Raw genomic sequence first — 98,781 nt, forward strand, 5'->3', positions numbered from 1 at the left:
GCCATCGCCTACCCCGACCGGATCAACCCCTACCTCTGAAACCGAGACGGCACCCACTTACACAAACACCTTGACAGGCTCCAGCTTCCAGGCGCCGGCCGCGATGATCGACACCCGCGCCGCATCCAACTCCCCATCACCGAACGCCGCCCACACAGCGGGCAGGTCATCACGCGCGGTCTCAGCCTCATGCAGGCGGGCAGCCAGCTGATGCTCACTCCACCCGTTCGCCTGCGCGATCACCGACCGCACCGCCGCAATCTCAAGCTCCCGCGCCCGCGGTTCGAGCTCCCGCTCAATCCGAGCCGTCTCGGCATCGAGGTATTCCAGCATGCCCGACCAGCGGCGGTACTCCGCGAGAGCGTTCGCGCGCCGCAACTCGGCCACCAGGCCGACCCGGACGTCAGAGCTGCTCTCGATCATGTTTCCAACCTAGAGAAGGCTACCGACATTGTTGAGGCCTTGTTCACAACCGTGCTTGGTCTCGGTACGGCCCTCGTTCCTCGGGTTTACTCGACCACCTATACCCGGCCATAGGTGGTCGAGTAGGGAGGTCGCTCAGCGACCGACCGTATCGAGACCACGTTTGCGTTCGTTGGTCTCGATACGCTCCCTCGTTCCTCGGTCGCTACTCGACCAGCTACTCGGCCGCCGCTCGTCAGGGGCGGGGATCGATGTCCTCCGGCGGTAGCTCCCACGCCTCGGAGAGGCGCAGCAGCACGATGTCCCAGACGTTCTCCTCGAGCTCCGCGCCGGACCGCGAACGGGTGGTGATGGGGAGTCGGTAAAGCACGAGGCGGTGCCCCGGCTCGGCGCTGAGCGGGTGGATGCTGCTGGCGGGGACCTCGTCGGCCCAGCCCTCCGGCAACAACGGGGCCTCCTCGACGGCGACTTCCACTGGAGGTGCGCTGCGCGGACCGCGCTCGGTGATCGCCCGCATCACCTCGGCCACGAGATGATCGAAGGCGGCCCGCCGGCTGCGATCGGCCCGGATCCTCCGCGGCGAGAGCGGTCCGGGAAGCGACATCGGGCCGCGCACACCGCGACCGCGCCGATCACGTGTGCGGCCCGGTCGAGGGCCGTGCACGTGGCCCCCGAAGACGTCCATGCGGTGAGCCTATCTCGCGCTGTCGGCCGCGCCGGTTACCCTCGTCGGGTGGGACAGAGACGATGCACGCGCACGGGGTGCTCGCAGCCGGCTATCGCGACCCTGACCTACGACTACGGCGATTCGGTGGCCGTGCTGGGCCCGCTCGCCACGTACGCCGAACCGCATTCCTACGACCTCTGCACCGAGCACGCGAGCCGCCTCTCGGCGCCGCGAGGATGGCAGGTCTTGCGCCTCGCCACGCAGTCCAGCGAACCGCCGCCCCCGTCCGTCGATGACCTCGTCGCGCTCGCTGAAGCGGTGCGCGAAGTCGGGCGTCGTCCGGTCGAGCCCGACGAGGAGTCCGCTGGGGGTCGCCCGTCCCTGCGACTCGTGAGGCCCGATTCTCCGTGATCGATGCCCGGCTGCGCGCCATCGTCAAGGCCTACGACATTCGCGGGCTCTCGCCCCAGGAGCTCACGCCCCAAGTCGCCCGCGCGCTGGGGGCCGCGTTCGCCGACGAGGTCGGCATCAGCGCCGGTCGCGGGTCCGCCGTCATCGGCCATGACATGCGTGCCACGTCGCCGGTGCTGGTGGCAGCGCTGAGCGAAGGCATCCGCTCGAAGCGCGCTGACGTCGTCGACATCGGACTCGCCTCGACGGACGAGCTCTACGCCGCCTCGGGTCAACTCGACATGCCCGGCGTCATGGTGACGGCCAGCCACAATCCCGCCGCGTACAACGGACTCAAGATGTGTCGCGCCGGGGCGCGCCCCATCGGCTTGCACACCGGGCTGTCGGCGATCGCGGAGGCGGCCTCAGCGCGCCTCGACACACCACCCTCCGAACCCGTCGGCCGCGTGACGGCTCGCGACTTCCTGGAGGAGTACGCGGAGCTCCTGCACCGCCTCGCTCCCGTGTCCGGCCGGCGCCTCACCGTCGTCGTCGACGCCGGCAACGGCATGGCCGGGCATACGGTGCCCGCCGTGTTCGCGAAGCTCGACGTCGACCTCGTCCCGCTCTATTTCGAGCTCGACGGCACCTTCCCGAATCACGAGGCCAATCCGCTCGATCCGAACACGCTGGTCGACCTCCAGGCCGCCGTCCTCGAACACGGGGCTGATCTGGGGCTGGCCTTCGACGGCGACGCCGACCGCTGCTTCGTCGTGGACGAACGCGGCGAGACCGTGTCACCTTCCGCGATCACCGCCCTCATTGCCTCGCGGTACCTGGCTGAGCAGCCGGGGGCTACGGTGCTCTATAACGCCATCTGCTCCAGGATCGTCCCCGAAGTGGTGGCGGAGCGGGGCGGCACGGCGATCCGCACGCCCGTCGGCCATTCCCTGATCAAGGCCGAGATGGGCCGTACCCGAGCGGTCTTCGGCGGAGAGCACTCGGGTCACTTCTACTTCCGCGACTTCTACCTCGCCGATTCGGGCATGCTCGCCGCGCTGCATGTCCTCGGTGCCCTGGCCGAGGCCGGCGTCCCGGCCTCGCACCTCCTCGGCGCCTTCGAACGCTACGCCGGGTCGGGGGAGATCAACAGCACGGTCGACGACCAGTCCGCCGTCCTCGACCTCCTGCGCCGCGAGTATGCGACGTACGAGCTCGACGAGCTGGACGGCCTGACCGTCACGGCCGACTCCTGGTGGTTCAACGTGCGCGCGTCCAACACCGAGCCCTTGCTCCGGCTCAACGTGGAGGCCGACGATCATCAGACGATGGAGCGCATTCGCGACGAGGTGCTCGCCCGGATGAGGGCGTGACGCGGCCCGGGGGAGTCCCACATTCGCGACGGGTCACGGCCTAGGCTGGAGCCATGAACCTCGATCCCGCGCTCTTGGAGATCCTCGTCTGCCCGCAGTGCCGCTCGGCCCTGTTCGTAGACGCCGACGCGGGCGAGCTCATCTGCAACGCCTGTGCCCTCGCGTACCCGGTGCGCGACGACATCCCGGTGATGCTCGTGGACGAGGCGCGCCCGCTCGGCGAAGCGGCTGCGGCGCCCTCGCCGTGAGCACCGCTCGGATAGTCTTGACACGTAGTTACCGATCAGTGCGCAGGAGTTGAGGTGGCCAGCAGCGACCACGGGGTTCTCGAACTGCTGACCGCGACCGAGGACCTTCTCGCCGCGGTCCGCACCGCCCCGCTGCGCCTGCAGACACCGCGGCTGAACGATGCGCGAGCCATCCAACGCGAGGTCACCGACCAGCTGTCCGACTTCGTCATTCCGCGGCTCAACCAGCTGGACGCGCCGATGCTGGTCGTCGTGGGCGGGTCGACCGGCGCGGGCAAGTCCACCCTGGTCAACTCGATCGTCGGGCGTCACGTCAGCGACACCGGCGTGCTGCGCCCCACCACGCGCACACCCGTGCTCGTTCATCACCCCGACGACGCGGCGTGGTTCGCCTCCGACCGCGTGCTGCCGGACCTCAAACGCACCGGGGAGAATCCCCACGAGGTGTACGCGCTGCGTCAGGTCAGCAGCCCCACCATCCCGGCGGGCCTGGCGATCCTGGACGCGCCGGACATCGACTCGATCGACGTCGGCAACCGCGAGCTCGCCGAACAACTGCTCGCCGCGGCCGACCTGTGGCTGTTCGTGACCTCCGCGGCCCGCTATGCCGACCATGTTCCGTGGGACTACCTGCGACGGGCCGCCGAGCGCAGCGCGTCGGTAGCCGTCGTCCTCGACCGCACGCCTGCCGACGCCGTGGAGGACGTGCGCCGTCACCTGGCCCGGATGATGACGGCGCGAGGGCTCTCCGACTCGCCGTTGTTCACGGTCCGCGAGTCGCCCGTCAACAGTCGCGGCATGCTGCCGTTCGACGAGGTCGGACAGATCGTGCTGTGGCTCCAAGAGCTCGCCGCCGACGTGGTCGGCCGGCGCACCATCGTCGCGGCGACGCTGCACGGCGCGATCCGCCATGACGTCTTCCGCTCCCGCGACCTCGCCGATGAGATCGAGGAGCAAGCCGAGGCGGCCGAGGCGCTCGTCCACGACGTCGACACGATCTACCGCCGCGCCGTCGACGAGGTAGCCAGCGCCGCGACCGACGGCACGGTGCTCCGCGGCGAGGTGCTCGCTCGCTGGCAGGCCTTCGTCGGCACCGGCGAGGTGTTGCGTCGGCTCGAACAGACCGTCGGGTCCTGGCGCGATCGCGTCGCCGCCCGCGCCGTGCGGCAGGTCGATCCGCAAACGGTGAAATCGGCGATCGGCCAAGGCTTGCACCTGCTGGTGGTCGAGCAGGCCGAGCGCGCGGCCGAGGAGACCGCTCGGGCCTGGGAGTCCGAGCCTGCCGGGCGGGCGCTGCTGGACGAGCATCGCGGCCTCGACCGCGCCTCGCGGGAGTTCAGCGCCCGCGCCGAACGTCTGGCGCGCGAGTGGCAGGAGTTCGTTCAGGAGCTCGTCGCCGAGCAGGGCGAGGGCAAGAAGGCGCGGGCGACCGCCGTGTCGACCGGGGTCAACGCCACCGGCATCGCCCTCATGGTCGCGGTGTTCGCCGGAACGGGCGGCATCACCGGTGCGGAGGTCGGCATCGCGGGAGGCACCGCGGTGGTCGCCCAGAAGCTGCTGCAGGCGGTGTTCGGCGACCAGGCGGTCCGCGACCTCGCCGACCGTGCCGCTACCGAGCTCTGCGCGCGCATCGAGGCGATCTTCGACGACGAGGCGCAGCGGTACCGGCGCCTGGTGCCTGAGCCCAAGTCCGTCCGCGCCGCGCAGCGCGAACTGCGTAAGGTGGCCAACCGGGCCGACGTGGTGCGGCTCGCGACCGACATCCGACGACCCACGATTCAGCAGGAGGGCGTGTGACGGGCCCCTTGGACGACCGGCTCGCCGCGCTCGAAGCGGCTGTCGCAGCGGCCGAGGGCCGGCTGCGTGACGACCAGCTCGACGGCGCTCGCACTGCCCTCTCGCGAGCATCGGTCCGGCTGCGCAAATCGGCAGCCCACACGATCGTCGCTCTGGGCGGGGCCACCGGCTCGGGCAAATCGTCGCTGTTCAATGCGTTGAGCGGCATCGATCTCGCCGGCGTGGGGGTCAAGCGTCCGACCACCTCCTGGACCCTCGCCTGTACGTGGGGCGAGGACGACGCCTCGGAGCTGCTCGGCTGGATCGGTATTCCGCCGCGCCATCAGCTCACCCGGCAGGGGCCGCTCGACGACGCCGACGGCACGGATTCGTCGCTCGACGGACTCGTGCTGCTCGACATGCCCGATCACGACTCCGTCGTCGAAGCGCACCAGCTCGAAGTCGACCGTGTCGTGGAGTTCGCCGATCTGTTCGTGTGGGTGCTCGATCCGCAGAAATACGCGGATGCCGCCATCCACGAGCGCTACCTTCAACCGTTGTCGCGGCACCGCGAGACCACGATCGTGGTGATGAATCAGATCGACCGGCTGGCGACCGAGGCGGACCGCGTCACAGCGCTGAACGATCTTCGCCGGATCCTCGACCGCGAGGGACTCACCGGGGTGCCGATCATCGCGACCTCCGCGCGTTCTGGCCGCGGGCTCGACGACCTGCGTGCCGAGATCTCGCGGCGCACCGTGGCCAAGGATGCCGCCGTCACCCGGCTGACGGCCGAGGTGCGTACGGCCGCGCAGGAGCTCGCCGACGTCGGCGGTACATCGGCTCCTCGAGGCCTCCAGCCCGAGGACCGCGATCGGCTGGTCGCGGCGCTCGAAGCGGGCACCGGCTCGGCGCAGATCGCGCAGTCCGTGGAATTCGCCACCGTCTCGGCGGGCACGGCCGCGACCGACTGGCCGCCGTTCGGACTGATCGCGCGAGGACGTCAGCGGCGCGCCGACCAGGAGCTGGAAGCCACCTCCGATCGCACGGCCGTCGAGCACGCGCGCGCCGAACTCGCCATCCGCGAGGCCGCCGAGTCCGCCGTCGAGGGCACCGCGCCGGCGTGGCGCGCGTCGATGTTGCGGGCTGCCGGCGGCAGTGGCGCCGTGGCCAATCGGGTGGATGCCGAAGTTCGTGCTCTGGACTTGCGCGAGCAGGGGACGCCCGTCTGGTGGGGGCTCGTCGGCGTCCTGCAATGGGCGCTCTTCGCGGCGATGCTGCTGGGCGTCGGATGGTTGATCCTCGCCGCCGTCGGCGTGGTGAGCGCCGGCCCCTCGCTGCTCGGGCTGCCCGCTGCCCTGTGGCTGGCGGCGGTGGGCGGCCTCGGCGGAATCGGGCTGACCTGGATGTCGCGGGCGCTCGTGCGGAGCGCTGCCCGCCGGCGGGCCGAGTACGTCGTCGAGCAGATCCGCGCCACGGTGGGCCGAGTCGTCGACGACGAGATCCTCGCGCGCATCGAGCGCGAACTGCGCGCGTACGAGACGTTTCGCACGCGGGTGCGCGACGCCGCTGCGTGATCGCTGTGCCCGGTCGATAGGCTGGAACGACCATGGCTGACTACATCTTCACTCTGCGCAACGTCCGCAAGGCCCATGGCGACAAGGTCGTCCTGGACAACGTGACGTTGTCGTTCCTGCACGGTGCCAAGATCGGCGTCGTCGGCCCCAACGGCACCGGCAAATCGTCGTTGTTCAAGCTCATGGCCGGACTCGACCAGCCGAACAACGGCGATCTCATCAAGGACCCGGACGCGAGCGTCGGCATCCTGCTGCAGGAGCCACCGCTGTCGGAAGGCAAGACGGTCCTGGAGAACGTCGAGGAGGCGGTGGCCGGGATCAAGGGCAAGCTCGACCGCTTCAACCAGATCAGCGAGGAGCTGGCGAGCCCCGACGCCGACTACGACGCGTTGCTCGCGGAGATGGGCGACCTGCAGACCGATCTCGACCACGCGAACGCGTGGGACCTCGATTCGAGGCTGCAGCAGGCGATGGACGCCCTGCGCTGCCCGCCGCCGGACGAGCTCGTCGACCACCTGTCCGGGGGCGAGCGTCGCCGCGTGGCGCTGTGCAAGCTGCTGCTCGAGCAGCCCGACATGCTGCTGCTCGACGAGCCCACCAACCACCTGGACGCCGAGTCGGTGAACTGGCTCGAGGGGCACCTGAAGACCTACCCGGGCGCCGTCCTGGCGATCACCCACGACCGGTACTTCCTCGACAACGTGGCCGAGTGGATCCTCGAGCTCGACCGAGGCAAGACCCACCCCTACGAGGGCAACTACTCCACCTACCTGGAGACCAAGCAGCAGCGCCTCCAGATCGAGGGCAAGAAGGACGCCAAGCGCGCCCGGATCCTCGAGAAGGAGCTGGAGTGGGTGCGCTCGAACCCCAAGGCGCGCCAGGCCAAGAACCAGGCCCGACTCAAGCGCTACGAAGAGCTGGCGGCCGAAGCCGAGCGCGCCCGCAAGCTGGACTTCGAGGAGATCAACATCCCCGCGGGTCCGCGCCTCGGCGACGTCGTGCTCAACGCCGACAACCTGCACAAGTCGTTCGGCGATCGCGAACTGTTCGGCGGCCTCTCGTTCTCGCTTCCGCGAGCCGGCATCGTCGGCGTCATCGGCCCCAACGGCGTGGGCAAGTCGACGCTGTTCCGGATGATCGTCGGACAGGAGCAGCCCGATTCCGGTGCGCTCGAGGTCGGCCAGACCGTGCAGATCTCGTACGTCGACCAGAGCCGCGGGGGCATCGACCCGGACAAGAACGTCTGGGAGGTCGTCTCGGACGGTCTCGACCACATCAAGGTCGGGAACTTCGAGGTGCCGAGCCGCGCGTACGTCGCCTCGTTCGGCTTCAAGGGCCCGGACCAGCAGAAGCGCGCCGGCGTGCTCTCCGGCGGTGAGCGCAACCGACTGAACCTCGCGCTCACGCTGAAGATGGGCGGCAACCTGCTGCTCCTCGACGAGCCCACCAACGACCTGGACGTGGAGACGCTGCAGTCGCTCGAGGATGCGCTCCTGGAGTTCCCCGGCTGCGCCGTCGTGGTGAGCCACGACCGCTGGTTCCTGGACCGGGTCGCCACGCACATCCTCGCGTGGGAGGGCACGGAGGAGAAGCCCGACAACTGGTTCTGGTTCGAGGGCAACTTCGCTGACTACGAGAAGAACAAGGTCGCCCGTCTCGGCGAGGAGGCCGCCCGCCCCCACGCCGTCACGCACCGCCGTTTGACGCGCGACTGAAGGTTCAGCCGGGTGAAGCGGCGCTTGCGCCGTTTGACGCGCGACTGAAGTTTCGGCCGGGTGAAGCGGCGCTTGCGCCGTTTGACGCGCGACTGAAGGTTCGGCCGGGTGGGGCCGACCCGCGCGGCGTGGTCTCGATACGGCCCTCGTTCCTCGGGCCTACTCGACCGACGAGGGGGTGAGCTCGGGTCTACTCGACCACCGAGACGGGTCAGAAGGAGCGGCCGCCGAGCTGGCCGGTGATGCGCTCCATGATGCGGCCGAGCGCTTCGAACTCCTCGGCCGTCGCATTGGCGACGAGGTACGTGTGCACGCCGCGCACATGCGTGTGCGCAGCCTCCGCCAGAACGGCGAAGCCGTGATCGGTCAGCACCGCGGTCACGCCGCGGCCGTCGGTGCTGCACTGGCCCCGCGCGACCATCCCGGCCTTCTCGAGCCGGGCGATGGTGTGCGTGATCCGGCTGCGCGAGTGCGCGACCTGCGCCGCCAGTTCGGCCATGCGGATCGACCGGTCGGGGGCCTCGGACAGCCGGACGAGGATCTCGTACTCCGACATGGACAGACTGTGGGCCTGACGCAGGTCGCGATCGAGCTGATCCATGAGGACCGTCGAGCCGCCCAGGAATGCGCGCCAGACACGCTGCTGCTCGGTCGACAACCACGGCGTGTCGTTGACTTCGGCGACCTCGAGAGGCGGACGGTTGTTCATGTGAGCCAGTTTACGTGGTCGCGCACTTGATTGAAAGTTAAACCACCAGCTAGAGTGAAGAACGTCAGCGCGATGCGACAACAGACTTTCCCTAGGAGACACCATGACGAACGTGACCGCCGGCACGTGGAAGCTGGACCCGACTCACACCGAGATCGGCTTCCAGGTCCGCCACATCATGAGCAAGGTTCGCGGCAAGTTCGACAGCTTCGACGGCACCATCGTCACCGGCTCGAACGCCACCGACTCGAGCGTCGAGGTCTCGGTGGACCTCAGCTCGATCAACACCGGCACCGCCGACCGTGATGCCCACCTGCGCTCGGCCGACTTCTTCGACGTCGAGACCCACCCCTCGATGACCTTCACGAGCACCGGCATCCGCCAGGAGAGCGACGACGAGTTCGTCGTGACCGGCGACCTCACGATCCGCGGCGTCACCAAGCCCATCGAGCTCGAGGCGGAGTTCCTGGGCGAGGGCGGCGACCCGTGGGGCGGCACTCGCGTCGGCGTCGAGGCCAAGGGCGAGATCAGCCGCAAGGAGTTCGGCATCGACTTCAACATCCCGCTCGAGGGTGACAAGGTCATGATCGGCGACAAGATCAAGCTCCAGATCGTGGCTGAGGCCGTCCTGCAGACCGAGGACGCCAGCGCGAACGCCTGATCTTCCCAGATCCGAAAGCCCCCGCCATTCCCCCGAGGCGGGGGCTTTCGCCTGTCCCGGGGCGGGAAGGCGTCAGTGACGCACGACCATGCGCGCGGCGAGCTCGCTGTGCAGCGTGGCGAGGTCGTCGGGCGTGATCGATCCGCCGGGGGAGTACCACCGCACGAGGTCGATGCTCAGTGAGAGCACGGCCAGCGCGGTGCCCTTGATGTCGGCGACATCGAAATCGCCGTCCGCGACGCCGGACTCCAGCGCGCGCTGCATCTGCCGCTCGATATCGCGGCGGTAGCCGGCGATCGCCTGCCGGTGATCGGGCGTCAGGGCGTCGAACTCGTACTGCACGATGCGTCCCACCCGGCTGTTGACCGCGTGCCAGCGGCTGAAAGCGGCCACCATCGAACGGACGCGTTCGAGCGGCGTCGTCCCCTCGGCGTCGGCCTCGCGGATGATCGCCAGAGCGTCGAGGTGGCCGCGGCGGCTCACCTCGAACAGAAGATCTTCTTTGGTCGCGTGGTGCACGTACACCGCCGCCGGGCTCATGCCCGCGCGGGACGCGATATCGCGCGTCGTCGTCGCGGCGAAGCCCTTCTGGGCGAACGCCTCTACCGCCGCATCGATGAGCCGTTCGCGGGTCGCAGCGGAGCGGGCGCGCGCCGAGGGGGCCTCCGTGGTCATGGTGGACATGATGGAACATCGGTGGCATGCTAAGCAAGCGCTTAGTCACCACTGACCCCAGGAAGACCGATGCAGCGAACCATCTACACCGACGATCACGAGGCGTTCCGCGAGTCGTGCGCCGCGTTCCTGGAGAAGCGGGTCCGCCCGCACCTCGAGGAGCACCTGACCGAGAAGGGACTGCCGCGCGACTTCTGGAAGGCCGCCGGTGCCGAGGGCTTCCTCGGCCTCGAGATCCCCGAGGAATTCGGCGGTGCCGACGCCCAGGACTACCGGTTCAACGCCGTGTGGGCCGAGGAGCTCAGCAAGGTCAACGCCTCGCTGTCCTCCTGCGTGGGCATCCACGCCGACATCACCGTGCCGTACATCGTCGACCTCGGTACCGAGGAGCAGAAGCAGCGCTGGCTTCCCGGCTGTGCCAGCGGTGACATCGTGACCGCGATCGGCATGACCGAGCCCTCCGGTGGCTCCGACCTCGCTGCGCTCAAGACCACGGCGGTACGTGACGGCGACGCGTGGGTCATCAACGGCTCCAAGACCTTCATCACCAACGGGTTCTCTGCCGATCTCGTCGTCACGGCCGTCCGCACGGACCCGGCCAAGGGCGCCCGCGGCATCACCCTGTTCGGCATCGAGGCCACCGACCCCGGCTTCAGCCGCGGCCGCAAGCTCGACAAGGTCGGCCAGGAGGAGTCCGACACCGCCGAGTTGTTCTTCGAGGACGTCCGGCTCGGCGACGACCGCGTCATCGGCGAACTCGGGGGCGGCTTCATCGCGATGATGCAGAAGCTCCCGCAGGAGCGGCTCGGCGCCGCGATCTCCAACATCGCGCATGCCAAGCAGATCCTCGCTGAGACGATCCAGTACTGCCACGATCGCAAGGCGTTCGGTCAGGCCATCGGCTCGCTCCAGCACAACAAGTTCCTGCTGGCCGAGCTGGTCACCAAGATCGAGGTCGCCGAGGCGTTCGTGGACCAGGCGGTCCTCGCCCACAGCACCGGCAAGCTCACCGCGATCGACGCCGCCAAGGCCAAGTGGTGGAGCGCAGAAATCCAGAACGACGTGCTCGACCACTGCGTCCAGCTGCACGGCGGGTACGGATTCATGAACGAGTACCGGGTCGCCCGCGCCTGGCGGGATGCCCGCGTGACCAAGATCTGGGCCGGTTCCAACGAGATCATGAAGGAACTCATCGGCCGCGACCTGGGCTTCTGAGCCCTCACCGACCACCGAAAGCGACAGACTCATGCCCGAAGCCGTCATCGTTTCCACCGCGCGTTCGCCTATCGGCCGTGCGTTCAAGGGCTCGCTCAAGCAGATGCGGGCCGACGACCTCACCGTGCAGATGGTGCAGGCCGCCCTCGCCAAGGTTCCCGAACTCGACCCGGCCGACCTCAACGACCTCATCCTCGGCTGCGGTCTGCCCGGCGGGGAGCAGGGCTGGAACATGGGCCGCAACGTGGCCGTGCTCGCCGGCTACGACCACCTCCCCGGCACCACCATCACGCGCTACTGCTCCTCGAGCCTGCAGACCACCCGCATGGCGTTCCACGCGATCAAGTCCGGCGAGGGTGACGCCTACATCTCCGCCGGCGTCGAGGTCGTGAGCCACTTCGACAAGGGCACCAGCGACAGCATTCCTGGGCAGGACATCACCAACCCGAAGTTCGCCGACGCCATGCGCCGCACGGACGACCGCAGCCAGGGCGACGCGGCGGCCTGGACCGATCCGCGCGAGGACGGTCAACTTCCCGACGTCTACATCGCCATGGGCCAGACCGCCGAGAACGTGCAGCAGGTGCTGGGCATGAGTCGTGAGGAGCAGGACCGCTTCGCCGTCCGCAGCCAGAACCTCACCGAGCAGCGCATCGCCGAGGGATTCTGGGAGCGCGAGATCACCCCGGTCACCCTGCCCGACGGCACGCAGGTCACCGCCGACGACGGTCCGCGCCCCGGCGTCACGTACGAGGCGATCAGCCAGCTCAAGCCGGTGTTCCGTCCCGACGGCACCGTCACCGCCGGCAACGCCTGCCCGCTCAACGACGGGGCCGCCGCGCTGGTCATCATGAGCGACACCAAGGCCAAGGAACTCGGCCTCACTCCGCTCGCGCGCATCGTCTCCACGAGCGTCACCGGGCTCTCCCCGGAGATCATGGGCCTCGGTCCGGTCACCGCGATCCCGCAGGCCCTTACCAACGCGGGCATGTCGATCTCGGACATCGACCTGTTCGAGATCAACGAGGCGTTCGCCGTGCAGGCCCTCGGTTCGGCACAGCAGCTGAACATCGACGAGGACAAGCTCAACGTCAACGGCGGCGCCATCGCCGTGGGACACCCCTTCGGCATGACCGGCGCGCGCATCACGTCGACGCTCATCAACTCCCTGCAGTGGCACGACAAGCAGTTCGGTGTCGAGTCGATGTGCGTCGGCGGCGGCATGGGCATGGCCATGGTCATCGAGCGACTGAGCTGAACGGGGGAGCGGAGATGAGCAGGTTCGCAGACAAGGTCGCGATCGTCACCGGCGCCAGCCGGGGTATCGGACTCGGCGTCGCTGAGCGGCTGGTCGCCGATGGCGCCAAGGTCGTCATCACGGCGCGGAAGGAAGACGCGCTCAAGGAGGCCGTGGCAGGCCTCGGCGAGGACAACGCGACGTTCGTCGCGGGTGCGGCCGACGACGCCGGTCACCAGGACGAGGCCATCGCGGCCGCGATCGAGCGGTTCGGCCGCCTCGACTACCTCGTCAACAACACCGGCATCAACCCGGTGTACGGACCCATGATCGAGATGGATCTCGGTGCCGCGGAGAAGATCTTCCGCGTCAACGTGCTCTCGGCGGCGTCCTGGGCGCAGAAGGCGTACGCCGCAGCGCTGAAGGACAACGGCGGCGCCATCGTCAACATCGCGTCGATCGCGGGTCTGAAGCCCGCGCCGATGATCGGCATGTACGGCGCCTCGAAGTCCGCCGTCATCCACGTGACGCAGGAGCTGGCGCTGGAGCTGGCCCCCTCGATCCGGGTCAACGCCGTGGCGCCGGCCGTGGTCAAGACCCGGTTCGCCGGCGCGCTCTACGAGGGACGCGAGGAGGAGGTGTCCTCGGCGTACCCGATGAAGCGCCTCGGCACCCCCGAGGACATCGCCTCGGTCGTGGCGTTCCTACTGTCCGAGGACGCCGCCTGGGTCACCGGCCAGACGATCACGATCGACGGCGGCCTGACTCTCACGGGCGGAGTCTGACCCGCTGTACTCGCTGAGTGTGACGTTACGCCACTCGTTTCGACCATTTCGGTTGCGAAACGTCACACTCAGCGAGTGCGCGAGGAGTAGAGACGAGACTGGACTGAAATCTGGACTCGATCGTCCTTTCTCTGTGTCAGGCTGTCCCCACGCGCGCCGAGGGGGTGGGGTCCGTGAACACGGCACCGGTCGCTCGACGCGTGCTGCGCGCCTTGCCCGCGTTGGCATTGGCGTTCAGCATTCCGGGATGCGGCGCGGACTATCCGGCAGAGCTCCTCGGGTCCATCGCCTTGCAGGCGAATGAGGATGGGCCGTTCACTGCGGTGGTAGTCGTCTGCCGGGGTCGGGTCGATGAAATCGAGGTTTCGAGAATCGATCCCACCGACCCGGACGATCGGACTCGTAGCACGGATGCGGGAACGTGGGAGCGGCGCGATGAGGGGCTCTCGCGCGGAGTTCACGAGCTGCCTCTCGGCGATCCAGGCCCCGAGTGGGTGGTGCGAACTCCGCCGAACCTCGACGACCCGACCAAGCTCTATATGTTCCGCGGCTCGGGCCAGCTCGGGGACAAGGGAATGCGCGTCCTTCCCCAGACGTCGCTCTCGGGCGAGGCGACCGCTCGGCTGCAGCCCCGGCAGTTGCTCTTCAACGACGACGAGATCCTCACCCGCGAGGAGTTCGACGACTGCTGCCGCGCTCATGACCCGTCTGGCGGTGGCGTTGGCGCTTGTTCCCTCGATCCAGATCAACGCGGTGCTGGCTAAGGCTCGCTTCGTGATGCCCTCTTCGACTGGAGGTCGTTTGTTCTACCCGATGAAACGGCTGGGGACGCCAGAAGGAGATGGCGTCGGTCGTCGCGTTTTGGCGTCCAAGAACGCCGCGTCAGTGCCGGCCAACGACCACGATCGACAACTGGCCCGTAGTGACCGGCGGAGTCTGAACGCTGACCCTGCAGAGCAGGATATGGACAAGATCGTCCGAAGCATGTGATGCTGTTCATGCTCGTGCGTCGGCTTAGCGGCGTACACAAATTCGGGGGTTCTCGTGGATAGCGAACGTCGCGCTCTGGCTCTTGCGGCCGCTTTCTTCATCGCCGTTGCTACTGCCCTTGTGCCGACGTCCACAGTTGCGGCGAATGACCTCAAAGCCAATTATCCTCCCGTGAATCCCGGAACTATTACAGTGTCCGGTGACAATGCCAAGACCTTCGAGGTTCTCGTTGACGATCCCGACGAGGATCCGGTGAGGGTGGAGTTTTGGGTCGCTCGCGGGACGGAGGTGTACGAGCCGATCAAGGTAGGCCCAGTACAGTCTGGCTCGACGGCAACTGCGTCGATGCAGCTTGAGTTGGCTGGCGAGTATAGCGTCAGCGCCTTACTCAGTGATGGGACGGGCACCACCGCGGTGGGCTCTGTGTCGTTCACGGTGGACGAGGACTTGCCGATGCCTGATCCGGAGTTCGATCCTGATGAGCGAATCGTCGACGTGTCACCTCCGCCAGTCGACTTCGACATCCTCGACGATCAGCAGGTGCAGATTGACGCACCGCTTCCCGACGGCTTTAGCCTGGGACGGGTTGTCCACAACGGCGAAGCCGTCGAAGTGCTCGATGGCGAAGGTGAGTACGTGGGTGTCATTTACCTCTTCGCCATCCTCGAGGATGGCACTCAGCACCCGGTCTCAGTGGAGGATCCGTCGAGCGATCCCAGCGCCCGCTCGGCGGCTGCGGACGGAGCTTTCAACGTCTCGTTGCTGTGCTGGGTCAACAACACGTGCGATGAAGAGCTTGGCGCGGTGTTGGCTGAGGGGCTTCGTAATGCCGTCGTTATCGGGACGTTCGTCGCGGAGGCATCGATTTCGGCGTCGTTGCTTCTGACCGGCCAGGCTGTGGTGACCGTAGGCGCGTTGAAGGAGCAATTCTTGAGTTTCGGCCGCCTACCGCTACCGCTAGGGCCGGTTGTGGTGCCGGGACGGCTCGCAATGGCGGATGCACCAGATTATCGTGCTGGGGTAGGACCGGACGAGCAGGTGCTGGTGCCCGGTAGGTACATGTACAAACCTGACGCCGGAACGCTTAACGACTATTGTTCTTATGTCGAGTCGTGGTATTACGACACACAGTTTTTCGGCCCATGCGCCCGTCATGACCTCTGCATAGAGGAGATGGATGAGAGTTGGCCGGTCCCGGTCAGGCAGGAATTTCGTGCAATGTGCGACCGAGAGTTCAGAAATGACCTTCTTCATAACTGCCGGGTTGTCAACTGGGAGGTAGAGCGACGGCAGCTCCTCGTGGGTTGCACTATCGTGTCCTTCGCGATGGTCGGGGCTGTGTCACTCAAAACCGGGGTGCTCCCATGAATCGGATATTGATAGTTCGCAAGGCAATCCGGGTGCTGCCCGCGCTGGCATTGGCGTTCAGCATTCCGGGATGCGGCGCGGACTACCCGGCAGAGCTCCTCGGGTCCATCGCCTTGCAGGCGAATGAGGATGGCTCGTTCACTGCGGTGGTGGTCGTCTGTCGGGGTCAGGTCGATGAGATCGAGGTTTCGAAGATCGACCCCACCGACCCGGACGATCGAACTCGTAGCACGGATGGGGGAACGTGGCAGCGGCGCGATGAGCGGCTCTCGCGCGGAGTTCACGAGCTGCCTCTCGGCGATCCAGGCCCGGAGTGGGTGGTGCGAACTCCGCCGAACCTCGACGACCCGACCAAGCTCTATGTGTTCCGCGGCTCGGGCCAGCTCGAGGACAAGGGCACGCGGGTCACCCGCCAGACAGCACTGACAGGGGAGGCGATCGCTCGGCTGCAGCCCGGCCACGTGCTCTTCAACGACGACCAGCTCCTCACGCGAGAGGAGTTCGACAACTACTGTAGTTCCCCGCCTCGGCCCCTACTCCCCCAATGAGCGGGCCCCCGCACGCGCTCAGCGAGGGGGCGGTACCAGCTTTCGTCGCGTGCGCAGGTGCCTACTTACGCTTCACGGAGCGTTGCTTCGGCGTTCACCTGGGCGAGTGAGCGGCTGATTATGGTCGGCGGCATGGCTCGACAACTCCCTCTCGTCTCGCCCTGCTCCTCCGGCCGCCAGGCCCTCACCTGCCGCTACCGCTGCGGCGACGCGTGCGCCCACGATGCGCCCAACACCTCGGCGAACCCCTACTTCGGCGACCTCGTGCGCGAGCAGATGTCGCGCCGCGGCGTGCTGCGTGCGGGCGTCGTGCTGGGTGCCGCAGCAGCGGTGACGTCCGCGGTGGGCAGTGCTCCGGCGGCTGCCGCGACCACGCCTGCGTCGAAGGGCTCGTGGTCGCGCGGTGCGCGCGGCCTCGACTTCGAGCCCGTCGCCCCCAATACCCGGGACGCCGTGACCGTGCCGCGCGGGTTCGATCAGCAGGTCGTCATGGCCTGGGGCGACCCGCTGTTCCACGACGCGCCCGCCTTCGATCCGTGGCGGCAGACTGCAGCTGCGCAAGTGCGCCAGTTCGGCTACAACTGCGACTTCCTCGGACTCATGCCGTTGCGCGGCGGCGAGTACCTCATGGTCGTCAATCACGAGTACACCGACGAGCAGATCATGCACCCGGGTTACGACCCCGAGAACCCCACTCGCGAGCAGGTCGAGATCGGCTGGGCCGCACACGGACTGAGCGTCGTGGCCGTCGAGGCCCAGAGGCGCAGCGGCGCGCTCCGACCGATCGTCGGCCACGAACTCAACCGCCGATTCCACACCGGTACCTCGTTCGAACTCACCGGGCCCGTCGCCGGTCACCCCCTCGTGCGGACGACCGCCGATCCCGAGGGCCGCACCGTTCTCGGCACCTTGAACAACTGCGCCGGCGGTCTCACGCCATGGGGCACGTGGTTGACCGCCGAGGAGAACTTCAACCAGTACTTCGCCAACGCCGGCAGCGTGACGGGCCCGGTGGCTGCTGCACGTCTCGCCCGGTACGGGGTGTCGGGGACGGAGACCGATCGCAAGTGGGAGCGGTTCGACGACCGGTTCGACCTGGCGAAGGAACCCAACGAAGTCAATCGGTTCGGGTGGGTCGTCGAAGTCGACCCCTACGATCCAGCGTCGACGCCGAAGAAGCGCACCGCGCTCGGGCGCTTCAAGCACGAGGCCGCGCAGCCGCAATTGACCTCCGACGGCCGAGTCGCTGTGTACATGGGCGACGACGAGCGGTTCGATTACCTCTACAAGTTCGTGTCCGACGAGCGCATGCGCAAGGGCAATAGTCGTAAGGCCCGGGAGCACAACGCGCGGCTCCTCGACTCCGGCACGCTGTACGTCGCGCGCCTTTCGGGCGATTCGCCGGCCGAGGAGATCGACGGCAGCGGACGACTGCCGCGGGACGGGGCGTTCGGCGGCGCGGGCGAGTGGATTCCGCTGGTGAGCGGGACGACGTCCCACGTCCCCGGAATGACGGCCGAGGAAGTCCTGCTGTTCACGCGCATCGCTGCCGACCAGGTGGGCGCGACCAAGATGGACCGCCCTGAGGACGTCGAGCCCAGCCCGGTCACCGGGAAGGTCTACGTCGCGCTCACCAACAACAGCAACCGCGGGGCCGCGGGGGCCGCACCCGCGGACGAGGCGAATCCGCGCAACGCCAACAAGCACGGCCACGTCCTGGAACTGACCGAGCGACACGAGGACGCCGCGGCCACGCGGTTCTCCTGGAACCTGCTGCTCGTGTGCGGTGACCCCGCCAGCCCCGACACCTACTTCGGGGGCATGGACAAGCGCCAGGTCTCGCCCATCTCGTGCCCGGACAATCTCGCGTTCGATCCCTACGGGAACCTGTGGATCTCCACGGACGGCAATGCCCTCGGGTCGCACGACGGGCTCTTCGCGGTCGCACTGGAAGGGCGGCACCGCGGCCTGACCCGGCAGTTCCTCACCGTGCCTCGCGGTGCGGAGACGTGCGGTCCGCACATCGATCGCACGCGGGTGATGGTGTGCGTGCAGCATCCGGGCGAGGTCGACGGAGCGACGGCGGAGGCTCCCGGTTCGAGCTGGCCCGACGGCCCTGGCCGCATTCCACGACCGGGAGTGGTCAGCGTCTGGCGCCGCTGATTCGGGGGCGCATCGTCAGCTTGTGACGAAAAACATGAGAGAACCCTCAGATAAAAGATGAGGAAGTCCTCATGTTTGCCCGTAGGATGGTCGTCATGACGACGCTCGACCCCACCCCCATCGTCCCCGCCTCGCGTCCGGTCCAGACCGGCGCGCGCCTCATCGACGCGTTGCGCGACGGCGCGCCGTACGCCGTGGTCTTCGCCGGCCAGGGCGGTGAGTGGCTGCCCTCGCTGTCCGACCTCGTGCGCGATTTCGCGCTCGAGTCCGAACTCACGGCCGCGCTCGCCAACGCCGAGCGACTGGTCGATCCGGTCGCCGCCGAACTCGCGCGCGCCGGCGTCGAGTTCGCGCCGCTCGCTTGGGTGGACGCCCTCGCGGTGGGGGAGTCGGCCGAGGACGAGCAGGCGGCCGACGTCCCTTCGGCCGAGGCTCTCCACGAGCCGGCGGCCTCGGTGCCGGGCATCGTCCTGACTCAGATCGCCGGACTCGCAGCGCTGCGCCGGCAGGGTCTCGACCTCGATCAGGTGCCGCCGGTCGGTGTGGTGGGGCACTCGCAGGGGAAACTCTCCACGCGTCTGCTCGCCGGGTCGGACCCGGTCACCGTGCTGGCCATCGCCCGCCTCGTGGGTGCGGCGACGCAGATCGAGGGACGCCGCCGGGGGCTGCTCGGCCGCTCGATGCTCAGCGTCAGCCAGGTCGACCCCCAGCGCGTGCGGGCCATCGTCGACGAGCTCGACACCCGCGTCGTGTGCCGCATTCGCAACGCCCGTCGCGCCGTCGTCCTGTCGGGCCCGCAGGCGGATCTCGATCGCGTCGTCACCCGCCTCGAGGCCGTCGCCGCCGACGCGAAGGCCCTGCGCGACCGCAAGGTCACCGGCGGCACCCCGTTCTCGCCCGTGCTGGAGCCTCTGCCGGCGCGCGTCGCCTTCCATCACCCAGATCTCGGCGGCATCGTCGACCTCGTCGGCGAGTGGGCCGACCGCTGCGGCATCGATGCGTCCTTGGCGCGTGACCTCGCGCAGACCGCGATCGTCGACCCGGTGGACTGGGTGGACGAGCTGGAGTCGGTCCTCGATGCGGGTGCCCAGTGGATCCTCGATCTCGGACCGGCCGATCTCGCCTCGCGCCTCTCCGCCGCGGAGACCCGCCCCCGCGGCGCCGGCCTCGTCGCCACCACGACGCGGCGCGGCCACCGCGAACTGACGTCCGTGGGCGCCACCCCCGCGCGTCCCACCCCGTGGTCGGCGCACGCCCCACGCCTCGCCACCCTTCCGGACGGCTCGACCGTCGTCGAGACCGCCTTCACCCGACTGACCGGCAAGTCGCCCGTGCTGCTGGCCGGCATGACGCCGACGACGGTCGACGCCAGGATCGTCGCCGCCGCGGCCAACGCCGGCTTCTGGGCCGAGCTCGCCGGTGGCGGCCAGGTGACCGAGGACATCTTCAACGATCGGGTCGCCGAGCTCGACAAGCTCCTCGAGCCGGGCAGCACCTACCAGTTCAACTCGCTGTTCCTGGATCCCTACCTGTGGAAGCTCCAGTTGGGCCAGAAGCGCCTGGTGCAGCGCGCCCGCGCGGCCGGCGCTCCCATCGACGCGGTCATCGTGACCGCGGGCGTACCCGAGCTCGAGGAAGCCGTCGCGCTCGTCGAGGACCTCCGGTCCGCCGGGATCGCCCACGTCGTGTTCAAGCCCGGCACCGTCGCCCAGATCCGTCAGGTCCTCGCTATCGCGCGTGAGCTGGCTCCGATGCCGGTCATCGTGCAGATCGAGGGTGGACGCGCCGGCGGCCACCACTCGTGGGAGGACCTCGACGACCTCGTCCTCGCCACGTACGCCGACCTGCGCGCGGAGCGCAACGTCGTCGTGTGCGTCGGTGGCGGCATCGGCACCCCCGAGACCGCGGCCAGCTACCTCACCGGCGAGTGGTCGCGTCGTCACGGCTTCCCCGCGATGCCGCTCGACGGCGTCCTCGTGGGCACGGCCGCGATGGCCACGCTCGAGGCGACGACCGCGCCCGAGGTCAAGCAGCTGCTCGTCGAGACCCGCGGCACCTCCGGCTGGGTCGGCGCAGGGACCGCGGAGGGTGGCATGGCCTCCGGCCGCAGCCAGCTCGGTGCCGACATCCACGAGATCGACAACACCGCGTCGCGCACGGGCCGCCTCCTCGATGAGGTCGCCGGTGACGCGGAGGCGGTCGCGGCTCGCCGCGACGAGATCATCACGGCGATCAACAAGACGGCCAAGCCGTACTTCGGCGACGTCCGCACGATGACGTACGCCCAGTGGCTGCGCCGCTTCGTCGAGCTCTCGGGCACCGCCGTCGACGGTTCGCCGGCCTGGCTCGACGTCACGCTCCGGGACCGCTTCCACGCCATGATCCAGCGCGCCGAGGCGCGTCTCGCCCGCGAGGACCGCGGCCGCATTCCCACGCTCTTCGATGCCCCCGGCGACGTCGAGGACGGTAGCGCAGCCATCTCCCGCTTGCTCCAGGCTCATCCGCACGCCGACGAGGTCGTCCTGCACCCCGCCGACGAGGCGTTCTTCGTCGAGCAGTGCAAGCGCCCGGGCAAGCCCGTGAACTTCGTGCCGGTCATCGACGCCGACGTGCGCCGCTGGTGGCGCTCGGACTCGCTGTGGCAGGCGCACGATGCTCGGTACAGCGCTGACGAGGTGTGCGTCATCCCCGGCACCGTCTCGGTCGCCGGCATCACCCGGGCCGACGAGCCCGTCGCCGAGCTGCTTCAGCGGTTCGAGGACGAGACCATCGATGCGCTGCTCGCGGCCGGTGCGGCGCCCCAGCGCGCTGAGGGACGCCGTCGCATCGAGGCCGGCGAGGCCGCCGACGCGCTCTCGCTCGTGCTCGCCGCTCCCGACGTGGTCTGGGCCGGTCGCACCGTCGGCAACCCGGTGCATCGTCTCGGTTCCGGCTGGGTCATCACGAGCCCGACGACCGCTGAGCACCCCGAGACCGGCGCCGAGCTCGTTGCCGGCGAGGGACTCGCCGAGTTGCGGGTCCCACTGTCGGACGGCGCTCACGTCGTGCTGCCGATCCGGGTCGGGGCTACCGTCGCCCGCGGCGGTGCGCCGGTCGTCGCGACCGACGACGCCGCCGCCGCGATGAGGACGATCGCCGCCGGGGCCGCCGGTGGCGAAGTGCCCGCGAGCGAGGGCGGCGTCGCCCGGTTCAGCGCGGCATGGCACCCGGACCTGCGCGCCGACCACGCCGCCGTCAGCGGCGCCTCGGTCGAGCCCTCGCGGCACCCGGCCCCGGACGTCCTCGTCGGGCTCGCCTGGCCCGCGGTCTTCGCGGTCATCTCCGAGGCGCGGACCGAGGGCGACGTCCCGGTCGTCGAGGGCATGCTCGACCTCGTTCACCTCGATCACTCGATCGCGCTCGGCGACCTGCCGGCTGAGGAGGCCGAGCTCTCGGTCGTGGCGCGCCTGCGTGCGGTGAGCGACACGTCCTACGGACGCGTCGTCACGGTCGACATCGACATCACCTCGGGCGACCGCGAGGTCGCCGCGCTCACCGAGCGGTTCGCGATCCGCGGACGCAGCACCACCGGTGACCTCGCCGATCCGGCGCGCGCCGGCGGGGTGCTCGGCGACGACGTCCGCGATACGCCGCGCAAAAAGCGGGCCGCGGGCCGGCTCACCGCCCCGCGCGATCTGCGGGCGTTCGCCGCCGTCACGGGCGACCACAACCCGATCCACACCAGCGTCGCGGCGGCCCGCCTCGCCGGCCTCGGCGCCCCGATCGTGCACGGCATGTGGACGTCGGCGGCGGCTCAGCAGCAGGTCGTCGCCCAGACCGGCCGTCGCGTCTCGGGTTGGACTACGCGCTTCATGGCCCCGGTGCGTCCGGGCGCCGACGTGGAGATCCGCGCGGACCGCATCGGCCTCGACGCCGGCGCCGAGGTCCTCGACGTGACGGTGCGCGCCGACGGCGAGGTCGTCATGTCCGCGACCGCTCGCCTCGACGCGCCGCGCACCGCCTACGCCTTCCCCGGGCAGGGCATCCAGAGCCCGGGCATGGGCATGGCCGGATACCAGCGGTCGAAGGCCGCGCGGGAGATCTGGGACCGCGCCGACGCGCACACGCGTGCGGCGCTCGGGTTCTCGATCCTCACGGTCGTGCGCGACAACCCGACCGAGCTCACCGCGAACGGCGTCACCCACCGCCACCCCGACGGCGTGCTCTACCTGACGCAGTTCACCCAGGTCGCCATGGCCGTTCTCGGTGCGGCGCAGATGGCTGAGCTCCGCGAGTCGGGTGCCTTCGTCGAAGGCGCCGTCCTCGCCGGGCACTCCGTCGGTGAGTACAACGCGCTCGCCGCGGTGTCGGGCGTCATCCCGCTCGAGGCCGTCGTGGAGGTCGTGTTCCAGCGCGGCTCCGTCATGCACACGCTCGTGCCGCGTGACGCCCAGGGCCGCAGCAACTACCGTCTCGCGGCCATCCGTCCCTCGCAGATCGGCCTGGCCGACGACGAGGTCACGGCCTACGTCGAGGGCATCGCCGAGCGTTCGGGCGAGTTCCTGCAGATCGTCAACTACAACCTGCGCGGTTCGCAGTACGCGATCGCCGGCACCGTCGCCGGCCTCGAAGAGCTGGAGCGCGACATCGCCCGCCGACGCGAGGAGTTCGGCGGCAAGGCCGCGTTCATCCTGGTGCCCGGCATCGACGTGCCGTTCCACTCGCGCGTGCTGCACGGCGGTGTCCCGGACTTCCGCGACCGCCTCGACGAGCTGCTGCCCGGCGACATCGATCCGCGGATCCTCACCGGTCGGTACATCCCGAATCTCGTGCCGCGCCCGTTCAGCCTGGACCGCGAGTTCATCACCGAGATCGCCGACCTCGTCGACTCGGCCCCGCTCCGCGAGGTGCTGGCCGACTTCGAGGCGTGGGCCGCGCAGCCGGGCGTCCTCTGCCGTCGGGTGCTCATCGAGCTGCTCGCCTGGCAGTTCGCGAGCCCCGTGCGCTGGATCGAGACCCAGGACCTGATGTTCACCCCGGTCGAGCAGGGCGGACTGGGCGTCGAGCGCTTCATCGAGATCGGCGTCGGCTCGGCCCCCACGGTGGCCAACCTCGCCGCGTCCACGCTGAAGCTCCCCGAGACGTCCTACGGGCGGGTCGAGGTGGCCAACATCGAGCGTGACTCCGCGGTGGTCTTCGGCACCGACGAGGATCAGCCCGAGGTCGCCGAGGACGAGGTGACCGACGCGCCGCAGGCCGAGTCCGCTCCCGCCGCTGCCCCTGCGGCCCCGGCTCCGGCCGCCCCGGCGAGCACCGGTGGCCCGCGTCCGGCGGATCTGACGTTCGACGCCGCCGACGCCACCCGGGTCCTCGTGGCCTGGTGGACCAAGCTGCGCCTCGACCAGATCGGTGCGGCCGACTCCATCGAGTCGCTGTGCGACGGCGCGTCGAGCCGCCGCAACCAATTGCTCGTCGACCTCGGTGCCGAGCTCTCGCTGGGAGCGATCGACGGTGCGGCCGACGCCGACCTCGTGACGCTCGGTCAGCAGGTGACCGGGCTCGCCCGCGGCTACTCCGCGTTCGGTCCGGTGCTCAGCGACACGATCGCCGAGCACCTCAAGAAGGTCCTCGGCCCGACGGGCAAGAAGCCGGCCGCGATCACCGAGCGGGTGACCGGAACCTGGCAGCTCGGTCCCGGCTGGGCCTCGCACGTGCTCGCGGAGTTCGCGATGGCGACGCGCGAGGGCGCGAGCGTCCGCGGCGGCGACTTCGGCTCCTTCGGCGCACTGGCGTCCGGCGCCGACGTCGACGCAGCCGTCGACGCGAGCGTGCAGGCCGTCGCGGCCCGTCACGGCGTGAGTGTGGACCTCCCCGCTTCCGGCGGTGACGGTGGCGCGACGATCGACGCCGCGGCGCTCGGCGAGTTCACCGAGCAAATCACCGGCCGTGACGGCGTGCTGGCCAAGGCCGCGCGGCTCGTGCTGGACGAACTCGGACTGGCCGACATGCCGGCCGAGGTCGAGACGGACGAGCAGGCGGCGCAGGTCCTCGCCCGGGTCGAGGCCGAACTCGGCTCCGACTGGGTCAAGGCGACGGCCCCGGCGTTCGACGCCGATCGCGCCTTCGTCCTCGACGACCGCTGGGCGAGCGCCCGCGAGGACCTCGCGCGCATCGCGCACGGCACCGAGGTCACCGGCAGCTTCGTGGGCACCGGCCCGGCCGTCGCCCGTCAGGCGCGTTGGTGGGCCGAGCGGGCGGGCAACGCGCTCGCTCCGCGCTTCGCCGAGATCGCCGAGGCTGCCGAGGACACCACGCCGGGTCGGTACGCCGACGAGGTCGCCGTCGTGACCGGCGCGAGCCGCGGTTCGATCGCCGCCTCGGTCGTGGGCGGCCTGCTCGCCGAGGGCGCCACCGTCATCGCGACGACCTCGCGCATCGACGGCAGCAAGCTCGCGTTCTTCAAGCAGCTCTACCGCGAGCATGCCCGGGCAGGGGCGGCACTGTGGGTCGTCCCGGCCAACATGGCGTCCTTCGCCGACATCGACGCGCTCGCCGCGTGGATCGGCTCGGAGCAGACGCGGACGGCGGCGGGGGTCACCACGGTGACCAAGCCGGCGCTGACGCCGACGATCCTCTTCCCGTTCGCTGCCGGCCGGGTGATGGGCGACACCACCGACGCCGGACCGCGTGCCGAGCTCGAGATGCGCGTCCTGCTGTGGTCGGTCGAGCGCCTCATCGGCGTCCTGTCCGAGCACGTCCAGGACCGTGATCTCACGCGTCGCCTCCACGTCGTGCTTCCCGGTTCGCCGAACCGCGGCATGTTCGGCGGCGACGGCGCCTACGCGGAGGCCAAGTCCGCGCTCGACGCGCTCGTCGCCAAGTGGCGCTCCGAGCGTTCGTGGTCCGGTCGGGTCACGCTGGCGCACGCGATCATCGGCTGGGTGCGCGGCACCGGGCTCATGGGTGGCAACGACCCGATGGTCGAGGCCGTCGAGGCTCGCGGTGTCCGGACGTGGTCGACCGAGGAGATGGCCGAGGCGCTGCTGACGCAGGGCGTCGACCAGGCCCGGACGACCGCCGAGATCGCTCCGGTCCAGGTCGACCTGACCGGCGGCCTCGGCGACGTGGACCTGGACCTGGCTGCGCTCGCGGCGGGTCTCGATACACCTGCTCGTTCCTCGCAGGCACTCGACCACCAGCAGAACGAGGCCACCATCCCCGCGCTTCCGGCCTCCCCGGCGCAACTCGACCGGGTCGAGACGCCCGCCTGGGGCGAGGTCACGACGTCGCTCGACGACATGGTCGTCATCGTCGGCGCCGGCGAGCTCGGGCCGTACGGGTCGGCGCGCACGCGCTTCGAGGCCGAGGTCAGCGACCGCCTGTCGGCCGCCGGCGTGCTGGAACTCGCGTGGACCACCGGGCTCGTGCAGTGGGACGAGGTCAACCGCGGCTGGTACGACGCCGAGAGCGGCGAGCCGGTGGCCGAGGAGGACCTGGCCGACCGCTACGAGGACGCCGTCCGCGAGCGGGTCGGCATCCGCCGCTACGGCGACGACGGTTCGATGGTCGACAACGCGGCACCGCTGCTGACGTCGGTCTACCTCGAGGAGGACCTGACGTTCACGGTCTCCGGCGAGGCCGAGGCGCGGGCCATGCACGAGGCCGACCCCGAGCGGACGGTCATCGCGCAGACGGCCGACGGCGACTGGACGGTGACCCGCAAGGCGGGCACCGAGATCCGGGTGCCGCGGAAGATGAAGCTGACGCGCACGGTCGGCGGGCAGATCCCGACCGGTTTCGACCCGACGGTGTGGGGTGTCCCGGCCGAGATGGTCGAGTCCGTGGACCGGGTGGCGCTGTGGAACCTCGTCTGCACCGTGGACGCGTTCCTGTCCAGCGGCTTCACGCCGGCGGAGCTCCTGCGCTGGGTGCACCCGACGCAGGTCGCCAACACGCAGGGCACCGGCATGGGCGGCATGAGCTCGATGCACTCGCTGTACATCGACACGCTGCTCGGTGAGGCGAAGGCGAACGACATCCTGCAGGAGGCGTTGCCCAACGTCATCGCCGCGCACGTCGTGCAGTCCTACGTCGGCAGCTACGGCGCGATGATCCATCCGGTCGCGGCCTGCGCGACCACGGCGGTCTCCGTCGAGGAAGGCGCGGACAAGATCCGGCTCGGCAAGGCCGAGTTCGTCGTGGCCGGCGGCTTCGACGACCTCTCGGTCGAGGGCATCGTCGGGTTCGGCGACATGTCGGCCACGGCGGACTCCGGCGTCATGGCGGCCAAGGGTCTGCAGGACCGGTACTTCAGCCGGGCCAACGACCGCCGCTACGGCGGATTCGTGGAGTCGCAGGGCGGCGGCACGATCCTGCTCGCCCGCGGCTCGCTGGCTGCGGAGGCGGGGCTGCCGGTCCTCGGTGTGCTCGCCTACGCCAGCTCGTTCGCCGACGGCGTGCACACCTCGATCCCGGCTCCGGGCCTCGGCGCACTGGCGGCAGGACGCGGTGGTCGCGAGTCCCAGCTCGCCCGGGCGCTCAACGGCCTCGGCGTAGGCGCCGACGACATCGCCGTGCTCAGCAAGCACGACACGTCGACGGGCGTCAACGAGCGCAACGAGTCCGAGCTGCACGAGCGGCTCGCCAGCGCGCTGGGCCGCGACGAGGGCAACCCGCTCTACGTCATCAGCCAGAAGACGTTGACGGGGCACTCCAAGGGTGGTGCTGCGGCGTTCCAGCTCATCGGCCTGTGCCAGGTGCTGTCCGGTGGCGTCGTGCCGCCGAACCGCAGCCTCGACTGCGTCATGGACGACCTCGGCGAGTACGAACGTCTCGTCTGGCTGCGCGAGCCGCTGCGGACCGGCCCGCTCAAGGCGGGCCTCGTGACGAGCCTCGGCTTCGGTCACGTCGCGGGTCTGCTCGCGGTCGTGCACCCGCAGGCGTTCGTCGAGGCCCTGCCGACCGAGCAGCGTGAGGCGTACCTCGCGCGGGCCGAGCAGCGACAGATCGACGGCCGGATGCGATTGGTCGAGGCGATGTACGGCGGGGAGAGCATGTACCGCCGTCCCGCCGGCCGACGTCTGGGCGACGCGGGCGCGCGTGAGCGCGAGGCCGCGATGTTGATCGACCCGGAGGCGCGACTCGGCGCCGACGGTGTCTACCGGTGCCAGTGATGCGCGATGGGGGTCGTCGTCGGCACCGGGGTGGACCTCGTCCACGTCCCCGGATTCGCTGAGCAACTTCAGCGACCGGGGGCCTGGATCGACCGGGTGTTCACACCCGGCGAGCGGCGTGATGCTCGCAGAAGCGGGCGTCACGCCGCCGAGGTCGCGTCCTTCGCGGCCCGGTGGGCCGCCAAGGAGGCGTTCGTCAAGGCGTGGTCGGAATCGTTGTGGGGGAGCGCTCCGCTCCTGGGCGAGGAGATCCACCACCTGATCGAGGTCGTCACTGACGCGTGGGGCCGGCCGCGGCTCGTCCTGCACGGGGAGGTGGCCGAGGCGCTCGGCGATGACGTCGAGGTCTTCGTGTCCCTCACTCACGACGGGGACTACGCGCTCGCACAGGTCACCCTGTCCCGGGCGGTGAGCTAGCCCGCACCTCGGCACCGGGCGGTGAGCTAGCACGCACTTCAGCGCCGGATCTGCGTGCTCACGCACCGCCGGATGACATCTGTCATGTGAAGTGCTGACGCCGCGGCACTGCTCACGGGCGCTCCCGCCCGCGAGGCTGGAGCCATGAACGACGCAGTGACGTGGCTCGAAGTCCTCCTCGACGACATCCATCCTGCGGTGCAGTTCCTCGCCGTCGGCGTGATCGCCGTCGTTCCGTTTCTCGAGAGCTACGTCGGTGCGATGGTCGGCACGATGGCGGGACTGCCGGTCCCGCTGGCCCTGGGCGCGGCGATCGTCGGGAATGTGCTGGCACTGCTGGTCGCGGTGCAACTCGGCAGCCGGCTCTCCGCGCGCCTGGCCGGCACGCGCTCGGAGCAGCGGGCCGAGCGGCACCAGAAGATCGTCGACCGCGTGGAGCGGTGGGGCGTGCCCGTCGCGAGCCTCGTCGGTCCGGTCGTCATGGCCATCTCGGTGACCGCTTTCGTCATGGCAGCCATGGGGCTCGACCGGCGCCAGGTCGTCGTGTGGCAGACCGTTTCGATCGTCGCCTGGGGAGCGCTGTTCGCTACCTTCGGTGCCGGGATCTTCGCGATGCTCGGGAGGGCCTGATGTCCGACGCGTCCGGCGACGACCCCTTCCCGGTTCCGCCCGGCGACTCGGCGTCGCGCGCGGCCGCCGAGCGGATCAGCGCCCTCTCGCGGCTGTGGTCCGAGGCGGAGCCGCGACGAGACCGATTCGGACGTTCATCCGAATCGCGCCGAAGCGATTGCCGACGCAGTACCGCCCGTGATGAGGTCGACGAAAGGCGCGAGCAGTAGGAGAGAGGCAGTGGACCGGCGTGCATGGTGGAGAGCGGGCGCCGCGTGGGCGTGCGCTGCCGCCGTCGTCGCCGCCCTGGCCTGGGAAGCTCACTCGTCGTCACCGGGTCTCCCGTTCGGTGCGTTGGCGGCCGACGTCTACTCCGATGAGCTTGACGGCTGTCGTGAGGTAGTCAAACGGGTCGAACGGGGGCGTTTGAGCGCGCCGGAGGCCGAGGACGTCGAGTCCGACCGCCAGTATGCGGCGCAGTTGCTCGACGCGGACCGAAACATCCGGGGTTTCGGCGTTTCAACCTGTGGCGACGTCCGCGTCGTGTCGATCGGTGTGGCCTCCTACAGGGTGTCGGTACCGGCCGTCCTGCCCCGGGGCACCGCGGTGGTGGCCTACTACCAGCCCCCGATCTTCCTGTTCTGAGCCGTCAAGTGATGGTCTCTGGCTGGGAGGCCAGCAAGTAGGCGCTCAAAAGGCGCTTGAGCTCGATGATGGCCTCGGTGTGCTCCTGGCCGTCGCGGACGGAGAAGTTGAGCATCGAGTACGCGACGTACACCAGCACCTCGGCCATGATCTTGCGGCGTTCACGCGGAGTGCCGGGCGTCAGCGGGCCGAGGGCGTAGGCGACGTCGGTGGCGAGTTCGCGTTCGATGACGGCGGCGGTGGCGCGGGTGGCGGGCGTCGACTGCATGGCCATCCACACGGCGCGGCGCGAGGGATCTTCGAGCCAGAGCCGCGCCATGTGGTCGACGAGCCGGTTGAGCAGGCGCAGCCAGTCGAGCGTGGGTAACTCGCCGGTGAGCGCTGCGAGCTCTTCGCGGACGGCGACCGCGTTCTGCCGGTCCAGCTCGCACACGATGACGTACTTGTTCTGGAAGAACTGGTACAGCGTGCCGATGGGGAGGCCGGCGCGATGGGCGACCTCCTCGCAGGTGAAGGACTCGAAGCCGACCTCGAGCAGGAGTTCGCGCGAGACCTGCAGCAGATGGTCGAACTTGACCCGGCTGCGCTCCTGCGTCGGGCGCCGTCGAGGCTCGAGAATCTGGGCGGTCACGCCGCCAGCCTACCCAAGATCGGCGTAACCCCGGGTGACGTGCGGTGTCGTCCGCTTCGGCGAGTGGTGCAGATCCGTCCGCGAGTGGTGCAGATTCGCGACCGGACGAAGGTGCTGATCGCGAATCTGCACCACTCGCGGTGATGGCTGCGGGTCAGCGAGTGGTGGCGGCGAGGCCCGCGTCGATGAGCGGGAAGATCGAGTCGCCGATGCCCTCGAATCCCGAACCGAGGGTCTGGCCCTGGGTGTGACGGAAGTAGATGCCCTCGAGGATCACCGCGAGCTTGAAGTACCCCAGGCCGAGGTGGAAGCCCAGATCGCCGAGGTCGCGGCCGGACGCCTGACCGTAGCGCTCGATCGACTCCTCGACGGAGAGGTAACCCGGCGCCTTCGGCGCGTCGGTCACGGTGACCTGGGCCGCGTCGCCGGCCAGGGTCGCGAGGTTCTGGTACACGATCATCAACGCCACGTCGGTCAGCGGATCGCCGAGCGTGCTCATCTCCCAGTCGAGCACGGCGGTGATCTCGTCCCGCTCGTTCACCAGCGCGTTGTCCAGCCGGTAATCGCCGTGCACGATCGTGCCGTCACCGGACTGGGGGATGTCGCGTTCGAGCCGGGTGGCGAGCTCGTCGATCCCCGGCAGGTCACGACTGCGCGAGGCGTCGAGCTGCTTCTTCCAGCGCCGCACCTGTCGTTCCAGGTACCCGTCGGGCCGGCCGAAGTCGGCGAGCCCGACCGTGGCGTAGTCGACCGCGTGCAACGACGCGAGGGTGTCGATGAGGCGTTCGCTGATGGCGCGGGTGCGGTCGGCGCCGAGGGCCTCGAGCTGGGCGGCTCGCTGGTACGGCGTGCCGTCGACGCGCTCCATGACGTAGAACGGCGCGCCGATGACGTCGTCGTCCTGGCACAGCCCGTGAGTGGCCGGGACCGGGACGGCGGTGTCGGCCAGCGCGGTCATGACGCGATACTCGCGCGACATGTCATGCGCCGTCGCCAGCACGTGGCCGAGCGGCGGACGGCGCACGATCACCGAGCGCGCGCCGTCGGAGACCGTGTACGTCAGGTTGGACTTGCCACCCGTGATCAGTTCGGCGGACAGCGGCGCGGAGGTGTCGAGCACCCCCGGCTGCTGCGCGTCGAGCCAGCGGGCGAGCGCGTCGAGATCGAGGCCCTCGGTCACGTCAGTCCTTCGGTCCGCCGGCGACGTAGATGACCTGCCCGGAGACGAAGCCCGCACCCTCACTCACGAGGAACGACGCGGTGTGCGCGATGTCCTCGGGCTGACCGACCCGCTGCACGGGGATCTGCTCGGCGCTGAACTTGATGAAGTCGTCGAACGGGACGCCGATGCGCTCGGCGGTCGCGGCGGTCATATCCGTCTGGATGAAGCCCGGCGCGATGGCGTTGGCGGTGATCCCGAACTTGCCGAGCTCGATGGCGAGGGTCTTGGTGAAGCCCTGGATGCCGGCCTTGGCCGCGGAGTAGTTGGCCTGCCCGCGGTTGCCGAGCGCCGAGGTGCTCGAGAGGTTGACGATGCGGCCGTACTTCGCCTCGGTCATGTGCTTCTGGCATGCCTTGGTCATGAGGAAGGCGCCGCGCAGGTGCACGCCCATGACGGCGTCCCAGTCGTCGACGGTCATCTTGAACAGGAGGTTGTCGCGGATGATGCCGGCGTTGTTGATCAGCACGGTCGGTGCGCCGAGCTCCTCGGTGACTCGGGCGACGGCGGCCTCGACGCTCTCGGCGTCGGCGACGTTGGCGCCCACGGCGAGAGCCTGCCCGCCGGCGGAGGTGATCTGGTCGACGGTGCCGGCGCAGGCGGCCTCGTCGAGGTCGAGGACGGCGACCTTCATGCCGTCGGAGGCCAGCCGGGTAGCGACGCCGGCACCGATGCCGCGGGCGGCGCCGGTGACGATGGCAGTACGGGTCTCGGACACGGGGTATCCCTCTCCTGGATGGTGACAGTGTCTAAGCGCTTGCTTAGTTTGCACCCTAGCGTACGAGCGGCGCGCGGGGGAGGGGTGCGCGACATCACACGCGAATCCGGGAGCAAAGATGAGGAACTCCTCATGTTTGCCCTATAGTTGAGGAATCCCTCATGTTTTAGGAGTGACGCCGTGAGCGAAGTCGAGCAGCTGCCTGACCACCGCACCCGATTGGAAGACCGGCGGCAGGAGCGGTTCCGCCGCGTCGAGCCGCGCGGCAAGCGTGTCCATACCGCCCGCGAGCGCGTGGAGATGCTCGTCGACGCCGGCTCGTTCGTCGAGACGACACCGCTGCGCGCTGCCCATGGTGGCGGCAGCGGCGTGGTGACCGGATGGGGTCTCATCGACGGTCGTCCGGTCGTCATCGCCTCGCACGATGCCGCCGTCGCCTCCGGCGCGATCGGCGAGGTCATGGCCGACGCGATCATGGATGCGCAGCGCCTCGCCATCAGCCGCGGCTACCCCATCGTCTACATCAACGACTCCGGCGGCGCCCGCGTCCCCGACGGCATCCTGGCGCTGCACGGCTGCGGCGGCATCTTCGCGCTCAACGTCGAGGCGCAGCGCCGCATCCCGCAGCTCTCCCTCATCCTCGGCCCGTGCGCGGGCGCTGCCGCATACTCGCCGGCGCTCACCGACTGGACGATCATGGTCAAGGGCCAGGGGCACATGTTCCTCACCGGCCCCGACATCGTCAAGGCCGCGACCGGCGAGGACGCGACGGCCGACGAGATCGGCGGTTCGCGCCTGCACACCGAGACCAGCGGCGTCGCCCACCTCGAGGTGGAGTCCGAGCAGGAGGCCCTGGAGTCGGCGCGTCTGCTGCTGTCCTTCCTGCCGTCGCACGTCGGTGGCGAGCAGCGCATCGGCGATGCCGTTCCGGCGAATCCCCGCGCGGTGGAGGCCCTTCCCGGGCTCGTCCCCGAGAAGGCCTCGGTCGTCTTCGACATGAACCAGCTCATCGACGGCGTGCTCGACAACGGCGCGCGTCTCGAGCTCATGCCGCGCCACGCCGGCAGCATCCTCACGCTGTTCGGCCGCCTCGACGGTCGTCCCGTCGGCGTCGTGGCGAACCAGCCCGCCTGCCGCGGCGGCATCCTCGACGCCAAGAGCTCGGTCAAGCTCGCCCGCTTCGTCGAGTTCTGCGGACGGTTCGGAGTGCCGATCCTCACCTTCGTCGACGTTCCCGGCTTCCTGCCCGGCACCGTCGAGGAGGGCCGCGGCGTCATCACTCATGGCGCCAAGGTGCTCAAGGCCTACGTCGACGCCGCATCACCCAAGCTGACCGTCGTCGTGCGCAAGGCGTACGGAGGGGCCTACATCGCGATGGGCGCGAAGTCACTCGGCGCGGACATGACGTGGGCGTGGTCGAACGCCGAGATCGCGGTGATGGGGCCGGGCGGAGCCGTGGCCCTGCTGCACCGCCGCGCGCTCGCTGCGGCCGAGGAGCCCGCCGCGCTGCGCGACGAGCTTGCAGCTGAGTACCGCGAGAACGTGGCGCGTCCGTACGTGGCCGCCGAGGCGGGCATCGTCGACGACGTGATCTTCCCCGAGGAGACCCGCGGTCGCATGACCGACGCTCTGCGCATGCTGACCCACGGTGAGGGGCAGCGATGATGCACGCTCGCGCCGAGATCGTCGGTAACGTCTGGAAGATCGTCGCCCGCGAGGGCGATCCGGTCGCCGCCGGCGACGCCGTGGCGATCCTCGAGACGATGAAGATGGAGATCCCCGTCGTCGCGCCGACGGCAGGGCACGTCAGCCGCCTGCTGGTCAACGAGGGGCAGATCGTCCAGGAAGGCGATCCGATCGCCGAGATCGACGCTACGGTCGGCGCCTGACCGGGCTCTGACAAGATCGGGACCGTGAGTTCCGAGCATCGTCACGTCATCCCGCTGCGCTGGGCCGACCTGGATTCACTGAACCACGTCAACAACGTCGTGTACCTGCGGTACGCGGCGGAGGCGCGCGCCGCGCTCATCGAGCGCGGTCTGATGGACGACCGGCGCATCACGCGGATCGCCGTGGAGTTCGTGCGACCGATCCAGCTCGGGCCGCGACCGGTGATCGTGACCAGTCGGCTCGAGGGCGACGACGTGGTCCACGAGATCGGCATCGAGGGAAGCCCGCACCTCTACGCCCGGGTGACCTGGGGTCACGACGGGGTTGGACGCGTCGATCCGATCGAGGGCGTCGACAGCCTGCCGCTCACCCTGCGGCGGCTGGACCTCGACGAACGCGGGGTCGTCGACCCGGTGCAGATCTGCGAGCTGCTCCAGGAGAGCCGCATCCCCTTCATGTCGTCGTTGTTCGACGAGGGTGAGCGGGGGACCGTGGTACTCGCGCACCTCGACGTACGCCTGCATGCGGCGATCGCGTGGCGGTCCGAGCCTGTGGAGTCGCGCGTGTGGGTCGACCGGGTCGGTGGTTCGTCGTACACGATCGCGGCGCAGCTGTGCGTCGACGGCCGAGCCGCCGTGTCGTCGGACGCCGTGCTGGTGGGCTTCGACGCGTCCACGCAGCGCTCGAGAGCCATGACCGACCCCGAGCGCGCCGCCCTCGTCCGAGGCATGCGCAGCTGACGCTGGGTGAAAGTGGTCTCGATACGGCCCTCGTTCCTCGGGCCTACTCGACCACCGAGGAGGTGGTTCTCGGGCCTACTCGACCACCGAGGAGGTGGTTCTCGGGCCTACTCGACCACCCGTGGTGGTTGCGTTCGCGCCTACTCGACCACCTACCGCCGGAGCTGGCCGAGGGTGGTTCAGTCGGGGGTGTTGACCATGAAGTTCGCGGCGTGCTGGGCGTAGGCCCAGAACTGCGCGTCGTGCTCAGGCTCGAGCTTGGCGGCATCCAGTCCGGCCCGGAAGTGCTGCAGCCAGCGGTCGCGCGCCTCGGCATTGACCGCGAACGGCGCGTGGCGCATCCGCAGCCGCGGATGTCCGCGCTGCTCCGAATAGGCCGTCGGCCCGCCCCAATACTGCTCGAGGAACATGGTGAACCGCTCGGCCGCCGGCCCGAGGTCCTCCTCGGGGTACATCGGCCGGAGCACCTCGTCGTTCGCGACACCCTGGTAGAAGACGTCGACGATGAGCTCGATGGTCGCGCGCCCGCCGATCGCCTCGTAGAAGTTGTCGTCGCGGGCACTCATACGGTTCCTCCTGGCGGGATGATCGTGGCAGGGATGCGGATGCCGGCGGCGTCGAACCGCCGCTTGACCTGCTCGCGCATGGCGCGGGCGACGTTCCACTGTTGCAGCGGTGCGGTCTTGAGCACCACGCGCACCACGACCCCATCCTTGTCGAACCGCTCCACGCCCCACACCTCCGGGGGCTCGATGATGACGCCCTCGTAGTTCGGGTCGGCGTACATCTCGCTGGCGACCTCGCTGAGGATCTGCTGCGCCTGGTCCAGATCGGAGTCGTAGGCCACAGTGACGTCGAGGACGGTGCGCGCCCAGTTCTGGCTCGAGTTGCCTACGCGCAGAATCTCCCCGTTGCGGACGTACCAGACGGTGCCGTCGATATCGCGCAGCCGGGTGACCCGCAGACCGACGGCCTCGACCGTGCCGATGGCTTCACCGAGATCGACGACGTCGCCGACGCCGTATTGATCCTCGAGCATCATCGAGATGCCGGCGAGGAAGTCCTTGACGAGCGTCTGCGCACCGAAACCGAGGGCGACGCCGACGATGCCCGCGCTGGTCAGCAGCGGTGCGACCGGGATGCCGAAGCTGGCGAGGATGGTCACCACGGTGATCGTCATGATGATGCCGGTCGCGATGCTCTTGAGCAGCGAACCGAGCGCCTCCGCACGTTGGCGGCGGCGCTGCGCGACCGGCTCGGGACGCTCGACGGACTTGGCGCCACCGGCGAGGTTGGCCAGCGGGGTGGGAACGGTGGGCGTCTTGGACGCCTGATGCGTGAGCCGATCGATGAGCCGGTTGACGAGCCACCGCAGCACGAGCGCCACGATGACGACGACGACGGCCTTGAGCGGAAGTTCGACGAATCGGTTGAACCACGGTTCGTCGAGCACGTCGAGGTCAGGCATAGTTCCCAGCCTACGGGCCGATACGATGAGCCCCATGAGCATCGTCGTTCGTGCCCTCAGCACCCTCGCGGCCACCGTGACAGCTGTCCTCGTCGTCTCCGCCGGCTCCGCCGCCGCGTCGACGGCTCCGAGCACGTGGGATCTCGACGATCCGATGAGCACGCTCGAGGCACTCGCGATCTTCGGCGGCATTCCGCTCGCGCTGTTCGTCGTCATCACGCTCTTCGCGGCGATGACCGCACGCAACAACTTCGAGCCCGCTCCGCCCCAGCCCGAGGACGAGGACGCGCACTCCTCGCACTGACAGTCTGAAAGACGAAGGGGCCGCACCCGCTCGGGTGCGGCCCCTTCGTCATGCCGGCATCAGTTCCGAGCGCGGGCGCGCAGGGCGCGGGCGAGGTCGTCGCGGCCCTCGCGCACGTAGCGGACGGCGGCGGCGGGCGCCGCCGTCCGGTCCAGCCATCCGTCGACCTTGCGCAACGTGTCCTCGCTGGGGTTGGCGAGCGGGAACAGGTCCACGAGGGCGATCTGGCCGATCCACACGCCCTGCTCGTCGATGATGGTCTCGGCCATCTCGAGGTACTGGTCGACGTAGGGCTCGAGGAGGTCGGCCTGGCCGAACACCTGGAACGCCCCGGCGATCTGGCGGCGCGTCTCATTGGGCGTCTCCTTGGCGACGACGACCTTGCGCCACGCGTCCGCCTTGGCCTCGGCCGAGGGGCGGATCGCCAGTGCCGCGGCGCCGCGCTCCTGGCCCGCGTTGGTCGGGTCGCGGTCGATCTCGATCCCGATCTCGGGCTCGGACAGCTCGCCCAGCCGGGCCAGTGCGGTGACGAGCGTCCAGCGCAGGTCCGTGTCGACGGTCAGGCCCTCGACCTCGCCGTCGAGCACACGGCGCACTCGATCCGGGGCCGAGGCGGCCACCGCGAGCGCGCGAGCGAACGCCAGCTGGTGGTCCGTACCCGGCTCGGCCGAGGTGAGGAGCTGCCAGAGACCGTCCTCCCACGCGCGGGCGAGCTCGGCGTGCTCGTCGTCGGGGGTGAACGCGCGAACGGCCGCGGTGCCCTGGCGCAGCAGCGAGCCCACGGCGGTGAGGTCGGTCTCGGTGCCCACGCCGGACAGCACCAGGCGGACGAAGTCGGCGGACGCGAGCTCGGCGTCGCGGGTCATGTCCCAGGCCGCGCCCCAGCACAGCGCGCGGGCGAGCGAGTCCTCGATCGCCGCGATGCCCGAGAGCAATGTGGAGAACGAGCGCTCATCGAGGCGGATCTTGGCGTAGGTCAGGTCGGCGTCGTTGAGCAGCACGAGGTCCGGCTGCTTGCGTCCGACGAGCTCGGCGATCTCGGTCGAGGCGCCGTCGATGTCGACCTCGACCCGGTCCGTGCGGGTGATGGTGTCGCCGACCTTGTCGTACAGGCCGATGCCGATGCGGTGCCGTCGCAACGTCGGGAAGTCCGGGTGCGCCGACTGCTCGACCGCGAACGCGCTGAAGTTGCCGTCGTCGTCGGTGCGGAAGGTGGCCCGCAGGGTGTTGACGCCCGAGGTCTGCAGCCACTCCTGGGACCACGAGGACAGCTCGCGGCCGGACGCGGCTTCGAGTTCGACGAGCAGGTCGCGCAGTTCGGTGTTGCCGTAGGCGTGCTTGTCGAAGTAGGCCCGCAGTCCGGCGAAGAAGTCGTCCTCTCCGACCCACGCGACGAGCTGCTTGAGCGCGGACGCGCCCTTGGCGTAGGTGATGCCGTCGAAGTTCGCCTCGACCGCGTGGAGGTCGTAGTTGTCTGCGGCGATCGGGTGCGTGGAGGGCAACTGGTCCTGACGGTAGGCCCAGTTCTTGCGCTGATTGGTGAAGCCGGTCCACGCCTCGGTGAAGCGCGTCGCATTGACCTGGGCGTGATGGGACGCGAACTCGGCGAACGACTCGTTGAGCCACAGGTCGTCCCACCAGCGCATCGTCACGAGGTCACCGAACCACATGTGCGCCATCTCGTGGAGGATCGTGTTGGCGCGCTGCTCGTAGGCGGCGACCGTCTGGCGGCTGCGGAAGATCATCTCGTCGCGGAAGGTCACACAGCCGGCGTTCTCCATCGCGCCCATGTTGTACTCGGGCACGAACAGCTGGTCGTACTTGCCGAACGGGTAGCCCATCTGGAAGGCGTCCTCGAAGAAAGCGAAGCCCTGCTTCGTGATCTCGAGGATGTCGTCGGCGTCGAGGTACTCGACCAGGGACTGACGGCAGAACACACCGAGCGGGATCTCGCCGTGCTCGCCGCGGTAGACGTCGCCGACGACGTGGTACTCGCCGGCCACGAGTGCCGTGATGTACGTCGACATGCGCTTGGTCGGCGCGAAGTGCCACACGGCGGTGCCGTCGCGGACCGGCTCGGGATCGGGCGTGGGGGAGTTGCTGATGACCTGCCAGTGCTCCGGCGCGGTGATGTGGAAGGTGAACTCGGCCTTGAGATCGGGCTGCTCGAACGTCGCGAAGACGCGGCGAGCGTCCGGAACCTCGAACTGCGTGTAGAGGTAGACCCGGTCGTCGGCGGGATCGACGAAGCGGTGCAGGCCTTCGCCGGAATTGGAGTAACGGCAGGTGGCCTCGACGACGAGTTCGTTCTCGGCGGCGAGGTCGTCGATCGGGATGCGGCTGTCGGCGTAGACGGCCGGGTTGATCGACTCGCCGTTCAAGGTGATCGCGGAGATCTCGCCGTCGACGAGGTCGACGAACGTCGAGGCTCCCTCGGTGGCGGTGAACCGGATCGTGGTGACCGACCCGAAGCGATCGGTGGAATCGAGGGTCAGGTCGAGGGCGACATCGTAGGTCTGGGTGTCGACCACGGACGCGCGCTGCTGGGCTTCTTCGCGGGTGAGATTCGTGCCGGGCATACGGCCTACTCTTACATCACTGGGCGGGCGAATTCGCGCGGGTCCGGCAGGATGGGGACGTGGAGGAGATCCGGTTCGCCCCCTCGCGGCGGTCGACCGTGGGCATCGAGTGGGAGCTCGCGCTCGTCGACAGTGACTCGGGGGACCTGCGTCAGGTCGCCCAGACCGTCCTCGACGCCGTGGCGGGCCCGCGGGGTGAGGAGCATCCGCACATCAAGCAGGAGCTGCTGCTCAACACGATCGAGATCGTGACCGGCGTGTGCGACACCGTGGGAGAGGCCGCCGACGACCTCGGGAGCAGCATCGAGTCGCTGCGCCCGATCCTCGATCCGTTGCGCGTGGAGCTGATGTGCGCGGGCACGCACCCGTTCGCCCGGTGGACGCAGCAGAAGGTCACCGACCGACAGCGTTACGCCACCCTCATCGACCGCACCCAGTGGTGGGGCCGCCAGATGCTCATCTACGGCGTGCACATCCACGTGGGCATCGAAGAGCGCGACAAGGTACTGCCGATCAGCCGCGCCCTGATGACGCACTACGGACACCTCCAGGCGTTGAGCGCCTCGTCGCCGTTCTGGGGCGGCCAGGACACCGGTTACGCCTCCAACCGCGCGTTGATGTTCCAGCAGCTGCCCACCGCCGGTCTGCCGTTCCAGTTCGACACGTGGCCGGAACTGGAGCGGTACGTCGCCGACATGCTCAAAACCGGAGTCATCGACGTCTTCGACGAGATCCGCTGGGATATCCGGCCCTCGCCCAAGTTCGGCACGATCGAGGTGCGGGTGTGCGACGGCATCCCGACGATGGCCGAGCTGGCGAGCATCGCCGCGCTCACGCAGTGCCTCGTCGAGTACTACTCGCGCGAGCTCGACGCGGGCCGTCCGACGCCGGCATTGCCGTCGTGGTTCACCCAGGAGAACAAGTGGCGGGCCGCGCGGTACGGGATGGACACCATCCTCATCCTCGACGCGGCGGGGCACGAGGACCTCGTCGCCACCGACCTGTCCGACCGCGTACTGCCGATGCTCGAGCCGGTCGCCACCGACCTCGGCTGCCGCGGGGAGCTGTCGGGCGTGCGCGACATCATGGATGCCGGCGCGTCCTATCAGCGGCAACGTGCCGTTGCGGCGCGCCATGGCGGCGCCTTGGACGCCGTCGTCCGATCGCTCGTCGCGGAGATGCGTGCGGGCCGACCTGTGGAAGGGGAACTGTGAGCAAGGAGACCGTCGGCTTCTGGTTCGATCCGCTGTGCCCGTGGGCCTGGATGACCTCCCGATGGATGCTGGAGGTCGAGCAGGTGCGCGATGTCGAGACCCGCTTCCACCTGATGAGCCTGTACGTGCTCAACGAGGACAAGGACATCCCCGACGACTACCGGGAGATGCTCTCGACCGGGATGGAGCCGGTTCGGGTGTGCCAGGCCGCGGCCGAGCATGCCGGTGACGCGGTGCTGCGCGACCTCTACACGGCGCTCGGCACCCGACGTCACCATGACGGCCGCGACTTCGACCGGGAGTTGTTCGTCGAGGCGCTCGAGGAGGTGGGGTTGCCCGTCGAGCTCGCCGATGCGGCGAACTCGACGCAGTACGATGACGCGATCCGCGCCTCGCACGCCGAGGGAATCGGTCTCGTCGGCGAAGAGGTCGGCACTCCGGTCATCGCCATAGCCGGCATCGCCTTCTTCGGACCCGTGTTGAGCCCCGCACCCCGCGGTGAGGATGCCGGCAAGGTCTTCGACGGCGCGCGGCTGCTCGCCGGCTACGAAGGTTTCTTCGAACTCAAGCGCACCCGCACCCGCGACCCGATCTTCGACTGACGGTGAGCGGTGACCCATCCCGCACCTGGCCCCCGCCGGTGCAGCGGGCGGTGAGCTGTCACGCACCTTCGGCCCGCGAGTGCGTGATGGGCCACCGCCCAGTGATGTGAGATGCCTGGGATACTCGTGTCATGCGCGTCCACATCGGTGCCGATCACGCCGGCTACGAGCTCAAGACCCATCTCATCGCCTGGCTGACCGAGCGGGGTCACGAGCCGGTCGACCACGGAGCGTTCGAGTACGACGCCGACGACGACTACCCGCCGTTCTGCGTCGCCGCGGCGGAGGCGACGGTGGCCGACCCCGGTTCGCTGGGCCTCGTGCTCGGCGGCTCGGGCAACGGCGAGCAGATCGCGGCCAACAAGGTCAAGGGCGCGCGCGCGGCCTTGGCCTGGAGCGTCGAGACGGCGCAGCTCGCCCGCCAGCACAACAACGCGCAGATCATCGGCATCGGCGCACGTCAGCACCCGATCGAGGAGATCGAGGCGATCGTCGAGGCCTTCCTCACCACGCCGTGGAGCGACGCGGGCCGCCACCAGCGGCGCATCGATCTGCTCGCGGAGTACGAGGAGACCGGCGCGTTTGCCTGAGGGTCACACCCTTCACCGCCTCGCGCGAGAGCTGACCGAGGCGTTCGGCGGTCGTCGCGTGGCGTCCTGCAGTCCGCAGGGCCGCTTCGCCGCCGCGTCGCTGCTGGACGGCGATGTGCTCAGTGAAGGCACGGCGTGGGGTAAGCACCTCTTCGTGAGGTTCGAGAGTCGTCCCGAGCAGGTGCACGTTCACCTCGGGCTGTACGGCGCGTTCCGGTTCGACGAGGCGGATGACCCTCCCGTCGTCGGTCAGGTGCGGTGGCGGCTCGCCCGCCCCGGACTGACCGCCGACCTTCGCGGCCCCACCGCCTGCGAGCTGCTGATGCCCGACGAGGTCGACCGCGTCATCGGCCGCCTCGGTCCTGACCCGATCCGCAAGGACGCCGATCCCGAGCGGTTCGTCGCCCGGGTACTTCGTTCCCGGGCGCCGATCGCGACCCTGCTGATGGATCAGGCCGTCATCGCAGGGGTGGGCAACGTCTACCGGGCGGAGGTGCTCTTCCGGCTCGGCATCGACCCCTTCGTTCCCGGGCGGGAGCTGCACGCCAAGCGCGTGCGGGCCATCTGGGACGACCTCGTCGACCTGATGGCGGCCGGCGTGGAGTCTGGTCGCATCGACACGGTCCGACCCGAGCACGAGCCCGAGGCGATGGGGCGACCTCCGCGCGAGGACGACCACGGCGGGGAGGTCTACGTGTACCGACGCTCGGGCATGCCGTGCTGGGTATGCGGAACTCTCGTACGGACGCAGGTGATGGCCGCCCGCAACCTGTTCTGGTGCCCGCGCTGCCAGCGAAAACCGCGCCGTCGCTGACCGACTTCATCACACTCGGCGTTCCGCTGGATTCGTGCCTCTCCCCGATAGTGTTCATACATGCTGTCGTCGACCTCTCCGCGCCGTTCGACCGTGCGGTATGCCGACGAGCTGGTCGATCGCTGGCGTCAAGGAAGTTCCGAAGGGCAGACGGTGGTCCTGTCGGTGCTCATCGCGACGACCGTCCTCATGTTCTTCGGATCGGTGACCTGGTACGGGGTGTTCCCTGCGGTGTCGTTCCTGCTCCCGCTCGTCGTCGGCGGGCTCATGCTGCGGTGGAAGCCGCTCGCCGGACTCACGGCGGTGGCATTGATCGCTGCGCTAGGCGCGGTCGGCATCGAGGCGACGCGCAGCGGGCTGCCCGCCGGCCGGCTGGGAACGATCACGGTCATCGTGATCGTCGCGTTGCTGCAGTTGTACATGGCGCGGCTCAACCGCTCCGAGTTGCCCGGGCCCCTCGGGCAGGCGATGTTCGTGGACCTGCGTGATCGGTTGCAGGCCCAAGGCAGGATTCCCCAGCTTCCTGAGGGATGGCGCACCGACTCCCAGGTCCGTTCGGCGGAGGGAACAAGCTACGCGGGCGACTTCATGGTCGCGCGCCTCTCGCAGGACGAGAAGCGTCTCGAGCTGGTTCTCGTCGATGTCTGCGGCAAGGGAGTGGCTGCGGGCACCCAGGCTCTGCAGTTCTCCGGAGCTTTGGGCGGGCTGATCGGCTCGCTTCCGCCGCTCGGGTTCTTCCTGGCGGCCAACGACTACCTGCTGCGCCAGCACTGGGTCGAGGGTTTCGCCACGGCGGTGCACGTCGTCATCGACTTCGACACCGGCCGGTACACGATCTTGAGTGCCGGTCATCCGCCGGTGCTGCGGTGGTGCTCTCGCAACGACGACTGGTACATCGATGGAGCCAGTGGCACGGCGCTCGGCGTCATGGACCGCCCCCACTTCCAGTCGAGCGAGGGTGTCCTCGAGCGTGGAGAGGCGCTCCTGCTCTACACCGACGGCGTCGTGGAGTCGCGCGATCACGACCTGGCCGACGGCATCCACGCCCTGCAGGAGAACGCGGCCGAGGCGATCCGGCTCGGCTTCGCCGGCGCACCCGCCCGCATTCTCGAGCGCGTGCCCGACCGCGGCGACGACCGAGCCGTGGTGCTCATCGAACGCGAAGTCTGACCCGGCTGTGCGGCCGGGACCAGGTCAGGCGAGGTGCTCCGCCGCCCAACTGCGCAACGTGGTGGGCGTGGTGGTAACCAAGGAGCGCGGGTCCTCGGGCGTGTAGTCGTCGCGGATACCGGCAGTCATCAAGACGATCGCCTCCACCTGCGGTCCGGAGAGCCCGAACGCCGACAGCTGCGACCGGACGTCGTCGTCGCTCACCTGGCGCGCCTCGACCGGTCGGCCCAGCACGGACGTCAGGACGCCCGCAACCTCGCGGAACGACAGGTCCTCGGGTCCGTGAACGGCTTGGACGACGCGGCCGGACCACGACGTCGACAGGAGCCGCGCCGCGGCGACGGCAGCGATGTCCTGAGGGTCCACCCACGGCAACCGGCGATCGAGGTCCATGGCAGTGGTCAGCGCCCCCTCGTGGATCGCCGCCGCGTCCATCAGCAGGTTGGTGAAGAAGTAGCCGCAGCGCAGGTGGGTGACCGAAGCGCCGCTGGCATCGAGCGCCAACTCGTTGGCAGCCAGGCCGTCGATCTCGCCGACGCCCTGACGTTTCTCGGCTCCGCCGCTGGACTGGAACACGATCCGAGGAATGTCGTTGCGTTCCACCGCAGTGCGGATGATGCGGGCGGCGGTGGCATGCGCGTCGAGCGGGTCTCGATCGGCGGCGGTAGGGCTGACCCAGTACAGCGCCCGCAGGCCCTGGGTCGCCTCGAGCACGGACTTCTCGTCCCACGCATTGAAGGCCACAGCATCGACGAGGCCGGAGACCTCCGCATCGAGCGTGGCCGGGTCACGCACGAGCGCCCGCGGGCGCTCGCCCGCCTGGATCAGCAGACGCAGGACGTGTCGACCGACGTTCCCTTTGGGGGTCGCTACCGCAATCGTCATTGCAACTCCTCTCGTTCGTATCAGCGGACCTACGAGCTGTGTTCCGATGATGACGGCGCGGACTGACAATCCGGGTTCGGAGCGGCGATGGCCGTCGGTGAAGAGAGCGACGAGGGTGAATGAGAAGACCCCGCCCGGCGTGGCCGGACGGGGTCGAAGAGAGCGGACGACGGGACTCGAACCCGCAACATTCTGCTTGGAAGGCAGAGACTCTAGCCAATTGAGCTACGTCCGCGATGCTGCCGTCGGCAGCGGCTCTATCGTGCCACACCCCGCCTCGCAGTGTGCAAGCACTACCCCGCGCGGATGACGAGATCGGCGGCTCCGGCGGTCATCTCCCGGGAGAAATGCGCGCGTTCCTGCTCGGCCCAGACGTCCCACCAGGGAGCGAAGGTCTTGCCGTCGCGGGCGAGGGCACGCTCCTTGCGGACGTCGTCGGGTGCTTCGAGCCACACCAGCAGGCTCAGGAACGGCCGTAGTGGCGTCGCTCCCGCGCCGACTCCTTCGACGATCAACGTGGGCGCCGGCGACACGACGATCGAGTCGCCCGGGCGATCGTGTTCCCAGTCCCAGCGTGGCACCCGCCCGAACTCGTCGACGGCGAGCGCGGCCAGGACGTCGCGCACGAGCGGAACCGTCGCCTCCAAGCCGCGCCAGCCGGGGTAGATGTCCTCCAGGCTGAACACCGGCGCGGCGAGGCGGCGGGCGAGGCGCTCGGCGAACCATGACTTGCCAGCGCCGCTGCGTCCGTCCACCGCGACCACCCGGACACGACCGCACGCCGGCTCGCGATCAGCGAGCGCCCTGTGCACGACGTCCAGTGCGGAACTCACGCTCCGATCGTGCCAGGTAACTCACAGGGCGGCACGAGCGTTAGGATCATCGGGTCGGCGCAGCCGGCGCCGGGATGTAGCGCAGCTTGGTAGCGCATCCGCTTTGGGAGCGGAGGGTCGCAGGTTCGAATCCTGTCATCCCGACTTGGTGTGACCGGACCGGGACGGCGCTCGGTGGCGGGCTCCCGCCTGCGGTCAGCGTACCCCGGTCGGCGGCGTCACGAGCGTTGGGTTATCGCGCACGCGCCAGATAGCCTCAGCCGAATCGCGGCCGTCCGCATCCCCTGCCCCCGGTGAAGCGGACTCCTTCCTAGTGTCGATACATGCCCGGGGCACGGTGCGTCGGGCATGTCATGTCGCCTACTCAGGAGAAGCGTGTTCCCCTTCCGCCGAAGTTCAGTCCGCCCTCGATTCCACCGTCGCGCCGCCTCGATCGCGCTGACGTTGGGCCTCGTCACCGCCGCGGCGCCCGTCGTAGCGCAGGAAGCTCCACACCGCGGCGGCCCCGATGCCGATCCCGACAAGTCCATCGCCTTCTACGTGGGCAAGGACCTGACCGCCGACGGGCATCCGCTGATCGGCGGCTTCGGCCACGAGCCGTCCAGTCACTGGGTCGAGGTAGTGCCGGAGCAGGACCACCCTGACGGCGCCACGATCACCGTCGGCGTCACCGAGGACGCCGATATGCCCGGTGAGCTCAGCGAGATTCCGCAGGTCGAGCACACCTACCGGTACATCACGTCGAACTACTCCGAATTCACCGGACTGCCCGCACCGCTCACCAACGGCGGGATCAACGAGAAGAACGTCGCCGCGCGTGACGTCTGGTCCAACTCGCGTGAAGAGCTCTGGGACATGACGCCCACCGATCAGACGGGGCCGCAGTACTCCGACCTCGCCCGGATCGCGATGGAGCGTGCGGACACCGCTCGGGACGCCGTCGAGATCCTCGGTGATCTCATCGACACCTACGGTTACAGCACCTATGGGGGCAACTCCCACCTGTTCGCCGACGAGAACGAAGGCTGGATCTTCATCGAGTACTCCGGCGGAGAGGGCCTCTGGGCGGCGGAGCGGCTCGGGTCCGACGAGGTGCGCGTGTCGTATCCCGGCTACATCAAGGAGTTCCCGACCGACGCACTGAACGGCGAGGACCCGGACTACCTCGGCTCCAGCAACCTCGTGAGCTTCGCGGAGGAGCAGGGCTGGTACGACGCGGCGACGGACGACGTCTTCGACCTGCAGGAGATCTACCAGCAGCCGTTCCCGACCGAGCAGTTCGAGGTGGGGGAGATCGCCGACCCGGAGGACCCCGCTCCCTACCGCAACCCGATCTCCTTGGAGGCCGAGCTCGAGGAACTGGCCCCCGTCTCGCTCCAAGACATGATGCGGCTCGTCCGCGACCCGCGGTGGTCCGATGACCGCTCCGGGTATGGCCACGTCGCCGAGTTGCGGTCCGACCTCGTCGATCCGCGGCTCATCACCCTGTGGGTCGCGCCGACCGCCGCCGTCACCGCGCCCTACACGCCGATCGCGATCGGCACGCAGACTCTCCCCGAGGAGTTCTCGCAGCATCGCTACCTCACGGCCGAGGCGAGCTCGACGTACCTGAATCCGGAGTTCGCTGAGCAGGAGGCGACCGAGTACGCCACGCAGACCTACAAGCGGCTGATGTACGCCACCTGCGCACGTCCCGAGGAGTACCTCGGGGAAGTGACGGCTGCGTTCGAGGGCTTCGAGGCGAGCACGATCGAGGAGTGGCAGGACGTCCAGCAGGAGGCCGCGGACGTCGTGGAGGACGGCGGTGATCCCGCCGAAACGCTCACGACGTACACGTCCAGCAACGCTCTTGACGGACTCGCACTCGGCAATCACCTCCTCGACGACGTGCTGGCCCGGTCACGCGCCGACGGCGGACTCCGCACGCCGAGCGTCGAGATCGACGAGGGCACGACGGCGTCCGCGCGGTCGCAGTCGATGGTCCTCGACGGGGTGAGCGCGCGCGACCGGATGAACTGTGACCTGGGTGGCGGCTGGGCCGACGGATCGACGCTCGACCGTCAGGGTGAGTACGGCGACCCGGAGGATGTCCCGGACTACTCGGCGGCGCACGTCACCGGGCGGCCCGCTGCGGACGATGATGCGGGCGGGTCGCAGGCGTTGATCCTCGGCTTCGGCGGTCTCGTCGTCGGTCTGGTGCTCGGAGCTTTGACCGAGGGCTGGCGCCGCCGACGCGCCTGACGAGTGGAGGGGTGCGCTGCCAGGCGCACCCCTCCACCGGCGCGCGCCCCTGCCCGCGCCTTGGCAGGATGGAGCGGTGCCGACGCGACTGCTCCTCCTCGCCGACACCCACGTGCCCGCCCGGGCCAAGCGCGTTCCCGGCGACGTGTGGCGCGCCGTCGACGCCGCCGACGTGGTCGTGCACGCCGGGGACTGGGTGGACGTCGCGACCCTCGACGCGCTCGAGCAGCGTGCCGCGCGGCTGATCGGGGTCCACGGGAACAACGACGGGCCGGAACTGCGCGCTCGGCTGCCCGAGGTCGCCATCGAGGAGATCGAGGGTCTGCGTTGCGGCGTCGTGCACGAGACCGGCGCGGCCCAGGGCCGGGAACGACGGATGGACGAGACGTATGCCGGCCATAGGTTGGACGTGCTCGTCTTCGGTCACAGCCACATCCCGTGGGACACCGTCACGCCCCGCGGGATGCGGCTGCTCAATCCCGGCTCTCCGACCGACCGCCGACGACAGCCGGTCTGCACGATGATGACGGCCATCGTCGACGGCTCCGAGTTGCGCGACGTCACCCTCGTCCCGGTCGACCGCGACAGCTGACTACTCCTCGGGAACGCCCGCGCGGGCCCTGGAACGGCCATCAGTCCCGCCCCGTACACTGAAGTGTGGCCCGGGCGAGCCGTGACTCGTCGTGCCCCGATGCTTTCCGACCAACCCAGGAGTCAACAACGTGAAGAGCAGCACCGAAACGCTGAGCCCCACCCGGGTCAAGCTCACCATCGAGGTGCCGTTCGAGGAGTTCAAGCCCAACCTCGACAAGGCGTACAAGTCCATCGGCTCGCAGATCACGGTTCCTGGGTTCCGCAAGGGCAAGGTGCCGGCGGCGATCGTCGACCAGCGCATCGGCCGTGCCGCCGTGCTCGACGAGGCGCTCAACTCCGCGCTCCCGGGGTGGTACAACGAGGCTCTGCAGCAGGAGAACCTCCAGCCGCTCGGCCAGCCCGAGATCGACCTCACCAAGTTCAACGACGGCGACGACATCGAGATCACCGCCGAGCTGGACGTCCGCCCCACGATCGAGCTGCCCGAACTGTCGGGCATCGAGGTGGAGGTCGAGGACGCCGAGGTCACCGACGCCGACATCGACGAGCAGCTCGCATCGCTGCGTGAGCGCTTCGCCACCTTCACCGACGTCGACCGCGCGGCCGCCGACGGCGATTCGGTGACGATCGACCTGTCCGCCGCCCAGAAGGACGGCACCCCGATCGAGGAGGCCCAGGCCTCCGGTCTGCCGTACGTCGTCGGCAAGGCCACGATGATCGAGGGCCTCGACGAGGCGCTGATCGGCCTCAACAAGGGCGAGAGCAAGACCTTCGAGACCACGCTCGTGGGCGGCGACCTCGCCGGCCAGGACGTCGACGTCACCGTGACCCTCACCGAGGTCAAGGAGCAGCACCTGCCCGAGGTCGACGAGGAGTTCGTGCAGATGGCCTCCGAGTTCGACACCGTCGAGGAGCTCCGTGAGGACCTGCGTGAGCGCCTCACCCGCGGCAAGCGCATGGAGCAGGCCGCCGAAGCCCGCGACCTCGTGCTCGAGCAGATCCTCGACAAGGCCGAGGTGCCGCTGCCCGAGACCCTGGTCGAGACCGAGCTGACCGCCCGGCGCGACCAGGTCCAGCAGCAGCTCCAGTTCGCCGGCCTGACCTTCGAGGGCTACCTCGAGGACCAGGGCCAGACCGCCGACGAGTTCGAGGCCGAGCTCGAGCGCGGCGTCCGCGACTCGATCGCCGCGCAGTTCGTGCTCGACCAGGTCGTCGAGAACAACGAGTTCGGCATCGACGACCAGGAGCTCAGCGAGCACATCATGCGCCGCGCCCAGGAGTCGGGTCAGGACCCGAACCAGTTCATCCAGCACATCATGGAGCACAACCACGTGCCCGAGATGGTCGGTGAGGTCATGCGCGGCAAGGCGCTCGCCTCGCTCGTCGAGGGTGCCACGGTCAAGGACAAGTCCGGCAACGTGCTCGACCTCGCCGGCCTCCGCGCCGACGGCTCGGTCGCCGACGCCGCCGACGCCGCCGACGCCGCCGACGAGGAGTCCGCCAGCTGACCTTGCCGCGCTGTCGTCGCCCCGGCACGGCACCATGAAGGCATGCCCAGCACCACGGCTCGTACCACCGACGTCGCCGCACTCGCTCTCGAGTGCGGCGATCGTTGGGTTCTGGGCCCGTTGCGCGACGCCCATCTGAGCCTCGCCCACCGCGTCTTCGCGCCGGCGCGAAGCGTCGGCGGCAGGACACCGGAACGCATCCACGAGACGATCGCCCGCTCCGCCTACGGCGGCGTCTCCGCGGCGCTCCGACTCGGCAGCGCGGGCGCCCGCGGTCTGTCGAGGCGCGGCATCGGCCGGCCGATCGACGACACGGCGGCCGGCAGGCGGCTCCGCGCCGCCGTCAACGGCCTCGTCGGAGAGCACCTGCGATCGCTCGATGACCCCCACGCCCTCGCGATGTCCGTGCGAGCCTCCGGGCGCGACATCGCGCCGGCTCGATGGGCATTGCGTGAGGCTTTCCCCGGCGCCACCGGACATCTCGTCGTTTTCGTGCACGGCCTCTGCCAGGACGACGAGAGCTGGCAGTTCGCCCAGGACGACCGACCGACCTATCTCGACCGCGTCCGCGACCAGACCGACGGCACCCCGCTGGCGGTCCGGTACAACACGGGACTGCCGGTAGCCGAGAACGGTCGATTGCTCACTCACCTGCTGCGCGGCCTCGTACAGCACTGGCCCGCACGCGTCAGGCGCGTCACCCTCGTCGGTCACTCGATGGGGGCGGTCGTCGTGCGCGCGGCGCTCAGCCACGCGGCCGCAGCCCACGAGGACTGGACCGGGCTGGTGCGAGACGTGGTCTGCCTCGGGTCGCCGCACCTCGGCGCACCGTGGGAGAAGGCAAGCGAGGTGTCGGCCTCCATCGTGTCCAGCCTGCCGTCGCCCCGTCCGGTGCTGCGCAGCCTGGAACCACCGCCCGCCGCCGGCTCGCTCCGCTTCGGAATCGTGGACGACGAGCTCTGGGAGGGCCGCGACGTCACCGCGGTGTGGGGCCACGACCGGCTCGCCGTCGCGCCGTTGCCGCACGTCGCCTATCGCTTCGTGGCGGCGGGCGACGGACCGCTCGGCGAACGCGCGCTCCTCAACCACCCGGTCGTGGGCGCCCGTCTCGTCGCCTGGTTGTCCCGGCGCGATGACCGTCCGCGGAGTCTGCCGGCCCGGTAGTCTCCCGCACATGGCAAACAACAGTTACATCGGCGGCAGCATCGACATCGCGGCGAGCCCCGCCGACGTCTGGACCGTGGTCAGCGACCTCAAGCGGATGGGCGAGTGGAGCCCCCAGTGCCGCAAGATGTTCATCCGCGGTGGAAGCGTGCGCCACGGGACCCGCACCGTCAACATCAACCGTCAGGGGCCGCTGGTCTGGCCGACGCGCTCGGTCGTGACGGCGTTCGAGCCGGAGAAGACCCTGCAGTTCCAGATTCTCGAGAACCGCACCGCCTGGACCTTCGAACTGGAGCCCACGGCCACGGGTACCCGGCTGACCGAGAGCAGGACGACCCCGCGCGGCGTCAGCGCGCTGTCGAACTTCCTGACCAAGAACGTGCTCGGTGGGACGGAGAAGTTCGAGCAGGGCCTGCAGCGGGGCATCCACCAGACGCTGCAGCGGATCAAGTCCGCCGCGGAATCTCGATGATCCGTCCCCGTATCGCGGCGCTCGAGGCCGAACGGTACGTGGCGGCGCCGCCTCAACGGGTCTGGTCGGTGCTGATCCAGCAGGAGCGGATGCGGGAGTGGAGCCGTGAGACGGCGTGGCAGCTGTTCTGGCCGCGACGCATCCGGCGCGGTACCTGGAGCCTGAACCTCAACCGCAGCGGTTGGTACGTCTGGCCCACCCTGAGCCGCTACGCCCGCGTCGTGCCGCGACGCCGGCTGTGCTTCTACGTGTTCGGTCCTTCGGCGTGGTGGACCTACGACCTCGAACCCGTCGGCGACGGCACCGCCGTGCGCCTGCGCCGCGACCTCAGCGGCCACCGGTCCAGCTGGCTGACCATCGTCGTCGCGGCGATCGGTCTCGGGGGCGCGCCCGCCCACGATCGCCGGCTGAAGGCGGACATGGCCCAGACGCTCGAGGCGCTCGCCGAGGCGGCGGAAGACGCTCAGCCGTAGAGGCTCGGCCGGGGTTCGTCCGGCACCGGCACCGCCCGGCCCTCGTGCAGCGAAGCGACGCCCGCGGCCGCGATCACCGTGGCGCGGTGCCCGTCCCAGGCAGTGGGGCCGACGGGGCTGCCGTCCAGCACCGAGTTCGCCCACGCACCGAGCTCGAGCCGGTACGCATCGGCGAAGCGCGGCCGGAAATCGGCCGGGACCTCGGTGCCCGCCACGCCGCCGGTCGCATGAGTGACGACGGCGGGCGGCACGAGCGCCGCGGTCCCGGCGGTGCCGACCACCTCGCAGCGCACGTCATAGCCGTACGCGGCCTCGATGAACACCTCGACGGTCGACAACGCGCCGTTCGCGTGGCGCAGCACGGCGAGTTGCGGGTCGCGGAACCCTTCGGCGACGGGCGACGTGACCTCGATCTGCACGATCGGCGAATCGAGGAGCCACGGCACGACATCGAGCTCGTGGATCATCGAGTTCACCACGATCCCCTCCGTCGTCGCGCTCGGATGCCCGACCCGGTTGCGATGGACGTTGTGCACGAGACGCGGCACTCCCACCCGGCCGGCGGCGATCGCGTCCTTGAGCCTGAGGTAGCCCGGATCGAATCGGCGCATGAAGCCCACCGTGACGAGCCGACGATCCGCCGCCACTTCGGCGTCGACGACCGACCGCGATTCCTGCGGATCGGTGCCGAGCGGCTTCTCGCACAGCACGGGCAGACCTGCGGCGATCGCGGCGCGTGCCAGCGGTGCATGGGTCGGGTCGGGCGAGGCGATGATGAGAGCGTCCACCGTCCCTGCGTCGATGAGGTCGTCGGCCGATTCGGCCACGTCCGCACCGACGTCGGCCGCCAGCTGCTTGGCGCGGTCCACATCGAGGTCCTGCACCGCGACGACGCGTGCGGCGGGGACCCAGCGATGGAGGGTGCGGATGTGGTCGGCGCCCATCGCGCCCGTGCCGATCACGCCGACGCGCAGGCGCCGAGCCATCGCATTCACCTCGCGGTCGGGAAGTTGAGGGCGGCCAGGGACTCCTCGGACACGTGCGGCCAGCGTTGCGTGACGACCTTGGCCCGTGTGTAGAACCGCACCCCCTCGGGACCGTGCACGTGGTGATCGCCGAACATGGAGTCCTTCCAGCCGCCGAACGAGTGGTACGCCATGGGCACGGGGATCGGCACGTTGATGCCGATCATGCCGACCTGCACGTCGCGTTGGAATCGCCGGGCGACCTCCCCGGACGACGTGAACACGGCGGTGCCGTTGCCGTAGGGGTTGGCGTTGATCAGCGCCAGCGCCTCGTCGAGGCTGTCGACGCGCAGCACCGACAGCACGGGCCCGAAGATCTCGTCGGTGTAGACCGACATCTCGGTCGTGACGTGGTCGATGAGCGTCGGCCCCACGAAGAACCCGTTCTCGTGGCCGGGCACGGTGTGGTCGCGCCCGTCGACGACGACTTTGGCGCCGGCGGCCTCGCCCTGTTCGACGTAGGAGACGACGCGGTCCCGGGCGGCGGCGGTGACCAGCGGCCCCATCTCGGCCTCCGGGTCGAGCCCGGGGCCCACGCGGACGTCGAGGGTGCGGTCGCGCAGCTTGTCGACGAGGGCGTCCGCGGCGGGTCCGACGGCCACGACGGCGGAGATCGCCATACACCGCTGCCCGGCCGACCCGTACCCGGACGCGACCAGGTGGTCGGCCGCGAAGTCCAGGTCCGCGTCGGGCATGACGACGGCGTGGTTCTTCGCGCCACCGAGTGCTTGGACGCGCTTGCCGTTGCCGATGGCGCGATCGTGGACGTAGCGAGCAATGGGCGTCGACCCCACGAACGACACCGCGTCCACGTGCTCGTGATCGAGGAGCGCGTCCACCGCGACCTTGTCGCCGTGCACGACGTTGAACACGCCGTCGGGGAGTCCCGCCTCCTGGTAGAGCCGGGCCACCAGATCCGAGGCGCCGGGCACGCGTTCGCTCGGCTTGAGCACGAACGTGTTGCCGCAGGCGATCGCCACCGGGTGCATCCACAACGGCACCATGATCGGGAAGTTGAACGGCGTGATGCCGGCGACCACGCCGAGGGGCTGCCGGAACGAGTGGGAGTCCACGCCGCCGGAGACCTGGTCGTTGTACTCACCCTTGAGCAGGTGGGGGATGCCGCAGGCGAACTCGACGACCTCGCGCCCGCGCACGACCTCGCCGCGCGCGTCGTCCAGCGTCTTGCCGTGCTCGGAGCTGATCACGGTGGCGAGTTCGTCCTCGTGGCGCACGAGAAGCTCGCGGAAGGCGAACATCACGCGCGAGCGCGTGGTCAGCGAGGCCTGCGACCACGACGAGAACGCCTCGCGCGCGGCAGCCACGGCCGTGTCGACGTCCTGCTCGTCGGCGAGCCGCACCTGCCGGGCCGCGACGCCCTCGGCGGGGTCGAAGACGTCCTGTGTCCTCGCGCTGCGGCCGGTCTCGTGCCGGCCGGCGATCCAGTGATCGTACGTGTGCATGTCAGTCGTTCCTCTCCATCGGAGTCAGATGGGGTCGCTGCTCGCTCTTGTGCTTCTCGTAGACCGCGCGGGCGTCGCGGGTGGAGGCGAGCGCGGACACCTCGGCGACCGGAACGTCCCACCAGGCGGGGGAGTCCGGCGCGGGGACGAGCGGATCGGTCTCCACGTGGATGACCGTCGTCCGCGTCGCCTTCTTGGCGGTGAGCACCGCCGCACGCAGCGCTTCGGGGTTCTCGGCGCGGATGACGTCGGCACCGAGGCTCGCGGCGTTGGCGGCGAGGTCGACGGGGAGGACCTCACCGTCGAGCCCGGACGCGGTGCGCTCGCGGTACCGCGTGCCGAACCGCTGCGACCCGAGGGAGTCCGACAGCGCGCCGATCGAGGCGAAGCCGTGGTTCTGCACCAGGATGACGATGAGCTTGCGGTTCTCCTGCACGGAGGTGACCAGCTCGCTGTTCATCATCAGGTACGAGCCGTCGCCGACGAGCACGAACACGTCGCGGTCGTCCACCTCGTCATCGACCGCCATGGCCACGCCGAGCCCGCCGGGGATCTCGTAGCCCATGCAGGAGAATCCGTACTCGACGTGATAACCCTTGCGGTCCCGGGTGCGCCAGAGCTTGTGCAGATCGCCGGGCATGGAGCCGGCGGCGCAGACCACCACGTCGCGCGGCTCGGACACCTCGTTGACCGTTCCGAGGACCCGCGATTGCGCCAGCAGCGGCCCGTGCTCTCGCTGGTAGGCGCTCTCGACCGTGCGGTCCCACTCGCGGGCCAGGTCCGTCGCCCGTTGGGTGTGGGCAGGATCGGCTCGCCAGCCGTCCAACGCATCGGTCAGGGTCTCCAGCCCGAGCCGCGCGTCCGCCACGAGGGGGAGGGCGGACAGTTTGTGGGCGTCGAAGGAGGCGACGTTGAGGTTGACGAACCGCACGTCGGGGTGCGCGAAGACGGTGCGCGATGCCGTGGTGAAGTCGCTGTACCGGGTGCCGACGCCAATGATCAGGTCGGCTTCGGCCGCCAGCGCGTCGGCCGCGGTCGTCCCGGTCGCCCCGATGGCGCCGACCGATTGCGGGTGGTCGTAGGGGAGTGCCCCTTTGCCGGCCTGGGTCTCTGCCACCGGGACCCCGGTCACCTCGGCGAACCGGCGCAGAGCGTCGTTCGCATCGGCGTAGGTCGTGCCACCGCCGGCGACGACGAGCGGCCGCTGCGCCGAGGTGATGGCTGCCACCGCCCGCTCGACCATGTCGGGTTCGGGGACGGGACGGGCCACGTGCCACACGCGGTCGGCGAACAGGTCGGCCGGCCAGTCGTACGCCTCGGCCTGGACATCTTGCGGCAGCGCGAGAGTGACGGCACCGGTCTCGGCCGGGTCGGTCAGCACGCGCATCGCCTGAAGCAGTGCCGAGGGGAGCTGTTCGGGACGGTCGATGCGGTCGAAGTACTTCGACACAGGGCGAAACGCCTCGTTCACCGAGACGTCGCCCGCCCGCGGGTCCTCGAGCTCCTGCAGGACCGGATTGGCGACCCGAGTGGCGAACGTGTCCCCGGGCAGCAGCAGGACCGGCAGTCGGTTGATGGTCGCCAGGGCCGCGCCGGTGACCATGTTCGTCGAGCCCGGCCCGACGGATGCCGTGACGGCGAAGGCGGCGAGCCGATCGCGGTGCCGGGCGTAGGCGACGGCGGCGTGCACCATCGCCTGTTCGTTGCGCCCCTGGTGGTACCGCAGGGCGTGCGGAGCGCGTCCGGCGTTGCGGTCCAGCTCGCGTTCCAGCAGTGCCTCGCCGATTCCGGCGACGTTCCCGTGGCCGAAGATCCCCCAGCAGCCGGCGAAGAACCGCTGCGTGCGTCCGTCACGCTCGACCGATTGGACCTCGAGGAACCGGACGACCGCCTGCGCGACGGTGAGTCGGACGGTGCTCATGACGTGCGCTCCTGTTCGTGGAGGGGGAGACGAGGATCGATCGGCTGGTCCTCCCACGTGCCCCGCACCCAGGCGTGGGCCGGGTCGTCGCAGATCAGCCACGCCCGCACGGGGCCGGGACCGGCCATCACGTTGAGGTAGTACAAGTCGTAGCCCGGCACCGCCATCGAGGGGCCGTGCCATCCGTCGGGAATGAGGACGACATCACCCGTGCGCACCTCGGCCAGGATGTCGGTCGTCGAGCGCTCGTGCCCGTACACCCGCTGGTACGCCATCCCAGGCCCGGCGGGACCGTCGGCGACCTCGAAGTAGTAGATCTCCTCGAGCCGCGTCTCGGCTCCGTCGCGCTCCTCGTCGTGCTTGTGCGGCGGGTACGAGGACCAGTTGCCGCCGGGTGTGATGACCTCACAGGCGATCATCCGGTCGGCGTCGAGGACACCGGGAACGCCGAAGTTGTGCACCTGCCGGCTCGCCTGGCCCGCGCCACGCAGTTCGACGGGCACCCGCTCCGCAGGCAGGTAGGCGGTCGGCAACCGGCGTTCGCACCGAGCGGTCGCGATGGCGAACCGCCCGCCGGCGTCGCTCGTGATGGTGAGGGTCGCGCCGCGCCCTGCGTAGACGACGTCACTCGGGCCGGCGAAGACGTCACGACGACCGACGAGTTCGAACCGCTCGTCGTCGACCGTCACGGTGGCCGACCCGGACAGCGAGAGCACCATGGCCTCGTCGTCCTCGAGCCGGTGATCGATCGTTTGACCAGCGGCCACGCTCACGACGAGGAGGCCGCTGTGGTCCCACCGGGCGGTCTCGGGTGTGACGGTCAGTTCGGTGGCGCCGTGGCTCGTGCTGCCGGCGCGGACGAGGTGCTGCGTGCTGGTCACATCATCTCCACGATCGAATCGACAGCCCGCTCGACCTCACCGTCGGGCGGGTAGAGCAGGGAACGGCCGATGGCCATGCCGCGGACCGTCGGGTTCTTGAGCGCCGCGGACCACGCGGCGAACTGCTCGCTCTGGTTGGCCGCGACCTCCCCGCCGAGCAGCATGACCGGAAGGGTCGTCGCGGCCAGGACGGCGTTCATGTCCTCCACCACCGGGAGCTTGAGCCAGGTGTGGGCGGACGTGGAGGCCAGTCCGGCGGCGACCGTCGCCGACCGGATGACGGCCTCGGTGGTCAGCTCGTTGACCAGCCGGCCCTCGGGCGTGCGGTGAGAGATGAACGGCTCGACCATCGCCATGAGGCCGAGGTCGGAGAGTTCCTCGACCATGCGCGCACAGTTCTCCAGGGTCTGGGACGTGGCGGGATCGCTCGGGTCGATCCGCAGCAGCATCTTGCCGCCCTGAAGGCCGCGAGCGGCGATCGCTCCGGGCCGGTACGCGGTGAACCGGTCGTCGATCTCGAAGACCGTCCCGGCCAGCCCGCCGCGGTTCATCGAACCGATGACGACCTTGTGGTCCAGCGCGCCCAGCAGCAGCAGATCCTCCACGATGTCCGCGGTCGCGAGCACACCGTCGACGCCCGGGCGCGACAACGCGCGCACGAGGCGGTCCAGGAGATCGGCGCGGTCGGCCATCGCGAGGCTGCGCGCTCCGGCTTTCAGCGCGCCGCGCGCCGGGTGGTCGGCGGCGACGATGAGGAGCCGGCCGGTGCGCCCGGTCAGGCCGACGGGTCGGGCGCGCTCCTGAGCGAGTCGAACGATCTTCTCCGGCTCGTCGACGCGGGTGCGCACGATGGCGTCGACGTCGATCATGACGCCCTCTGCGCGTGTTCGGCGAGCAGCCGCTCGACGGTGGAGGTGTCGGGCATCGCGTCGGCACACGCCAGTTGCGTCGCTACGTACGCTCCGGCGGCGTTGGCGAAGTCGAGCAGCCGCTGCAGCGGCCAGTCCGCGAGCAGGCCGTGGCACAGCGCCCCACCGAAGGCATCGCCCGCTCCGAGGCCGTTGACGACGTCGACCCGGATCGGCTTCGACACCGTCTGCTCGTCCGCGCGCGACCCGAGCACGCCGTCCGGCCCCTGCTTGACCACCGCGAGCTCGACACCGCGGTCGTGCAGCGCTGCGGCCGCCGCTGACGCGTCGCCTTCGCCCACGGCCACCCGGCACTCCTCACGATTGCCGACGGCGACCGTGGCGTAGGGCAGCGCTTCGGCGATGATCTCGGTCGCCTGCTCGGGCGAGTCCCAGAACATCGGCCGATAGTCGAGATCGACGACGGTGATGCCCCGGCGGCCCCGGGCTCGCAGCGCCGTGAGGGTCGCCTCCGCGCTCGGTTCCTGGGACAGCCCGGTGACGGTGACCCAGAAGATGTCCGCCTCGCGAACCGCGTCGAGGTCGAGTTCGTCCCCGCGGATCTGGAGGTCCGGCGCCGAGGGCCGGCGATAGAAGTAGAGGGGGAAGTCGTCTGGCGGGAAGATCTCGCAGAACGCGACCGGCGTGGGGAGGTCAGTGACCCTGGTGACGAACCGGGGGTCGACGCCGAAGTCCGCGATGGCCCGGCGCACGAACCGCCCGAACGGATCGTCGCCGGTGCGGGTGATCACCGCGCTGTGCCGACCGTGTCGCGCGGCGGCGACGGCCACGTTGGTCGGCGAACCGCCGAGGTACTTGCCGAAGGACTCGACGTCCTCGAGGCCGACGCCCACCTGATGCGGATAGACGTCGACGCTGCACCGGCCCATGGTGAGGACCTCGAACGTGGTCATGACGCCACCTGCAGCACGTAGTCGCGGCTCGCGCGGACGTCACTCAGCGGCCGCTCTCCGTCGGGAGCCCCCGACAGCTTGATGTCCTGCTCGAGGACGTACCAGCCGGCGTAGCCGTGGTGACGCAGCGCCCGGATCATGCGGGCGATCTCGACGTCGCCCGAGCCGAGCGGCCGGAAGAGCCCGGCGGCGACCGCGTCGCCGAAGGGGCGTTCGCCGAGCAGAACCTCGTGTGCGAGCTTGGCGTCGACGTCCTTGAGGTGGACGTGGGCGACCCGCTCCGGGTGCCGCTCGACCAAGGCGACCGGGTCGGCACCGCCGACCAGGAGGTGGCCGGTGTCGACGCACAAGCCGATCCGCGAGCCGGCGAGCACGCGCTCGACCTCGTCGGACGTCTGCACCATCGTGCCGACGTGCGGATGGATGGCCGCGACGACGCCGCGCTCGGCCGCGCGGTCGGCGATGCGGTCGAGGTTCGTCAGCAGCGTGCGCCACTGGCCGGCGTCGAGATCGGGCCGCGCGTCGTACCCGTCGGCGCCGCTGGCCGCGGCCACCACGACCACTTCGGCCCCGCAGGCCCGAAGTGCGTCGATGAACCGGTCGACGACGGGCAGCGGGTCGGCCGCGGCATCGTGGAGGAGCACGGGGAGGAAACCGCCGACCGCGCGCAGTCCGTACGCGGCGAGCGTGGCGGCCTTCTCGGCCGGATCGTCAGGAAGGAAGCCGTCCGGTCCGAACTCGGTCGCCTCGATGCCGAGATCCTGCATCTGCGTGAGCACCTGCTCGGGAGCGAGTTGATGGCCCCAGCCGGGGACTTCGCTGACACCCCAGGAGATCGGGGCCGCGGCGATGCGGACGGGCGGGTGAGTCACGGCGTCCTCCAGGTGTGATGTGAGCCACGATGCGGTCCCAGTGTCGGACGCCCGCTTGCCCGCTGTCAATGCTTTGTCAGGACATATTGACGTAGAGGCAAACGCCGTTAGGCTGTCGCCATGTCGGACAGCCTCTCGATCACCCTCGATCGCTCCAGCCCCGTGCCCCTGTACCACCAGGTGGCCCAGCAGCTGGAGCTGGCGATCCGGCAGGGCGTGCTCGCTCCGGGGGACAAGATCGACAACGAGATCGCCCTGGCCAATACCCTCGGGCTGTCACGGCCGACGATGCGCCAGGCGATCCAGACCCTCGTCGACAAGGGGATGCTCGTTCGCAAGCGCGGCGTCGGCACCCAGGTCGTGCACGGCAAGATCCGCCGCAATGTCGAGCTGACGAGCCTGTACGACGATCTGGCGGCCGCAGGGCAGCAGCAACGCACCGAGGTGTTGGCCCTGCGCCGAGAGCACGCCGACGAGACGACCGCTGCCCAGCTGCGGCTTGCCGCCGGCGACGATATCTGGACGCTCCACCGGTTGCGGTTCGTGAACGACGAGCCCCTCGCGTTGCTGCGCAATCATCTGCCTGCGGCGCTCGTGGACCTCACCGACGTCGACCTCGCCTCCTCGGGCCTGTACGAACACCTGCGACGCGCGGGTGTCCACTTGCGCGTCGCCGAGCAGCGCATCGGGGCCAAGGCCGCCGACGACCAGGAACGTGAACTGCTGGCGTCGGGCGACGTGCCGCTACTGACCATGGAGCGGACGGCGTTCAACGACGCCGGCTCCGTGATCGAGTACGGGCATCACGTCTACCGATCCGACCTCTACGCCTTCGAGATCACCCTCGTCGACCGCTGACCGCTCGACCGCCCGCGAGGCGCGCCCCCGACCGATACGCGTGCGAGTTTGGCCTTCCCGGCCGCTCGGTCACTGTCCGCGCGCTGCCCGAGTGCAGCCAGTGACGTCCGCGGCTTCAAATCCGGCGCGCGCCCCTGTAGCTGTCGGCTGGGTGTGAGGCGCCGTCTTCGAAGTACTTCCGAGGCGCCTGCCCGCGGTCGCAGCCGAGGAACTTCACGACGCTCCAAGGAACGCGTTCACCCCAACCGGTTGAGCCACCAATGTGAGTCTTCGGACATCCCGGCGGTTCAATCACGGGCATTGCGGGTCGCTGCGTGTGCGGAGGTGGATGCGTTCACCTTGCTTTCCGAAGAGGCTGAGCAGTTCGACCGGCCCGCGGCCGGTAGAGCCAAACCAGTGGGGATGCTGGGTGTCGAACTCAGCTACCTCACCAGGGCCGAGGGCGAGATCGTAATCGCCGAGGATCAGTCGCAGCGTTCCGCTGAGCACATAGAGCCATTCGTGTCCGGTGTGAGTTCTGATGTGGGGTTCGCTCTCGCTGCTGGGAATGGTGAGCTTGAACGCCTTGGGTTCGCCTTGGACCCTCGTCAGCGGTACGAACGTCCGCCTGCCCGAGCGCGCGGGCGCTTGCGGAACCCGGGGGTCGAGCACGCGTGGCGCTGCGACGAGTTCATCAAGCGGAACGGCCAGTACCGCGGCAATGGGGAGCAAGAGTTCCAGGCTGGGTTTCCGGTGGCCCGATTCGAGCCGGGAAAGGGTGCTCTTCGAGATGCCTGTCTCTGCGGCGATGTCGCTCAACGACAGGCCACGTTTTTCACGCAGCCTTCGTATCCTCGCGGGAACCTGTTCGAGGGTTGCTGCGACGGCAGGCATGGATTCCATAGCCCTACTCGACCACCTCGTTGCCGTTTCAGCAACGATTGTTGCAACATCTAGTCTGCGTGGGGAGTCTCGATTCCGCGGCCCGGGCCAGTCTCGGCCGGCGCGCTTAGCAATCGAGAGGAACATCGATGAACCGTTGGAACTGCGCGGCGACAGCCGTCGCGATTGGATGCGGTGCGACCGCGATCATGGACCTCGCCGGTGAGGTGATCCGCCACACGAGCGGGGGGAAGCCCCTTGACCACGCGTTGGTGCGGCGAAGGATCGGGCACTTCACGAACGGCACGTTCACCTACGAAACCACTGGCCAGAGCGAGCCTGTCCAGGGGGCGAAGGCCTTGGGCTGGGCAGCGCACTACGCGAGCGGGACGACATTCGCTGGCCGGCTCCTCCTCAACAGCCCCGACTGGCGGGTAAAGCCGACGCTCGCCCCGGCGCTCGAAACAGGTGCGCTTACACGCGGGGCGCCATGGTTCCTGATGCAGCGCGCGTTCGGGTTGGGTGCGGCATCGTCGAAGACGCCCGATCCCACGACCGCGCGCTGGCGGAGCTTGCGCGCCCACAGCTTCTACGGCTCAGGCATGTACGTCGTCGGCGTGAGCGTCGCGAAACTGAGGGGCCAGGCTGGAAGAGATGACCGCGGCCTGGTGAAGCGATGAGCGCGGATCGTATCGATATGCGCACCGGACCAAACGCGGGTAGCGCGGGTGCTGTGAACGCCCGCCGGGTCACAGCACCCGCCGCGAGCAGAAGGTTGCCGTTCGGGGTGTATCTGCTGGCCTTCTGCCTGTTCGCGATGGGCACAGCCGAGTTCCTTCTGGCGGGCGTCCTCCCGGCCGTCGCCGCCGACCTGGACGTGACGTTGGCCAGCGCGGGCGGACTCATCACCGCGTTCGCGATCGGCGTCGTCATCGGTGGCCCGCCGCTGGCCGCGATCAGCCTGCGCTGGCCCCGGCGCACAGCCCTCGCGGCAAGCCAGGCCGCGTTCGCGGCCTCGATTGCGGTCGGTCTGCTGTTCGACACCTACCTAGCGCTCCTAGTGACCCGTTTCATCGCCGGACTCGCGTACGCCGGGTTCTTCGCCGTCGCGGCAGTCACGGCCGCCAGCCTAGTGAGTTTCGACCGCGCGGCTCGCGCCTCCGGTGTCGTGGTCTCTGGCCTCAGCCTGGCAATGATCCTCGGCGGCCCGGCCGGAACGCTCATCAGCTTCCTCACCAGCTGGACGAGCGGGTTCTGGATGGTCGTTGCCCTCGTCATCCTCGGCACGATCGCAACTGCGATTCAGCTGCCGAGAACTGCCGTGACGGGGCTCCAGCCCAGCCTCGGCCGCGAACTGGCTGTACTCAAACAACCCCCGTTGTGGTGGGTATGGGCTGCGTGCCTGCTCAGCACCGCCGCATACATGATCACGTTTAACTATCTTTCTGCTCTCCTCACCGAGGTCACCGACGTCCCAGTCGTGTGGGTACCCGGGGTGCTCGTGCTCTTCGGCGTCGGCGCGTTCATCGGGTTGTCGATCGGTGGGCGCATTTCCGACGAGCACCCCAGCCGTGCGTTGCTGATCGGGGCAATCGGGATCGCGGTCTGCTCAGTGCTGATCGCAATCCTCGCGTCGTACGCAGTAGCGATCGTGCCCTTGGCTTTCATCCTGGGCGTCGTCGGGTTCGTGCTCAACCCCGCAGTGTACGGCCGCACGTTCGCCATCGCGGGAAATGCACTTACTCTTGCCGGGGCCACCACCGTCTCGATGTTTCAGCTCGGCATCAGCCTCACGCCCGCCCTCGCGGGACTCGCCCTGAACTCCGGAGCACCGATTACCGCAGTCGCCTGGATCGGAGCGTCCCTCGCCGTCCTTTGTCTCATTCCGATCTTTAAGGATCGCGGGAGGCTGAAAAGACACCATGCCGAGCTCTCCCAGTAGGCATGGGTGTGCAACGTCTCAAGGACGTCCGCGGCACGCTGACCACGGGCGTTACGGCTGACGCTCTCTCCGGTCGCGGGCGGGCCTGCTCCTCGCTCACGCTAGGCGAAATGTGTCGTATCGCTGGCCGCGGCCCCAACGCAACCGGCTTGAGCGGGCGCGACAAGGGTCGGTGTTGCGGAGCGGGGCTCGGCGACCCACCTTCGGGTTCCTCAGTGCGCGAAGGCCGGCGCGGCAGGGGATCTGCCGCGCCGGCCCTCGGCCCTTGAGCGTCAGCCCTCCTGATCGGCCAGTTGCTGGGCGTACTCCTCGGCGTTGTCCGACGTCACGAGCGTGACGCCGGTATCGATGCGCTCCTCGATCGTCTCGCCGTCGATCACCTTGAGCGCCTCCTCGACGGAGGTCACGCCCATGTCGTAGGCGTTCTGAGCGATCGACGCGGTGAGCTCACCGTTCTGGATCGAGTCGACCGCGTCACTCGTGCCGTCGACACCGACGATCGTCATGTCGGCGGGGTCGAGCCCGGCAGCCTTGACCGCCTCGATCGCGCCCAACGCCATGTCGTCGTTGGCCGCGAAGATGATCGAGATGTCCGGGTTGGCCTGAAGCGCGTCGGCCGTCACCGAACGCCCCTCGGCGCGGTCGGAGTTGGCGGAGAGCTCGGCCGCGATGTCGATGCCGGCCTCCTCGAGCACTTCCTTGGCACCGTCGATCCGGTCGTCGGTCGAGGGGTTACCCGGAACGCCCCGGATGAGCAGGGCCGACCCCTCGGTCGTCTGCTCGGTGATGAACTCGCCGGCCTGTTCGCCCGCCGAGCGGTTGTCGGTGCCGATGAAGGTCTCGGCCCCGTCCCAGCCCTCGATGTTGGTGTCGACGAGCAGGACCGGGATGTCGGCGGACCGGGCCTCTTCCAGGACCGGCTGCAGTTGCTCGGCCTGGGTCGGTGCGACGACGAGGGCGTCGACCTGCTGCGTGATCGCGGCACGCACCTTGTCGATCTGCTCCTGGACCGCCGTCTCCTGGGTGGCCCCGGCGAGCGTGACGTCGGCGCCGTTGTCCTCGCCGGCCTGCTCGGCCCCACCCTTGACCTGCAGCCAATAGGGAGACGTCAGGGTCTTGAGAACCACGGCGACGCGGGGGCTGTCGCCATCGGAACCGCCGCCGCCCCCGTCGTCGCCGCACGCGGCGAGGAGGAGGGACGCGGCCACGGCGAGCGCGCCGGCACGGGCGGCGCGGGATGTGAGATGTCGCATGATGCCTACTTTCACTGTCCGGTCGGGGGAGTGGAGGTGGAGCCGGTGGCCCCGACGATCATCGAGACGATGTCCTGCAAGGTGTCCGGCGACGGGGTCGCGCTGCCGACGACGCGCCCTTGGCGCATCACGACGGCCTCGTCGCACACCTGGACCACGTGGTCCATGTTGTGGGAGATGAGGATGACCGACAGGTCGAGTTCCTCGGGAAGCCGGCTGACGGTGTCGAGCACGTTGCGGGTCTCGCGGACGCCGAGTGCCGCGGTGGGCTCGTCCAGGATCAGGACGCGGCTCGCGAACGCCACCGCACGTGCGACGGCGACCGCCTGGCGCTGTCCGCCGGACATCAGTCCGATCTGGGAGTTGAACCCGGGAACGTTGACCTGCAACTTCTCCAGGCGTTCGCGGGCGTCGCGCTCCATCGCCTTGCGGTCCAGCCACCCCAGCGCGCGGAATCGCCGGGGCTTGGTGAGTTCATTGCCGAGGTAGAGGTTGCTGACGATGCCGAGGTTGTCGAACAGCGCGAGGTCCTGGTAGACCGCCTCGATGCCGTGATGGCGGGCCTCGGTGGGAGTGCGGATGGAGACCGGCTCGCCGTCGAGGAGGATCTGACCCTCGTCGAGCGTATGGACTCCCGTGATCGCCTTGATGAGGGTCGATTTGCCCGCGCCGTTGTCGCCGAGCAGGCCGACGACCTGGCGGCGATGCAGGGTCAGATCGACCCCGCCCAGGGCGGTGACGGCGCCAAAGCGCTTGACCGCACCTCGCACTTCCAGCACCGGCGGTTCGGCCCGCCCGGGTCCGGTCGTGGAGGCCGTCACATGGTCGGTGTTGGCGGCGGTCTCGGTCATGTCAGACCTCCTTCTCTTCGGTCCGGACGGTGCGCAGGCGCGACTCGAGGTGACCGCGGAGGACGTCCATCTCCACGGCGATGACGACGACGGTGCCGAGCGCGACGTACTGCCACGCCGCGGACACGTTCAGCAGGTTCAGGCCGTTCTGGATGACGCCCAGGATCAGGGCACCGACGATGGCTCCGAGGACGGTGCCCCGGCCGCCGAAGAAGCTCGCTCCGCCGATGATGACGGCGGCGATGGCGGAGAGCTCCATGAGGTTGCCGGCGGTGGGGTAGGCGGAGTTGGTCTGGCCGGAGACGACGAGGGCGGCGGTCCCCGCGGCCATGCCGCTGAGCACGTACACCGAGATGAGGACCCGGTCGACCGGAATGCCGACCCGGCGCGCGCCCTCCCGGTTCGATCCGATCGCATAGATCCACTGACCCCAGGTGACGCGGGTCAGCAACACGTGGATCAGCACGGCCAGTGCGGCGACCAGGATCACCGCGACCGGGACGTCGCCGATCCGGGAGGAGCCGAGGGTGCGGATCGCATCGGGCATCCCGGTGATCGGCTGACCGTCGGAGAACAGGAGCGCAAGCCCGCGCGCGACCATGAGCATCGCGAGCGTCGGCAGGAACGGGTGGGGGATCTTGCCCTTGACGAACAGGGTTCCGCTGACGGCGCCGGCGAGGCCACCCGCGAGGATCATCGTGGGGATCACCGCCCACCCCGAGACGACGTCGAGGTCGCGGATCCACAGGGCTCCCACGACGCTGGTCAGGGCGATCAACGATCCTTGGGACAAGTCGATGCCGGCGGTGATGATGACCAGCAGCTGCCCGAGCGCCAAGATCGCGACGACGGACGCCTCGAGGCCGACGTTGCCGAGGTTGCGCCCGGTCAGGAACAGCGGGCTCACCGAGGCCATGATCAGCACGAGGACGCCGAGCATGACCAGCGGTCCGAGCCGCACCAGTGCGAGCGTCACCTTGAGGAACTGATTGTGGCGCTGCATGGAGTTCGGCGACGGTGTCGGTGGGGGAGCGGCTGTCTGGGTCATGATCGAAGTCTTCTCAGTCGTGGGTCAATGGGCAACGGGAGCGGCCACCGGGACCGGCCGGCCGCCGGCGCGGCGGCTCTGTTCGCACGCCTCGGCGAGGCGGAGACTGACCAGGCTCTCACGGGCCGGCGACGGGTTGACCGCCTCGCCGGCGACCACCTCGGTGAAGGTCGTCATCTCCGCGACATAGGCGGCCCGGAATCGTTCGGGGAATCCTGGGTAGGGAGCCGGTCCCACCGTCCGTCCCTCGGCGGACAGGTGGGCGAGCGGCGTGTGGTCGTGGTCGTGAAGGCCGACCGCGAGCGAGTCGCGGGTGCCCAGCACCTCGACCCGGTGGTCGTAGCCGATCGGATTGAAGCGCGTGCCGACCAGTTGCGCGAGCGCCCCGCTGGCGAAGCGCAGGGTCGCCGTGGCCACATCGACGTCATCGGACCGCGCGAAGGACTCGTCGATGAGGACCGACCCCTGCGCGAAGACCTCGACGACGTCATCGCCGACCAGCCACGGAATCGCGTCCAGGTCGTGGATCAGCATGTCCTTGAAGATGCCGCCGGAGGTCGCGATGTACGCGGGGTCGGGCGGGACCGCGTCGCAGCCGGTGGCGCGGACGACGAGCACCGACCCGACGGCACCCTCGTCGAGGAGCGACTTGAGTCGGCGCATGGCCGGATCGAAGCGGCGCTGGAAGCCCACGACGACAGGCGTCGCGGTGGCGTCGATCTCGTCGACGAGACCCTGCATCGTCTCCAGGTCGGCGGCGATCGGCTTCTCGCAGAGGGCCGGAACGCCCGCGGCGAGCGCCGCGCGCACCAGCGCCGGGTGGGCGTCCGTCGACGCGGCGATGACGACGCCGTCGGCTCGGGCGAGCGTCTCGTCCAGGCTCCCGGCGACCCGGACGTTCGGAAGATCCGCCGCGACGGCCGCTGCGGCTCCCGGCCGTTCGTCGAACACCACGACTTCCTCGACCCGAGGGAGGTCGACGAGGTGACGAGCGTGCATGACCCCGATGCGCCCGGCGCCGATGAGGCCGATCTTCATGAGTCCTCCTGCTCTGCAGACGGCGCATTGCCGTGTGATCTGCATCATGTTCAGGCCCGAGGCCATATGTCAAGACATACCTACAAATTCGCCGCCGTCTCCCGTGGCGGTCCTGCGCGCCTCCGGCGGCGCCCCGTGTTTTGCCATGAGCGAACAGCCCGCCGGGACACGTGTCTTCGCACTCCCGGCCGTCTAGTGTCGGTCACGTGAACACTCCGATGACTCCCCAGCTGTCCGCTGAGGTCGGCCCTTCGGATCTCGACGGGCACATCTACAACCGCCTGCTGAAGGAACGCATCGTGTTCCTCGGCTCGGAGGTCCGCGACCAGAACGCCAACGCGATCTGCGCGCAGATGCTGCTGCTCAACGCCGAAGACCCTGACGCCGACATCTACTTCTACATCAACAGCCCCGGCGGTTCGGTGGACGCCGGGATGGCGATGTACGACACCATGCAGTACATCTCCAACGACGTCGTCACGGTCGGCATGGGCCTGGCCGCCTCGATGGGTCAGTTCCTGCTCGCCGCCGGCACCAAGGGCAAGCGCTTCGCCCTGCCGCACACCCGCATCATGATGCACCAGCCGTCCGGCGGTATCGGTGGTTCGGCATCGGATATCCGGATTCAGGCCGAGCAGTCCATCCTGCTCAAGAAGCAGCTCAACGAGCTGCAAGCCCAGCACTCGGGTCAGAGCATCGAGCAGATCGAGCTCGACTCGGACCGTGACCGCTGGTTCACTCCCGAGCAGGCCAAGGAGTACGGCCTGATCGACCACGTCGTCTCGACCGCAGGAGATGTCCGCCGATGAGCTACTACATCCCGCAGTGGGAAGAGCGCACCTCGTACGGCTTCCGGCGCATCGACCCCTACGCCAAGCTGTTCGAGGAGCGCATCGTCTTCCTCGGTACGCCGATCAGCGACGACGTCGCCAACGCCGTCACCGCGCAGTTGCTGTGCCTGCAGTCGATGGACCCGGACCGCGACATCAGCATCTACATCAACAGCCCGGGCGGTTCCTTCACGGCGCTCACGGCGATCTACGACACGATGCGCTACATCAAGCCCGATGTGCAGACGTTCTGCCTCGGTCAGGCCGCCTCGGCCGCCGCGGTGCTCCTCGCCGCGGGTTCGCCGGGCAAGCGCTTCGCGCTCCCCAGCAGCCGCGTACTCATCCACCAGCCCTACACCGAGGGCACCGGCGGCCAGATCTCCGACCTGGAGATCCAGGCCAACGAGATCCTGCGGATGCGTCAGATGCTGGAGAACATGATCGCCGAAGCATCCGGCAAGTCCACCGAGGAAGTCAGCCGCGACGTCGAGCGCGACAAGATCCTGACCGCGGCCGAGGCCAAGGACTACGGGATCATCGACCAGGTGCTCGACACCCTCAAAACCCCCGGTCCCTGACCGGTAGGGCGTAGGACACGACATGACGCGCCCCGGCGACACCTTCGCGAACCGTCCGCTCGCGGTTATCGTGGACCAGTCCACGACGACCCTCGACGACGGACGCGACGGTGTCGCCCGGGGGCGGCTTCGCGGCCGATTTGAAAGGAACGCCTGATGGCACGCATTGGCGAGACCGCCGACCTTCTGAAGTGCTCGTTCTGCGGCAAGAGCCAGAAGCAGGTCAAGAAGCTCATCGCCGGCCCCGGCGTGTACATCTGCGACGAGTGCATCGACCTGTGCAACGAGATCATCGAGGAGGAACTCTCCGAGAACGCTGAGGTCAGCCTCGGTGAGCTCCCCAAGCCGCACGAGATCTTCGATTTCCTCAACGGCTACGTCATCGGCCAGGACCGCGCCAAGAAGTCGCTCGCGGTCGCGGTGTACAACCACTACAAGCGCGTCCAGGCGCAGGCGTCGGGACGCATCAACAAGGACGAGCAGGTCGAGCTCGCCAAGTCCAACATCCTCATGGTGGGTCCGACCGGCTGCGGCAAGACGTATCTGGCGCAGACGCTGGCCCGCATGCTGAATGTCCCCTTCGCGATCGCCGACGCCACCGCCCTCACCGAGGCCGGCTACGTTGGCGAGGACGTCGAGAACATCCTCCTCAAGCTCATCCAGGCCGCCGACTACGACGTCAAGAAGGCCGAGACCGGCATCGTCTACATCGACGAGATCGACAAGATCTCGCGCAAGAGCGAGAACCCCTCGATCACCCGTGACGTGTCCGGCGAGGGCGTGCAGCAGGCGCTGTTGAAGATCCTCGAGGGCACTACCGCCTCGGTCCCGCCGCAGGGCGGCCGCAAGCACCCGCATCAGGAGTTCATCCAGATCGACACCACCAACGTGCTGTTCATCGTCGGCGGTGCCTTCGCCGGCCTCGAGGAGATCATCGAGCAGCGCAGCGGCAAGACGAGCCTGGGCTTCAACTCCGCGCCCGTCGAAGCGGTCGTGGCGCCGGCGAAGGAGAAGGTCTACTCCTCGGTCCTGCCTGAGGACCTGCTCAAGTTCGGCCTGATCCCCGAGTTCATCGGCCGTCTCCCGGTCATCGCCGCCGTCGACACGCTGGACAAGGCCGCTCTCGTCTCGATCCTCACCGAGCCGCGCAACGCGCTGACCAAGCAGTACGCGCGGCTGTTCGAGATCGACGACGTCGAGCTGGAGTTCACCGACGAGGCCTGCGAGGCGATGGCCGACCTCGCGCTGGAACGGGGTACGGGCGCGCGCGGCCTGCGGTCGATCATCGAGGCGGTCCTCCAGCCGATCATGTACGACATCCCCGCGCGCGAGGACGTCGCCAAGGTCCTGGTGACCGCCGAGACGGTGCTCGGCGACGAGGAGCCCACCGTGCTCACCCACGACGAGGTCAACAAGAAGGCCAGCTGACCCCAGGCGCCCCCGCGAACCGGACGCTAGGCTGGCCGGATGACGGTCGAGATCACGCTGTTCGGCGCGACGGGATTCACCGGCGAACTCACCGCCCGCTACCTGTCGCAGCACCTGGAACCCGGCACGTCCTGGGCGATCGCAGGACGATCGGCCGACAAGCTCCGCGGCCTCTTCGACCGCCTCGTCGCCGACGGTGGCGTCGCCCCGCAGGTCGTGGTGGCCAACCATGACGATGCGGTGGCGATGCGCGAGATGGCAGAGAACACCCGCGTTCTGATCTCCACGGTCGGCCCGTACCTGCAGCACGGCGAACCCGCCGTCAAGGCCGCGGCCGAGGCCGGCATCACCTACCTGGACCTCACCGGCGAGCCGGGGTTCGTCGACGCGATGTGGCTGAAGTACCACGAGGTCGCGGTGAGCACCGGTGCCCGTCTCGTGCACGCCTGCGGCTTCGACTCCATCCCGTACGACCTGGGCACGCTGTACGTCGTCGACCAGCTTCCCGACGACGTGTCGATCAGTGTCAAGGGCTACATCCGCGCCAACGCCTCGTTCTCCGGTGGCACGTACCACTCGGCGATCACACAGTTCTCCCAGCTCGGGCTGGCGCGCAAGGCGGCCGCCGAGCGGCGGCGTCACGAGGGCCGTCCGCAGCGCCGTCGTATCCGCGGCGGCGGTAAGCCGGGGCGGGCGCCGGAGGAGATCGGCGGGTACGGCGTGCCGCTGCCGACCATCGACCCGCAGATCGTCCTGCGCTCGGCCCGCGGTCTGCCCGGCTACGGTCCGGACTTCAGCTACGAGCACTACGCTCACTTCCGGAGCCTGCGCATGGCGACCGCCGCGGGTGTCGGTCTCGGGGGTGCGGTGGCGCTGGCCCAGTTCGGTCCGACTCGTTCGCTGCTGCTCAAGGCGCAGGATCCCGGGCAGGGACCGAGCGAGGAGCGTCGGCAGAAATCGTGGTTCCGGCTTTCGCTGATCGGCGAAGGTGGCGGTCAGCAGGTCCGCGCGGAGGTCACCGGACCGGATCCCGGCTACGACGCCACCGCCGTCATGCTGGCGGAGTCAGCTCTGTGCCTCGCCTTCGACGAGGTGCCCGAGGTTGCTGGTCAGACCACCACCGCCATCGCGATGGGCCGCCCCCTCATCGACCGCCTCCACCGCGCCGGCATCACCTTCCGGACCCGGTGACCCTGCGCCCGTCTCACGCGACGCGGCGTACGGAGGGGAGCGCCGGAAGGTCGGCGGGGGCCGGCATTCGCGATCCGGGGAGCGAGGCCGCCGCGCTGCCGTAGGCCACCGCGAGCGCCAGGCACCCCGCCGGGTCTTCGCCGCGCAGCGAGCCGAGCAGGAATCCGGCGAGGGACGAGTCGCCCGCGCCCACCGTGCTGCGGGCGGTGATCCGCGGTGCTTGCGCTTCCCACACGGCCTCGGTGCTGATGAGAAGGGCTCCCCGCGCGCCGAGCGTCAACAGGATCGCGCCGATGCCGCGCTCGAGGAGAGGACGCGCCCGCTCGCCCGCCACCTTCGGGTCGCCCTCGAACTCGGTCGGCGCGATGCTCATCAGCTCCCCGAGCTCGTCGGAGTTCGGCTTGATCAGCGCGATGCGCTCGGGCGCGCGGTCCACCGCAGCGCTCAAGGCGGCGCCGGACGTGTCGAGCGCGACGGGGGCCTCGAGCCGCTCCGCGGTGCGGCCGTACCAGTCGTCCGGCACCCCGGGCGGCAGCGAACCGCACAGGGCGGCCCACGAGGCCGTCGCACTCTGCTCGGCGAGGAGAGCCTCGAGCCGCTCGATCACCGGCGCGGCGAGCGCCGGCCCGGGCGCGTTGATCTTGGTCGTGGTGCCGTCGTCCTCGGCCAGCGTGAGGTTCACCCGTAGCGGCGCGCCGAGCGGCACCGCGAGGTGCGGCAGCCCCGAGTTCCGCAGCCGTTGTACGAGCGGGTCGTCGTCGTCGCCGGGCAAGACCGCGAGGGCCTGCTCTCCGCCGTTGCGGACCACCTGCGCGACGTTGATGCCCTTGCCGCCCGCTTCGTCACGGGTCGTGACCGATCGGACGACTCCGCCGCGCTCGAGTGGCGAGGAGAGTTGAACGGTGCGGTCGATGCTCGGGTTCGGCGTCAGCGTGACGATCATGCGAGGATCACCTCGATCCCGGCCTCACGGACCGGCGCGAGGTCCTCGTCCGTGGCGGCTAAGTCGGTCACCAGGATGTCCACCTCCGACAGCGTCGCGAAGGTGAAGACCGGTTCGACCCCGAGCTTGGAGGCATCGCTGAGCACCACGACGCGACGGGCCGAGGAGACCAGCGCGCGCTTGACCGCGGCCTCCTCGGAGTCATGCGTGCTGAAGCCGTGATGCCGAGAGATGCCGTTCGTGCCGACGAAGGCGGTGTCCACGCGGGTGTCCCGATACGTCTGAAGGGCTCGATGCCCCACCGCGGCGCCGGTGATGCCCCGCACGCGACCGCCGACGATGTGCAGGTCGATGGCCGGCGAGGCCAGCAGCTTGCCGGCGATCGGGACAGCGTGCGTGAGGGCCGTGATGGTCAGGTCCGTGGGCAGCAGATCGACGAGTTGCTCGACCGTCGTCCCGGCGTCGAAGGCGACGCTGCCGCCGCTGGGCGGCACGAGCTCCAATGCGGCCTTCGCGATCTGCGCCTTCTGCGCCTGATGCTCGCTGGTGCGCTGGGCCAACGCCGTCTCGCCGGCGATCGAGCGGGCCAGAACGGCGCCGCCGTGCACCCGCTGGGCGACGCCGTCGCGCTCCAGCACGGCGAGGTCACGGCGCACCGTCTCGCCCGAGACGCCGAGCTCCTCGGCGACCGTGACGACGGCGACGCGCCCCTCGCGCTGAAGGCGATCGACCAGCAGAGCCTGGCGTTCGGCCGCATACATCCTGACGTTCTCCTGACCGATCGTGAGGACTGACGTGGTTTTGTGTGGATATTAGCCCAGATCGATGAGGGACTGCGACTGTTTCCCTGTAAGCTCGTGACATGGCCCACGAGAGCGCGCTCCATGGCACTGGTGTCGTCCCGGGGGTGGGAACCGGACCCGTCGTCCGGCCCATGCCTCGCCCGCAGGTTCCCGCCGAGGATCCGGAGGTCGATCCGGCCGACGGCGCCGAGCGATTCAGCACGGCGGCGGAGGCCGTCGCCCAGCGACTCACCGAACGCGCCGGCCGCGCGAGCGGCGCCGCGAGCGAAGTGTTGACCGCCACGGCCGGACTGGCCCGCGACCGCGGTCTGGTCTCCCTCGTGCAGAAGCGCCTCGGTGAGGGCAACGGGCTCTACGCCGCGGTCGGCGGTGCCATCGACGATCTCATCGCGATGTTCACGGCGGCCGGTGGCCTGATGGCCGAGCGCGTCACCGATCTGCGCGACGTGCACGACCGCATCCTCGCCGAGCTCTCCGGGCAGCCGGAGCCGGGCATTCCCGCACCGGCCGAGCCCTCGGTGCTGTGCGCCGACGATCTCGCGCCCGCCGATACCGCCGGTCTGGACCCTGCAGCGGTCGTCGCGATCGCCACGTCGCTCGGCGGCCCCACCAGCCACACGTCGATCATCTCCCGTCAGCTCGGCATCCCGTGCGTCGTGGGCGTCGAAGGGCTCGATGACGTCGAGGCAGGCACGGTGGTGCTGGTCGACGGCGCCACCGGCGACATCGTGATCGAGCCCGACGCCGAGGTCATCGAGACGCGCACGGAGTCCGCCCGCCTCGTCGGCGAGGCCGCCGCGTCGTGGACCGGACCGGGCGGCACCTCCGACGGGCACCGTGTCGAGATCCTCGCCAACGTCCAGGACGGTGCTTCGTCGCAGAACGCCGCCCTGAAGCCGGTCGAAGGCGTGGGTCTGTTCCGCACCGAACTGTGCTTCCTGGATCGCGACACCGAGCCCTCCGTCGAGGAGCAGGCGCGGATCTACGCTGAGGTTCTCGAGCCGATGGGGGAGCGCAAGGTCGTCGTCCGCACCCTCGACGCCGGATCGGACAAGCCGGTGGCGTTCGCGACGATCCCCGACGAGCCCAATCCTGCGCTCGGTGTACGCGGCATGCGACTCGGCCTGCGCGACGAAGGACTGCTCGACCGTCAGCTGGAGGCGATCGCCGCGGCCGCGAAGAACGTCTCAGCCCCGGTCTGGGTGATGGCTCCGATGGTGGCCACCGAGGACGAAGCCTCGTGGTTCGCCGCGCGGGTGCGGTCGCTCGGCCTCGTGCCGGGCGTCATGATCGAGATCCCGAGTGCGGCGCTGCACGCCGAGCGGCTGCTGCGGCACGTCGACTTCCTCTCGATCGGCACCAACGACCTCAGCCAGTACACGTTCGCGGCCGACCGCATGACGCCGTCGCTGGCCAAACTCAACGACCCGTGGCAACCGGCGCTGCTCGAGCTGATCGCGATCGTCGCGCGGGCGGGCCGCGATGCCGGGAAGCCGATCGGCGTGTGCGGCGAGGCAGCGGCCGATCCACTGTTGGCCTGCGTGCTCACCGGGCTCGGCGTCACGTCGCTGTCCTCGGCCGCGACCGCCGCACCGCTGGTCGGCGCCAAGCTCTCGACCGTGACGCTGGCCCAGTGCGCAGCCGCGGCCGACGCCGCCCTTGCCGCGAGCACGCCTGAGGCAGCCCGCGACGCCGCCCGTTCCCTCACGGTCTGAGCACGCTCTCGCCGTTGGTGTCGAGTACCGCGTGTTGTTGGTGATCGAGTAGCCGCGAGGAACGAGCGGCGTATCGAGATCACCAACAACACGCGCTCAGCTCTCGGCGAGCGTGGCCTCCACGGCGAGCTCCTCGCTCGATTCGTCGGCGGTCGTCGTGATCTCGCCGACCACGCGGCCGGCGGCCTTGACGTCCGACAACGCCAGCGCCAACGTCTCGAGAGCGCTCGGCGAACCGGCGACGGTCACGGCGGTGACCTCCGTGCGCTGGCTGACCTTGGCCACGGACTTGGCGCCGCGGATGCCTGCGAGCGCCTGCGCCGCGATGCCGAGCAGGTCCGGGTCCTGGGTCTCGACGGCGAGGTCGTTCTCGACGGTGGGCCAGGCGGCGCGGTGGATCGATCCCTCCTGCCACCAGGACCAGACTTCCTCGGTCACGTACGGCAGGAACGGCGCGAACAGCCGCAGCTGCACCGACAGCGCCAGCACGAACGTCGCCTTGGCGGATTCACCGGCCGCGTCGTTGCCGCGCGCCCGTTCCTTGACCAGCTCGAGGTAGTCGTCGCAGAAGTCCCAGAAGAACTTCTCGGTGACCTCCAGCGCCGACGTGTAGTCGAAGTCCTCGAAATGCTGTGTCGCGTCGGTGACGACCGACTGGAGCCCCGTGAGCAGCGCGCGGTCGAGCGGCTCGGTCACCTTGGCCGGGTCGAGGTAGGAGGCATCGGCGCCGAGCCCGAAGGCGTCCTGCGCCGCGAGCACGAACTTGCTCGCATTGAGGATCTTCATCGCCAAGCGGCGACCGACCTTCATCTGCGCCTCGTCGAACGGCGAATCGGCCCCGGGCCGGGCGCCGGCGGCGCGCCAGCGCACCGCGTCGGCACCGTACTTGCTGATGATCTCGTCCGGCACGACGACGTTGCCCTTGGACTTGCTCATCTTCTTGCGGTCGGGGTCGACGACGAAGCCCGACAGGGTCGCGTGCTTCCACGGCACGGTGCCGAACTCCTGGTGCGCGCGCACGATCGAGCTGAACAACCAGGTCCGGATGATGTCGTGACCCTGCGGGCGCACGTCCATCGGGAACGTCGTGGCGAACAGCTCCGGGTCGCGTTCCCAGCCGCACACCAGCTCGGGCGTCAGGCTCGACGTGGCCCAGGTGTCGAGGACGTCCGGGTCGGCGATGAAGCCGCCCGGCACGCCGCGCTGCGACTCGTCGAATCCGCGGGGAGCCTGCGAGGCCGGGTCGACGGGAAGTTCGTCCTCGGACGCGAAGATCGGGTTCTCGTAGTCCGGCTCGCCGTCGGCGTCGAGCCGGTACCAGACGGGGAACGGGATGCCGAAGAACCGCTGACGGCTGACGAGCCAGTCGCCGTTCAGTCCCTCGATCCAGTTGGTGAGGCGCGACTGCATGTACGCGGGAACGAAGGTGATCTCGTCGCCGCGCTTGATGAGTTCCTGCGCGAGGTCCGCGTCGCGGCCGCCGTTCTTGATGTACCACTGGCGCGTCGAGACGATCTCCAGCGGCTTGTCGCCGCGTTCGTAGAAGTTCGCCATGCGTTGCGTGGGCTTGGGCTCGCCGTCGAGGTCGCCGCTGTCCTGCAGCGCCTTGACGGTCAGCTCACGCGCGGTGAAGGTCGTCTTCCCGGCGAGTTCGGCGTACAGCTCGCGCCCGCTGTCAGTGGCGATCCACTCGGGCGTCTCCCGCAGGAACCGCCCGTCGCGTCCGATCACGGTGCGGTTGGGCAGCTGGAACTCGCGCCACCACTGCACGTCGGTCAGGTCGCCGAAGGTGCAGCAGTGGACGATGCCCGATCCCTTCTCCGGGTCGGCGGCGGTGTGGGCGATGACGGGGACCTCGACGCCGAAGATCGGCGAGGTCACGGTGCTGCCGAACAGGTGCTGGTACCGCTCGTCGTCCGGGTGGGCGATGAGCGCGACGGCCGCCGCGGTGAGCTCGGGGCGGGTCGTCTCGATGTGGATCGGTCCGTCCGCGTGGTGATACGCGACGCGGTAGAAGTGGCCGGGGTACTCGCGGGCCTCGAGCTCGGCCTGCGCCACGGCCGTCTGGAACGTGACGTCCCAGAGCGTCGGCGCGTCCTGGCTGTATGCCTCACCGCGCTTCACGTTGCGCAGGAACGCTCGCTGGCTCACGGTCTGCGCGTCATGGCCGATGGTCGTGTACGTCTGCGTCCAGTCGACCGACAGGCCGAGCGTGCGCCACAGCTGCTCGAAGACCTGCTCGTCGCGCTCGACGAGCTCGTTGCACAGTTCGATGAAGTTGCGCCGGCTGATCGGCACCTGCTTCGCCCCTTTGCCCCCTGAGCCGGCCCCCTTGCCCCCTGAGCCTGTCGAAGGGTTGGCCGGCGGCGTGAAGTCGGGGTCGTACGGCAGGGACGGATCGCAGCGCACTCCATAGTAGTTCTGCACGCGCCGTTCGGTGGGAAGGCCGTTGTCGTCCCAGCCCATCGGGTAGAACACTTCCTTGCCCCGCATGCGCTGGAATCGGGCCACGACGTCGGTGTGCGTGTAGCTGAAGACGTGCCCCACGTGCAGGGAGCCCGAGACGGTCGGTGGCGGCGTGTCGATCGAGTAGACCTCCTCGCGGGTCTTGCTGCGGTCGAAGCGGTAGGTGCCGCGCTCTTCCCAGCGCTGGGACCAGGTGGCTTCCAGGCCTTCGAGGACAGGCTTTTCGGGAACGGTGCTCACAATCGACCAGTCTACGGAAGCCGCCCGGGCGCGGGGGTGCCCTCCCTAGCGTCATACGTTCGGAGGGCTGGGACCCGCAAGACGTATGACGCTATGTAGGCGAGCGATACGCTGAGCGGTGATGACTCCCACCCTGCGCGAGGTCGAACAGGCCTTGCTTTCCCGCTGGCCCGAGACCAAGCTCGAGCCCTCGCTCGATCGCATCCGTGCGGTGTGCGAGCTGCTCGGCAATCCGCAGGACGCGGCGCCGATGATCCAGCTCACCGGAACGAACGGCAAGAGTTCCACGAGCCGCATGATCGACGCCCTCATCCGCGCGCTCGGTCTGCGTACCGGCAGGTTCACCAGCCCGCATCTGCAGCGCATCAACGAGCGGATCAGCATCGACGGTGAGCCACTGGGCGACGAGGAGTTCGTTCGCGCCTACGAGGACGTCGCGCCGTTCGCGGCCATGGTCGACGGCTCCCAGGAGCACCCGCTGTCGTTCTTCGAGACGATGGTCGCCATGGCCTACGCGGCGTTCGCCGACGCGCCCGTGGACGCCGCGATCGTCGAGGTCGGCATGGGTGGCAGCTGGGACGCCACCAGCGTGGGCGACGCCAAGGTCGGCGTCGTCACCCCGATCGCGCTCGACCACACGCGCTACCTCGGGTCCTCTCGGGAGGAGATCGCCGTCGAGAAGGCCGGCATCCTCAAGCCGGGCGGTCAGGGCGTGTTCGCCGCGCAGGAGCCCGAGGTGCTCGACGTGCTCATGCGCCGCGCGCTCGAGGTCGGAGCGCCCGTGGTGCGCGAAGGCATCGACTTCGGGGTCGAGTCCCGCGTCGCCGCCGTCGGCGGCCAGCAGTTCACCATCCAGGGGCTCGGCGCGCGATACGAGGACATCCTCCTGCCACTCCACGGTGCTCATCAGGCCCGTAACGCCGCGCTCGCCCTCGCCGCGGTCGAGACGTTCACCGGCGCGAAGGAGCTCGACGCCAACCTCGTCCGGGAGGCGTTCGGCACGGTGCGTACGCCGGGCCGCCTCGAGGTCGCCCGCCGTGGCCCCACCGTGCTCCTCGACGCCGCCCACAACCCGCACGGCGTCGCCACGATGCTCGAAGCCGTCACCTCGGAGTTCACCTTCAGCCCCCTCGTCGGCGTGCTCGGCGTGATGGAGGACAAGGACGTCGAGGAGATGCTGCGCGAGCTCGAGCCCGTGCTGGCGCTCGTGGTCTGCACGCAGAACACCTCCGACCGTTCGATGCCTGCCGTCGAGCTGGCGCAAATCGCCGCCGACGTCTTCGGCGAGGAGCGCGTGTCGCTGGCTCCGCGCCTCGACGAGGCGCTCGAGGAGGCCATCGCGCGGGCGGAGTCGGCCGAGGGGTTCGAGGATGCTGTCGGCAGTGGAGGCGTGCTGGTGACCGGCTCCGTGGTCACCGTCGGTGAGGCGCGCACCCTGCTCGGCGTCGAGGGGGAGGACCCGCGATGAAGCACATGGCGATGGCGGTCCTGTGCTTCGAGGCCGTCATCCTCGGGCTCGCGTCACCGGTCCTCATCATGGTCGAGAACGTGCCCGTGGCCCTCGGGCTCACCGCCGGGCTCGGCCTCGCCCTGCTGTGTCTGGTCGCCTGCGGGCTGCTGCGTGGCCCGGCGGGGGAGTGGCTCGGTCACCTCGTCCAGGTCGGCGCCGTCGGTCTGGGATTCCTCGCACCCGTCATGTTCTTCGTCGGCGGCATGTTCGCTGCCTTGTGGGCAGGGGCGATCCTGCTCGGGCGCAAGATCGAACGTGACCGTGCCCGCTGGGCGGCAGCCGAGGGCGAGCAGCCCGGCTGATCCCTCGGCGGTGCGCGCCGACGCGAGTAGGCTCGGACCATGGTCCGCGTGCTGGCCGTCGCCGATGAAGAGGTCCCGACCGCGGAGTCGCGCGTGCGCGGGCTCGACGTCGACGTGCTGTTCGCCGCCGGCGACCTTCCCTGGGACTATCTGGAGCTCCTCGCTGACCTGCTCGCCGTCCCGGCCGTCTTCGTTCCCGGCAATCACGATCCGGACACCGACACGGACGCTGCCCCCGAGGGGTTCTGTTCTGCCGACGGTCACGTGGTCGAGGTCGCGGGGCTGCGGGTGGCGGGGCTCGGCGGCTGCGTGCGTTACAACGACGGCCCGCACCAGTACACGCAAGAGGAGTACCGGGCGAGAACCCGCCGCCTGGTGGCCGAGGGACGCGGAGGCGTCGACGTCCTGCTGACCCACACGCCGGCGGCGGGCGTGGGCGACGAGACCGATCCGGCTCATCGAGGCATCGACGCCTTGCACGACGCCATCGCGGGCCTGACTCCGAGCTGGCACCTGCACGGCCACATCCACCCCTACGGTCTGCGGAAAGCCAGCCACCGGGTCGGAAACACCACGGTGCTCAACGTCATCCCCTGGACAGTGTTGGAGGTGGAGCCGCGCGACGCCGGCCCTGCCGCGCCACCGTCCGACGACACAGCAGAAGTGGAGGACCGTCATGGTGAGTGACTCTGGATCGCCTCGGGTCGACGCCGAGAGCGACTTCATGCGTGCTCGTCGGCATCAGGTGCTCTCCGCGCTCGCCGCCCGGGTCCGCGGCGGGGCGGAGGACGTCGTGCAGTCGATGTCGTTCGACGAGGTCGTGGCGGCTCTCGGCCGTCGGGCTGAGAACTACATCGGCACCAAGGTCATCCCGCTCGATGCGATCGTCGGCTCCGTCGACAAGACGCGCGACTTCGACCGCCGGTTCCGGCCGACGTCGGCTCGCAGCCGACAGCGTTGGGAGCGCCTTGCCCGGGCGAGCCGGACGGGCGAGGAGATCCCGCCGATCGATGTCTACCGGGTCGGTGACTACTACTTCGTGCGCGATGGGCACCATCGCGTCTCGGTGGCGCGCAGCCTCGGGCTCAAGGTCATCGAGGCCCGAGTCACCGCCATCGACACCCTGCTCACCCCGGTCGGCATCAACAGCCGCAGAGACCTGGAACGCAAGCATTGGCGCCGGATTCTGCTGGAGCGCGTGCCGTTCACCGGCGAGGCTCGCGCCGCAGTGGCCGTCGACGAACCCACGGACTACGGGGTCATCGCCGAGACCGTGGAGGCGTGGGCCGCGCGCACCATGCACGCCGAGGGCGCGTACATGGACAAGAAGACCATGGCGGACCGCTGGTACGCCGAGGAGTTCCTCCCCGTCCTCGAGATGATCGAGGAGGCGGGGGTGCGCGGCCCCGACGAGCGTCCTGCCGAGGCGTACCTGCGGATCGCGTGCGAGCGGTACCGGCTCATCCGCGAGCACGAATGGAACGCGGAGATCCTCGAGGCGGTCCGCGCCGCGAAGGGTCGCAGCCGCGGCCGCCCCCGCTGACGCCTTCAGAGACCGACGGTCAGGTTCTCCCCGGTCGAGGGGTCGAAGAGGTGGATCTTGTCGGTGTCGATGGACAGCCGGGCCTCGTCGTCCTCGCTGATGTGGCTCGACGAGTCGAGGGACACCACGAGCTGGGTGCGCAGCGAGTCGCTGTCGGATTCACGCGCCAGCTCGCGCAGTTGGTCCTGCACGTGAGGCTCCGCGTCGTAGGGGACGTACGCGTACTGCTGATCGCCGAGCCACTCGCGGACGTCGATGTGGGCGGTGAAGATCCGCGATTCGTCCGCGTCGACCTGCACGGAAGCGTCCTCGAAGTACTCCGGACGGATACCGGCCATCAGCAGGCCCTTACCTGCGGTGCGCTCCGCCTTGGCCGACGGCAGCGGGAACGTGCCGAACGGCAGCGTGATCTGATCTCCCTCCACGGTGGCAGGCAGGAAGTTCATCGGCGGCGAACCGATGAAGCCGGCCACGAACAGGTTGACCGGCTGTTCGTACAACTCGCGCGGCGACGCCAGCTGCTGCAGTTCGCCGCGCTTCATGACGGCCACGCGGTCGCCGAGCGTCATCGCCTCGGTCTGGTCGTGGGTGACGTACACCGTCGTGATGCCGAGGCGCTTCTGCAGACGGGCGATCTCGGTACGCATCTGACCGCGCAGCTTCGCGTCGAGGTTCGAGAGCGGCTCGTCGAACAAGAACGCCTTCGCATCACGCACGATCGCGCGTCCCATCGCGACGCGCTGGCGCTGACCACCGGAGAGTTGCCCCGGCTTGCGCTCGAGATGTTCGTCGAGGTCGAGGGTACGGCTGGCCTCGCGCACCTTCTCGTCGATCTCCTGCTTGCTGCGCTTCGCGAGCCGCAAGGGGAAGGCGATGTTCTCGTACACCGTCAGGTGCGGGTACAGCGCGTAGTTCTGGAAGACCATCGACAGGTTGCGGTCGCGCGGCGCGAGGTCGTTGACCCGTTCACCGTCGATCAGCATGTCGCCGGAGGTGATGTCCTCGAGGCCGACGATCATGCGCAGCAGCGTGGACTTCCCGCACCCGGACGGACCGACGAGGATCATGAACTCCCCGTCGGCGACATCGATGCTGACGTCGTTGACCGCAGGAAACCCGTCACCGTACTTCTTGACGATGTTCTTCATTTCGATGGTGGCCATGACTCAACCCTTCACTGCGCCGGCCGTCAGGCCGGCGACGATCTTGCGCTGGAATACGAGGACGAGGACGACGATCGGGACGGTGGCCACGACGGCACCGGCGGCCAGCAGCGAGGCCGGCCGGTTGAAGGGGTCGGCTCCGACGAAGAACGACAGCGCGGCCGGAATGGGACGGGCGCTCTCGGTCGAGGTCAGCGAGATCCCGAACACGAAGTCGTTCCACGCGAAGAAGAAGGTCAAGATGGCGGCGGTGAAGACGCCGGGCGCGGCGAGCGGCACGATGACCCGCCGGAAGGCCTGCCACGCGGTGGCGCCGTCGACCTGCGCGGCCTGCTCCATCTCCCACGGGATCTCCCGGAAGAACGCCGACAGCGTCCAGATCGCGAGGGGAAGCGTGAACGACATATAGGGGATGATGAGTCCCAGCCAGGTGTCGTAGATCCCCAGCGTGCGCCACATGTCGAACAGCGGGCCGACGAGGGAGACCACCGGGAACATCGCGATCACCAGCGCCGTGGTGAGTACGAACTTCTTGCCCTTGAACTCGAGCCGGGCCACCGCGTACGCCGTGAAGGTCGCGAAGGTCACCGACAGGACGGTGGCGATCAGCGAGATGCCGATGGAGTTGATGATGGCTCGGGCGAACTGTTCGTTCTGCAGCACGTCGATGTAGTTCTGCCAACCGGCGCCGCCGCCCTCGCTGGGGAAGAAGCCGGGGCTGCCGTTCGTCACGGCCTCCTGGGACTTGAACGACATGGACACGATCCAGAAGACCGGCAGCAGGCACCAACCGAGGATCAGGGCGAAGCCCGCTCCCATGCCGAGGCGGTTCAACCAGGTTCTCATCTCACCCCTCCTGCCGGGCGGACGCGAGGTCGACCCTGAATAGCTTGACGATCAGGTACGCCACGAGCAGCACCGAGAGGAACAGCAGCACCGACAAGGCCGACCCGATGCCCAACTGGAACTGCTCGATGACCTGCCGGTAGGTCAGGAACGAGATGGACTCGGTCCCGTTGGCGCCGGCGGTCATCACGAAGATGTTGTCGAAGATCCGGTAGGCGTCGAGTGCGCGGAACAGCACCGCCACCATGATGGCCGCGCGCATGTTCGGCAAGATGACCTTCCAGAGCCGTTGCCACCACGTGGCGCCGTCGACCTTGGCCGCCTCCAGCATGTCGTCGGAGACTTGCGCGAGCCCGGCGAGGAGGAGCAACGACATGAACGGCGTCGTCTTCCAGATCTCCGAGACCATGATCGCGATCATCGACGAGGGATATTCGCCGAACCAGTTGAAGTCGTCGCTCAAGAACGGCAGCCAGCCGTTGACGAAGCCATTGGAATTGGAGAACGCGAACTGCCAGGCGAAGCCCGAGACGACCGTGATGATGCCGTAGGGGATGAGGATCGACGTGCGGATGACCCCGCGCGCGAAGATCACCTTGTGCATCACCATCGCGAACGCGAAGCCGATCACGAGTTCGAAGATCACCGTGACGACCATGATCATCACCGTGTTGGCGGTGTCGCGCCAGAACAAGGAGTCGGTGAGCGCGGTCATGTAGTTGGCGAAGCCGACGAATTCGCGATCGTCCGGTGCGGTGAGCGAGTAGTCGAACAAGGAGAGGTACAGCGCTCGCAGCATCGGGAACGCCGTGACGAGCAGCATGAGCACGATGGCCGGGGCCACCAGCTTGCGGGCCAGACTGTTCTCCGCGCGGGTCCGGTCGGACGCGGTTGCGGTCCTGGTCCGGTTGGCGTCAGGGGCGATCGTGGTGCTCACAGCAGTGCCTCTCCACGTAGGACGGCGCGCAGGAACTCGGCGGAGCTCTGTGGCGTCGTGCTGGGATCGACCGCCCTCGGCGAGTGCCAGCGCGCCTGGACGGCGTTGGAGATTTGGCTGTAGAAGGCGCTCTTGGGGCGGGGTCCTCCGCTGTCGACGCTCTCGCTGAACAGCGTGAGGAGATCGGAGGGGTACGCTTCGGCCAGCTCGGGCGAGTCGTAGACCGACTGGCGCGACGGCATGAGCCCTTCGTTGACGGCGAGGGCGGTCTGCGCCTCCGGGCTGGTCACGCACACGGCGGCTTCCTGCGCGAACTCGGGGTGATCGGAGAACGCGCCGACTCCGATGTCGATGCCGCCGATCGGCGGCCGGGACTCCTCGCCCTCGACGGTCTGGGGATAGCGGGCCCACCCGAGGTCCTCGAACTCCTGCTCGTCGGCGGGGCCGCCGGAACTGCCGATGAGCCCCTCGTAGTTCTTGTAGACGAAGGTCCAGTTCGTCATGAACTCGCCCGCGCCCTCGTCCGGGTACATCGCGCCGAGACTCGTGCCCTCGTTGGAGGTGGTGAAGTCGGGCTGCGCCGCGGAGGAGTCGGCGAGCTTCTGGATGATCGCCGCCGCGCGTTCGCCGGCTTCGGAGTCGATCGTGACCTCGGCGTCGCGGCCGTCCTCGACGGTCTCCGGGTCGAGGATGTGGCCGCCGGCGCCCTGGATGAGGGCGTTGATCCACACGACGTACGCCTCGTACCGGTTGGCCTGCACGCCGACCGTCCCGTCGTTCTCGGCGGCCGCGTCGATGATCTGGTCCCAGGTGACCGGTTGGCTCATGTCGAGGCCGGCCGCCTCGGCGAGTGATTTGCGGTACCAGAGCACCTGGGTGTTGGCCCACTGCGGTGCCGCCACCACCTCGTCGTCCCAGACCACGGTCTCGGCCGCGCCCTCGAGCACGTCGTCGTCGAGGACCGTGTCGGCGAGCTCGCCCTCGAACGGGCTGAGCCACCCGGCGTTGGCGAACTCCGGCACGAAGACCGGGTCGAGGCTCATCAGGTCGGTCGAGCTGTCACTGGCCGCCAGGCGACGGGCGAGCTGCGTGCGCTGATCGGTGGCGCTGGCGGGGAGCAGCTGGATGGCGATGTCGTACTCGTCGGTGCTGCACTCCTCGGCCAGCTGATTGAGCGTCTCCTGGCCGTCGGGGTTGATGTACCAGTTGAGCGTCGGCTTGCCCTCGTCACCGGCACAGCCGGCGAGTACGGAGAGTCCGACGACTGCCGCGGTGGTGGCCCCGACTGCCCTGCGCCGCGTCGTACCCCGAAGTCTCATCTCACGCGTCCCATCGAAGCGCCCCCTTCAGTGGTTCCAACGATCTCGGCCGGGAGGTGACCGAGGTCACGGCGGTACCTCAACGTAAAGGAGAAGTCGACACCACGCAATGCGAAGGAGTTGCGACAACAGGCAGTCGCTCGCGGACTCAGGCGCGCGAGCTGATCCCCCCGGTGCCGGAGAGGTCCCCGTCGAGCCACACGGTGGTGTCCGGGAGGAGGTCACGCCGCGCGGGGCCGCTGGTCACCAGGACATCCAGCTGCGAGGGAAGCGCCAGCGGCGTGTCGCCGAGATTGGCGAGCACCGTGGTCGTGGTGCCGCCCGCCACGACGGCGAAGGCCACGACGTCGGTGCCGAATCCGCCGAGCCAGCTGAGCTCACCACGACCGAGTCCGCGGTCGCGCCGCAGCGCGAGCAGCGAGCGGTAGAGCTCGAACGTCGAGTCGGGGACGCCGCGCTGGCGGTCCACCGAGAGTTGCCCGTAGACCGCGGGCTGAGGCAGCCACGTCGCCCCGGTCTCGTTGAATCCGAAGGCGGGCCGGTCCGCCTCCCAGGGAACGGGGACGCGGCAGCCGTCGCGACCGACGTCGCCGTCATCGGAGCGCCAGAACGTCGGGTCCTGCCGGACGTCCGGTGGCAGCGTCGTGGCTTCGGGAAGGCCGAGTTCCTCGCCCTGGTAGAGGTAGGCGGCGCCGGGGAGCGCCAGCATGAGGGCGGTGGCGGCGCGAGCGCGTCGCAGCCCCAGTTCGGCGTCCGGCTGGGGATCGTCCGGCCCGATCCCGGGGATGACGGAGGTCGTCGTCTGCGGCACGGCGAGCCGGGTGGCGTGGCGCACGACGTCGTGATTGGACAGCACCCAGGTCTGGACGGCTCCGACGCTGCGGACGGCCTCGAGGGATCGCGTGATCGACTCGCGCTGGTCGGCCGCACGCCACGGGGTCATGAGGTAGCCGAAGTTGAAGGAGTGGTGGCACTCGTCGGGGCGAACGTAGCGGGCCAGTGCTTCATCGGGACGTACCCACGCCTCCGCGCACAGAAGCCGGTCGCCGTCGTACGTGTCGACGAGTCGGCGCCACGACCGGAAGATGTCATGGACCGCCGGCTGGTCCCACATGGGCTGCGAAGCGGTCGGGTCGACGGCCAGATCGTAGTCGTCGGGGGCGTCCGGGAAGCCCTCGGTCTTCACCATGCCGTGGGCCACGTCGATGCGGAACCCGTCGACACCGCGGTCCAGCCAGAAGCGCAGGATGTCCTCGAATTCGCTCCGGACTTCCGCGTGGGACCAGTCGAAGTCCGGCTGGCTCTCGTCGAACAAGTGCAGGTACCACTGGCCGGGGGAGCCGTCGGCCTCCGTGATCCGAGTCCAGGCGCTGCCGCCGAATTTGCTGCGCCAGTTGTTGGGAGGCGAGTCGCCGCCGGGACCGCGGCCGTCGCGGAAGATGTAGCGGGCCCGCTCGGGGCTGCCCGGAGCCGCGGCGAGGGCCTCCTGGAACCAGGGGTGATCGCTGGAGGAATGGTTCGGCACGAGATCGACGATGACCTTCAGACCCAGGGCGTGAGCGCGCTCGATCAACGCGTCGAAGTCGTCCAGCGTGCCGAATCGGGGATCCACGTCGCGGTAGTCGGCGACGTCGTACCCGGCGTCGCGCTGCGGCGAGGGGTAGAAGGGGGAGATCCACACCGCATCGACCCCCAACTCGACCAGATGGGGGAGCCGTGAGGTGATGCCGGGCAGGTCGCCCAGGCCGTCGCCGTCCGCGTCGGCCCAGGACCGCGGGTAGACCTGGTAGATGACGGCGTAGCGCCACCAGGGGCTCGGGGCAGAGGGCATGGGCATTGGTTCTCCTCTCGAGGCGGGCCGATAGATTCGGACCATGACACAGCGCACGCTCGTACTCATCAAACCCGACGCCGTCCGTCGCGGCTTGGTGGGCGAAGTCCTCTCCCGCTACGAGGCCAAGGGGCTGTCGCTCGTGGCGATGGAGCTGCGTTCGATCGACGAGCAGATGGCCGATGCGCACTACGCCGAGCACGTCGAACAGCCGTGGTACCCGCCGTTGCGGGAGTTCGCGGTCTCCGGGCCGCTCGTAGCCCTCGTGCTCGAAGGCGACGAGGCCATCGCGGTGGTGCGGAGCCTGAACGGCGCCACGGACGGGCGGGCCGCCGCGCCGGGCACGATCCGCGGTGACCTCTCCTTGTCCAACCGCGAGAACCTCGTGCACGCCTCGGACTCCGAGGAGTCCGCCGCGCGCGAGATGGCGCTCTGGTTCCCCGAACTCTGACCATCGGCGCCCTCTCGCGCCGCGGGACGGACTAGGCGTACGTCGGCGGCACGAGGTGGTGCACGACCTGGTGGAACTGCCCGCGCACGTCGTCGGGCAGCCAGATGACGTCGTGCGAGGACGACGCCAGATCGACGTCCTCTTGCAGGGTGACGACGTCGACGACCTGACGCGGGTGGTCGCGGCGCCGTTCTTCCAGCGCGACCAGCGAGATCCGGATGGTGACGCCGAACGGGTTGGGGTTGACCGCTCCGATGCCCCAGAACTCGCCCGGGTCGGCGGTGGCCTTCTGCTCGAGGTCGATCATGACGGTCGTGACCTCCTGCTCGAGCGCGGGATGGTCGATCTCCTCCGCGCCGGCGAGTTCGACCTCGACCGAGCGCACCTGATCGGCCCCCTGTCCGTCGAACCGGAGGACCTCGTGCAGCGATCCGCCGGCCGGAAGCAGGGCCTGTCCCGCATGCGATCCGTGGACGCCGCGCGTGGTCACGTGGGGGAGCTCGAGTCCATACACGTTGTGCGGCCGGAACCGCAGCGTCGGCATCACCGAGACGTCGGTGTTGTTGGTGATCGTCAGGGTCTGGTCGAGAGATCCGTCCGACGCGACCGGGACGTACCTGACCGTGAAGGGCTGTGACTTGCGCTGACGTCGTCTCACGAGGCGAGCCTAATGGGCCGTCGGCCGGGTGGTCCGCGGCTGGGTTTCGCTGCTCGTGGGACGACCGCCTACCCTGGAAGGCATGTCCGTTGAGTCCGTGTACGACCGCCTGGAACCGTTGCTGCCGAGCGTGAGCAAGCCGATCCAGTACATCGGCGGCGAGCTCAACTCGACCGTGAAGGACTGGGACGAGGCTCAGGTGCGCTGGGCGCTCATGTACCCCGACGCCTACGAGGTCGGCCTGCCCAACCAGGGCGTCCAGATCCTCTACGAAGTGCTCAACGAGCGCGACGGCATCCTCGCCGAGCGCACGTACGCCGTGCTGCCCGATATGGAGCAGGTCATGCGCGAGCACGGCATCGCGCAGTTCACTGTCGATGCGCACCGGCCGGTCGGCGCGTTCGACGTCCTCGGCGTCAGCTTCGCGACCGAGCTCGGCTACACGAACCTGCTCACCGCTCTCGACCTCGCCGGCATCCCGCTGCACGCGGTCGACCGCACCGACGACCACCCCATCGTGCTCGCCGGCGGCCACAGCGCCTTCAACCCCGAGCCCATCGCCGACTTCGTCGACGCCGCCGTCCTCGGTGACGGCGAGGAGGTCGTGCTGGCGATCAGCGAGGTCATCCGCGAGTGGAAGGACGAGGGGCGTCCCGGCGGCCGCGACGAGGTGCTCGCCCGGCTGGCGGCGTCCGGAGGTGTCTACATCCCGAAGTTCTACGACGTCGCGTACCTGCCGGACGGACGCATCGAGAAGGTCGCGCCCAACCGCGAGGGCATCCCGTGGACGGTGGCCAAGCACACGCTCATGGACCTCGACGACTGGCCGTACCCCAAGAAGCCGCTCGTCCCGCTCGCGGAGACCGTGCACGAGCGGTTCAGCGTGGAGATCTTCCGCGGTTGCACGCGTGGCTGCCGGTTCTGCCAGGCCGGCATGATCACCCGGCCGGTGCGCGAGCGTTCGATCCAGACGATCGGCCAGATGGTCGACAACGGCCTCAAGCAGTCCGGTTTCGAAGAAGTCGGTCTGCTGAGCCTCTCGAGCGCCGATCACTCCGAGATCGGCGACGTCGCCCAGCAGCTCGGTGACCGGTACGAGGGCACGAACACCTCCCTCTCGCTGCCGTCCACGCGCGTCGACGCGTTCAACATCACCCTGGCCAACGAGTTCAGCCGCAACGGCCGCCGTTCGGGTCTCACGTTCGCCCCCGAGGGTGGCAGCGAGCGTCTGCGCAAGGTCATCAACAAGATGGTCAGCGAGGAGGACCTGATCCGCACCGTCGCGGCCGCGTACTCGCACGGCTGGCGTCAGGTGAAGCTGTACTTCATGTGCGGTCTTCCCACCGAGACCGACGAGGACGTCCTGCAGATCGGCGAGCTCGCCAAGCGCGTCATCGAGACCGGGCGGGAGGTGTCCGGACGCAAGGACATCCGCTGCACCGTCTCCATCGGCGGCTTCGTGCCCAAGCCGCACACGCCCTTCCAGTGGGCCTCACAGCTCGACCACGAGACGACCGACGAGCGGCTGCGCAAGCTCCGCGAATCCGTCCAGAGCGACAAGCGCTTCGGCCGAGCCATCGGTTTCCGCTACCACGACGGCAAGCCCGGCATCGTCGAAGGCCTGCTCTCCCGCGGCGACCGTCGGGTCGGCTCGATCGTCGAGGCCGTGTGGCGCGACGGCGGTCGTTTCGACGGCTGGAGCGAACACTTCAGCTATGAGCGCTGGGCGACCAAGGCCGCCGAGGTGCTCGAGGGCACGCCGGTCGACCTCGACTGGTACACGACCCGCGAGCGCGACTACGACGAGGTCCTGCCGTGGGATCATCTCGACTCGGGCCTCGACCGTGAATGGCTGTGGGAGGACTGGCAGGACGCCATCGATCCCGAGGGAGCCACCGAGGTCGAGGACTGCCGCTGGACGCCGTGCTTCGACTGCGGCGTGTGTCCTGAGATGGACCTCGACATCCAGATCGGTCCCACCGGCCAGAAGCTGCTCCCGCTCTCCGTGGTCTGAAAAGACTCGTAGTAGCTCGGGTAGGTCACCTGAGCTTCACTGGCCGCTCGGGTCCCGTCACGTGCCGGTCGCCCTCATCCGCGGGAGGCGGTCACTTCCCGAGGCGGGACTCCAGCGGCGCGGAGCGGGCGATGAAGGTACCGGCGACCGCGATGATGACGGCAGCGCCGATGAGCACCATCAGCGGAGCGTCCCAGCTTCCGGTCACGTCGTGGAGCAGGCCGGTGCCGAACGGCGCGATCGCTCCGACGAGATAGCCGGGCCCCTGCGTCATCGCCGACAACGCGGTCGTCCCGGCCGCGGTCGTCGTCCGGTAGCCGATCATCGCGAGCACCCAGGAGAACGCTCCGCCGCCGAGTCCGAGCGTGACGGCCCACAGCACCGGGGCGGCGTCGGGGGCGAGGAGGACGCCGAGCCATCCCGCGATGGTCAGCACGCCGAAGCTCACCGGAAGCGCCGGGGTTGCTCCCCACCGACGGATGAGCCACGGCAGCGCCAGCGTCATCGGGATGCCCACAGCGGTCAACACACCGAGCATGAAACCCGCCGTGTCGGGCGCGACGCCCCCGTCGCTCAGCATCGCCGCGAACCAGCCGAACTGCGCGTAGGCGCCCCCGGACTGCGCGGCGAAGCACGCGAGCATCGCCCAGGTCAGCGGTGAGCGCGCCACCACGTGCAGCGGCAACGCCTCATCGCTCCTGAGCGAACTCTTGACGTCGTGACGCAGCATCCGCAGCCACGGGAGCAGCGCGACGACGGTCAAGGCGGCCCACATGCCGAGGGCCAGCCGCCACCCGCCGCCCGAATGTGAGACCGGCACCGAGATCGTCGAGCCGAGGGTCGCCCCGCCCATGAGCGCGGCGCCGAACAGCGCGCTGAGCAGCCCGATGCGATCAGGGAAGTGCACCTTGACCAGCGGTGGCAGGACGACGTTCCCGATCGCCGCTCCGGACAGTGCGAGGAACGACATCGAGAAGAACAGCCAGGGCCCGTCGGCGAGGACCCGCAACGCGATACCGCTCGCGATCGCGACGAGCGCGACCACCGTGGTCCGGTGCAGACCGAGGTGACGCACGATCGCATCCGTCCCCAGACCGAACACCGCGAAGCAGATCATCGGCAGCGTCGTGAGGAGACCGGCGGCGGTGGCGTTGAGCCCGAGGTCGCTCTGCAGGGCGTCCATGACGACCCCGACGCTGCTCACCGCCACGCGCAGATTCAGAGCCAGCAGGATGATCGAGGCGCCGACGAGGACGCGGCCCCGGGCGGACGGTGAGGTGGACATCGTCGCCATTCAACCCCGGCTGCTCGCCCGACCGACCACCAGGTCGTCGGGAACAACGCTCTAGGCTCGATCCCATGAGCAACGACGGCAGCAGGACGCTCGAGGGCACCCCGAATCCGGAGGCCCCCAACCCGCAGCTGCCCATCGTGCAGAAGCTGCGCATCCGTTACGCCAAGCGGGGCCGGCTCCGCTTCACGAGCCACCGCGACTTCGGCCGCGCCTTCGAGCGCGCGGTCCGTCGTGCGGCGCTGCCGATCGGGTACAGCTCCGGTTTCACCCCGCACCCCAAGATCTCCTACGCAGGCGCGTCCCCGACCGGTGCCGCGAGTGAGGCCGAGTACCTCGAGATCGGCCTCACCCGCGAACTGGAGCCGGCGTCGGTGCGCGACCGACTCGACGAGGCCTTGCCCGACGGTCTGGACATCCTCGACGTCGTGGCCGCCACGCCCGGCGCGCTCGCCGATCGCCTGGAGGCGAGCCATTGGCAGGTGCGCCTTCCCGGGCTCGCGCTCGCTGACGTCCATCAGGCCGTTTCCGCCTTCGAGCAGCGGGACGAAATCCTGGTCGAGCGCATGATGAAGCGCGGCCCGAAGACGTTCGACATCCGTGCCGCCGTGGTGTCGTTGCGCGCCGAGTCCGATCCCGATGAGGCGGCATGTGCGATACTGGACCTGGTCGTACGCCATGGCACACCGTCAGTACGACCGGACGACGTACTCGTCGGACTCCGTTCCGCGTGTGGACTGGCCACCGGGCAGACGCCCGTTGCGACTCGCCTGGCCCAGGGCCCGCTCGACCCGGAGACCGGCACGGTCGGCGATCCGCTCGCTCACGACCGCGACGCTTCTTGACCGAAGCCGACCGCGGCGGGCCGAGTTGGTCGTCGTAGTGACAGGCCGAACGCCGTCCGCCCCTCGATGCGAGGACGCATCGAGGTCGACGACAGACTTGTCGGTCCCGAGGGACCGTTGACCCCAGGCCCGGGGCGCTCGCGCGCCGGGCGAAGGAGAGCAGATGCTCGACGACGACACCACTGACAACTCAACCACGGACGAGAGCTCGACCGAGCCCACGGCGGCCCCCGAGAACGCGTCCACGACCTCGACGGTCACCAGCTCCACCCGGCGTCGCGGCGCGGGGCGCCCCGCCGGCCCTCCGGCCGCGCTGAACACCGACATCTTCGCCCCGCCCACGGCGGGCTCGGACGATCCCGAACCCGAGGCGGACGACACCGCGACGGCCGAGGAGGCCGCCGAGAAGGCTCCCGCCGAGGCCGCCAAGCCCGCCGCGGCCATCGCGGCGATGTTCCAGGCCCCGCCGGCCGAGCTGGCGCCGCCCAAGGCCAAGCCCAAGCCTGAGCCCGAGCGCACGGTCGAGGCCGACGACGACGACGCCGACGACGACGCCGAGGACGACGACTCGGCTCCCAAGCGTCGCCGCCGCAGCCGCGGCGGTCGTCGCCGCCGCAAGAACGGTGACGACGGCGATGAGGGCGAGGAGTCCAAGGACGCGGACACCGATCAGCACGATCTGGGCAAGCAGGCCGCGGAAGCCGACGACACCGAGGACGGAAACGGCTCCACCTCGCGTCGTCGCCGCCGCCGGGCGCGGTCCGGTGAGGATGCCGAGTCGACGTCAGACGACCCGGAGAACACGGTCGTCAAGGTCCGCGAGGGTCGCAGCGCGGAGGACGAGATCACCGGGGTGACCGGCTCGACCCGCCTCGAAGCCAAGAAGCAGCGACGGCGCGAGGGCCGCGAAGCCGGCCGGCGGCGCGCCCCGATCGTGAGCGAGGCCGAGTTCCTCGCTCGGCGCGAGTCGGTCAACCGAGAGATGGTCGTGCGTCAGCGTGACGACTACACGCAGATCGCCGTGCTCGAGGACAAGGTGCTCGTGGAGCACTACGTCGCCCGCGAATCGCAGGTCTCGATCATCGGCAACGTCTATCTGGGCAAGGTCCAGAACGTCCTGCCGAGCATGGAGGCGGCGTTCGTCGACATCGGCGCCGGCCGCAACGCGGTCATCTACGCCGGTGAGGTGGACTGGTCCAACGTCGAGAACGGCAAGCAGCGCAAGATCGAGGACGCGCTGCAGCCCGGCCAGACCATCCTCGTCCAGGTCACCAAGGATCCGATCGGTCAGAAGGGCGCACGGCTCACGAGTCAGATCAGCCTTCCCGGTCGCTTCCTCGTCTACGTCCCCGGCGGCGGCAGCAACGGCATCTCGCGCAAGCTGCCCGACTCCGAGCGCTCGCGGCTCAAGGGTCTGCTCAAGGAGGTGCTGCCCGACAACGCCAGCGTCATCGTGCGCACGGCGGCCGAGGGCGCCACGGAGGAGCAACTGACCCGCGACGTCCAGGCGCTCAGCGCGCGCTGGGAGGACATCGAGCGCAAGGTGGCGGCCGGCAAAGCTCCCGAGCTGCTGTACGCCGAGCCCGACCTGATGATCAAGGTCGTCCGCGACCTCTTCAACGAGGACTTCGCCAAGCTCACCGTGCAGGGAGACGAGGCCTGGGACATGGTCCAGGGCTACATCGGCCACGTCGCACCGGATATCGCCGATCGGCTCGAGCGCTGGGAAGGTGACAGCGACGTCTTCGCCGAGTACCGCCTCGATGAGCAGATCCACAAGGCCCTCGACCGCAAGGTGCACCTGCCCTCGGGCGGTTCGCTCGTCATCGACCGAACCGAGGCGATGACGGTCGTCGACGTCAACACCGGCCGGTTCACCGGCTCCGGCGGCAATCTCGAGGAGACCGTCACCAAGAACAACCTCGAGGCGGCCGAGGAGATCGTCCGTCAGCTTCGGTTGCGCGACATCGGCGGCATCATCGTCATCGACTTCATCGACATGGTGTTGGAAAGCAACCGCGATCTCGTCCTGCGCCGTCTGGTCGAGTGCCTCGGGCGTGACCGCACGCGGCACCAGGTCGCCGAGGTCACCTCGCTCGGCTTGGTCCAGATGACTCGCAAACGCATCGGCACCGGCCTGCTGGAGTCGTTCAGCCACGAGTGCGAACACTGCAAGGGCCGTGGAGTCGTCATCGCCGACGAACCGGTCGAGCCCAAGCGGGACGAAGCCCGTCGCCGGCGCGGTGGCCGCGGCGGTAAGGGCCGTGGCGGCAACGGCGACAAGCAGCAGGACGTGCCGAACGAGCAGAAGCCCGACACGAAGAGCGGGCAGAAGGTCGAGACCACGTCCGAGCAGGAGAGCGTCGTCGAGGGCAAGGCCGAGAGCGGCAAACGCAATCGGCGACAGTCCAAGCCCGCCGAGCCGCAATCCGGCGACGCGGCCGCGGACTCCGCGTCCGCGGAGCCGGCAACTCAGGACGAGCCTTCGGGCAGCGAGACCATCGCGGAGGCGACGGTCGAGGCGTCGAGCTCGGCCGAGCAGCAGGAGTCGCAGACGCCCGCACAGGCCCGCTCTCGCACGTCCCGCTCTCGGCGCAAGCCCAAGGCCGACCAGCCCCAGGAGCCGGCACCGCTGCCGCTCGATCAGCCGGAGGCCGCCGAGCCCCAGACCGTCGAGCAGTCGCCGGCCGAGACATCCGTCGCGGCCGATGCCGAAGCCCAGAACGCGGATGATGCCACGGCGGAGAGCGCTCCGATCGTCGTCACCCGCCCCAAGCGCACCCGTAAGCGGGCCACGCGGCCCGCGGCGGCGCCCGAGCCCTCGACGCCCGTCGAGGACTCGTCCCCGTCGAACTCCGGAGAGCAGCCGGCTCCGGAGGGTGAGACCGGCCCCGTTTTGACCGAGGATGGGTCGGGTCAGTAGAGTAGATAGTCGGTGCGCCCCGGCGCGCCGTTCTCGTGCGTGTCACACGCACCCTGAACAGACATTCGAGTGAGGAATCCCGTGGTGTACGCAATCGTGCGCAATGGCGGCGGCCAGGCCAAGGTCGCGGTCGGCGACGTCATCGAGATCGACAAGGTCCAGGCCACCGAGGGTGACAGCGTCACGCTCCCCGCGGTGCTGCTGGTCGACGGCGACCACGTGACGGCGGACGCCGACGCGCTCGCCAAGGTCACGGTGAACGCCGAGGTCGTCGGCGCCACCAAGGGCCCCAAGATCATCATCCAGAAGTACAAGAACAAGACCGGTTACAAGAAGCGCCAGGGTCACCGTCAGAAGTACACCCAGGTCAAGATCACCGGCATCGAGAAGTAAGGGTCGAGGGACATGGCACACAAGAAGGGCGCAGCCTCCACCAAGAACGGTCGCGACTCCAACGCCCAACGCCTCGGCGTCAAGCGTTTCGGCGGCCAGCAGGTCAACGCCGGTGAGATCATCGTCCGCCAGCGTGGAACCCACTTCCACCCCGGCGTCAACGTCGGTCGCGGCGGCGACGACACGCTGTTCGCGCTGTCCGCCGGTGCTGTCGAGTTCGGCACCAAGCGCGGCCGCAAGGTCGTCAACATCCTCCCGTCGGAGTGACGTCGCAGACTGACTCACATCGACGAGAAGGGGTAGTCCGCGCACGCGGACTACCCCTTTTCTCATTTCTCTCCCGCTGCTAAGGAGCATCCATGGCCATCCCGACCTTCGTCGACCAGGTGACGCTGCACGTCCAGGCCGGCAACGGCGGCCACGGGGTGGCGTCGGTCCACCGTGAGAAGTTCAAGCCGCTCGGCGGGCCGGACGGCGGCAACGGCGGCCACGGCGGCGACGTCATCGTGCGCGTCGATCCCGACGTCACGACGCTCATCGACTTCCACCACGAGCCCCACCGCAAGGCGGGCAACGGTGCACCGGGCGCGGGCTCGCACCGCAACGGTGCGAACGGCGACGACCTCGTCCTGCGCGTTCCCGACGGCACCGTGGTGCGGGGTCGCGACGGTGAGGTGCTGGCCGACCTCGTCGGCGCCGGCACCGAACTCGTCATCGCCGCCGGCGGGCGAGGCGGACTCGGCAACGCCGCCCTGGCGTCGAGCAAGCGCAAAGCACCGGGCTTCGCCCTCAAGGGCGAGCCGGGAGAGCAGCGCAGCGTCACCCTCGAGTTGAAGGTGGTCGCCGACATCGGCCTCATCGGCTTCCCCTCCGCCGGAAAGTCGAGCCTCATCGCGGCGCTGTCGCGGGCGCGCCCCAAGATCGCGGACTACCCGTTCACGACGCTCGTCCCGAATCTCGGCGTCGTGAAGGCGGGATCGACCACCTTCACGGTGGCCGATGTCCCGGGCCTCATCGAGGGCGCGAGTGAGGGCAAGGGCCTCGGCCACGACTTCCTGCGCCACGTCGAGCGCTGTGCCGCGCTCGTCCATGTGATCGACTGCGCGACGGTCGAGCCCGGCCGCGATCCGCTCACCGATCTGGAGATCATCGAGAACGAGCTGGCGCGCTACTCCGAACTCGCGGGCGTCGACCTGTCGGACCGCCCGCGCCTCGTCGCCCTGAACAAGGTCGACGTGCCGGACGCGGCGCAGATCGCCGAGTTCGTCCGGGCCGACCTCGAGGCCCGGGACCTCGACGTCTACGAGATCTCGGCGGCGAGCCACGCGGGGCTCAAGGAGCTGTCATTCGCGATGGCCGAGATCGTGGAGGCGCGCCGTGCCGCGGCGCCCAAGGTCGAGGCCACCCGGATCGTCCTGCGCCCACCCTCGCCGTCGGGTGTGGACCAGGAGTTCACCATCGAGCAGCGCGGCCGGCAGTGGCTCGTCCGCGGCGACAAGCCCCGGCGCTGGGTCCGCCAGACCGACTTCACGAACGACGAGGCGGTGGGCTTCCTCGCCGACCGCCTCAACCGCCTCGGCGTCGAGGACGAGCTGCTCGCCCGCGGCGCCCAGCCGGGGGACGACATCCTCATCGGCGACGACGACGATGCCGTGGTGTTCGACTTCGATCCGACGATCACGGCCGGGGCCGAAGTGCTCGGTCGGCGCGGCGAGGACCTGCGGTTGGAGCAGAACACCCGGCGCACGACGCGCGAGCGCCGCGAGCGGCTGGCCGCGAAGCGCGCCTGGGAGATCGAGGCCAGGGCCGCGCGGGAGCGCGGCGAGGCTCCGCCGCCGCGGCCCGAGGGACTCGACGAGTTCGACGACGAGGACGATGACGACGACCTTCTCGACTGGTCCGCGGAGGAGGTCTACGACCTGGACGAGGGGGACCGGCCGTGAGCCGGATCGTCGTCAAGGTCGGGTCGTCCTCGCTGACGACGCGCGACGGTCACATCGACCCCGACCGCATCGGCACCGTGGTCGACGCGGTCGCCGACGCCCGTTCCGCCGGGGACGAAGTCGTCCTGGTGAGTTCCGGCGCGATCGCCGCGGGTCTCGGTCCGCTGGGGCTGAGCACCCGCCCGCGCGATCTTGCCACTCAGCAGGCGGCGGCGAGCGTGGGTCAGGGCGCCCTCGTGGAGTTCTACGGGCGGCGCTTCGCCCACCACGGGCTCCGGGTCGGGCAGGTCCTGCTCACGCTCGACGACGTCACGCGGCGCAGCCACTACCGGAACGCCCACCAGACGTTCGCCAAGCTGCTGGAGCTCGGTGTCGTGCCGATCGTCAACGAGAACGACACGGTCGCGACGAGCGAGATCCGGTTCGGCGACAACGACCGGCTCGCCGCTTTGGTGTCACACCTCGTGCACGCCGACGAGCTGGTGCTGCTCTCGGACGTCGACGCGCTCTATACCGGGCATCCGGATCTCCCCGACTCGCGCCGGATCGAGGTCGTCGGGGGAGAGGACGATCTTGCGGGCGTCGACGTCAGCCGGGTGGGTTCCGCCGTCGGCACCGGCGGGATGGTCACCAAGGTGGAGGCCGCGCGTATCGCCACGGCCGCAGGTATCCCCGTCGTGCTCACGAGTGCGGCGCTGGCGGGCGAGGCGCTGCGCCACGGGGCCGTCGGCACCCGCTTCGAGCCGACGGGCAAGCGCCGGTCCACGCGACTGCTGTGGCTCGCGCACGCGAGTGAGACCAAGGGACGGTTGACCCTCGACGACGGCGCCGTCCGGGCCATCGCCGAGCGCAAGGCGTCCTTGCTGGCCGCTGGCGTCACCGCTGTGGACGGAACGTTCACGGCCGGCGACCCGGTCGACCTCGTCCGCCTCGACGGCACCGTCGTCGCTCGCGGTCTGGTCAACTTCGATGCTCGCGAGCTGCCGACGATGGTCGGACGCTCCTCGCATGAGCTCGTCGAGCTGCTCGGACCCGAGTACGAGCGCGAGGTCGTCCACCGCGACGATCTGGTCGTCCTTTGACGAATCGGACTGCGCTTCCAGGTCGTATCGACAAAGGGGTACCCCCGGTTTGACGGCCTTTGAAGGGCCCATGTAATGTAGTTCTTGTTGCTGAGGGCGACGGAGCGCAAGGCCGGAAGGCGGGGCGCTCGGCCTCGGGAGCCACCTCTACCGAAACGGTTAATGCCGGCGTGTTGCTGGAGACTGGCCGCTGAAAACGGGGGGTGGGGCTGTCTGGTTGGGCGGGTTTGGTCCTGCTTGGCTGGGGGT

Annotated in this window: 88 protein-coding genes and 2 tRNA genes; 55 read left to right on the forward strand and 35 right to left on the reverse strand. The window is 69.3% G+C overall.

Going from position 1 to position 98,781, the window contains the following annotated elements:
- Nucleotides 1-57: 57 nt before the first annotated feature.
- Both D9V41_RS12445 and D9V41_RS12450 read right to left on the reverse strand, forming a co-directional pair.
- Entirely contained in the window at nt 58-423 is a 366-nt protein-coding gene (locus D9V41_RS12445) for a 13E12 repeat family protein (protein WP_121794906.1), read from the reverse strand.
- Between the two features lie 235 nt (nt 424-658).
- Complete coding sequence (locus D9V41_RS12450) at nt 659-1,108, reverse strand: metallopeptidase family protein (RefSeq protein WP_243697259.1); 450 nt, start codon at nt 1,106-1,108, stop codon at nt 659-661.
- Nucleotides 1,109-1,156: 48 nt separating this feature from the next.
- On the opposite strand from D9V41_RS12450, the gene D9V41_RS18500 reads away from it, so the two are divergent.
- From D9V41_RS18500 to ettA, 6 genes are read left to right on the forward strand one after another with little or no spacing between them, the layout of a single operon-like run.
- Complete coding sequence (locus D9V41_RS18500) at nt 1,157-1,501, forward strand: DUF3499 domain-containing protein (RefSeq protein WP_243697260.1); 345 nt, start codon at nt 1,157-1,159, stop codon at nt 1,499-1,501.
- Nucleotides 1,498-2,853, forward strand: a complete 1,356-nt coding sequence (locus D9V41_RS12460; protein ID WP_166376030.1) for a phosphomannomutase/phosphoglucomutase — start codon at nt 1,498-1,500, stop codon at nt 2,851-2,853. Before D9V41_RS18500 ends, D9V41_RS12460 begins: the two co-directional genes overlap by 4 nt.
- 53 nt (nt 2,854-2,906) lie before the next feature.
- The gene (locus D9V41_RS12465) at nt 2,907-3,101 is read left to right on the forward strand and encodes a Trm112 family protein (RefSeq protein ID WP_121794909.1); all 195 of its coding nucleotides are present in this window, start codon (nt 2,907-2,909) and stop codon (nt 3,099-3,101) included.
- 54 nt (nt 3,102-3,155) lie between these two features.
- On the forward strand, nt 3,156-4,898 hold the full coding sequence (locus tag D9V41_RS12470; RefSeq protein WP_121794910.1) for a dynamin family protein: 1,743 nt from the start codon (nt 3,156-3,158) through the stop codon (nt 4,896-4,898).
- Nucleotides 4,895-6,454: a GTPase gene (locus D9V41_RS12475; RefSeq protein ID WP_121794911.1), complete on the forward strand. Its 1,560-nt coding sequence runs from the start codon at nt 4,895-4,897 to the stop codon at nt 6,452-6,454. The genes D9V41_RS12470 and D9V41_RS12475 overlap by 4 nt, the downstream gene beginning before the upstream one ends.
- 32 nt (nt 6,455-6,486) lie before the next feature.
- Nucleotides 6,487-8,169, forward strand: a complete 1,683-nt coding sequence (gene ettA / locus D9V41_RS12480; protein WP_121794912.1) for an energy-dependent translational throttle protein EttA — start codon at nt 6,487-6,489, stop codon at nt 8,167-8,169.
- 211 nt (nt 8,170-8,380) lie between these two features.
- Here ettA and D9V41_RS12485 read toward each other — a convergent pair whose 3' ends face one another.
- Entirely contained in the window at nt 8,381-8,878 is a 498-nt protein-coding gene (locus tag D9V41_RS12485) for a MarR family winged helix-turn-helix transcriptional regulator (protein ID WP_121794913.1), read from the reverse strand.
- A 103-nt stretch (nt 8,879-8,981) separates the two neighbouring features.
- On the opposite strand from D9V41_RS12485, the gene D9V41_RS12490 reads away from it, so the two are divergent.
- Nucleotides 8,982-9,539, forward strand: coding sequence for a YceI family protein (locus D9V41_RS12490; RefSeq protein WP_121794914.1), 558 nt, complete (start codon nt 8,982-8,984; stop codon nt 9,537-9,539).
- 72 nt (nt 9,540-9,611) lie between these two features.
- Here D9V41_RS12490 and D9V41_RS12495 read toward each other — a convergent pair whose 3' ends face one another.
- A complete protein-coding gene (locus D9V41_RS12495) occupies nt 9,612-10,214 on the reverse strand; it encodes a TetR/AcrR family transcriptional regulator (protein ID WP_121794985.1) in 603 nt (200 codons plus the stop codon).
- Between the two features lie 69 nt (nt 10,215-10,283).
- Here D9V41_RS12495 and D9V41_RS12500 point away from each other — a divergent pair, with 69 nt between their 5' ends.
- From D9V41_RS12500 to D9V41_RS12555, 11 genes are all read left to right on the forward strand, one after another.
- Nucleotides 10,284-11,429 (forward strand): acyl-CoA dehydrogenase family protein, encoded by a 1,146-nt coding sequence (locus tag D9V41_RS12500; protein WP_121794915.1) that lies wholly within the window; start codon nt 10,284-10,286, stop codon nt 11,427-11,429.
- A 31-nt stretch (nt 11,430-11,460) separates the two neighbouring features.
- Nucleotides 11,461-12,687 (forward strand): acetyl-CoA C-acetyltransferase, encoded by a 1,227-nt coding sequence (locus D9V41_RS12505; protein WP_121794916.1) that lies wholly within the window; start codon nt 11,461-11,463, stop codon nt 12,685-12,687.
- A 14-nt stretch (nt 12,688-12,701) separates the two neighbouring features.
- The gene (locus tag D9V41_RS12510) at nt 12,702-13,451 is read left to right on the forward strand and encodes an SDR family oxidoreductase (protein WP_121794917.1); all 750 of its coding nucleotides are present in this window, start codon (nt 12,702-12,704) and stop codon (nt 13,449-13,451) included.
- Between the two features lie 173 nt (nt 13,452-13,624).
- Nucleotides 13,625-14,215 carry a hypothetical protein gene (locus D9V41_RS12515; RefSeq protein ID WP_133434184.1) on the forward strand — a complete coding sequence of 197 codons (591 nt, stop codon included), beginning with the start codon at nt 13,625-13,627 and terminating at the stop codon, nt 14,213-14,215.
- Between the two features lie 280 nt (nt 14,216-14,495).
- On the forward strand, nt 14,496-15,809 hold the full coding sequence (locus D9V41_RS12520) for a hypothetical protein (protein ID WP_133434185.1): 1,314 nt from the start codon (nt 14,496-14,498) through the stop codon (nt 15,807-15,809).
- A 32-nt stretch (nt 15,810-15,841) separates the two neighbouring features.
- Entirely contained in the window at nt 15,842-16,357 is a 516-nt protein-coding gene (locus tag D9V41_RS12525) for a hypothetical protein (RefSeq protein WP_121794920.1), read from the forward strand.
- Between the two features lie 132 nt (nt 16,358-16,489).
- Nucleotides 16,490-18,520, forward strand: coding sequence for a PhoX family protein (locus tag D9V41_RS12530; RefSeq protein ID WP_121794986.1), 2,031 nt, complete (start codon nt 16,490-16,492; stop codon nt 18,518-18,520).
- A 95-nt stretch (nt 18,521-18,615) separates the two neighbouring features.
- Nucleotides 18,616-27,672 carry a type I polyketide synthase gene (locus D9V41_RS12535; protein WP_243697261.1) on the forward strand — a complete coding sequence of 3,019 codons (9,057 nt, stop codon included), beginning with the start codon at nt 18,616-18,618 and terminating at the stop codon, nt 27,670-27,672.
- A gap of 6 nt (nt 27,673-27,678) precedes the next feature.
- Nucleotides 27,679-28,089: a holo-ACP synthase AcpS gene (acpS, locus tag D9V41_RS12540; RefSeq protein ID WP_121794922.1), complete on the forward strand. Its 411-nt coding sequence runs from the start codon at nt 27,679-27,681 to the stop codon at nt 28,087-28,089.
- Between the two features lie 144 nt (nt 28,090-28,233).
- The gene (locus tag D9V41_RS12545) at nt 28,234-28,719 is read left to right on the forward strand and encodes a hypothetical protein (protein ID WP_121794923.1); all 486 of its coding nucleotides are present in this window, start codon (nt 28,234-28,236) and stop codon (nt 28,717-28,719) included.
- Between the two features lie 219 nt (nt 28,720-28,938).
- Nucleotides 28,939-29,343 carry a hypothetical protein gene (locus tag D9V41_RS12555; protein ID WP_121794925.1) on the forward strand — a complete coding sequence of 135 codons (405 nt, stop codon included), beginning with the start codon at nt 28,939-28,941 and terminating at the stop codon, nt 29,341-29,343.
- 4 nt (nt 29,344-29,347) lie between these two features.
- Here D9V41_RS12555 and D9V41_RS12560 read toward each other — a convergent pair whose 3' ends face one another.
- The 3 genes from D9V41_RS12560 to fabG all read right to left on the reverse strand — a co-directional run bounded on the left by D9V41_RS12560 (nt 29,348) and on the right by fabG (nt 31,911).
- Nucleotides 29,348-29,974, reverse strand: coding sequence for a TetR/AcrR family transcriptional regulator (locus D9V41_RS12560; RefSeq protein ID WP_208006850.1), 627 nt, complete (start codon nt 29,972-29,974; stop codon nt 29,348-29,350).
- Nucleotides 29,975-30,128: 154 nt separating this feature from the next.
- Complete coding sequence (locus tag D9V41_RS12565) at nt 30,129-31,154, reverse strand: phosphotransferase family protein (RefSeq protein ID WP_121794926.1); 1,026 nt, start codon at nt 31,152-31,154, stop codon at nt 30,129-30,131.
- A gap of 1 nt (nt 31,155) precedes the next feature.
- A complete protein-coding gene (fabG, locus tag D9V41_RS12570; protein ID WP_121794927.1) occupies nt 31,156-31,911 on the reverse strand; it encodes a 3-oxoacyl-ACP reductase FabG in 756 nt (251 codons plus the stop codon).
- A gap of 180 nt (nt 31,912-32,091) precedes the next feature.
- On the opposite strand from fabG, the gene D9V41_RS12575 reads away from it, so the two are divergent.
- Genes D9V41_RS12575 through D9V41_RS12585 form a run of 3 tightly spaced genes read left to right on the forward strand, consistent with a single transcriptional unit; the run spans nt 32,092 to nt 34,541 of the window.
- The gene (locus tag D9V41_RS12575) at nt 32,092-33,576 is read left to right on the forward strand and encodes an acyl-CoA carboxylase subunit beta (RefSeq protein WP_208006851.1); all 1,485 of its coding nucleotides are present in this window, start codon (nt 32,092-32,094) and stop codon (nt 33,574-33,576) included.
- Nucleotides 33,573-33,800 carry a biotin/lipoyl-binding carrier protein gene (locus D9V41_RS12580; RefSeq protein ID WP_121794928.1) on the forward strand — a complete coding sequence of 76 codons (228 nt, stop codon included), beginning with the start codon at nt 33,573-33,575 and terminating at the stop codon, nt 33,798-33,800. Before D9V41_RS12575 ends, D9V41_RS12580 begins: the two co-directional genes overlap by 4 nt.
- A 24-nt stretch (nt 33,801-33,824) precedes the next feature.
- Nucleotides 33,825-34,541 (forward strand): acyl-[acyl-carrier-protein] thioesterase, encoded by a 717-nt coding sequence (locus tag D9V41_RS12585; protein WP_166376031.1) that lies wholly within the window; start codon nt 33,825-33,827, stop codon nt 34,539-34,541.
- A gap of 179 nt (nt 34,542-34,720) precedes the next feature.
- On the opposite strand, the gene D9V41_RS12590 is transcribed toward D9V41_RS12585, so the two are convergent.
- Entirely contained in the window at nt 34,721-35,107 is a 387-nt protein-coding gene (locus D9V41_RS12590; protein WP_121794930.1) for a globin, read from the reverse strand.
- Nucleotides 35,104-36,009: a mechanosensitive ion channel family protein gene (locus tag D9V41_RS12595; protein ID WP_121794931.1), complete on the reverse strand. Its 906-nt coding sequence runs from the start codon at nt 36,007-36,009 to the stop codon at nt 35,104-35,106. Before D9V41_RS12595 ends, D9V41_RS12590 begins: the two co-directional genes overlap by 4 nt.
- 34 nt (nt 36,010-36,043) lie before the next feature.
- On the opposite strand from D9V41_RS12595, the gene D9V41_RS12600 reads away from it, so the two are divergent.
- A complete protein-coding gene (locus D9V41_RS12600) occupies nt 36,044-36,313 on the forward strand; it encodes a hypothetical protein (RefSeq protein ID WP_121794932.1) in 270 nt (89 codons plus the stop codon).
- A 59-nt stretch (nt 36,314-36,372) separates the two neighbouring features.
- On the opposite strand, the gene pepN is transcribed toward D9V41_RS12600, so the two are convergent.
- On the reverse strand, nt 36,373-38,892 hold the full coding sequence (pepN, locus tag D9V41_RS12605) for an aminopeptidase N (protein WP_121794933.1): 2,520 nt from the start codon (nt 38,890-38,892) through the stop codon (nt 36,373-36,375).
- Nucleotides 38,893-38,951: 59 nt separating this feature from the next.
- Between pepN and D9V41_RS12610 the strand changes: the two genes are divergently transcribed.
- The 5 genes from D9V41_RS12610 to D9V41_RS12630 all read left to right on the forward strand — a co-directional run bounded on the left by D9V41_RS12610 (nt 38,952) and on the right by D9V41_RS12630 (nt 43,282).
- Nucleotides 38,952-40,106, forward strand: coding sequence for a glutamate--cysteine ligase (locus D9V41_RS12610; protein WP_121794934.1), 1,155 nt, complete (start codon nt 38,952-38,954; stop codon nt 40,104-40,106).
- Nucleotides 40,103-40,708: a mycothiol-dependent nitroreductase Rv2466c family protein gene (locus D9V41_RS12615; protein WP_121794935.1), complete on the forward strand. Its 606-nt coding sequence runs from the start codon at nt 40,103-40,105 to the stop codon at nt 40,706-40,708. The genes D9V41_RS12610 and D9V41_RS12615 overlap by 4 nt, the downstream gene beginning before the upstream one ends.
- Nucleotides 40,709-40,839: 131 nt before the next feature.
- Nucleotides 40,840-41,298: a ribose-5-phosphate isomerase gene (locus D9V41_RS12620; RefSeq protein WP_121794936.1), complete on the forward strand. Its 459-nt coding sequence runs from the start codon at nt 40,840-40,842 to the stop codon at nt 41,296-41,298.
- Nucleotides 41,291-42,112 (forward strand): Fpg/Nei family DNA glycosylase, encoded by an 822-nt coding sequence (locus tag D9V41_RS12625; RefSeq protein WP_121794937.1) that lies wholly within the window; start codon nt 41,291-41,293, stop codon nt 42,110-42,112. Before D9V41_RS12620 ends, D9V41_RS12625 begins: the two co-directional genes overlap by 8 nt.
- A gap of 60 nt (nt 42,113-42,172) precedes the next feature.
- Nucleotides 42,173-43,282, forward strand: a complete 1,110-nt coding sequence (locus D9V41_RS12630; RefSeq protein WP_121794938.1) for a PP2C family protein-serine/threonine phosphatase — start codon at nt 42,173-42,175, stop codon at nt 43,280-43,282.
- 24 nt (nt 43,283-43,306) lie between these two features.
- Here D9V41_RS12630 and D9V41_RS12635 read toward each other — a convergent pair whose 3' ends face one another.
- The 3 genes from D9V41_RS12635 to D9V41_RS12645 all read right to left on the reverse strand — a co-directional run bounded on the left by D9V41_RS12635 (nt 43,307) and on the right by D9V41_RS12645 (nt 45,000).
- Entirely contained in the window at nt 43,307-44,167 is an 861-nt protein-coding gene (locus D9V41_RS12635; protein ID WP_121794939.1) for an NmrA family NAD(P)-binding protein, read from the reverse strand.
- A gap of 161 nt (nt 44,168-44,328) precedes the next feature.
- A tRNA-Gly gene (locus D9V41_RS12640) sits at nt 44,329-44,402 on the reverse strand.
- Between the two features lie 58 nt (nt 44,403-44,460).
- Nucleotides 44,461-45,000 carry a nucleoside/nucleotide kinase family protein gene (locus D9V41_RS12645; protein WP_208006852.1) on the reverse strand — a complete coding sequence of 180 codons (540 nt, stop codon included), beginning with the start codon at nt 44,998-45,000 and terminating at the stop codon, nt 44,461-44,463.
- A 70-nt stretch (nt 45,001-45,070) separates the two neighbouring features.
- On the opposite strand from D9V41_RS12645, the gene D9V41_RS12650 reads away from it, so the two are divergent.
- From D9V41_RS12650 to D9V41_RS12680, 7 genes are all read left to right on the forward strand, one after another.
- Nucleotides 45,071-45,144 (forward strand) — tRNA-Pro (locus tag D9V41_RS12650).
- A 231-nt stretch (nt 45,145-45,375) separates the two neighbouring features.
- Nucleotides 45,376-47,241 carry a C69 family dipeptidase gene (locus D9V41_RS12655; protein WP_208006853.1) on the forward strand — a complete coding sequence of 622 codons (1,866 nt, stop codon included), beginning with the start codon at nt 45,376-45,378 and terminating at the stop codon, nt 47,239-47,241.
- Between the two features lie 76 nt (nt 47,242-47,317).
- On the forward strand, nt 47,318-47,833 hold the full coding sequence (locus tag D9V41_RS12660) for a metallophosphoesterase family protein (protein ID WP_121794941.1): 516 nt from the start codon (nt 47,318-47,320) through the stop codon (nt 47,831-47,833).
- Between the two features lie 130 nt (nt 47,834-47,963).
- Nucleotides 47,964-49,343, forward strand: a complete 1,380-nt coding sequence (tig, locus tag D9V41_RS12665) for a trigger factor (RefSeq protein ID WP_121794942.1) — start codon at nt 47,964-47,966, stop codon at nt 49,341-49,343.
- A 42-nt stretch (nt 49,344-49,385) separates the two neighbouring features.
- Nucleotides 49,386-50,507 carry an esterase/lipase family protein gene (locus D9V41_RS12670; RefSeq protein WP_121794943.1) on the forward strand — a complete coding sequence of 374 codons (1,122 nt, stop codon included), beginning with the start codon at nt 49,386-49,388 and terminating at the stop codon, nt 50,505-50,507.
- 10 nt (nt 50,508-50,517) lie between these two features.
- On the forward strand, nt 50,518-50,979 hold the full coding sequence (locus tag D9V41_RS12675; protein WP_121794944.1) for an SRPBCC family protein: 462 nt from the start codon (nt 50,518-50,520) through the stop codon (nt 50,977-50,979).
- The gene (locus D9V41_RS12680; protein WP_121794945.1) at nt 50,976-51,452 is read left to right on the forward strand and encodes an SRPBCC family protein; all 477 of its coding nucleotides are present in this window, start codon (nt 50,976-50,978) and stop codon (nt 51,450-51,452) included. Before D9V41_RS12675 ends, D9V41_RS12680 begins: the two co-directional genes overlap by 4 nt.
- On the opposite strand, the gene D9V41_RS12685 is transcribed toward D9V41_RS12680, so the two are convergent.
- Genes D9V41_RS12685 through D9V41_RS12715 form a run of 7 tightly spaced genes read right to left on the reverse strand, consistent with a single transcriptional unit; the run spans nt 51,443 to nt 59,436 of the window.
- A complete protein-coding gene (locus D9V41_RS12685) occupies nt 51,443-52,438 on the reverse strand; it encodes a Gfo/Idh/MocA family oxidoreductase (protein WP_121794990.1) in 996 nt (331 codons plus the stop codon). The genes D9V41_RS12680 and D9V41_RS12685 overlap by 10 nt on opposite strands.
- A gap of 5 nt (nt 52,439-52,443) precedes the next feature.
- Nucleotides 52,444-53,940 carry a CoA-acylating methylmalonate-semialdehyde dehydrogenase gene (locus tag D9V41_RS12690; protein ID WP_121794946.1) on the reverse strand — a complete coding sequence of 499 codons (1,497 nt, stop codon included), beginning with the start codon at nt 53,938-53,940 and terminating at the stop codon, nt 52,444-52,446.
- A 1-nt stretch (nt 53,941) separates the two neighbouring features.
- Nucleotides 53,942-55,861: a 3D-(3,5/4)-trihydroxycyclohexane-1,2-dione acylhydrolase (decyclizing) gene (iolD, locus tag D9V41_RS12695; protein ID WP_121794947.1), complete on the reverse strand. Its 1,920-nt coding sequence runs from the start codon at nt 55,859-55,861 to the stop codon at nt 53,942-53,944.
- On the reverse strand, nt 55,858-56,742 hold the full coding sequence (gene iolB, locus D9V41_RS12700; protein ID WP_121794948.1) for a 5-deoxy-glucuronate isomerase: 885 nt from the start codon (nt 56,740-56,742) through the stop codon (nt 55,858-55,860). The genes iolD and iolB overlap by 4 nt, the downstream gene beginning before the upstream one ends.
- Entirely contained in the window at nt 56,739-57,611 is an 873-nt protein-coding gene (locus D9V41_RS12705) for a Cgl0159 family (beta/alpha)8-fold protein (RefSeq protein WP_121794949.1), read from the reverse strand. Before D9V41_RS12705 ends, iolB begins: the two co-directional genes overlap by 4 nt.
- A complete protein-coding gene (gene iolC / locus D9V41_RS12710; RefSeq protein ID WP_121794950.1) occupies nt 57,608-58,564 on the reverse strand; it encodes a 5-dehydro-2-deoxygluconokinase in 957 nt (318 codons plus the stop codon). Before iolC ends, D9V41_RS12705 begins: the two co-directional genes overlap by 4 nt.
- Nucleotides 58,561-59,436, reverse strand: coding sequence for a TIM barrel protein (locus D9V41_RS12715; RefSeq protein WP_121794951.1), 876 nt, complete (start codon nt 59,434-59,436; stop codon nt 58,561-58,563). Before D9V41_RS12715 ends, iolC begins: the two co-directional genes overlap by 4 nt.
- A 120-nt stretch (nt 59,437-59,556) precedes the next feature.
- Here D9V41_RS12715 and D9V41_RS12720 point away from each other — a divergent pair, with 120 nt between their 5' ends.
- A complete protein-coding gene (locus D9V41_RS12720; protein WP_121794952.1) occupies nt 59,557-60,294 on the forward strand; it encodes a GntR family transcriptional regulator in 738 nt (245 codons plus the stop codon).
- Nucleotides 60,295-60,585: 291 nt separating this feature from the next.
- Here the strand turns inward: D9V41_RS12720 and D9V41_RS12725 are convergent, their stop codons facing one another.
- On the reverse strand, nt 60,586-61,176 hold the full coding sequence (locus tag D9V41_RS12725) for a helix-turn-helix domain-containing protein (RefSeq protein ID WP_121794953.1): 591 nt from the start codon (nt 61,174-61,176) through the stop codon (nt 60,586-60,588).
- Between the two features lie 128 nt (nt 61,177-61,304).
- Between D9V41_RS12725 and D9V41_RS12730 the strand changes: the two genes are divergently transcribed.
- Nucleotides 61,305-61,835 (forward strand): DUF2938 family protein, encoded by a 531-nt coding sequence (locus D9V41_RS12730; RefSeq protein ID WP_121794954.1) that lies wholly within the window; start codon nt 61,305-61,307, stop codon nt 61,833-61,835.
- Nucleotides 61,836-61,942: 107 nt separating this feature from the next.
- On the forward strand, nt 61,943-63,097 hold the full coding sequence (locus D9V41_RS12735; protein WP_243697262.1) for an MFS transporter: 1,155 nt from the start codon (nt 61,943-61,945) through the stop codon (nt 63,095-63,097).
- Between the two features lie 272 nt (nt 63,098-63,369).
- On the opposite strand, the gene D9V41_RS12740 is transcribed toward D9V41_RS12735, so the two are convergent.
- The 4 genes from D9V41_RS12740 to D9V41_RS12755 are packed head-to-tail and all read right to left on the reverse strand — an operon-like array spanning nt 63,370 to nt 67,287.
- A complete protein-coding gene (locus D9V41_RS12740; RefSeq protein WP_121794956.1) occupies nt 63,370-64,350 on the reverse strand; it encodes a sugar ABC transporter substrate-binding protein in 981 nt (326 codons plus the stop codon).
- 11 nt (nt 64,351-64,361) lie between these two features.
- A complete protein-coding gene (locus D9V41_RS12745) occupies nt 64,362-65,201 on the reverse strand; it encodes an ATP-binding cassette domain-containing protein (protein ID WP_121794957.1) in 840 nt (279 codons plus the stop codon).
- Between the two features lies 1 nt (nt 65,202).
- Complete coding sequence (locus tag D9V41_RS12750; RefSeq protein WP_121794958.1) at nt 65,203-66,249, reverse strand: ABC transporter permease; 1,047 nt, start codon at nt 66,247-66,249, stop codon at nt 65,203-65,205.
- A 24-nt stretch (nt 66,250-66,273) separates the two neighbouring features.
- Nucleotides 66,274-67,287, reverse strand: coding sequence for a Gfo/Idh/MocA family protein (locus D9V41_RS12755; RefSeq protein WP_121794959.1), 1,014 nt, complete (start codon nt 67,285-67,287; stop codon nt 66,274-66,276).
- Nucleotides 67,288-67,505: 218 nt separating this feature from the next.
- Between D9V41_RS12755 and D9V41_RS12760 the strand changes: the two genes are divergently transcribed.
- Genes D9V41_RS12760 through D9V41_RS12775 form a run of 5 tightly spaced genes read left to right on the forward strand, consistent with a single transcriptional unit; the run spans nt 67,506 to nt 71,314 of the window.
- Nucleotides 67,506-68,096, forward strand: a complete 591-nt coding sequence (locus D9V41_RS12760) for an ATP-dependent Clp protease proteolytic subunit (protein ID WP_121794960.1) — start codon at nt 67,506-67,508, stop codon at nt 68,094-68,096.
- Nucleotides 68,093-68,695 (forward strand): ATP-dependent Clp protease proteolytic subunit, encoded by a 603-nt coding sequence (locus D9V41_RS12765; protein WP_121794961.1) that lies wholly within the window; start codon nt 68,093-68,095, stop codon nt 68,693-68,695. The genes D9V41_RS12760 and D9V41_RS12765 overlap by 4 nt, the downstream gene beginning before the upstream one ends.
- 22 nt (nt 68,696-68,717) lie before the next feature.
- Nucleotides 68,718-68,852, forward strand: a complete 135-nt coding sequence (locus D9V41_RS18610) for a hypothetical protein (protein ID WP_279432350.1) — start codon at nt 68,718-68,720, stop codon at nt 68,850-68,852.
- Nucleotides 68,852-70,123, forward strand: a complete 1,272-nt coding sequence (gene clpX, locus D9V41_RS12770) for an ATP-dependent Clp protease ATP-binding subunit ClpX (protein WP_121794962.1) — start codon at nt 68,852-68,854, stop codon at nt 70,121-70,123. The genes D9V41_RS18610 and clpX overlap by 1 nt, the downstream gene beginning before the upstream one ends.
- Before the next feature lie 39 nt (nt 70,124-70,162).
- Nucleotides 70,163-71,314 (forward strand): saccharopine dehydrogenase family protein, encoded by a 1,152-nt coding sequence (locus D9V41_RS12775; RefSeq protein ID WP_121794963.1) that lies wholly within the window; start codon nt 70,163-70,165, stop codon nt 71,312-71,314.
- A 13-nt stretch (nt 71,315-71,327) separates the two neighbouring features.
- On the opposite strand, the gene D9V41_RS12780 is transcribed toward D9V41_RS12775, so the two are convergent.
- Both D9V41_RS12780 and D9V41_RS12785 read right to left on the reverse strand, forming a co-directional pair.
- Nucleotides 71,328-72,257: a 1-phosphofructokinase family hexose kinase gene (locus tag D9V41_RS12780; RefSeq protein WP_121794964.1), complete on the reverse strand. Its 930-nt coding sequence runs from the start codon at nt 72,255-72,257 to the stop codon at nt 71,328-71,330.
- Nucleotides 72,254-73,018, reverse strand: a complete 765-nt coding sequence (locus D9V41_RS12785) for a DeoR/GlpR family DNA-binding transcription regulator (protein ID WP_121794965.1) — start codon at nt 73,016-73,018, stop codon at nt 72,254-72,256. Before D9V41_RS12785 ends, D9V41_RS12780 begins: the two co-directional genes overlap by 4 nt.
- A 101-nt stretch (nt 73,019-73,119) precedes the next feature.
- On the opposite strand from D9V41_RS12785, the gene D9V41_RS12790 reads away from it, so the two are divergent.
- Nucleotides 73,120-74,775 carry a phosphoenolpyruvate--protein phosphotransferase gene (locus tag D9V41_RS12790; protein WP_121794966.1) on the forward strand — a complete coding sequence of 552 codons (1,656 nt, stop codon included), beginning with the start codon at nt 73,120-73,122 and terminating at the stop codon, nt 74,773-74,775.
- Nucleotides 74,776-74,871: 96 nt separating this feature from the next.
- On the opposite strand, the gene valS is transcribed toward D9V41_RS12790, so the two are convergent.
- Entirely contained in the window at nt 74,872-77,481 is a 2,610-nt protein-coding gene (gene valS, locus D9V41_RS12795; RefSeq protein ID WP_243697263.1) for a valine--tRNA ligase, read from the reverse strand.
- Nucleotides 77,482-77,602: 121 nt separating this feature from the next.
- Here valS and D9V41_RS12800 point away from each other — a divergent pair, with 121 nt between their 5' ends.
- From D9V41_RS12800 to D9V41_RS12815, 4 genes are read left to right on the forward strand one after another with little or no spacing between them, the layout of a single operon-like run.
- Entirely contained in the window at nt 77,603-78,949 is a 1,347-nt protein-coding gene (locus tag D9V41_RS12800) for a bifunctional folylpolyglutamate synthase/dihydrofolate synthase (RefSeq protein WP_121794968.1), read from the forward strand.
- A complete protein-coding gene (locus D9V41_RS12805; protein WP_121794969.1) occupies nt 78,946-79,293 on the forward strand; it encodes a DUF4233 domain-containing protein in 348 nt (115 codons plus the stop codon). The genes D9V41_RS12800 and D9V41_RS12805 overlap by 4 nt, the downstream gene beginning before the upstream one ends.
- 39 nt (nt 79,294-79,332) lie before the next feature.
- Nucleotides 79,333-79,980, forward strand: a complete 648-nt coding sequence (locus D9V41_RS12810) for a metallophosphoesterase family protein (protein ID WP_121794970.1) — start codon at nt 79,333-79,335, stop codon at nt 79,978-79,980.
- Entirely contained in the window at nt 79,973-80,836 is an 864-nt protein-coding gene (locus tag D9V41_RS12815; RefSeq protein WP_243697264.1) for a ParB N-terminal domain-containing protein, read from the forward strand. The genes D9V41_RS12810 and D9V41_RS12815 overlap by 8 nt, the downstream gene beginning before the upstream one ends.
- 5 nt (nt 80,837-80,841) lie before the next feature.
- Here the strand turns inward: D9V41_RS12815 and D9V41_RS12820 are convergent, their stop codons facing one another.
- The 5 genes from D9V41_RS12820 to D9V41_RS12840 all read right to left on the reverse strand — a co-directional run bounded on the left by D9V41_RS12820 (nt 80,842) and on the right by D9V41_RS12840 (nt 86,932).
- Nucleotides 80,842-81,999 (reverse strand): ABC transporter ATP-binding protein, encoded by a 1,158-nt coding sequence (locus tag D9V41_RS12820; RefSeq protein ID WP_121794972.1) that lies wholly within the window; start codon nt 81,997-81,999, stop codon nt 80,842-80,844.
- Between the two features lie 3 nt (nt 82,000-82,002).
- Entirely contained in the window at nt 82,003-82,845 is an 843-nt protein-coding gene (locus tag D9V41_RS12825) for a carbohydrate ABC transporter permease (protein WP_243697265.1), read from the reverse strand.
- A gap of 1 nt (nt 82,846) precedes the next feature.
- Nucleotides 82,847-83,782 carry a carbohydrate ABC transporter permease gene (locus D9V41_RS12830; RefSeq protein WP_121794973.1) on the reverse strand — a complete coding sequence of 312 codons (936 nt, stop codon included), beginning with the start codon at nt 83,780-83,782 and terminating at the stop codon, nt 82,847-82,849.
- On the reverse strand, nt 83,779-85,101 hold the full coding sequence (locus D9V41_RS12835) for an extracellular solute-binding protein (RefSeq protein ID WP_121794974.1): 1,323 nt from the start codon (nt 85,099-85,101) through the stop codon (nt 83,779-83,781). Before D9V41_RS12835 ends, D9V41_RS12830 begins: the two co-directional genes overlap by 4 nt.
- Before the next feature lie 148 nt (nt 85,102-85,249).
- A complete protein-coding gene (locus D9V41_RS12840) occupies nt 85,250-86,932 on the reverse strand; it encodes a glycoside hydrolase family 13 protein (RefSeq protein WP_243697266.1) in 1,683 nt (560 codons plus the stop codon).
- 43 nt (nt 86,933-86,975) lie between these two features.
- On the opposite strand from D9V41_RS12840, the gene ndk reads away from it, so the two are divergent.
- On the forward strand, nt 86,976-87,383 hold the full coding sequence (ndk, locus tag D9V41_RS12845) for a nucleoside-diphosphate kinase (RefSeq protein WP_121794976.1): 408 nt from the start codon (nt 86,976-86,978) through the stop codon (nt 87,381-87,383).
- Nucleotides 87,384-87,414: 31 nt separating this feature from the next.
- On the opposite strand, the gene D9V41_RS12850 is transcribed toward ndk, so the two are convergent.
- Nucleotides 87,415-88,041 (reverse strand): hypothetical protein, encoded by a 627-nt coding sequence (locus D9V41_RS12850; RefSeq protein ID WP_121794977.1) that lies wholly within the window; start codon nt 88,039-88,041, stop codon nt 87,415-87,417.
- A gap of 82 nt (nt 88,042-88,123) precedes the next feature.
- On the opposite strand from D9V41_RS12850, the gene D9V41_RS12855 reads away from it, so the two are divergent.
- Entirely contained in the window at nt 88,124-90,055 is a 1,932-nt protein-coding gene (locus D9V41_RS12855) for a TIGR03960 family B12-binding radical SAM protein (RefSeq protein WP_121794978.1), read from the forward strand.
- 91 nt (nt 90,056-90,146) lie between these two features.
- Here D9V41_RS12855 and D9V41_RS12860 read toward each other — a convergent pair whose 3' ends face one another.
- A complete protein-coding gene (locus D9V41_RS12860; protein WP_166376033.1) occupies nt 90,147-91,340 on the reverse strand; it encodes an MFS transporter in 1,194 nt (397 codons plus the stop codon).
- Nucleotides 91,341-91,414: 74 nt separating this feature from the next.
- On the opposite strand from D9V41_RS12860, the gene D9V41_RS12865 reads away from it, so the two are divergent.
- From D9V41_RS12865 to proB, 6 genes are all read left to right on the forward strand, one after another.
- Nucleotides 91,415-92,191 (forward strand): TIGR03936 family radical SAM-associated protein, encoded by a 777-nt coding sequence (locus tag D9V41_RS12865; RefSeq protein ID WP_208006854.1) that lies wholly within the window; start codon nt 91,415-91,417, stop codon nt 92,189-92,191.
- Between the two features lie 163 nt (nt 92,192-92,354).
- On the forward strand, nt 92,355-95,114 hold the full coding sequence (locus tag D9V41_RS12870) for an Rne/Rng family ribonuclease (RefSeq protein ID WP_121794980.1): 2,760 nt from the start codon (nt 92,355-92,357) through the stop codon (nt 95,112-95,114).
- A gap of 84 nt (nt 95,115-95,198) precedes the next feature.
- Nucleotides 95,199-95,507, forward strand: coding sequence for a 50S ribosomal protein L21 (gene rplU / locus D9V41_RS12875; protein WP_121794993.1), 309 nt, complete (start codon nt 95,199-95,201; stop codon nt 95,505-95,507).
- 12 nt (nt 95,508-95,519) lie between these two features.
- On the forward strand, nt 95,520-95,774 hold the full coding sequence (gene rpmA, locus D9V41_RS12880) for a 50S ribosomal protein L27 (RefSeq protein ID WP_121794981.1): 255 nt from the start codon (nt 95,520-95,522) through the stop codon (nt 95,772-95,774).
- 92 nt (nt 95,775-95,866) lie between these two features.
- Complete coding sequence (obgE, locus tag D9V41_RS12885) at nt 95,867-97,450, forward strand: GTPase ObgE (protein ID WP_121794982.1); 1,584 nt, start codon at nt 95,867-95,869, stop codon at nt 97,448-97,450.
- Nucleotides 97,447-98,532: a glutamate 5-kinase gene (proB, locus tag D9V41_RS12890; RefSeq protein WP_121794983.1), complete on the forward strand. Its 1,086-nt coding sequence runs from the start codon at nt 97,447-97,449 to the stop codon at nt 98,530-98,532. The genes obgE and proB overlap by 4 nt, the downstream gene beginning before the upstream one ends.
- Nucleotides 98,533-98,781: the final 249 nt, after the last annotated feature.

Source organism: Aeromicrobium phragmitis (assembly GCF_003674095.1).
In the GTDB taxonomy this organism is placed as follows: Bacteria; Actinomycetota; Actinomycetes; order Propionibacteriales; family Nocardioidaceae; genus Aeromicrobium; species Aeromicrobium phragmitis.

Bases quoted from the DNA above. Each gene is read 5' to 3' on its own strand.
- D9V41_RS12760 (WP_121794960.1), top strand. From the start codon at position 67,506: ATGACTCCCCAGCTGTCCGCTGAGGTCGGCCCTTCGGATCTCGACGGG.
- D9V41_RS12620 (WP_121794936.1), top strand. From the start codon at position 40,840: ATGCGCGTCCACATCGGTGCCGATCACGCCGGCTACGAGCTCAAGACC.
- D9V41_RS12465 (WP_121794909.1), top strand. From the start codon at position 2,907: ATGAACCTCGATCCCGCGCTCTTGGAGATCCTCGTCTGCCCGCAGTGC.
- D9V41_RS12670 (WP_121794943.1), top strand. From the start codon at position 49,386: ATGCCCAGCACCACGGCTCGTACCACCGACGTCGCCGCACTCGCTCTC.
- D9V41_RS12495 (WP_121794985.1), bottom strand. From the start codon at position 10,214: ATGACCACGGAGGCCCCCTCGGCGCGCGCCCGCTCCGCTGCGACCCGC.
- D9V41_RS12500 (WP_121794915.1), top strand. From the start codon at position 10,284: ATGCAGCGAACCATCTACACCGACGATCACGAGGCGTTCCGCGAGTCG.
- D9V41_RS12635 (WP_121794939.1), bottom strand. From the start codon at position 44,167: ATGACGATTGCGGTAGCGACCCCCAAAGGGAACGTCGGTCGACACGTC.
- D9V41_RS12740 (WP_121794956.1), bottom strand. From the start codon at position 64,350: ATGCGACATCTCACATCCCGCGCCGCCCGTGCCGGCGCGCTCGCCGTG.
- D9V41_RS12820 (WP_121794972.1), bottom strand. From the start codon at position 81,999: ATGGCCACCATCGAAATGAAGAACATCGTCAAGAAGTACGGTGACGGG.
- D9V41_RS12800 (WP_121794968.1), top strand. From the start codon at position 77,603: ATGACTCCCACCCTGCGCGAGGTCGAACAGGCCTTGCTTTCCCGCTGG.
- clpX (WP_121794962.1), top strand. From the start codon at position 68,852: ATGGCACGCATTGGCGAGACCGCCGACCTTCTGAAGTGCTCGTTCTGC.
- D9V41_RS12545 (WP_121794923.1), top strand. From the start codon at position 28,234: ATGAACGACGCAGTGACGTGGCTCGAAGTCCTCCTCGACGACATCCAT.
- D9V41_RS12595 (WP_121794931.1), bottom strand. From the start codon at position 36,009: ATGCCTGACCTCGACGTGCTCGACGAACCGTGGTTCAACCGATTCGTC.
- D9V41_RS12750 (WP_121794958.1), bottom strand. From the start codon at position 66,249: ATGACCCAGACAGCCGCTCCCCCACCGACACCGTCGCCGAACTCCATG.
- D9V41_RS12485 (WP_121794913.1), bottom strand. From the start codon at position 8,878: ATGAACAACCGTCCGCCTCTCGAGGTCGCCGAAGTCAACGACACGCCG.
- D9V41_RS12685 (WP_121794990.1), bottom strand. From the start codon at position 52,438: ATGGCTCGGCGCCTGCGCGTCGGCGTGATCGGCACGGGCGCGATGGGC.
- ndk (WP_121794976.1), top strand. From the start codon at position 86,976: ATGACACAGCGCACGCTCGTACTCATCAAACCCGACGCCGTCCGTCGC.
- D9V41_RS12600 (WP_121794932.1), top strand. From the start codon at position 36,044: ATGAGCATCGTCGTTCGTGCCCTCAGCACCCTCGCGGCCACCGTGACA.
- D9V41_RS12720 (WP_121794952.1), top strand. From the start codon at position 59,557: ATGTCGGACAGCCTCTCGATCACCCTCGATCGCTCCAGCCCCGTGCCC.
- D9V41_RS12530 (WP_121794986.1), top strand. From the start codon at position 16,490: ATGGCTCGACAACTCCCTCTCGTCTCGCCCTGCTCCTCCGGCCGCCAG.
- D9V41_RS12825 (WP_243697265.1), bottom strand. From the start codon at position 82,845: ATGAGAACCTGGTTGAACCGCCTCGGCATGGGAGCGGGCTTCGCCCTG.
- D9V41_RS12855 (WP_121794978.1), top strand. From the start codon at position 88,124: ATGTCCGTTGAGTCCGTGTACGACCGCCTGGAACCGTTGCTGCCGAGC.
- D9V41_RS12785 (WP_121794965.1), bottom strand. From the start codon at position 73,018: ATGTATGCGGCCGAACGCCAGGCTCTGCTGGTCGATCGCCTTCAGCGC.
- D9V41_RS18610 (WP_279432350.1), top strand. From the start codon at position 68,718: ATGACGCGCCCCGGCGACACCTTCGCGAACCGTCCGCTCGCGGTTATC.
- D9V41_RS12860 (WP_166376033.1), bottom strand. From the start codon at position 91,340: ATGTCCACCTCACCGTCCGCCCGGGGCCGCGTCCTCGTCGGCGCCTCG.
- D9V41_RS12445 (WP_121794906.1), bottom strand. From the start codon at position 423: ATGATCGAGAGCAGCTCTGACGTCCGGGTCGGCCTGGTGGCCGAGTTG.
- D9V41_RS12505 (WP_121794916.1), top strand. From the start codon at position 11,461: ATGCCCGAAGCCGTCATCGTTTCCACCGCGCGTTCGCCTATCGGCCGT.
- D9V41_RS12805 (WP_121794969.1), top strand. From the start codon at position 78,946: ATGAAGCACATGGCGATGGCGGTCCTGTGCTTCGAGGCCGTCATCCTC.
- iolD (WP_121794947.1), bottom strand. From the start codon at position 55,861: ATGAGCACCGTCCGACTCACCGTCGCGCAGGCGGTCGTCCGGTTCCTC.
- D9V41_RS12780 (WP_121794964.1), bottom strand. From the start codon at position 72,257: ATGATCGTCACGCTGACGCCGAACCCGAGCATCGACCGCACCGTTCAA.
- D9V41_RS12765 (WP_121794961.1), top strand. From the start codon at position 68,093: ATGAGCTACTACATCCCGCAGTGGGAAGAGCGCACCTCGTACGGCTTC.
- D9V41_RS12835 (WP_121794974.1), bottom strand. From the start codon at position 85,101: ATGAGACTTCGGGGTACGACGCGGCGCAGGGCAGTCGGGGCCACCACC.
- D9V41_RS12810 (WP_121794970.1), top strand. From the start codon at position 79,333: ATGGTCCGCGTGCTGGCCGTCGCCGATGAAGAGGTCCCGACCGCGGAG.
- D9V41_RS12725 (WP_121794953.1), bottom strand. From the start codon at position 61,176: ATGGAATCCATGCCTGCCGTCGCAGCAACCCTCGAACAGGTTCCCGCG.
- D9V41_RS12840 (WP_243697266.1), bottom strand. From the start codon at position 86,932: ATGCCCTCTGCCCCGAGCCCCTGGTGGCGCTACGCCGTCATCTACCAG.
- D9V41_RS12730 (WP_121794954.1), top strand. From the start codon at position 61,305: ATGAACCGTTGGAACTGCGCGGCGACAGCCGTCGCGATTGGATGCGGT.
- D9V41_RS12590 (WP_121794930.1), bottom strand. From the start codon at position 35,107: ATGAGTGCCCGCGACGACAACTTCTACGAGGCGATCGGCGGGCGCGCG.
- D9V41_RS12450 (WP_243697259.1), bottom strand. From the start codon at position 1,108: ATGGACGTCTTCGGGGGCCACGTGCACGGCCCTCGACCGGGCCGCACA.
- acpS (WP_121794922.1), top strand. From the start codon at position 27,679: ATGGGGGTCGTCGTCGGCACCGGGGTGGACCTCGTCCACGTCCCCGGA.
- D9V41_RS12865 (WP_208006854.1), top strand. From the start codon at position 91,415: ATGAGCAACGACGGCAGCAGGACGCTCGAGGGCACCCCGAATCCGGAG.
- D9V41_RS12745 (WP_121794957.1), bottom strand. From the start codon at position 65,201: ATGACCGAGACCGCCGCCAACACCGACCATGTGACGGCCTCCACGACC.
- D9V41_RS12535 (WP_243697261.1), top strand. From the start codon at position 18,616: ATGACGACGCTCGACCCCACCCCCATCGTCCCCGCCTCGCGTCCGGTC.
- D9V41_RS12580 (WP_121794928.1), top strand. From the start codon at position 33,573: ATGATGCACGCTCGCGCCGAGATCGTCGGTAACGTCTGGAAGATCGTC.
- ettA (WP_121794912.1), top strand. From the start codon at position 6,487: ATGGCTGACTACATCTTCACTCTGCGCAACGTCCGCAAGGCCCATGGC.
- D9V41_RS12490 (WP_121794914.1), top strand. From the start codon at position 8,982: ATGACGAACGTGACCGCCGGCACGTGGAAGCTGGACCCGACTCACACC.
- D9V41_RS12680 (WP_121794945.1), top strand. From the start codon at position 50,976: ATGATCCGTCCCCGTATCGCGGCGCTCGAGGCCGAACGGTACGTGGCG.
- D9V41_RS12790 (WP_121794966.1), top strand. From the start codon at position 73,120: ATGGCCCACGAGAGCGCGCTCCATGGCACTGGTGTCGTCCCGGGGGTG.
- D9V41_RS12630 (WP_121794938.1), top strand. From the start codon at position 42,173: ATGCTGTCGTCGACCTCTCCGCGCCGTTCGACCGTGCGGTATGCCGAC.
- rpmA (WP_121794981.1), top strand. From the start codon at position 95,520: ATGGCACACAAGAAGGGCGCAGCCTCCACCAAGAACGGTCGCGACTCC.
- D9V41_RS12755 (WP_121794959.1), bottom strand. From the start codon at position 67,287: ATGAAGATCGGCCTCATCGGCGCCGGGCGCATCGGGGTCATGCACGCT.
- D9V41_RS12510 (WP_121794917.1), top strand. From the start codon at position 12,702: ATGAGCAGGTTCGCAGACAAGGTCGCGATCGTCACCGGCGCCAGCCGG.
- D9V41_RS12870 (WP_121794980.1), top strand. From the start codon at position 92,355: ATGCTCGACGACGACACCACTGACAACTCAACCACGGACGAGAGCTCG.
- pepN (WP_121794933.1), bottom strand. From the start codon at position 38,892: ATGCCCGGCACGAATCTCACCCGCGAAGAAGCCCAGCAGCGCGCGTCC.
- D9V41_RS12690 (WP_121794946.1), bottom strand. From the start codon at position 53,940: ATGCACACGTACGATCACTGGATCGCCGGCCGGCACGAGACCGGCCGC.
- obgE (WP_121794982.1), top strand. From the start codon at position 95,867: ATGGCCATCCCGACCTTCGTCGACCAGGTGACGCTGCACGTCCAGGCC.
- iolC (WP_121794950.1), bottom strand. From the start codon at position 58,564: ATGACCACGTTCGAGGTCCTCACCATGGGCCGGTGCAGCGTCGACGTC.
- D9V41_RS12705 (WP_121794949.1), bottom strand. From the start codon at position 57,611: ATGATCGACGTCGACGCCATCGTGCGCACCCGCGTCGACGAGCCGGAG.
- D9V41_RS12675 (WP_121794944.1), top strand. From the start codon at position 50,518: ATGGCAAACAACAGTTACATCGGCGGCAGCATCGACATCGCGGCGAGC.
- D9V41_RS12775 (WP_121794963.1), top strand. From the start codon at position 70,163: ATGACGGTCGAGATCACGCTGTTCGGCGCGACGGGATTCACCGGCGAA.